Consider the following 113,407-nt stretch of genomic DNA (forward strand, 5'->3'; position numbering starts at 1 on the left):
GATCACGCAGAGGGGATCACCTCGTCGCTCTCGAACCTGGCTGCGTACCTCGAACCCGACGCCGGGGTCCCCGAGGAGGACGATGGCATCGAGGCGACCGAATTCGCGTCGCTCGACGACCTCCTCGATCACCTCAGCGGGCCCGACGACAACTGATCGTCATCGCGCCTGCGCGATCATCGCCTCCGCGATGTCGGTGACAGTGTCGCCGTCCTTCGACTGCACCTGGTACGCGGTCGCCCCGATCGAGAAAAGCAGCGAGCAGTAGGTGCTCGTGCCCTCGCCGCATGCAATCAGCGCGCGCTCGCCCTCGATGGCGCCGGCGAGCGCGACTGATTCGAGCGCGGCGGATGCGTCGGCGGTCGTCGCCACCACGTCGAGCACCGGTGCGAGCCCGCGGCCGACGGTGATCATCGTGAACGGCAGATCGAAGTCGGCGACCTGGCAGATGTAGAGACCGACGACGTCGGCGGGGGTACCCGCTCGCACCATGGTGGTGCGTTCGAGGGAGAGCCCCTCGACCCCGAGCGCTGCGCCGATACCCACCGAGTCGAGAGCACCGTCGCACTCGCGACCGCCGGAGGTGTCGAGCCGTGGCCAGGCGAGTTGCTCAGGGGCGGCCGTGCCCACGGCATCGAGCACCGATCGGGTCGCCGGTTCCAGCTGCGTGACGATCGGGCCGCCGAGGCCCTGGTAGCGCGACCGGCCGATACCCCATCCGGCGGCGCGCATCGTCACCGTCACCGCAGCGTCGCCGGCGGCCGTGTAGACGCCGCACCCCGGATCGCCGCAACTCGCGACCGCGTCGACACCGGCGAATGTGGTGAGCTCCTCGTGTTCGCCGCCGCCGATCGCCCAAGCGTGCCACCCGGCTGCGCCGCCGGGGAGCACCTCGACGGTCAGGTACGCCCAGTCCTCGCCCTCCGTCGCCCCCATCGCCTCGCCGGGCGGGTCACCCGCGCGCCACGAGCACGAGAGCCCGCCTGCGGCATCCGTGATGTAGTCGTCGAGGTTCGCGGTCGGGCGCACCGCCGGAACGACCTCGGGAGGCACGCCATCGGCTCCCGTCAACGCGACGGCCACGTCGTCGGAGTCGACGAGATCGTCGCAACTCAGCGCCGCCACGGGCGTCGGCGTCGGGGCGACAGAGGGCGTCGCCGAGTTCGTCGGCTCAGGTGGCATCAGCACGCAGCCCGCGAGCAGAATGGAAAGAGCCCCCGTGGTCCCGGCTACGACCACCCACCGCCCGAAGTTGCGCATTTCGCCATCGTAGGGGCGAGGCGCCTGTGCGCGAGTCAGGGCCGTCACTGGGCTGCGTATGTGGCTCGGGCGGCTCGACCTCGACTGAGCGGATGCCTCTTCCGCCCGCGGCATCCGTATCGATACGGTGAACCGTGGGCGCCCCGTTCGCGGGCGCGAGAAATGGGGAACCCGAATGGCTGCAGTCGACGACATCATCGCCAACCTCCCGATCGGCGACATCGCCGCGAAGCTCGGTGTCGACGAGGCGACCGCGAGAAAGGCGGTCGACGACGCGCTGCCGGCGCTGCTCGCCGGAATGGGCGCCAACGCCGCCGATCCCGCTGGTGCTGCTTCGCTCGAGAAGGCGGTCGCGAAGCACGACCCCAAGCTCATCGAGGGCGGTGTCAACCTCGACGACGTCGATGAAGACGACGGCAAGAAGATCGTGAAGAACGTGTTCGGCGGCAACACCGACCAGGTCGTGAAGGCCCTCGACAAGAAGGAGGGCGGGGCGGGCGAGCTGATCGGCAAGCTCCTGCCGATCCTCGCGCCGATCGTGCTGAGCTTCCTCGCCGCCCAATTCCAGAAGAAGCAGGCCGAACCGGCTGCCGCGTCGAAGGAATCGAGCGGCGGCGGTATCGGCGACCTGCTGGGTGGCCTGCTCGGCGGAGGGTCTGGGTCGTCGGGCACCGGCGGCGGAGGCGGCATCGACCTCGGCGGCCTCGTCGGCGGCCTCCTCGGCGGCGGGTCGAGCTCCGGCGGATCGGGCGGCGGTCTCGGCGACCTGCTGGGTGGCCTGCTCGGCGGCGGCAAGCGCTGAGCCTCACGCCGGTCGAGTAGTGCGCTGCGCCCCTCCGCCGGTCGGGTAGGGAGCGAAGCGAGCGTATCGAGACCTCTTGCGGGGTCTCGATACGCGCCCTCCTTCGTCGGTCGCTCCTCGACCGGCGGGTGGCCGCGTTCGTCGGTCGCTCCTCGACCGGCGGGGCGGACCTCACTGCATAGACTGGCGGGGTGCCAGTGAACCCCGAGCTGCAGGGGCGGGTCCTCCCGCCCACCGAGCCCTACCTCGTCGGTCGCGAGAAGGTGCGCGAGTTCGCGCGCGCGGTCTTCGCGACGAATCCGATCAACCTCGATCCAGAGGCGGCCCGCGCCGCAGGGTACCGCGATGTCGTCGCCCCGCCGACGTTCCCGATCGTCGTGCAAGAGCGCACGCTCGCCCAGTTGCTGGCCGAGCCCGACGCCGAGATCGACTTCTCCCGCGTCGTGCACGGCGACCAGCGGTTCAGCTACACCCGCCCGGTGGTCGCGGGCGACCTGCTCACCGCGACCCTCACCGTCTCGAGCGTGAAGTCGCTCGGCACCCACTCGATCGTCGTCGCCGAGTCGGTCATCGTCGACGCCGACGGCGCCCACGTGGTCACCGCCGTGTCGCAGCTCGTCGTGCGAGGAGAAGACTGATGCCCGCCCCCGACTTCGCATCCCTCTCCGTCGGCGACGTCGTCGCCGAGCGGTCCTTCCCGCTCACGCGCGACTCGCTCGTGCGCTACGCCGGCGCCTCGGGCGACTTCAACCCCATCCACTACCGCGACGACGTCGCCGCCGAGGTCGGCCTGCCGGGCGTGCTCGCCCACGGCATGCTCACCATGGGTCTCGCCGTGCAGCCCGTCGTCGACTGGGCGGGCGACCCCGGCCGCATCGCCGACTACCAGGTGCGGTTCACCCGCCCGGTCGTCGTCGATCCGCAAGCGGGCGCTGCCATCGACGTCACCGCCAAGGTCGGACAACTCGACGAGGCGGCATCCGTCGCCCGCATCGACCTCACCGTGACGGTCGGCGACGAGACGGTGCTCGGCAAGGCGCAAGTGCGCGTTTCGCTCGCCTGACATGAGCGGCGACATCCGCTTCTCGGAACTCACGACGCTGCAGGTCGGCGGCCCCATCGATCGACTCGTGACGGCCACGACGCAGCGCGACCTCGTCGACCTCGCGGCCGAGACCTGGGCGACGGATGCCCCGTGGCTCGCGCTCGGCGGCGGGTCGAACCTGCTCGTCGGCGACGAGGGTTTCGAGGGCACGGTCATCAGGGTGGCGACTCGCGGCATCGAGGTGCTGCCGACCCGCCGGTCGAGGCTCGGGTCGAGTAACGACGAAGGAGCGTATCGAGACCAAGACGAAGCAGCACGTCGAGATACCGACGAGCACTCCGCACGCCTGCGCGTGCAGGCCGGCGAGTCGTGGGACGACCTCGTCGCGTGGACCGTCGAGCACGGCTACTCGGGCATCGAGGCGCTCTCGGGCATCCCCGGTTCGGTCGGCGCTGCCCCCGTGCAGAACATCGGGGCCTACGGGCAAGAGCTCGCGTCGACGCTCGTCGCGATCGAGTTCCTCGACGAGGGCGCCGATGCACCGCGCCGCATGACGGCCGACGAGCTCGAACTCGACTACCGCACCTCGGTGCTGAAGCAGGGTCTGCGCGGCATCGTCGTGACCGTGGAGCTCGAGTTGCACGACACGTCCGCCGAGCGCGCCGTGCTCGGCGAGGCGCTCGGCCGGCCGATCGCCTACGGGCAGCTGGCCGACGCGTTGCACGTGCAGCAGGGCGACCGGGTGCCGATCGCGAAGGTGCGAGAGAGCGTGCTCGCACTGCGCGCGTCGAAGGGCATGGTGCTCGACCCGGCCGACCCCGATTCGGTGAGCGCCGGCTCGTTCTTCACCAACCCCATCGTCAGCGAGCACGTCGCCCGATCTCTGCCGGCATCGGCGCCTCGATGGTATGTCGAGCCCGAAGAGCCCGACGAGGTCGTGCCGCTCGGCTCGCTCGCTTCAGGCACGCCGCTCGACGCGTTCCTCGCGCACCAGGCCGAGCTCGAGGCATCCGATGCCGGGGCGGTCGACGCGGTCGAGCCCGAGCTCGGGCCGCTCGTGAAGCTCTCGGCGGCGTGGCTCATCGAGCAGTCGGGCATCCGCCGTGGCTTCGCGCTGCCTGGTTCGCGAGCGGCGATCTCGTCGAAGCACACCCTCGCCCTGACCAACCGCGGCGGTGCCACGGCCGAGGAGATCGCGGCGCTCGCGCGGTACGTGCAGAGCCGGGTGCAGGCCGAGTTCGGCATCGTGCTCCGGCCCGAGCCGGTGCTCGTCGGCGTCGAGCTGTAGCCGCTGCACCTGCGCGCTGCGCCGCAGCCCGTGCCCGCGCGCCTGCGCCCGCTCGGCTGCGCCCGCCCGCTCGGCTGCGCCCGCACTGACCTGCCCGCTCGGCTGCGCCCGCCCGCCCGCCTGCTCCCGCACTGACCTGCCCGCTCGGCTGCGCCCGCGCCCGCCCGCCCCCCGCCTACGCCGGCGGCGAAGTGACGCGAATCGACCCTCACCTGAGCGGCAGGGTCGATTCGCGTCACTTCACCGAGTGCGTTTGCGACGGGTCGGCGTGCCCGGGGCAGAGGTTCAGTGGGCGTGGGTGCGCTCGCCACGGCGGATGAGGCCGACGATGCCGAACAGCGCCATGGTGACGCCGAGCGCGACGACCGCGTAGAGGGCGGCGGCGAGCGGGCTCAGCGTCGTGAGCCAGCCGCCGACGGCGTCGCGGCGAGACGGGTCGATGAGGATCCAGAGCGTCGTGGCGGCGGCGGAGCCGAAGAGCACTGCCCAGGCGATGGCTCCCCATCGCACGGTCGGTCGCGCCGAGGCCGGTGCGGCCGACACGGGTGGCGCTGCCATCGCGTCCGCACTCGGCGGGGCCGGTGGAGTGTCGCCGACGGGAGTGCTCCAGTCGGCGAGGATCGCAGTGACGGCGGTCTCGGCTGAATCGGCCGGCCGCGCGGAGGCGGAGCTGGAGGCGGAGGAGGGGGTGTTCATGGTCACGATCAGGTTCCTTCCCGAATCTCGATGTGCACGGTGCCTGAGCCCTGTTCGAGCACGATCCTCGCGTCGACCGGGTCATCGCCCGCGGTGTATTCGCGAACACCGCTCTCGCCGCCGAGCAGCAGTGCCCCTCGGTCCAGGCCGCCGATCCGCGGAGTCGAGCTCGAAGAGAAATCAGGTGACATCACGACGACATCGACGTGGCCGGCTCCGCTCGCGTCGAGCACGACCTCGGCGTTCGGTTCGACGATGATCCAGGTGTCGCCGGTGCCCTGTCGGAGTTCGACGACGGGCGCCACGTCACGGATCCCCGGGGTCGCATGGATGTACGCATCGCCATAGGGCTGCACGAGCCGTTGCGAGTGGCTGAGCTGCACGCTGTGTCCGGGAAGCACGAAGACACCCTGCGGCATGATCGTCGCCGCGAGCACAGCGATTCCCATCGCGACCGCCGTCAGCGTCGTCAAGAACGCGAGCCCGCCGCTGCGCCGGCGCCGAAGACCGGCGACGAGCATTCCCATGGCGAGCACGAGGGTCGAGACCGCGAGCGCGATCGGGATCGCGAATCCGGCGACATCCGGCGTGCCCAGCGACCAGATGGCCGCGATCGAGCCGGCCACGGCGCCCAGTCCGAGAAAGGTGAAGACGAAGGCGGCACTCGCTCGCGGGCGGTTGGTGCGCCGGATTGCTCGCGCCTCGTCGGCCTGCGCCGTGAGCAGGCGCGCCTTCTCCTTGTTCTCGGCGGCTGCGTAGGCTCGCGCGGCGCGTTCGGCCTCATCGTGGCCGGCCCGCCACTCGGCGTGCGAGACACGCCAGGCCTCGTGCTGTGCGCGCCACTCGGCGATCGCCGCTGCGTCGGCTCCCTGCGCGGGAACCGGCGGCTCGGCGTTCGGCACGGCTGCGGCGAATCCGGCCGCGCCCGCGGCAGCGGTCGGGGCCGGCGGGGCTGGGGCTGGCGGGGCCGGCGCGACCGCGCGTTCGACCGGTTCGGCCGACTCCGTTCCGGCCGCGCCCGCGGCAGCGGTCGGGGCCGGCGGGGCTGGGGCTGGCGGGGCCGGCGCGACCGCGCGTTCGACCGGTTCGGCCGACTCCGTGCCCCCCGCAGTTCGTGCAACGTCAGCGGCGAACGCGAACGATGCAGGGCCGGTCGTCGCCGGGGCATCCGATGCGAACGCCGTGGTGGTCGAGTGGTACCCCGGAGCGGCGGCGGTCGCCGCGGAAGCCATTCGCGGCCCGCCACCGCCCGGGGGGTTCTGGGAGGCCCGTCGTGCGAGCCAGATGACGAGTGCGACGATCGCGCCGACGACCATGAGCACCCACAGCACACGCAGCGGCCAGGCGAGGTTGAACCCGAAGATCGGGTCGCTGATCGTCGGCCAGTCGGGCCACCAGCGCCAGCCGAGCCAGCCCCCCTGCACGAGCGGGATGAGCCCGATCACGCCCATGACGGCGATGCCGACCATCGCCGGGTCGACGATGCCGCGGGTGAGGCGCTCGAAGTGGATCTCGCCATCGGTGTCGGGCAGCAGCAGCCACGCGACCGCGTAGAGCAGCACGAGCGGCGCACCGAGCACCGCGATCACCACGACGATGCCGCGCACGATGATCGGGTCGATGCCGAGGCGAGCGGCGACACCTGCGCAGACGCCGCCGAGCCAGCCGACGCGACGCGGCACGCCGAGCTGCCGGAGCCAGGCGTAGAAGCCGGTGCCGGTGCCCGGCGCGGCCGCGGCATCCGCTCGCTTGTCAGTACCTGCCGCGCCGGGTGCACCGGAGTATGGAGCCGAGCCGGTCGCCCCTTCGGCGGACTGGCCGGGCGCCGCGGAGTCCCCCTTCGCGTCGCCGTGCACTGGGTCCGCCTCTGGGGCAGTCGGGTTCGTCTCCATGCTTCGATGCTGGCAGGGCCACGGGATGCTTCGCCATGGGGTGAATCCCTGATTCGACCCTGAGCGTGGCGCACCGGCCGAGGCCGCAGGGCAGGGGTCTGCTTGGATGGCAGCATGGACAGCTCGGCGGGGAATGCAGCGGATGCCGCGGCATCCGCCGACACTGCCGTTGCCGCGCCGCCGACCGTCGGAGCTTCCTCGGTCGGTGCCGTCGCTCGTATGACCCGGCCTCGCGACTGTCTCGCGACCGGCGTCGCCGCCGGCCTCGCCGACCACCTCGGCTGGCCGGTCTGGCTCGTGCGCGCGGGCTTCGCCGTCGCGACGCTGGCGGCCGGGGCCGGTCTGCTGCTCTACGTGTGGTTGTGGGTGTTCACGCCGTGGGGCGAGGGAGAAGCACGGCCGAGCCGGCGAGCGCCGGTGGCGTGGCTGCTCGTCGCGGCGGCCGCCGTGTGCCTGCTCGGCGTCTGGATCGCCAGCGGCGTCTGGACCCTGGCAGCCGCGCAGAGTGCGGGGTCACGGAGCCTCACGACGCTCGCGGGCATCGCGCTCGCCGTCGCGGCTGCAGCGTGGGCGACGCTGATCGACCGCCCCGACCCGGCTCGCGGGCCCCGCCACGAACTCGCGATCCGCACGCTCGCGACCGTGCTGCTGGCCATCACGGCGTTGATGCAGATCTTCGTCGTGAGCCGTCAATCGGACACCGTCGTGAGCTTCGGCGTCGCGCTCGCCGCGGTGCTCGGCATCGCGCTCGTCTACGTGCCGACGCTCATCGCCGCGTGGCGCGAGCTCAGTGCCGAGCGCACGAAGCGCATCCGCGAAGAGCAGCGCAGCGAGATCGCCGCCCACCTGCACGACTCGGTGCTGCAGACCCTCGCCCTCATCCAGAACCGGGCGGGCGCGACGAGCGAGGTCGCCCGCATCGCCCGGGCGCAGGAGCGCGAGCTGCGCGACTGGCTCTTCGCGGGCGATGCGCCGGCCGACAGCGACCTCGGCACCGACCTTCGCGACTTCGGCGCCGCCCTCGAGATCGAGTACCCCGTGACCGTCGACGTGGTCGTCGTGGGGGAGTCGCGCGAGAGCGCGAGCGGCGAGGTGGCCGCTGCCGCGCGCGAGGCGATGCTCAACGCCGCCCGCCACGCCGGCGGCGAGGTGTCGGTGTACGTCGAGTCCTCGCCCGACGCCGTGGAGGTGTTCGTGCGCGACCGCGGGCCGGGCTTCGCGATCGACGAGGTGCCGGGCGACCGGCTGGGCGTGCGCGAGTCCATCATCGGCCGCATGCGTCGCTCGGGTGGTTCGGGCGAGGTGCGGCCCGGCAGCGGCAGCGTCGGCACCGAGGTGCGACTGCGGTTCCCCGCCGAGCGAACGGAGTCAGCGCGTGGCTGAGCGTGTGCGCGTCGTGATCGTCGACGACCATTCGATCTTCCGTTCGGGCCTGAAGGCCGACCTCGACGACTCCGTCGAGGTGGTCGGCGAGGCGCACGACGTCGAGTCGGCGGTGCAGGCGGTGACGGATGCGGCGCCAGACGTCGTGCTGCTCGACGTGCACCTGCCCGGGGTCGCGGTGCCGGCGGGCACGAGCGGCGGGGCCGAGGTCATCCGGCGCGCCGCGGCATCCGTGCCCTCGACCCGCTTTCTCGCACTCTCGGTCTCGGACAAGGCCGAAGACGTCGTCGGCGTCATCCGCGCCGGTGCCCGCGGCTACATCACGAAGGGTTCGTCGGGCGCCGACGTCAGCCGCGCCGTGCAAGCGGTCGCGGGCGGCGACGCCGTGTTCTCGCCGAAGCTCGCGGGCTTCGTGCTCGACGCCTTCGGCGCCGCGGTCGGCGAGACCGCCTCAGCGAGTGACGAGCTCGACCGGCTCTCGGCCCGCGAGCAGGAGGTCATGCGGCTGATCGCCCGCGGCTACGCCTACAAAGAGGTCGCGGCCGAGCTCTTCATCTCGACGAAGACGGTCGAGACGCATGTCTCGGCCGTGCTGCGCAAGCTGCAACTCTCGAGCCGGCACGAGCTCACGGCCTGGGCGAACGCCCGGCGCCTGCTCTAGCTCACCCCTCGTTGCGAGCAGCGCTCGCGGGTCGATACACGTCGAGCGCCAGCGGAACGATGCGCACGCTCGTGCGGTAGCCGGGCGACGTGGTGCGGGTGGATGCCTCCGCGGGAGCCTCGATCGACACCTCGCCGTCGTGCGCGAACCCCGGCGGCTGCCCGTGCCGGGGTCGCACGAGCACCTCGATCGTCTCGCTCGTGAACGACTCGAGTCGCTTCGGCAGCAACCGGATGCGCCGGAGCACCGCGCTCGTTCGGCGCCCGAAGGCCAGCGCACCGGCCGCGCGCACCCGAGCGTCGGCGTGCAGCATGCGCACGTCGAGCACGCCGTCGTCGAGCCTCCGTCGCTGCATCGGTGCGGCGATGCCAGGGTCGTTCCGCCCGACGCCCACGTACAGGGTCCACAGCCGTGCCCGGCGCCCGTTGACGACCACGGTCACCGGCGCTGAGCGGCGAAGCACCCGCACGGCGGCGATGAGGGCGGCGGGCCACTTGCCCCAGCGGCCTTCGCGTTGCTCCCGTTCGGCGACGAAGTCGGGGTAGAGGCCCACCGAGGCGGTGTTCAGCACCGTGATGGGTGAGCCGTCGGCGAAGCGCAGCTCTGCGACATCCGCTCGCACCCCCTCGCCTCGCTGGAGCGCGTCGATCGCAAGGTCGACGGATTCCGCGCCCGCCGTGCGTGCGAAGTGATTGAACGTGCCGCCGGGCACGACGAGGAGCGGCAGCCCCGCGGTGCGTGCCACGTGCGCCACGGCGGCGACGGAACCGTCTCCACCGCACACGCCCAGAATGCGCGGTGGTTTCTCGCGGGCGAGCGCGGCGCGCGCGGCATCCCCCGGCTCGTCGCCATCGTCGAGCACGAGCACCTCGGCGCGCGGCAGCCGCCGCTCGATCACCGGGAGGGGGTCGCTGCGCAGCACGCTCGTGCCGGATGCGCGGTTGACCACGATGACGACGCCGTCGCCGTCGTCCGACGTCGGCAGGCGGCGGTCTGCACCGGTCGGCGCCCAGGCGTCGAGCCGGTTCGCCCCTCGGTGCACGACGAGGGCGCCGAGCCCGGCCACCCCGGCCCCGAGCGCGACGCCGCCGATGACGTCGGACAGCCAGTGCGCGCCCGTGTGCAGCCGCGAGTACGCGACGCTGAGCGCGGCCGGTGCCAGGGCGGCGCCGAGGCGCGGCGACTCGATCGCGATTCCTGCAGCGAAGGCCGCGGCACTCGCCGAGTGCCCGGAGGGGAACGACGGGGTGATGGGCGACTTCGGCAGGTGGCGGCCGATGGGAACGTCGGCGAGCAGCGGCCGGTCGCCGCCGAAGACCCGCTTGGCGATCACGTTGGTGAGGGCGCTCGCGACGAGCAGCGAACCGAGTCCCCGCGCGGCCGTACGTCGACGCCCGGTGACGGCGAGCACGCCGGCGATGGTCCACCAGAGCACGCCGCGATCGGCGAATCCCGAGACGCGCGACCAGAGCCGATCGGCCACGGGGTGCGAGCGGCGCGCGTTCACGGCGCGTGCCGCCGCGGCATCCGCTCGCCGGACCCAGGCGGGCAGGATCTTCGTGCGTTGTACGGCGACGCGTACGTTCCGGAACACCACGCCGTCATCGTAGGCGCGTCGCATCGGGGGCGTCGACGGGTTGTCAAATGGACCTGGCATCAGGGCCGGCCCGCGAGCCGACTCTGCGAGCCGACCCCGCGAGCCGAACCGTGCCCGGCGCCGCTTGAGTCGTCTAGACCTGACCCCAGAATGCGTCCTCGCTGGGACCGTCCTCCGAGAACAGGTGCACTTCGACGATCTTTCCGTCGCGAACGGTGAGCAGGTCGACGCCGGCCATGTCCATGGAAGCGCCCGCTCGGCTTCCGGTGAACCGCACCGGCACTGCGACGAGCTCACCGTTGACCATCGACGGTCCGGTGACCTCGAGGTGGAAGCTGCCTTCGCTCACCTCCATCATCCCGCCGAGCAGGCCGCCGACTCCGTCGAGGCCGTGGTGGTCGCCGGAGAACCGGTTGGCGCCCGGCTGGTGCCACGTGACGCCATCGCTGAACTGCGCCATCACCGTCGGGATGTCACCGCGGCCGAGGGCGTCGAAGTAGGTTGCCGCAACTGTTGCAGGGTGCTGTTCGGTCATCGTGTCTCTCCTTTGTGAGGCTGTGAGCACCATGGTTTCAGATGGTAACTTGTTACCTCAACGTAACTATCGGAGAATGATGTCGGCGACTTCAGCAGCACCCGTGTGGAACGTCATGTTGGCGACGTGTCCCTCACGAACCTCCCTGGCCAAGATCGCGAACAAGTGGACGGCCATGATCGTCATCGCGTTGAGCGACGGTCCTGCTCGCTTCGGCACGATCCGCACGGCCGTCGAGGGCATCAGCGGCAAGGTCCTCGCCGAGACGCTTCGAGACCTCGAGCGAGACGGCGTGCTCACGAGAACCGCCTACGACGAGATGCCCCCTCGGGTGGAGTACGAGCTCACCCCGCTGGGGCTGACCCTGCGCGAGCCATTGACCGCGTTGGGCCTCTGGGCGGAGCGGCACATCGAAGAGGTGCTCGACGCGCGCGACGTCTACGACCGGCGGTCGCTTTCGAGCGACGGCTGACGACTCCGGTGCGTCCCGACGGCGCTATCGACTCGAAGCGCTGCGCGCCAGCAGCATGTCTCGAACCTCGCGGCGCAACACCTTGCCGATGAGCGATCGGGGTAGCTCGTCGACCTCCTCGATGCGTCGCGGCACCTTGTACGCCGTGAGGCTCGCCCGGCAGAAGTCGCGCAGCGCCGACTCGTCGAAGTCGGCGCCCTCCCGCAGCTCGACCGCGGCGGCGACCGCTTCGCCGCCCGAGTCGCGGGGGAGCCCCACGACCGCGGCGGCACGCACGTCGGGGTGCGCGAGCAGCGCCGCCTCGACCTCTGACGGCGAGACGTTGAAGCCACCCGTGATGATGAGTTCTTTCACCCGGTCGACGATCGTGACGAAACCGTCGTCGGAGACCCGCACGATGTCGCCCGTGCGCAGCCAGCCGCCGGGCAGCAGGGTCTCCGCCGTCTCGGAGGGACGACGCCAGTAGCCCTGGAAGACCTGCGGCCCGCGCACGAGCAGCTCGCCCTCCTCGCCGGCGGGCCGATCGACATCGGGTTGCGCGGGGTCGACGACGCGGATCTCGGTGCTCGGGAAGGGCACGCCGACGGTGCCGGGCCGCCGGGACGGGCCCATCGGGTTGCCGACCGAGATCGGCGACGACTCGGTCATGCCGTAGCCCTCGACGAGCAGTCCACCGGTCGCGGTCTCCCAGCGTTCGACGGTCGGCACCGGCAGGCTCATCGCCCCCGAGATGGCGAAGCGGATGCTCTCGAGCGCAGCGGGGCGGCGCTCGGTGGCGCGCACGAGCTGGTCGTAGATCGGCGGCACCGCGGGCAGGAACGTCGGCGGCGAATGCCGCGCGGCGGCCATCACGAGCACCGAGTCGAACTTCGGGAAGAGCACGAGCCGCGCGCCGATGCTCATCGCGACGGTGAGGCAGAGCGTCATGCCGTAGGCGTGGAAGAGCGGCAGCACGCCGTAGAACGTCTCGTCGCCGATGGCGAGGCCGGGTACCCAGACACGACTCTGCATCGCGTTCGCGCGCAGGTTGCGGTGGCTGAGCACGGCGCCCTTCGGGGTTCCCGTCGTGCCGCTCGTGTACTGCAGCACGGCGGTGTCGTCGAGCGAGGGTCGCGGATGCCGCTTGGCCAGCGGTCGTCGCGAGGTGAAACGTTCCCACGGCTCGAGGCCACGTGCTCGCGGCGTCGAGGTGAGCGCGGCACGCGAGCGTCGCGCCGCGGGGAGCGGCAGGCGCAGCGCCATCCGCTTGCTGAGGGGCAGGGCGCGTGCGAGGTCGACCGAGACGATGTGCTCGGGTCGGATGTCGCTCGGGAACTCGGCGACCGTGTCGGCCACGTTGCTCCACACGATCGCGACGCGGGCCCCGTGGTCTTCGAACTGGTGCCGCAGCTCGGGCGGCGTGTAGAGCGGGTTGTGCTCGACGACGATCGCGCCGAGGCGAAGCACCGCGTAGAACGCGACGACGTGCTGCGGGCAGTTCGGCAGCACGAGTGCGACCCGGTCGCCGGGCTCGACGCCGAGTCGGCGTAGGCCCTCGGCGGCCGAGGCGATCTGCTCGCCGAGCTCGCGGTAACTCGTCTCAGCGCCGAAGAACTCGAGTGCCGTCTGCCGACGGAACCGGTGCACGGCGTCGTCGATCATGTCGACGAGCGTCTGCGTGGGCTCCTCGATCGTGTGGGGCACGCCCTCGGCGTAGTGGGCCAGCCACGGACGGTCTTCGTACGGGTTCATGCTTCCTCTCGAGGCCACCACGCACTCGTCGACCACGCGAGCAGCCGGCCGTTGCCACGGCGCGTGCGGATGCCATCTCCAGCGTAGGCGGCATCCGCTGTGCTCGCCCTTCGTCGGCCGGTGCCTCAGAGCAGGCCGAGCTCCATCGCGCGAGTCACCGCGCGGGTGCGGTCGCGCACCTCGAGCTTCTCGAACACGTGCAGCAGGTGCGTCTTCACCGTCGCCTCGCCGATGAAGAGCGCACGGGCGATCTCGGGATTCGAGAGGCCGTCGGCCACGAGCCGCAGCACGTCGAGTTCACGCGGCGACAGCGCCGGCGGGGCGACGGATGCCGCTTCCGCCCTCACCCGCGAGACGAGCTTCGCGGCGATCGACGGGGCGAGCACCGTCTCGCCGGCGGCGACCGCGCGAATGCCGGCGACGATCTCGGCCTGCGGTGCCGCTTTCAGCAGGTACCCGCTCGCCCCCGCCTCGATCGCCGCGAGGATGTGGTCGTCGGTCTCGTAGGTCGTGAGCACGAGCACGCGCGTGCCGGGCACCTCCGCCACGATGCGTGCGGTGGCTGCCGCGCCGTCGAGCTCGGGCATGCGCAGGTCCATGAGCACGAGGTCGGGGCGCACGGATGCCGCGACCGCGACCGCCTCGGCGCCGTCGGCGGCTTCGCCGACGACCTCGAGCCCCGGCTCCGACTCGAGGAGGCCGACGATGCCGGCACGCACGATGGGGTGGTCGTCAGCGACGACGATGCGCAATGCCGCGGTCATGGAGTCTCCTCTGGGGCTCGGGGAATGCCGACGCGCAATACCGTGCCGCCGCTCGGGCCGGCCTCGATCGAGAACGAACCGCCGACGAGCGCCGCTCGATCGCGGATTCCGGCGAGGCCGAACCCCGACTCGCCGGGAACCGCCGAGCCCGGGCCGACCCCGTCGTCGGTGACCGTCAGCACCACTTCGCCGGGTGCGGCCAGCACCGAGATCGTGGCGTGAGCGGCCCGGGCGTGCTTGCGCACGTTCGCGAGCCCCTCTTGCGCGGTGCGGAGCAGCACGACCTCTGTCTCGCGGCCGAGCTCCGCGACATCCGATGACACCGCGACGTGCACGCCCGTCTCGCGCTCGAACGACCTGGCGAGCCGACCGAGTGCGTCGCCGAGGCCCGCGCCCGGCTCGACGGGTGCGAGGGAGGCGACGAGTCCGCGCGCCTCGGTGAGCGCCTCACGCGCCATCTGCTCGATGAGCTCGACATCGGCCCGAGCGGATGCCGCGGCGTCGCCGTCGACGGGAGCGAGCCGGGTGCCCGTTCGCTGGGCGACCATCACGAGACCGGTGAGACTCTGCGCGATCGTGTCGTGGATCTCGCGCGCGAGTCGTGCCCGCTCATCGATCACGCCGGCGTCGCGGTGCATCGCGGCGAGCTGGCCCTGCGCGGCCTGCAGCTCGTCGAAGAGCCGAGCCCGCTCTTCACCGATGCTGGCGATGTGGGTGATCCAGAGGCCGAGCGCGAGACTGAAGGCGAGCGAGAGGGTGCCGACGCCGATGCCCGCGACGATGCCGGTGGCGGGGTCCGACGAGAAGTGCGTGGCATAGCCGGAGGCGACCGCCGCCGCCATGCAGACGTTGGCCACGATCGCGCGTTTCGTCGACGGGGCGGTGACCCAGATGTACGGGTACGCGAAGCTCTGCATCGTCGCGAAGGAGGCGTCGAACGCCGTGCCCACCCCGAGCAGCACGGCGAGCACGGCGGTGCCCACGAGATGATGCCCGGGATCCTCACCGCCGATGCGGCCCCTGAGGTAGCCGAAGTACGCGGCGAGGAACACTGCTGCCGTCGCCAACGCGCCCCATTCGTTCGGGCCGTACGGCGGCTCGATGAGGGTGAAGATCACGGTCACGGCCGTCACTGCGACTGCCGCGAGATCCCACCACCGCCGATTCACCATATGGTCACCGTCTCATGCGTCGCGCCGGATCCAGCGGAAGCTCACGCGGCTGAGCACGAGCCCGACGACGAGCCACGCGATCAGCCAGAAGGCGACCCAGCCGAGATCCCACTCGCCGTGCTGTTCCATGACCTTGAACTCGTCGGGGAGGAACGCCGCGCGCATGCCCTGCGCCATCCACTTCAGGGGGAACGCGCTCGCGAGGTTCTGCATCCACTCGGGCAGTTGCGAGAACTGCAGGTAGACGCCCGAGATGAACTGCAGCACGAGCACGATCGGAATGACGACCGCGGTCGCGCTCTTGCCCGAGCGGGGCACCGCCGAGAGGGCGATGCCGAGCAGCGCCGATGCCGCGATGCCGAGCACGAACACCCACGCGAACGTGAGCCAGGCTTCAGCAGTCGTCGGCAGGGCGATGCCGAAGATCGTCGCGGCGACGAGCAGCAGGAGTGCGGCCTGCAGGATGCCGGTGACGAACACCTGGCCGATCTTGCCGAGGAAGTACGAGACGGGCGACAGTGGGGTGCCGCCGAGCCGTTTCAGGGTGCCGTCGCTCTTCTCGGTGGCGATGTCGACCGCGAGGTTCTGCACGCCCGAGAGCAGTATGCCCGCGGCGAGCATGCCGGGCAGGTAGTAGGCGCCGACCGAGATGCCCGGGGCATCCGGCCCGGGCTGGATGTCGCCGGCGGCGCTGAAGGCCGCCGTGAAGATGCCGAGCATGATGAGTGGGAACAGGAAGGTGAAGAACACCGCGTCGGGGGAGCGGAAGTAGCCCCTGACCTCGTGCCCGATGCGTGCGATGCCGAGGGGAATGACGCCGGGGCGCGGCGCTGCCGTCGGTTCGCGGGTGATGGGAGCGCTCATGCGAGTGCCTCCTCTTCGTCGTGCACGGGCTGGCCGGCGGCGCGCACCAGTTGCAGGTAGATGTCTTCGAGCGTCGGCCGGATGATCTCGAGGCCGACCGGCTCGCCGCCCTCGGCAGCGACGACGGAGGCGACGACTTCGGCCGGTCGTTCGCTTCGCCGCTCGTGCGGCGTTCCGTCGCGGTCGCGCCATCGCACGAGCGGCACTCGTGCCTCGGCACCGCCCAGTTCGTCGACCGGTCCGACGTCGACGAGCCGGCCGCCGAGGATGATGCCCGCGCGATCGCCGAGCTGCGCGGCCTCGTCGAGGTAGTGGGTGGTGAGCAGGATCGTGGTGCCCTCGGCTTTCAACTGCCGGATCAGGGTCCAGAACTCGCGGCGGGCCTCGGGGTCGAAGCCCGTGGTCGGCTCGTCGAGGAACAGCAGCTCGGGCCGGCCGATGATGCCGAGGGCGACGTCGACCCGGCGGCGTTGACCGCCCGAGAGCTTCGAGATGCGCGTGCGCGCCTTCTGCTCGAGGCCGACGGCGGCGATCACCTCGTCGATGTCGCGGGGATTCGGGTAGAACTTCGCGAAGTGCGTGAGTTGCTCGCGCACCGTGTAGACGCCCGATTCCGCGCCCGATTGCAGCACGATGCCGAGCCGCGCCTTCCAATCGAGGCCGGCTTTCGCCGGGTCGGCACCGAGCACGCTCACCTCGCCGCTCGTGCGCAGCCGGTACCCCTCGAGGATCTCGATCGTCGTCGACTTGCCGGCGCCGTTCGGGCCGAGCAGGGCGAACGTTTCACCGTGGGCGATGTCGAGGTCGATGCCGTCGACGGCCGCGACCCCGCCGTAGTCCTTGCGCAGGCCGCGGATCCGCACCGCGGCATCCGTACGTGTCATGTCCATACTCAGAGCATGCCGTTCGCCGGGGCTCGGCGGCAGCGGCCGACCGTTCGATTCCGGCATCCACCGGTCGGTGGATGCCGCAGCGATGTCGAGGCGTCGCCGCGCGCACTCAGTGCGGCAGTACGAGCAGCACGCCGAGCACGACCATGACGACCGCGATCAGGCCGTCGAGTACGCGCCAGGCGCGCGGGCTGCCGAGCACCCCGCCGAGGAGCCGCGCACCGTAGGCGAGCCCGAAGAACCAGACGATGCTCGCGACTCCGGCGCCGGCCGCGAACCACCAGCGGTGGTCGCCGTGCGTGTTGGCGACCGAGCCGAGCAGAAAGACGGTGTCGAGGTACACGTGCGGGTTCAGCCAGGTCAGCGCGAGGCAGGTGAGCACGGCCGTCGCGAGGCTCGTCGAGGGGCGGGTGAGCGTTGCCGTCGCCGTCGACGAAGCGGATGCCGCGGTGCCGGCGGATGCCGCGGGTGTCCCGACCCGGGCGTCCACCTGCCCCGTGGCATCCGTCGCCTGCGCCGCATCGCCGCCGGCGACGAGTGCCTCGCCGCTCGGGCGCAGCGCTCGCCGCGCGGCGAGCGCGCCGTACGCGATGAGGAACGCGGCACCCGCCCAGCGGATCACCTCGACGAGCCACGGCACCGCCGTGAGCACGGCGCCGATGCCCGAGACGCCGACCATGATCAGCGCGAGATCGCTCAGCGCGCAGATCGCGGCCACGACGAAGACGTGCTCGCGGCGAATTCCCTGCCGCAGCACGAAGACGTTCTGCGCGCCGATCGCGATGATGAGCGACAGGCCGAGACCGAAGCCGGCGAGAACGGGCGAGATGAGCACGAGATCGACGGTACGGCGCGCGACACCATCAATCCAGCTCAGGTTTCTGCATCACCATTAGTATTGCTTCAGATGAAGATTCCACTGGACCTCGCCCGCACCCTCGCCGTCGTCATCGACGAGGGCACCTTCGACGCGGCCGCCCGACGACTCCGCGTCACGCCGTCGGCGGTCTCGCAGCGGGTGAAGGCACTCGAGCAGCAGCTCGGTCGCGTGCTGGTCGTACGCTCCAAGCCCACCCGTGTCACCGAAGCGGGCGCTCCGATCGTGCGGCTCGCTCGACAGCTCGCGCTGCTCGAACACGACGCGCTCGCCGAGTTCGGCCTCGACGAGGCATCCGCTCGCCCCGTCTCGGTGCCGCTCGCCGTGAACGCCGACTCGCTCGCCACCTGGTTCCTGCCTGCACTCGCGCGCGTCGCCGAGCGGTTTCCCGTCGTCTTCGACCTGCACCGCGACGACCAGGACTTCACGGCGGGCCTGCTCGAATCGGGCGCGGTCATGGGTGCGGTCACCTCGCAGGCGACACCGGTGGCCGGATGCCTCGTGCGCCCGCTCGGGGTCATGCGGTACCAGGCCGTGGCGACGCCGGGCTTCGCCGCGCGCTGGTCGCTCGCGCCGGATGCGTCGGGTGCGTCGGGTGCGTCGGGCGGATCGGACACGGCGCTCGCGTCGGCGCCCCTCGTCGACTTCGACCGGCGCGACGACCTGCAGCGGGAATTCCTCTCGGCGGTCGGCATCGACCCCGACACCCCGCCGCGCCACTACGTGCCGGCGTCCAACGACTTCGCCACGGCCGTCAAGCTCGGGCTCGGCTGGGGCATGCTGCCGGCGTTCCAGTCCTCAGACGAGCTCGATCGCGGCGAGCTCGTGCGGCTCGGCGGCACGCCGATCGACGTGCCCCTCTACTGGCAGCAGTGGAACCTGCGTTCGCCCCTGCTCGACGCGATCGCCGACGAGCTCGCCGCAGAGGCGCGCCGTGCCCTGCGCTGAGACGCGCGTTCGCTACGCGAACAACCGCTGCAGGCGCTGCACGCCCTCGAGCAGGGGTGCGTCTCCGAGCGCGTAGCTGAATCGCAGGTAGCCGCTCGGGCCGAATGCCTCGCCGGGCACCGCCGCGACATCGGCCTGCTCGAGCATGAGATCGGCGAGCTCGAGCGACGTGGTCGGAGTGACCCCGCTCCACTCGCGGCCGAGGAGCCCCGAGACGTCGGGGTAGACGTAGAAGGCGCCCTGCGGCACCGGAACCGTGACGCCCTCGATCTTCGAGAGTTCGGCGACGATCGTGCGGCGGCGCCGGTCGAAGGCGCGGCGCATCTCTTCGACGGCGTCTTGCGGGCCGTTGAGGGCAGCGATCGCGGCGCGCTGCGAGATGTTCGACACGTTCGACGAGAGGTGGGACTGCAGGTTCGCGGCGCCTTTGATGACGTCGGCGGGGCCGACCATCCAGCCGAGTCGCCAGCCGGTCATCGCGTAGGTCTTCGCGACGCCGTTGACGAGGATCGTCTGGTTCGCGAGCTCGGGCACGGCCTCGACGATGGAGACGGCGCGCGGCGGAACACCGTCGGGCTCGTCGGCGTAGGTGAGGTTCTGGTAGATCTCGTCGGCGACGACCCAGATGCCGTGTTCGAGTGCCCATTCGCCGATGGCCCGCACCTGCTCGGCGGAGTACAGCGCGCCGGTCGGGTTCGACGGCGAGACGAAGAGCAGCACCTTCGTGCGGTCGGTGCGCGCGGCCTCGAGCTGCTCGACGGTGACGAGGTAGTCCTGCTCGGCGCCGGCGAACACGTCGACCTGACGCCCGCCCGCGAGCTTGATCGCCTCGGGATACGTGGTCCAGTACGGCGTCGGCACGAGCACCTCGTCGCCCGGGTCGAGCAGGGTCTGGAACGCCTGGTAGACGGCCTGCTTGCCGCCGTTGGTGACGACGACCTGGCCGGGGGAGACCTCGAGCCCCGAGTCGCGCAGCGTCTTCGCCGCGACGGCCTCGCGCAGATCGGGCAGCCCGGCTGCGGGCGTGTACCGATAGTTCTTGGGGTCGTGCGTCGCCGCGAGTGCGGCTTCGACGATGTACTCGGGGGTCGAGAAGTCGGGCTCGCCGGCCGCGTACGAAATGACCGGCCGCCCCTCGGCCTGCAGGGCCTTCGCCTTCGCATCGACCTTGAGGGTCGCGGACTCGGCGATGGCGGCGATTCGGGCGGAAAGGCGGGGCTTCTCAGTCACGACTTCCAGCCTAGAGCGCACGGGCCGCGCATGACAGTGCGACGGATGTCACGAGCCGCCCCGTGACATCCGTCGCACGTGTCGCGTCAGGCGCGGGTCTTGAGCTCTCGGCCGTGCACCGTGAGCGCGTAGATCACGAGGAAGTCGATCGCGAGGACGATGAGCGACCACCACGGCTGCACGGGCAGCAGGAACAGCTGCCCGATGGCGTTGATGATCACGAGGATGATGGCCACGACGCGTGCCCACGTCGCGCCCGAGAAGAGGGCGGCGCCGACCAGCACGAGCAGGGCGCCGCTGATCACGTGCCACCAGCCCCAGCCCTGCACGTCGAAGATGAACAGGGCGCCGCCGCCGGTCACGAGGTACGCGCTGTCGGGCATCGCGAGCGCGATGAATCCGTACAGCACGTCGAAGCCGCCGGCGATGATGAGCATGATCGCCGCGAATACTCCCCAACCGACCCAGCCGGTCACCCGCGTATCTTCTTGCGTACCACTCATGGTGCTACTCCCTTTCGCATCGAAGCAGCGTCGGCGCGAATCTGCGTCGGCGCAGATGGTGCTGGCGTCACGCTAGCGCGCCGGGCGGGGCCGGGCATAGAACGACGCACGTGCAGATTTAACTGGGACGAACGTCCCACATCTTGTTACGCTGCTCGGCGTGATGACGCGAACCCGACGAACGGCGACCGTCGGTGTCGCGCTCGCAGTGCTGCTCGCGCTCGGGGCCGGCGTCGCGTTCGTCGTCGGCGACGAGCTCGGCATCCGCAGTGAGCCCGCCGACATCCCGGCCGAGACGCTGGTCTCCGCACCCGAGACGGTCACGGTCGCGCCGCCGGTGTTCACCGACGTGGTGGCGCCGCCGTCTGTTCGCATGGATCTCGCGGTCGGCGAGCTCCGCGACGCGGTGGGTGACGCCGAGAACACCGCAGGCACGGCGACGCTCGAGGTCGCCGTCGGCGACGGCGATCCCGACGACGAGTCGTACCGCCTCGAGGGCTCGCCCGACGCGCTGCGCATCGTCGCGGCATCCGAGGCCGGGGCGGTACTCGGCGTGTACGACCTCGCGGCCGCAGTACGCGACGGTCGATCGGTGATGGGGCAGCTCGGCGAGACCGTCGACTCGCGACTCGGATTCCGCATGGTCGACCTCGGCGCGGTCGGCGTGACTGTCGACGAGGCCGAGTGGGCGGCCGGCGATGACTACTCCCACAATTCGAAGGCGTTCGCCGACGTCATCCTCGCCGAGGCGCCGTTCATCGACGAGACCGCGCTCGCCGTCGCGCGTACGGAGTTCGAGGCGTACGTGAGCCACGCGCTCGCCGAGGGGTACAACGCCATCGCGATCCCCGGATTCATCGAGTACCTCACCTTCGAGGGCGTCGGAGACGGTGACGACGTCTACGGGCCCGACGACACCCACGTGGAACGCGCCCATGCGATGCGCGAGGCCTTCGGCCCGATGTGGCAGCACGCGCACGACCTCGGACTCGACGTGTACTTCCGCACCGACATGCTCGCGCTCACGACCCCGCTCGAGGAGTACCTCGTCGAGCGCTTCGGCGGGCTCGCGACATCCGACCCCGAATTCTGGGAGGTCTACGCGGCGGGCCTCGACGAACTGTACGAGTCCATGCCCTACCTCGACGGCGTGCTCATCCGCATCGGCGAAGCCGGCCGCGTTTACGACCTGCCCGGCTGGGACTACTACTCCGAGCTCGGCGTCACGACCGTCGACGCCGTGCGTGCCATGCTGACGGCGTTCACCGCGCAGGCCGAGCGAGCCGATCGCGAGGTGATCTTCCGCAGCTGGAGCGTCGGGGTCGGTGCCGTCGGCGACATGCACACCAACGCCGACTCGTACCACGCGGTGCTCGACGGCATCGACTCCGACCGGCTGGTCGTCTCGACGAAGTACACCCTCGGCGACTTCTACAGCCACCTGCCGTTCAACGACACCCTCGAGACCGGCGACCAGCGCCGCATCGTCGAGTTCCAGAGCCGGCGGGAGTTCGAGAACTTCGGCGCGTTCCCGAACGACCTCGGCGTGCAGTACCAACAGGCCCTGCAGCGGTTCATCGCCGCGAATCCGCAGGTCGAGGGCATCTGGACCTGGACGCAGGACGGCGGGCCGTGGCGCGCCGGCCCGCTCTCCCTCGAACTCGAGGCCGGGTTCTGGCAGCTCTACGAGCTCAACACCGAGCTCGCCGTGCGGCTCGCTCGCGACCCCGAGGCCGACCCCGCCGCGATCACCGCCGACTGGGCGAGACGCTGGTTCTCGGATGACCCGGCCACCGTGCACGCGATCGGCGAGGCGATGGCCGACTCGCGCACCGCCATCACCGAGGGGCTCTACATCGGGCCGTTCGCCGACCGCCGGGTGTTCGCGATCGGCCTCGAGCCCCCGCCCATGATGTGGATCTTCGAGTGGGACATCCTCACCGGCGACAGCGCCGTGCTCGACGTGATCTACGAGGTGAGCCGCGACCGTCTCGACGAGGCGATCGAGGGCGGCGACATCGCGATCGCCGCGGTCGACCGCATGCGCGAGCGCATCGAGGCGACGGATGCCGCGAGCTGGCGGGACCCCGCGATGCGCACGGAGTTCCTCGACACACTCGACTACCAGGCGAACACCTACGCGATGCTCGGCGACTACCGGGAGATGGTGCTGCGGCAGGCGCAGTGGCACGACACCGGCTCGGGCGAGGCGTACGAGCAGTGGGATGCCGCGCGGCGGGCGTTCCGGGTCTCGGCGGCCGAGCACGAGCGTGTGTACGGCGGCGACGCATACCGTCCGGCGTTCAATCTCACGGCGGCCGAGCTCGGGGTCGAGCGGGCCGAGCGCGACCTGCCCATGGCGTGGGCGGCACGGATCCTGCTCGTGCTGCTGGCCGCGTGGCTCGCCTACGGCATCGCGGCGGGATACAGCCGGGCGCGCTGGCCCGGCGCTCGTGCCGCGCGGGCGATGTGGGTGGCGGGCACGAGGCCGTGGCGTGCCGCCGAGGCGACTCGCGATCTCGGCGCGCTCGATCGAGTGCTCCTCGTGGCGGTGCCCGCGGTGCTGCTCGTCGCGAGCCGCGGCATCCAGACCTGGTTCCTCGCCCCCGCGCACCTGCTCGTGACGCTCGGATCCTGGCTCGTCTTCGTGCTCGTCGTGCTGCTCGCGCTCGGCCGGCGCCCCGCGTGGCCGGTGCTCGCGGCGATCGGCGGCGCTGCCGCGCTGCGCGTCGGGCTGCTGCTCGCGGTGCTCGCCCCGACCGGGCCCGGCGGCTACTGGTTCGACTTCTGGACCGACCCGCTCGCCCGCTCCGTCTACATCACGATCGCGTTCGCCGCGTTCGGCTGGGTCGTCGTGGCGGCGGCATGGGCGCTCGCACTCGAGCTCGGGGCGCGTCGGGCGACCGGGGTCGTGATCGCGGGAGTCGGCGCGGTGCTCGCCGTGTTCGGCGCGCTCGTGGGTGCGATCGGCCTCGAGGCGGCGCTCACGGCGTGGAACGACCAGATGGCGTTGCTGCCGTGGGGGCTCTCGCGCATCCTCGGCATCACGGTCTACCTCGACGTGCCAGCGGACTCGGCGTGGTGGGCGGCTGCCGCGGGAGCGATCATCGCGGTCGTGGGCGTGCTCTTCGCGCTGCCGTGGCGCGCTCGACGGCAAGCGGCGACGCCTGCGGCTGGCTGAACCGCGCCAGCGGCACGGCCGCCCCGCGCGTGCGGTCGCTCAGAGGTTCTGGCCGATGTCCCACAGGCGATCGGGCCGGCCGTCGAGGGCCTCGGAGACCGCGAGGGCCTGGTCGTCGGAGAGTGAGGCGACGTAGTCGATCACGCCGCGCCCCACGCCGAGACGGCGCACGTCACCGGGGTCGGGCACCGGGATGCCGTCGGGCCGCGCTTCGCGAAGACGAAGGTAGCCGTCGGTCGCGATCTCGACGAGCTCCTTGAGACGTTGCGGCACCCGGTCGCGGTCGTGCGAGTCGGTCGCCCAGGCGCTGAGTCCCTTGACCGCTCGCGCCAGCACACGACTGAGGCCGCGCTGGTACATCACGATGTCAGCCCGATCGAGGATGAAGTGCCGGTGCACGAACTTCAGGATCTCGACCTCGTGCCACGCGCGTCGATCGAGGGTGACGAGGCCGGCTCGCATCTCATCGCTCGGTGCCGCGATGACCGAGGACTGCAGGTGGCTGATCCAGCGGTTCGTGAACGACGAGAGCGCGCGCTCCGACGCGATCGAACCGTCGAAGGGGCTGGCGAGCAGCCCGTCGACGAGATCGTCGGCGACGACGTGTACGGCATCGGCGAACGCATCGTCGTCGGCGACCCACGCGTCGCTGCGCCGGAACTTGCGACGCAGGCCCTCGAGCGCGCTGCCCGGCGGTGCGGTGCGGGCGTACAGGGCGTCGTCGTCGAGTTCGCGGAGCTCCGCGCCGGATGCCATCCAGCCGCGGAACTCCCGTGCCACGGCGCCGTGGCTCAGCACGCCCGCGCGGTAGAAGTCGTCGACGTCGTGGATCGAGTAGGCGATGTCATCGGCGATGTCCATGATCGAGCACTCGAGCGACTGCTGCATCGGCGGATGCCCAGCGCGCGCCTGGTCGAGATCGAGCACGTCGATGCCGTAGGCCGAGAACTTCACGACCTCGACCCCCTGCACCGAGCGACGAAGTCCCCTCGGCAGCGGTCCGTCGCCGAGGGCTGCTCCGTCGACGAACCTCGTCCACGGATACTTCGCGACGGCGGTGCGCACGGCGGCCGTGAGATTCAGGCCACGAGGCGCGCCCTCGCTGACGTCGAGGGCCGTGAGGATGCGGTAGCTCTGCGCGTTGCCCTCGAACCCGTCGATCAACCCCAGCGTCTCGCGTGAGAGTCGGTCGAGCACGCGTTCGCCGAGGTGCCCGAACGGCGGGTGCCCGAGATCGTGCGCGCTCGCCGCAGCCTGCACGACGACGGCGTCGCAGCCGTGCTCGAGGGCGAACGCGCGAGTGGGCGCTGCGGCGTCGGTCAGCTTCACCGCGATCGCGCGCGCCACCGCCGTCACCTTGATGGAGTGGGTCAGGCGGTTGTGGATGAGCGGGCCTGCGCCGGGTTGCGCGATCACCTGGGTGACGGCCGACAGGCGGGAGAAGTACGGCGAGAACCTGATGCGCTCGAGATCGAGCCGGAACTGCGAGTGCTCGCCCGTGACCTCCGCGCTGCTGCGCGGCTCTGGCACGAGACGCGATGCGCGGTCGATGGGCATGCGTCCAATCTATGCCGATCAGGTGCCTCTCGCGCGTCGCCGGGGCGCCGAAGGGGCAGCAGCAGCAGCGGCATCCGCTCGGCTTTACTCTGCCTTCGACGTCGCATACACTTGGTGAGGTTGTTGAAGTCAACCAAGATTCTTTGCGCCTATTTTCGGGCTTTCACCCGGTGAAGAAACGCAGCGAATCCCTGGCTTCGGCGATCAGTGGAACAGCTCCGGTCACCCGGTCGTTCCATAGGGCGGTGGCTCAATTGGTAGAGCAGCGGTCTCCAAAACCGCAGGTTGCAGGTTCGAGTCCTGTCCGCCCTGCGAGCCGGCAGCGATTGCCGGCCCACGAAAGGTGTACGAGGTGGCACGAAAAGTAATCGACGAGCCGAGTGAAGACGTCGTCGCCAATGCGAAGCGCGATCGCGCAGCGCGTCGGAATCCCTTTTCACGCGTCGCCCTGTTCATCCGGCAGGTCATCGCCGAACTCAAGAAGGTCGTCACGCCGACCCGCAAGGAGCTCCTCAGTTTCACGACTGTGGTGCTCGTGTTCGTCGTCATCATGATGGCGATCGTGTGGGCGTTCGATCAGGTGTTCGGCTGGGTCGTGCTGTACGTCTTCGGAACACCGGGGGTCTGATCGGACCTTCGGGTTCGACGGATCCGGTTCGCCGCTGGCGCACCGGAGAAAAGGATTGAGAAGAAGTGTCAAGGACTGAGCGCGACGACGTCGACTGGGCCACGGCCGCTGAGCAGTCGGCAGAAGACGACGAGGCGCAGACGGGCAGCACGCTCGAGCAGGCCGAGGAATCGGTCGAACCGGCCGAGCACCTCGCCGTGCACGTGGTCGACGACGAGGGTAACAACGTCGATCTCGACGCCGTGCTCGACGCCATGGCCGAAGCGAGCGATCCCGAGGCCGACGCCGTGATCGACGACGCCCTCGACATCGACTCCGTCGAAGAGGCCGATGCCGCCGTCGAGGCCGTCACCGAAGAAGAAGAGGAGCAGGCCGACCCGTACGCGGAGTTCCGCGCCGAGCTCCGGTTCCTTCCCGGGAAGTGGTACGTCATCCACTCCTACGCGGGCTTCGAGCGCCGCGTGAAGGCGAACATCGAGCAGCGCCGTGAGTCGATGGCGATGGCCGACTACATCTACCAGGTCGAAGTTCCGATGGAAGATGTCGTCGAGATCAAGAACGGTCAGCGCAAGATGGTCACGCGCGTCCGCATCCCCGGCTACGTGCTCGTGCGCATGGACCTCAACGAGGAGAGCTGGTCGGTCATCCGCCACACTCCCGGGGTCACCGGCTTCGTCGGCAACGCGCACAACCCGACCCCGCTTCGGTTCGAAGAGGCCTTCGGCATGCTGAAGAGCCTCGTCGAGATCAAAGACGTCGCGCCCGTCAAGGGTGCGAAGGGCGGCGCGGCCGCCGGCGCGACCCGCGCCATTCCCGCCGAGGTCGACTTCGAGGTCGGCGAGACCATCACGATCAAGGACGGCTCGTTCGCGGGTCTGCCCGGCACGATCAGCGAGATCAAGCCCGAGAGCGGCAAGCTCACCGTGCTCGTCTCGCTCTTCGAGCGCGAGACCCCGGTCGAGCTCAGCTTCGACCAGGTCACCAAGCTCTAGAACGCCGGTCGAGTAGCGCGAAGCGCGTCTCGAGACCAGCTCGCATGGTCTCGAGACGCTTCGCCACTCGGCCGCTGGACTTCCGCTATCATTGACAGGTTGTGCCCTGCGTGCACATCCCCAAAATCACCGCATCCCGGAACGGCCGGGTTGCGGGAGAGTGCCCCGGCAACCGGGGCGTTCGAACAGAAAGAGAGAAATCATGGCACCGAAGAAGAAGGTCACCGGTCTGATCAAGCTTCAGATCAAGGCCGGCGCCGCGAACCCGGCCCCGCCCATCGGCCCGGCCCTGGGTCAGCACGGCGTGAACATCATGGAGTTCTGCAAGGCCTACAACGCGGCGACCGAAGCCCAGCGCGGCAACGTCATCCCCGTTGAGATCACGGTCTACGAAGACCGCTCGTTCACCTTCATCCTGAAGACCCCGCCCGCCGCCGAGCTCATCAAGAAGGCTGCCGGCGTCGCCAAGGGTTCCGGCGTTCCCCACACCACCAAGGTCGGCAAGCTGACCCAGGCACAGGTGCGCGAGATCGCCGAGTCGAAGATGGTCGACCTCAACGCCAACGACCTCGACGCCGCGTCGAAGATCATCGCGGGCACCGCTCGCTCGATGGGCATCACGGTCGAATAGGCCCCTCGTCTCGTCGGTCGAGTAGCGCGAAGCGCGTATCGAGACCCGAGACCGGCGGATGCCACGCGGCATCCGCTCACCAGAACTCAGCATCAGTGGCAGCGCCCGCCAGGCGCAGATGACCACACTCTCTCAAGGAGAAACAACATGGCACAGAAGTCAAAGGCCTACCGCGCCGCGGCCGAGAAGATCGAAGACGGCAAGTTCTACAGCCCCGAGGAGGCCGTCGCCATCGCGAAGGAGACCGGCTCGGTCAAGTTCGACTCGACCATCGAGGTTGCGCTGAAGCTCGGCGTCGACCCCCGCAAGGCCGACCAGATGGTGCGCGGCACCGTCATCCTCCCGCACGGCACCGGCAAGACCGCTCGCGTCATCGTGTTCGCGACCGGCCCTGCTGCCGAGGCTGCGATCGCGGCGGGCGCCGACGAGGTCGGCGGCGCCGAGCTCATCGAGAAGGTCGCCGGCGGCTACACCGCGTTCGACTCGGCGGTCTCGACCCCCGAGCTCATGGGCCAGGTCGGCCGTCTCGGCAAGGTGCTCGGCCCGCGTGGCCTCATGCCCAACCCGAAGACCGGCACCGTGACCCCGAACGTCGGTCAGGCCGTCTCCGACATCAAGGGCGGCAAGATCGAGTTCCGCGTCGACAAGCACGCCAACGTGCACTTCGTCGTGGGCAAGGCATCGTTCTCGATCGAGCAGCTCGAAGAGAACGCCAAGGCCGCCCTCGAAGAGGTGCTGCGCCTGAAGCCGTCGAGCTCCAAGGGCCGCTACATCCAGAAGGGTGCCGTGTCGACCACGTTCGGCCCCGGCATCCCGCTGGACGTCAACGCCATCTAGTATTCGCCGGTCGAGTAGGCGCGCGAGCGCCGTATCGAGACCAGCACGAAGGGCCCGTCGGTTCGCCGGCGGGCCCTTCGTCGTCGGTGGGTGCGGCCAAAGCAGCGATTCCGGCACGGATCGCGGCCGAAGACGGGGCGCGATCACCAGCTGATGCCCGCGATGAACCCACGCACCCGGGCATCGAACGCCGGCCCCGTGCAGTCGTGGCCGAGTCCGTGGAGTTCTGCGAACTGCGAACCGGGGATTGCACGGGCGATCGCCCCTGCGGCCGACGACGAGCTCCGCGCGTCCGCCTCGCCGCGGATCACGAGCGTCGGCACGCGGATGTCAGGCAGGGCCGGGCGAAGGTCGAGCCGCGCGAACGCTTCGAGGAGGGCGCCGGTCGTTTCGGGCCGCCAGGCCATCGCGGCCCGCCGCGCTGCCGCGCGACGCTCGGGGGTGGCACCGCGCTCGAAGGCCGACTCGAGGAATCCGTCGACCCATTCCTCAGCCGGCGCCGTGCGCGTGGACTCGACTGCTGCGATGCGTCGCTCGAGCTCGTCGGTGGGGAGGGATCCGGCCCATCCCGCGTACGGACCGGCGAGCACGAGTGCGCCCGGTACCTCCGGGTGGTCGCGGGCGAGCAGCAACGCCATGACGGATCCGAGGGAGAGTCCGCAGACGACCGGACGGTCGAGGCCGAGCTCGGCGATGAAGCCTGCCAACGCATCGGTCCATGCGCCATCGGTCCAGCCGGATGGCACGTCACTCGAGCCGCCGCACCCCGGGGCATCCCAGGCGATCAGATCGTGATCGGCCTGGAGTGCTGCGATGTCAGCACTCCAGTCATTTGAATCACCGAAGGCACCATGGAGCAGGACGACCGGCACCCCGCGTCCGCTTCGGCGGTAGGTGATCTCGAGGTCGCCGACCTGCACTCGGTCCATCTCGCGATGCTACGACGGCGTGCGGAGACCCGCAGCGGTGTCGTGACGGATGTCCGCGCTGAGACGGTCGTCGACAGTGGGCGCTGACACGGGAGTCGGCGCTTGCGGGTGGGCGGTGTCGGCGGTACGGTTCCGTACGATGACGGGCGCTGCCAGCACCGGCCCGAATGGACTGCGCTCGCCGATGGAGGCGACATGACCTCGTCCAGCGCACTCGACTCCGGCCGCACGGCTGCCGCGCATCGGCGCTGGGCCGAGGCCGCTGAACACCTCGCCCGAGCCGACTCGGCGGACGGCCTGGCGGCCCCAGACCTCGAACTGCTCGCGACGGTGGCGTTCCTGCGAGGTGAGGCCGGGCCGGCGATCGCCGCCCTCACCCGAGCGCATGAGGCCTCGCACGCGAACGGCGACGCGGTGGGCGCCGCGCGCACGGCCGCGTGGCTCTCGATCTATCAGATCGAGCTCGGCGACATGTCGCACAACTTCGAGTGGGTGCCGCGAGGCCTCCGGCTCGCCGAAGGGCTCACCGAGCCGAGCTCCGTGACCGGGCTCGTACAGGTTCCGCCGGCGGTCGCGCAGCTCGCCAGCGGCGATCCACTCGGCGCGCAACGCCGCTTCCAGGAGATCGGCGAGGTCGCCGACCGCTTCCACGACGCCGACCTCGCCGCCCTGGCATCGTTCGGCCAGGGCAAGTGCCTCATCGAGGTGGGCAGGGAGCACGAGGGGTTCGCCTGCTTCGGTGAAGCTGTGGCGGCGGTGGCCAGAGACGAGGTCTCGCCGATCGCGTCGGGCATCATCCTCTGCACGGTGGTCGGTGACGCCCACCTGGGTTTCGAGCTCGCGCACGTGATCGAGTGGACGAGGGTGCTCGACGACTGGTGCGGTCGTCAACCCGAACTCGTGGCGTTCAGCGGGCAACGCTCAGCACTTCGCGCTGCGCTGTTCATCGTGAACGGAGCCTGGGCCGAGGCGTCGGCCGAGACCGAACTCGCGCTCTCTCGATTCCGGTCGGGCGACTACCGGGCGGCGTTCGGGGCGCCGTATCAATTCGCCGAACTCCAGCGGTTGCGCGGTGCGTTCCACTCCGCCGAGGGCGCCTACCGGCGAGCCAGTGAGACCTCCTGGGATCCCCAGCCGGGTCATGCCCTGCTGCAGCTCGCCGAAGGGAAGGTGCTGCGCGCGCAGGAGGAGATCCGACGCAGCGCGTCCGGGGCCGACCCGTTCACCCGACGAAACCTGTTGCGCGCGGTGATCGACGTCGAGGTGGCCGCGGGCGATGCTGCGGCAGCGCGTCGGGCGTTGGCCGACCTCCGCACGCTCGGGGCCTCCTTTCCGACTCCGATGTTCACCGCGCTCGCGGCGTTCGCGGAGGGTCAGGTTCTGCTGGCCGAGGGCGACGCGACGGCGGCGCTCGTGCCGGCGCGCTCCGCCGTCGATGCCTGGCGCGCGCTCGCTGCTCCCTATGAGGTGGCGCGGAGCCGGTTCCTGGTCGGGCGAGCGCTCCTGGCGATGGGCGAAGTGGCCGCCGCGCGAGTCGAGTTCGACGCGGCTCGCGCCGTGTTCCTCGAGCTCGGCGCGGAGCCGGCGCTCGCAGAAGTCACCGGGTTCACCGGTGAACGCCGCTCAGGGCGTCTCACCGAGCGCGAACTCGAGGTGCTGCGGCTGGTGTCGACCGGGCTGACGAATCGGGCGATCGGCGCGAACCTCTCGCTCAGCGAGAAGACGGTGGCGCGCCACCTCAGCAACATCTACGGCAAGCTCGACCTGTCGACCCGGGCGGCGGCAACCGCCTACGCGTACGAGAACGGGCTCGTCTGAGCGCCTTCGACGGCGGGTCGTGCATAGGATGACCCACGCCGCTCGCCCCGCGAAGATGCACGGTTCGGTCGACGCGGCGGGGAGACGCCCGCGCCTACCGTTGCGGGCATGGACATCCCACTGGTCGCAGGCACGGTCTCGACCGTCGTCTTCGCGATCAGCAACCTGCCGATGCTGCGCAAGGCGCTGCGCACCCGGGATGTCTCGTCGTACAGCCTCTCGAGCATCGCGATGATCAACGCCGCCAACGTGGTCTACTCGCTCTACGTCTTCAGCCTGCCGTTCGGCCCCATCTGGGCCCTGCACACCTTCTATCTCGTCTCGTGCCTGATCATGCTCGTGCTGTGCCTCCTCGATCACCACGGCAGGGTGTCGACGTCGCCGGTCGCCCCATCGGGCGACGCGGATGCCGAGGCATCCGTGCGCTCGATGGGGGCGCCCGCCACTGCCCGTCAGATTCGCTCGACCACCCGGCTCGCGCCCGTGCGCAGGCGGATCTCCTCGGCCACGGTGATCGCGTCACCCGACGGTGCGTCCGACTTGCGGTCGGGTCGCGCGATGAAGAGGTAGAGCAGTCCGGTGATCGCCACGACGCCGAGGCCGATCAGCACCACGTAGTCCGTGAGGACGTCGCCAGAGGTGCCGGGCGTCGCGAGCAGCACCATGGCGAAGACGCCGTAGGCGAGGGCGATCGCGTTGATGGCGAGGCCCCAGCGACCGAGTGAGAACGGGCCGGCCGGCCTCCAGCCCTTGAGTCGCTGGCGGAGCGACGCGAGCACGACCATCTGGAACGCGACGTAGATGCCGAGCACCGCGAACGAGGTGATGGGCACGAGCAGGTCGTTGTTGAGCCAGATCAGCACGCAGATGAGGGCCGGCACCGTGCACGCGACGATGAGCGCGTTCGTCGGCACCTTGCTCTTCGGGGAGACCCGGGCGAGCCAGCGGTGGCCCGGGATCATGCCGTCGCGCGCGAAGGAGAAGAGCAACCGGCTCGCGGCCGCCTGCAGGCTCAGCACGCACGAGAGGAACGCGGTGACCGCGATCACCAGGAAGACCTTCGCGCCGACGACGCCGAGCGACGCCTCGAGGATGCCGGGGATCGGGTCGGCGTCCTCGCCGGCGACGATCGAGCCGAGGTCCGGAGCGGCGAGCACGTAGCCGGCGAAGGCGAGGAGCGCGGAGATGCCGCCGACGAAGATCGTCATCATCATCGCCTTGGGGATGCGCCGAGCCGGGTTCTCGACCTCCTCGGCGACGTCGCCGCACGCCTCGAAGCCGTAGAACAGGAAGAGGCCGGCGAGCGCCGCCCCGAGGAAGGCGGCGCCGTAGCCGCCGTCGCCCTCGACGCCCATGCTGTCGAAGAAGATCCCGAAGTCCTGCTTGCGCTGGAACACGAGCAGGTAGAGGCCCACGGCGATGACGCCGACGAGTTCGGCGGCGAGCCCGATGCGGGCGACACGGGCCAGCCACTTCGTGCCCGAGAAGTTGATCGCGAAGGCGATCGCGAGGAAGGCGAGGGTGATCCACAGCGTCGACTCGTTCGTGATCTCGATGCCGAGCAGGCTCGCAGCGAAGCCTGACCCGTACTCGGCGACAGCCGTGATCGTCACGATCATCGCCCAGATGTAGACCCACGCGGCCATCCACGCGTAGCGACGGCCCCAGAGTCGTCTCGCCCACGGGTAGATGCCGCCGTGGATCGGGTACTGCGAGACGACCTCGCCGAAGACGAGCGAGACGAGCAACTGGCCGGTGGCCACGATGACGATCCACCAGATCGAGGGCGGCCCGCCGATCGAGAGGGCGACGGCGAAGAGCGAGTAGACGCCCACGAGGGGCGAGAGATACGTGAACCCGAGGGCGAAGTTCGCCCAGAGGCTCATCGATCGGTTGAACGAATCCTCGTAGCCGAGCACACTGAGGTGCTCGCCGTCGGAGAGGCTCGGTGCGGGTTGGCGATCTTCGGACATCGCTGCCTTCCAGTGGTCGTCGCGACGCCGGCCACCCCCTTCGCCGACGACACCACTCCGTCGTGGTGTCGCGCCAGCTTAGCCAGACATCCGGTTATAAAGCTATAGTCCCACATGATTAAAATGAGGCCGGCCCTCTCCGGCAGGCGCGCGGGCGAGCGGATGCCGCGGCATCCGCTCGGCGTAGCATGTCGGCCATGGGGGAAGTGAGCGACTACATCGCAGGGCTCGAGGAGCCCGATCGAGACGTCATCGAGCGCATCAGGGCGCGAGCGGTCGCGCTCGTGCCCGACGCCGTCGAAGGGGTGAGTTACGGCATGCCGGCACTGCGGTATCGGGATTCGCCGCTGCTCAGCATCATGAAGGCGAAGACCCACATCGGGCTCTACCCGTACAGTCCGCCGGTCATCGAGGCGATCTCGAGCGAGCTCGACGGCTACTCCTGGGCGAAGGGCACGATCAGGTTCACGACGGAGCACCCGCTGCCCGACTCGCTCGTCGACCGCATCATCCTGCTTCGGCGCGACGAGATCGACGAGAAGAAGAAGTCGGCGAAGCGCTAGCCGGCATCGAGGCACGCGGCCGCGACGACGAGATCCTCCCAGCCCATGCCGACGCTCTTGAAGACGCGCGGTCGAGTGCGGTCGACGGATGCCTCACCGCGCACGATCTGCACCAGCGGAACGAGTTGCGCCGCGCTCGTGCGGCCCTCGCCGATCGCGAGGATCACATCGCCCGCCTCGCGGAGTGCCGTCGCCACATCTTCGACCACGAGCTGCGAACGGCCGAGCAGCGCGCCATCGAGCTCACGCAGTTCGGGCTCGTGCGAACCGACGGCGATCACGAGGGCGTGCTCCGCGATGGCGGCGCCGTCGAAGACCGGGGTCGCCGAGGTCGTCGCGCAGACGACGATCGACGCCGCGCCGACGTCGCCCGCCGCGCCGGTGCGGGCGGTGAACCCCTCACCGCGGAGCCGGTGCGCGAGCGCTTCGGCACGAACGGGCGACCGGCCGGCCACGACGACCTCGTCGAGCGTGCGCACGGCGGCGATCGCGTGCACGTGGCCCCACGCCTGCGGGCCCGACCCGAACACGAGCAGGCGGGCCGGACCCTCGGCGGCGAGATGGCGAGCCGCCACCGCCGACAGTGCGGGGGTGCGCAGCGTCGTGAGCGCCGTGCCGTCGAGCAGCGCGCGCGGCGTGAGCGTCGCCGAGTCGAGCACCACGTAGAGCGCCTGGATGCGCGGGAGGCCCTGGGCGGGATTGCCCGGCGCGACGCTCGCGAGCTTCACGCCCGCGGCGCCGGCGACCTCGGAGGGCATGAGCAGCAACTGGCCGTGTTCCGTGGGCACGACGGATCGTGCCGGGTCGGCGGCGGGGTCGTGTCCGCCGGCGAGGGCTCGTTCGAGGGCGTCGATGGCGGCCGGGAAACCGACGCTCGCGAAGATGCGCTCGGCGTCGAACCAGGGGAGCGCGCCGGTCATCGCAGCACGAACCCCGTGCCGAGCTCGTCGTGCTCGTCGAGCACGAAGCTGTGCTCGCCCGTCTTGTAGGCCATGCCCGTCACCTCGGGGATCACGCTGCCGTGCGGGATCGACGTGCCGGCGGCATCCGCTCGGTCGAAACGTGCCGTGAACCGGGTGCCGACGATCGAGTCGTGCGTCAGGGTCTCGCCCTCGGCGAGCGTGCCGTCGTCGGCGAGCAGCGCGACGCGGGCACCGGTGCCCGAGCCGCAGGGTGAGCGGTCGACCTCGCCGTCGGCGAAGACCGTGACGTTGCGTTGATGCGGTCCGTCTGGAGTGCGGCCGAGATCGTCGAAGATGATCGTGCCGTACACCCCCGAGAGGCGCGGATCGTCGGCGTGCTGCGCGAGCGGCGACTCGTTCAACGCCCACTTGATCGCGCGGCCCGTCTCGATGAGTGCGGTGTACCGTTCGGGAGTCACCTCGAGGCCGAGCGATGCCGCCGGCACCGAGGCGTAGATCGCACCGCTGAAGCTGAGGTCGGCGGTGACGTCGCGGCCGGCGACGCTCACGGAAACGTTCCGGGCGATCACGTGCGACGCGACGTTGCGGAAGGTCACCCGGCGGATCCGGCCGCCAACCTGCTCGACCCGGGCGGTGACCCGCCCGGAGGGCACGTCGATCGTGACGGTGGTCGATCCGTCGGGGTCCGAGGCGACCCGGCCGGTCTCGACGGCCCAGACGCCGAGGGCGATCGTGCCGTGGCCGCACGCCGTCGAGAAGCCGTCCTTGTGCCAGAAGAGCACGCCGATGTCCGCCCCCTCGTCGTCGGGCGGCACGATGAACCCGCCGTACATGTCGGCGTGGCCGCGCGGCTCGGAGCAGAGCAACCGGCGCACCGCGTCGAGCCCCTCGGGGCTGACGTCGGCGATCGCGGTGAGACGGCGCTCGGCGACGGTCGCCCCACGCGGCTCGGGTGCCCCGTCAGCCACGATGCGGAAGGGCTCGCCGGCCGTGTGATAGTCCTCGGTGCGGATGCTCCGGAGCGATGGCGTCGGCGTCATCTCGCCGCGCCCGCGGTGCGGGGGCGGTCGCCGAGGAGCAGGAGGTACCCGGTGACCGGTGCGGCGCTCATGAGATCGAGCCTAACGCCGCCGGACGAGTGCCCGGATGGTGATCCCGATTCCGGCGACGCACCACGCGCACAGCACGAGCAGGTCGCGGCCGTCGGCCGTGAAGGTGTCGGCCGCCAGTCCTGCGCGCAGGAGGTCGGCGCCGGGGCGCAGCGGGAGGAAGTCGTGCACCGTCTGGAACCAGCCGGGGAGCTGGCTTTCGGCGAAGGTGATGGGGGAGAAGAGGAGCACGAAGAACACCAGCACCTGGGCGACCAACTGCGCCAGCATCGGCCGCAGGGTCACAGCGATCGCATACCCGACCGCGGTGGCCATCACGGTGATGAGGAGGGCCGCTGCAACGAGCACGGGCCAGTCGAAGGAGAAGGTGAGATCGTACCGCAGCCATCCCACGATGACCGCGACGGCCACGCTGGGCAGCGCGATGATCAGCCAGACGGTGAGGTCGGCGGCGAAGAGCAGCGGCCGTGCAATGGGCAGGGAGCGCATGTAGTCGAATGTGCCGTCGGCCCGAGCGCGCGAGACACCCTGCGGGACGATCACCAGCCCGATGGTGAGGAGCAGCACGGTCGGGGCGCCCGTCGTGAGGAACATCGCCGTCGCCGAGTCGATGTCGGGGATGAGGAACCCGAACCCGATGATGATGCCGGCGGCGAGGAGGGCCTGGATGATGATGACGAGCGGCAGCAGGCTGCCGATCTGCGCGAATGTCCAGCGGAGCAGGGTGCCGTAGCTGGACCAGAGGCTCACGGCTCGAGCCGAGCGCGGTGCCTGCCCGGGCTCGAGTGCGGCGAGTTCGGCGGCCTCGGTCACGGCGGGCGATTCAGACATTCGGGGCCTCCAGGGGGACGGATGCTGCAGACATCGAGTGCGGGGTGGGGCTGTCGGTCTCGCGCGCGGTGATCGAGAGGTAGGCGTCCTCGAGTGTGGTCGGCCCCAGCGAGTAGCCGTCGAGTCGGTTCTGGGCGCGCAGCTCCGTGGCCCAGGTCACGGCCGGAGCCGCCTCGCTCGCCGCCACCGTCAGCAGCACGCGCCGGCCGGTGCGCACGAGACGCAGCGCGGTGACGGGAATCTCGCGGGGATCTGCCGTGGGGTCTGCGCCGCCCGGTGGGAGCTGCAGGTCGAGGCGGAGGTCGCCGTCTCGCGTGCCGCGAAGCTGCGCGGGAGAGCCCGAAGCGATCACCTTGCCGCGATTCAGGATGACGAGGTCGTCGACGATCCGTTCGGCCTCGACGACGTTGTGGGTGACGAGCAGGACGCCGGCGCCCTCGTCGCTCCGCCGGCGAACGGCGTCCCACAGGAGGCGCCGGCGGGAGGCGTCGATGTCGTTCGTGGGCTCGTCGAGCACGAGGAGAGGAGTGGGTGCCGCGACCGTCATGGCGAACGCGGTGAGACGCCTGATGCCACCCGACAGGCCGCGGCCCTCTGGCAGTGCGCGCTGATCGAGCCAGGGGGCGATGTCCAGCTCCTCCGCCAGGTGGGTGGCGGCTGTTTGCGCATCCCGATCGGACAGGCCGCGGATCCGGCCGGCGATCTCGATCGCCGTTCGCGGCGTCAGGCCATCGATCGGCGCTTGGGCTTGCGGTTGCATCGCGACGTGGCGTCGAGCCGCCGCCGGGCTCGCTATCGCGTCGGTTCCGCCGACGTGAATGGTGCCGGAGTCGGGCCGGAGCAGGCCGACGATCTGCGAGACGAGGGTGGTCTTCCCGGCGCCGTTGTGCCCGAGAAGGCCGACGACTTCGCCGGGGCGGACCTGCAGGGTCAGGTCGTCGTTCGCAACGGTCGTGCCGAAGCGTCGCGTGAGACCCGCGACCTGCAAGACGTCGTGGTCCATGATTCCTCCGAATACTGTGGGTATCTGAATACCGACAGTATTCCGATACCGAAGGGATGTCAACGCATCGATTCCGAATATGATCGGTGCATGGCCCACCTCCCTTCCCCGCGCTCTCGGCAGGAGAGCCAGCGGCAGACACGGGAGGCGCTGGTGCTGGCGGCGCGCGCGGTGTTCGCCCGCGACGGGTATCACGGCGCGAATCTCGAGCTCATCGCGCGCGAGGCCGGCTTCTCCAAAGGGGCGGTCTACTCGAACTTCGAGAGCAAGGCCACGCTGTTCCTCGCGGTGATGGACGCGAACATCGAGACGGCGCTCGCCGACGGCTCGTGGGACCTCTTCGAGCAGCCGGAAGCACCAGATGCCGGACGCTACGGCAGTGATGACGTCGTCGCAGCGATCCGGGGCTTCGCGCTCGCATCACTCGAGTTCATCGCGACGGCCGCCCGCAACGAGAGCTTGGCCGTCGAACTGGCCAAGCGGATGGCGACGCTGACCGATGCCTACGCCGCGGTCGCCGAGCAGTCCCGGCCCCCAGGCGAAGAACTGTCCGCCGACGAGGTCGGTGCGCTGCTCACCGCGCTCGACCAAGGTGCTGCACTGCTCACCCTGAGCGGAAGCGCCGCGCTCGACCAGCGAGTGACCCGCACCGGCATGCGGCGTCTGCTCGACCCGAGCCGAGCGGGCGAGCAGGTGTATGACGATGAGGTGGTCGGGCCGGCGCTGCACGACCGGGTGATTCAGCGCAGGATCGCCGCCGCGATCGGCGACGAGGTGGCGCCCGACGAAGGACGCCGCGTCTAGCGCGCGAGCTCGAGCGCGTCGGGCGGCGCATCACCTCGCGCACGAAGAAGACGCGACCGAAATCCCGGTCGCGTCTTCTCTGGTGCTGGCGCGGTGCAGCGCTTCGCGCGTCAGCCGATTCGGATCATCTTCTTGTTGACGAACTCGTCGGCGCCGAAGCGGCCGAGCTCACGGCCGGAACCCGATCGCTTGACGCCGCCGAACGGCAGCTCGGCGCCGTCGGCGCCGACGACGTTCACGAAGACCATGCCGGCCTCGATCGAGTCGGCCACGCGCAGCGCCTGCTCGGCGTCGGTCGTGAACACGTACGAGCCGAGTCCGAACGGGGTGTCGTTCGCGAGCTGCACGGCCTCGGCCTCATCTGCGACCTTGAAGACCTGCGCGACCGGACCGAAGAACTCCTCGTGGAACGCGTCGGAGCCGGGCTTCACGTCGGTGAGCACGGTGCCGGCGTAGAAGTTGCCCTCGGCAGTGCCGCCGGCGACGAGGGTGGCACCCTGCGCGACGGCGCGCTCGACCTGCTCGGTGAGGGTCTCGGTCGCTTTCGCCGAGGAGAGCGGGCCGAGGCCGGTGCCCTCCTTCGTCGGGTCGCCGGTCTCGACCGCGGTGATCGCCGCCGTGAACTTGTCGAGGAAGGGCTGGTAGAGCTCGTCGACGACGATGAAGCGCTTGGCCGCGTTGCAGGCCTGCCCGTTGTTGTCGAGCCGCGCCGCGACGGCCGCTTCGACGGTCGCGTCGAGGTCGTCGGTCGAGAGCAGGATGAAGGGGTCGCTGCCGCCGAGTTCGAGCACGACCTTCTTCAGGTGACGGCCGGCGATCTCGGCGATCGCGGCACCCGCCCGCTCGGACCCGGTGAGCGAGACACCCTGCACGCGCTTGTCGCCGATCACCGTGGCGATCTGGTCGTGCGAGGCGTAGATGTTGACGTAGGCGCCCTCGGGGAAGCCGGCGTCGCGGAAGATCTGCTCGATCGCGGCCGCCGATTCGGGGCACTGCTCGGCGTGCTTCAAGAGGATGGTGTTGCCGATCACGAGGTTCGGGCCGGCGAAGCGGGCGACCTGGTAGTACGGGAAGTTCCACGGCATGACGCCGAGCAGCACGCCGAGCGAACCGCGGCGGATGAGCGCCGAGCCCTCGCCGGCGAGCAGCTCGATCGGCTCGTCCTTCAGCAGGGACTCGGCGTGGTCGGCGTAGTACGCGTAGATGTCGGCGCTGAAGTCGACCTCGCCGTAGGCCTGTTCGATGGGCTTGCCCATCTCGCGCACGATGATCGAGGCGAGTTCGTCGCGACGCTCGAGGTGCAGCTCGCCGACCCGGCGGATGAGTGCGGCCCGCTCGGCGACGGAGGTCGAACGCGACCAGGTGCGGTGCGTCTCGTCGGCCGAGGCGATGGCGCTCTCGAGCTCGGAGTCGGTGATCGTCGGATACGTCTTGACGGTCTCACCGGTTGCAGGATTGATCACGGCATAGCTCATGGGGTTCTCCTTCTCGGGTGCACACACGCCAGAGCTTCGTCTGCCGCGGTGCATACGCTCACGTCAAAGATATAGCAACGGATGATTCATTTCGACCCGGATGCCGCGGGCTCGACGAACACTCGGAACGGGGTGCCGGGGCACGCCTCGCTCTCTGCCGCCGAATCGGCGAGTTGCCCGACCTGCAGCGTCGGATCGGTCGAGAGCACCACGCGGCCCGCCTCGTTCACGAGCGCGAGCGGCGCCGGCACCTCGAGGAACGCGCCGAGCAGCTCCTGCTCGAGGCGGCGCACCGAGATGTCGGCGCCGACGACGCCGACCATCCCCACTTCGGTCGAGGCCGTCGTGGTGCTGGCGGTCGCGCTGGCGCGTGCGACGGAATGCACCGGCATCGTGAGCGTCAGGATGTAGTCGCAGGTGCAGAGGTGGTCGACGTAGGGCCCGGTCACGTGCGCATGCCGAGTCGATGCCGGGATCGAGTACCACTCGAGCGCGCGGAAGTCTCGGAGGTACTCGGTGTAGCCCCGCGTCGAGAGATCGAGTCGGGTCGGCTCGGTCGTCGAGCCGAGCACCGGGTTGGCCTCGAGCGGGCCGAGCCACCAGGCGAAGTGCACGTCGCGGCCGCGCACGATCTCGCCGTCGGCGATGAACCCGGCGCCCACGAGCAAGGGATGCGGCTCGATCAGCCGGGGCAGCACGAGTTCTGAGACGGCGGTGTCGAGCTCGGCGGGACGCACCTCGGGCGACGCGTCGATGACCGCCTCGATGGGCCGCCGCCACCCGGCGAGCAGGTCGAACACGCCGGCGAAGACCTCGCCGACGCCGGCGGCGACCTCACGCGCTGATCGGCTCATCGAGACCACCTCCCCGTTCGATGCGGGCCTTCGCGGCGAGCAGGTGCTCGGAGAGCCCGCGCACGAGCTCGCCGGCCGCCTCGCGCGCCGACGCCGGGCGGCCGGCCGCGACGGCGCGCATGATGGCGTGGTCGTGCGCCGCGACATCCGTGCGCGCCGCTGCATCGTCGAGGCCGAGCAGGAGCAAGGGGCCGAACTCGGCCTGCAGGCGGATCTGCTCGCGCACGAGCCTGGCCGACTGGCTGAGCACGGCGAGCTCGAGGAAGAACCCGCCCTGATTCGTGCGGGCGGATGCCGCGGCACCGAAGTCCGCCGCGTCGAGCCACGCTCCGAGGCGCTCGGCATCGGTCGCCGACGCCCGCTCGGACGCTCGCTCGGCGACGCCCGCGAGGATCGCTCCGAAGTACACCGACATGTCGCTGAGCTCGACCATCGCGAGGCCCCGCAGCCGGGTCGTGATGAGCGAGCGGTGGTCGGCGTCGTCGGCGACGACGAAGCTGCCGCCGTCGCGGCCCCGGCGGGTCTCGACGAGACCGGCTTCGCGCAGGATGCCGAGTCCCTCGCGCACGGTGATGAGCGCGACGCCGAATCGGCGGGCGAGGTCGGGTTCGCTCGGCAGGCGCTCGCCGGCTCCGAGCACGCCGAGCACGATGCCGTCGGTCAGGCGCTGGGCGACCTGCTCGGCACGGCCCGCGTCGGCGAGCTGGGCGAACACCGCCTCGCGCGCGCCCGGCCCCACCCTCGACTCCATGCGTTCAGGCTAGCCGAGCGCACGCGGCGTGAGTGGCGGCGCGCTGCGAAATCATTCAAGATAGGATGAATTGGAGCGGCCAGGGGGTCGCCGACATGCGAAGGCGGATGGCATGCACGATCGACGCACCAGCGACGACGGCGGCGCCCAGGCCGCGCCCCCGCCCGGCGAGGCGATCGTCGAGGAGTCGTCTGGCGCGCTCGCGGGCGTTCGGGTGGCCGACTTCTCGCGAGTGCTCGCCGGCCCGTACGCGACGATGATGCTCGCCGACTTCGGCGCCGACGTCGTGAAGATCGAGTCGCCCGGCGGCGACGACACCCGGCACTGGCGCCCGCCCGTCGACGCGAACGGACAGGCCACCTACTTCGGCAGCGTCAACCGCAACAAGCGCTCGGTGGCACTCGACCTCACGGACGCCGCAGGGCTCGCGGCGGCGCGGCGGCTCGCGGCATCCGCCGATGTCGTCATCGAGAACTTCCGGCCCGGCGTGATGGATCGCTTCGGGCTCTCCTACGAGGAGGTGCGCGCCGGCAACCCCGGCGTCGTCTACTGCTCGATCACGGGCTTCGGTGCCGGGGAGGGCGCGGCGCTCGCCGGCTACGACCTGCTCGTGCAGGCCGTCGGCGGCCTCATGTCGATCACCGGTGCCGCCGACGGCGAACCGGCGAAGGCGGGCGTCGCCCTCGTCGACGTGCTCACCGGACAGAACGCGGTCGCCGGCATCCTGCTCGCGCTGCGTGAGCGCGATCGCAGCGGCCGCGGCCAGTTCGTCGAGGTGAACCTCATGCAGAGCCTGCTCTCGGCGCTGACCAACCAGGCGGCGTCGACCCTCGCCACGGGTGCTCCGCCGCGGCGGCTCGGCAACGCGCATCCGAGCATCGCGCCGTACGCGGTCTTCCACGCCGCCGACCGGGAGCTCGTGATCGCCGTCGGCAACGACAAGCAGTTCCGCGCGCTCGCCGAGGTGCTCGGCGCCGCTGCGGATCTCCGTACGCGTCCTCCTTCGTCGGACGCTCCTCGATCGGCGGATCTCGTCGGTCGAGTAGCGAGCGTCAGCGAGCGTATCGAGACCCCTGCTGCTCCTCGACCGGGGCTGGCGGAGGACGCGCGATTCGCGAGCAACGGCGACCGGGTCGCGCATCGCGCCGAGTTGACCGAGCTCATCGAAGAGGGGCTCGCCGCGGCATCCGCTGCGCACTGGGTCGAGGCGCTGAACGCGGCGGGCGTGCCGGCCGGCCTCGTGAACGACGTCGCCGAGGCGATCGCATTCGGCGAAGCGCTCGGCCTCGAGCCGGTCGCCGAGATCGTGGCGGGCACGCACTCGAGCCGCACGGTCGCGAACCCGATCGGCCTCTCGCGAAGCCCCGCCGCCTATCGCACCCCGCCGCCCGCGCTCGACGAGCACGCCGGCGCCGACTGGCATCCGACCCCCTCGAAAGGACCGCACCCGTGACCTCCGCCCCTACGATCGACGCCGTATTCGACCTCGACGCCCTCTTGAGCGCCGAGGAGCGCGAGTGGCAGCAGAAGGCCCGCGCGTTCGCGCAGGAGCGCATCCTCCCGGTGATCGAGCAGGACTTCGAGGCGAAGCACTTCCGCCACGAGTTCGTCAAGGAGCTCGGCGACGCCGGCTTCCTCGGCATGCACCTCGACGGCTACGGATGCGCCGGAGCCGGCGCGGTCTCGTACGGACTCGTCTGCCTCGAGCTCGAAGCGGCCGACAGCGGGTGGCGCACCTTCGTGTCGGTGCAGGGCTCGCTCGCGATGAGCGCGATCCACAAGTACGGCTCCGAGGAGCAGAAGCAGCGGTGGCTGCCGGGCATGGCGGCGGGCGACCTCGTCGGATGCTTCGCGCTCACGGAGCCCCAGGGCGGCTCGGACCCCGCCGGCATGACGACGACCGCACGCCGTGACGGCGACGGCTGGGTGATCGACGGGGCGAAGCGCTGGATCGGCCTCGCCTCGCTCGCCGACGTCGCGGTCGTCTGGGCGAAGGTCGACGACCCGGCGACGGCCGGCGGCGACGATGGCCGGGCGGTGCGCGGGTTCCTCGTGCCGACCTCGACGCCGGGCTTCACGGCGACGCCGATCGACGGCAAGCTCTCGATGCGCGCCTCGGTGCAGTGCGACATCGCCCTCGACGGCGTGCGGGTCGGCGATGAGGCGCTGCTGCCGGGCGCGAAGGGACTGTCGGGCCCGTTCGGCTGCCTGAACGAGGCACGCTACGGCATCGTCTGGGGCGCCATGGGCGCCGCGCGTTCGTGCCTCGAGGCCGCCATCGAGCGTTCGACCTCGCGCGAGGTATTCGGCCGGCCGATCGGCGCGAACCAGCTGATCCAGGCGAAGCTCGCCGACATGTTCCTCGAGGTCGAGAAGGGGGTACTGCTCGCCCTGCACCTCGGGCGGCTGAAGGAGCGCGGAACGCTCACGCCCGCGCAGATCAGCGTCGGCAAGCTCAACAGCGTGCGCGAGGCGTTGCACATCGCGCACGAGGCGCGCGCGATCCTGGCGGGCGACGGCATCACGAACGCATGGCCCGTCATGCGGCACGCGGCGAACCTCGAGTCGGTGCGCACCTACGAGGGCACCGACGAGATCCACCAGCTGATCCTCGGGCGCGAGCTCACGGGGCTGAACGCGTTCTGACCCCCGGCCCCGGCCCTCACTCCTCGCCCTGATGCTTGCACTCGCCCTGATGCTTGCACTCGCCCCGAGTGGGCGATCTTGGCGGTGAGGCGGGCGAATGGCAACCAAGATCGCCCACTCGTGAAATCGCGCATGATGAATCGAGCAGGTCAACGGGAAGGCACCACATGAGTGAGCACACGAAGCAGCCGGCGACGGATGGCGCGGGCATCGCACCGCGCGATGAGCGGCGGCTCCTCGACGACCCGATCGTGTCGGATGCCGCCACCGACGTCGACGTCGCGGTTCGGCTCGCCGCGGCATCCGGCGTCGACCGCTCGTCGCGGGCCGACCGTGCCCGGTGGCTGACCGCGCTCGCCGACGCCGTCGAGGCGCATCGCGACGAACTCGTCGCGCTCGCCGGCGAAGAGACGCACCTCGGTGCCGCACGGCTCGCGGGAGAGATCACGCGAACGGCGACGCAGCTGCGGTTCTTCGCCGGCGTCGCACGCGAGGGATCCTACGTCGAGGCGACCCTCGATTCACCCGACGCCTCGCTCACGCCGCCGCGCCCCGACCTGCGGCGCATGCTGCGTCCGATCGGCGTCGTCGCGGTCTTCGCGGCGTCGAACTTCCCGTTCGCGTTCTCGGTGCTCGGCAACGACACGGCCTCGGCGCTCGCCGCCGGCTGCCCGGTCGTCGTGAAGGCGCATCCGGGGCACCCGCGGCTGTCGTCACGCGTCGCCGAGATCGGGCGCGCGGCGCTCATCGAGGCGGGCGCGCCTGCTGCGGCGCTCGCCCTGGTCGACGGCTTCGACGCGGGCACCGTGCTCGTGCGGCATCCGCTGGTCTCCGCCGTCGGGTTCACCGGCTCGACGCGCGGCGGACGCGCGCTCTTCGATCTCGCCTCGGCGCGGCCGGCGCCGATTCCGTTCTACGGCGAGCTCGGCTCGATCAACCCGGTCGTGGTGACCGAAGCGGCGGCCGCAGCGGATGTCTCGGGCATCGCGGTCGGGCTGGCCGGTTCGTTCACCCGCGACGGCGGTCAATACTGCACGAAGCCGGGGCTCGTGTTCGTGCCCGAGCGGGCCGGATTCGAGGAAGCGCTCGTGACCGCACTCGACGGCGCGCCGGCGCAGACCCTGCTCACCACCGGCATCGCGAGCGCATTCGAGGCGGGGTCGGCGGCACTGCAGTCGCGCGACCACGTCGAGCTCGTCGTGGCGGGCGACCGGGCGACGGATGCCGCGGCTCCCGTCGTCGTCGCGACGTCGGCCGATGCGTTCGTGGCCGATCGCGAGACGATCCTCGAAGAGTGCTTCGGCCCGCTCACGGTGCTCGTGCGTTATGCCGACGCCGCGCAGCTCGGAGACGCGCTCGCGGTGCTCGAGGGATCGCTCACCGCGACGATCCAGCACGCGCCCGACGAAGACGTCGCCGCATTGACGAACGCACTCGAACGCATCGCCGGCCGAGTCGTCTACAACGGCTGGCCGACCGGCGTCGCGATCGCCTGGGCTCAGCACCACGGCGGCTCGTGGCCGGCGTCCACCGCGTCGGTGCACACCTCGGTCGGGGCGACGGCGATCCGCCGATGGCTCATGCCCATCGCCTACCAGGATGCGCCGGCCGCCGTGCTGCCGCCGGAGCTCGCCGACGGCAACCCCCTCGGCATCCCGCGCCGTGAAGACGGCGTGCTCGACACCGCCCGTCGGTAGCCCTCCGACACTGAAGGGGCGGCCCGAACGGGCCGCCCCTTCAGTGTCGAGACCTCAGTTGATGCCCGGGATGACGAGCCAGCGGTTGACGAGAATCAGCCAGAGCGCGATGAGTACGATCGCGGCGATCGTGATGCTCAGCCCAGTGCGGCCGCGCACGATGAGGGCGACCACGAGCACGATGAGCGTCACGATGCCGAGCACGAGCGACCCGAACGGGATTCCCGGCAGGAACAGCGACAGCAGGAACAGGGCGGCGACGATGACCTCGATGATGCCGACCACCGAACTTCCGCGGCCGCGGAGGCGGCGGATGCCGTCGATGAGTGCGAGTACGCCGCCGACGAGGGCGATGACGAGGAGCCAGGACAGGGTGAACACGGTTGGGGAGATCCTTCCGGTCGGTGTGGGGGAGCACCGCGGCGACGGAGGGGACTCCATCGCCGCGGCCAGCCTATCGACGCCGTCGCGGCGACGGGGAGGGCTTGCGCACGGCGCCTCATCCACGGTATGCCGCGAACGGCATGCGACCGGAGCCGCACGAATCCGGGCCGATCCGGAATGAAACTCGAGGTAACGCCGTTTCTCTCACGGGCGAGCTCGTGATGGACTCGTCTCCGGCGAACGGCACCACGTCGCTGCACAGCATCTCCCCACGAACGGAGCTCTACATGTCTCGCGCCCCCCGCGTTCGCACCCTGCTCGGCCTCGCCGCGGCATCCGTCGCCGTCGTCGCCCTCGCCGCCTGCTCGAGCGGTGCGCCCGCATCGAGCGACGCTGCGAGCGACAACGAGTACGGACTTGTGAAGGCCGGCACCTTGACCGTTGCGACCGAGGGCACGTACCGTCCGTTCAGCTTTCACGAAGACGGGTCAGGCGACCTCGTCGGCTACGACGTCGAACTCGCCGAGGCGGTCGCCGACAAGCTCGGCCTCGAGATCGAGTTCCAGGAGACGCAGTGGGATGCGATCTTCGCGGGCCTCGACGCCGGGCGCTTCGACGTCATCGCGAATCAGGTGTCGATCAACCCCGAGCGCGAAGAGCTGTACCTCTTCAGCGAGCCGTACACCGTCTCGCCGGGCGTCATCGTCGTCAAGGAGGGCGACAGTTCGATCTCGAGCTTCGAGGATCTCGCCGGCAAGACCACCGCCCAGTCGCTCACGAGCAACTGGTACGAGCTCGCTCAGGAGTCGGGCGCGAACGTCGAGGCCGTCGAGGGCTGGGCGCAGGCCGTCGCACTGCTGCAGCAGGGCAGGGTCGACGCGACCATCAACGACAAGCTCACCTACCTCGACGACGTGAAGACCAACGGCACCTCGGGCATCGAGATCGCCGCCGAGACCGACGAGCCGTCGCTCAGCGCCCTGGCGTTCACGAAAGACAAGACGAGCCTCGTCGCGGCCGTCGACGAGGCGCTGGCCGAGCTTCGCGCCGAGGGCGTGCTCGCCGAACTCGGTGAGAAGTACTTCGGCGCCGACGTCTCCGAGTAGCCTCGTCCTGCAACGGACGAAGGCGGTGAGGTGATGAACGGCTGGCAGCTGTTCCTCGATTCCTTCTGGCCGCTCGTGTGGGGCGCGGTGAGCGGTACGATTCCGCTCGCACTCGCGTCGTTCGCGATCGGCCTCGTGCTCGCGCTCGGCGTGGCGCTCATGCGGCTCTCGAAGAACCGGGTGGTGTCGGGCATCGCCCGGTTCTACATCTCGGTGATCCGTGGCACGCCCCTGCTCGTGCAGCTCTTCGTGATCTTCTACGGGCTGCCGTCGCTCGGGATCGTCGTCGACCCGTGGCCCAGCGCGGTCTTCGCGTTCTCCCTGAACGTCGGCGGGTACGCCGCCGAGGTCATCCGCGCCGCGATCCTCTCGGTACCGAAGGGCCAGTGGGAGGCCGGCTACACGATCGGCATGTCGAACGGCACGACCTTGCGCCGCATCATCCTGCCGCAGGCCGCGCGCGTCTCGGTGCCGCCGCTCTCGAACACCTTCATCTCGCTCGTGAAGGACACGTCGCTCGCGTCGCTCATCCTCGTCACCGAGATGTTCCGGGTGGCGGAGGAGATCGCCGCATTCAGCGGACAGTTCATGCTGGTCTACCTCGAGGCGGCGCTCATCTACTGGCTCCTCTGCCTCGTGCTCTCGGGTGGGCAGAGTCGCCTCGAAAGGAGGTTGGACCGCTATGTCGCCCACTGATCCGCTCGCGCCCGGCGCCGCCCCCGACGACTCGGTGCTGCTCTCGGCACGGGGCCTTCGCAAGTCGTTCGGGGACAACGAGGTGCTGCGTTCGATCGATCTCGAGGTCCGTCGAGGAGAGGTCGTCGTGCTCATCGGCCCGAGCGGCTCGGGCAAGACCACCGTGCTGCGCTCGCTGAACGGACTCGAGACACCGGGCGGCGGCACGATCGACTACGCCGGCGGCCCGTCGCTCGACTTCGCACGGCCCATCTCCAAGGGCCAGCGCTTTGCGCTGCGCGACCGTTCGGCGATGGTGTTCCAGCAGCACAATCTCTTCCCGCACAGGACCGTCATCGAGAACGTGATCGAAGGGCCGGTGCGCGTGCAGCGAGTGCCGAAGGCCCAGGCGGTCGCCGAGGCATCAGCGCTGCTCGACCGGGTGGGGCTGGCCGAGAAGCGCGACGCCTACCCCTTCGAGCTCTCGGGAGGGCAGCAGCAGCGCGTGGGCATCGTGCGGGCGCTCGCCCTGAAGCCGCAGCTTCTGCTCTTCGACGAGCCGACGAGCGCGCTCGACCCCGAACTCGTGGGCGAGGTGCTGCAGGTGATCAAGGAACTGGCCGACGAAGGCTGGACCATGGTCGTCGTCACCCACGAGCTGAGCTTCGCGCGCCAGGCCGCCGACGAGGTGCTCTTCATGGACGACGGCGTCGTGGTCGAGCGCGGCGCACCCGGCACGATCTTCACGAACCCGACGCACGAGCGCACGCGGCGGTTCCTCGATCGCATCCTGCGGCCGCTCGACTGAGGGGGCGAGGGTGGTGGGGTCTCGATACGCTCGCTGCGCTCGCTACTCGACCGGCGGGTGGGTCTCGATACGCTCGCTGCGCTCGCTACTCGACCGGCGGGCGCTCGCTCCTCGACCGGCGGGCGGGGCTCGCGAGACCGCGGTGCGCGCCCGCTAGCGTTGAAGCATGCCCGGCTCGCAACGCACCAGCGCTGACGAGCAGCAGCGGGCGCAGGGGGCGCGGCGCCGACGGCGCGCGCTCGGCATCTTCCGACTCTTGATCGCGGCCCTCGAGGTCGTCGCCCTCGTCGGCAACTTCCAGTACGTACTCGGCTTCCGCCTCTTCGCGACCGCGAACTTCTTCAGCTACTTCACGGTGCAGTCGGCTTTCGCCGCCGTCGTGACGCTCGCCATCGCGGCGTCGTTCGCGCTCTTCACGCCGCGTGATCCGGTCTGGCTCGGCGTGCTGCGCACCATGGTCACGGTGTACGTGCTGGTGTCGGGCATCGTCTTCGCGATCATCGTCGCGCAGGCCTCGACCCGTGACTACCGCGTAGACGTGCCGTGGTCCGACACCGTGCTGCACTTCGTGGTGCCGGCGCTCGCCGTGATCGCGTGGACGGTCGACAGCGTCATGGCGACGAATCCGAGGGTTCCGTGGTCGACGACCGGCTGGGTGCTCGTGTTCCCATTGATCTGGCTCGTCTACACGCTGTACCGCGGCGCCGACATCGGCTGGTACCCGTACTTCTTCCTCGACGAGGTGCAGGTCGGCGGCCCGGTCGGCGTCGCCCTCTATTGCCTGCTGGTGCTCGTGATCTTCGTCTCGCTGACTGCCGGGCTCGTCGCCGTCAACCGGAGGCTGTGGCGAAGGGCGCGAGCGAGTCGAGCAGCTCCGCCTGGAACGCCTGATCGTCGAGTTCTTCGAGCCGAGTCGCCTGCCCTGCCGCGATGAGTCCGAGGAGCACCGGCTCGCTGGTGGCCGCGCCGACGTCGATCCATGCCGCAACGGGGGAGAGCGCGCCGACGATGGTCAGCACCTCGGCGGTCGGCGTCTCGTCGGGATCCTCCGGCTCGCCGCCTTGGCCGTCGAAGTCGCCGTCGGGCGCGTCGGGCGCCCCCGAGGCATCCTCGCGCCAGAATGCCTCGTCGAATCGCAGCCAGACGGTGTCGACGACGCCCATGCCGAGCAGCGAGATGGCCCGCTGGTGCCTGAGCGGCAGGGCCGGGCTGAATCGCACGGTGTCGGTCTTGAGCACGCCGAGCGGCACCGTGACGATCGCCCGGTCGACGTTGAGGGACTCACCGGAATCGAGTCGCAGGCTGACCCGCCGCGCGTCGTAGGCGATGCGCGTGACGACGCTCGACACGGCGATGTCGAGTGGCTTTGCGAGCTCGTCGATGTAGTCGGCGAGGCGGCCGGTGATGAGGTTGCCGAGGCGTTGCAGGCGGCGCGGGTCGTAGCGTCCCGCCGAGACCACGGACGCGGCGGCGCCCGTCGCGGGCGCGACACCGCTGTTGATGGTGTGCGCGAGCCAGTCGGCCGGGCTCACTCCAGACGCGTCGGGTTGCGACGGGAGCGGCGCGGCGCCGGAGCCGGCCAGGGCCGCCGCGAGCGAGACGTCGGCCGGCTGCTCGCTCGCCCACTGCTGGGCGGTGGCGATCGCATTGGGTCCCGTCGCTGGAATCGGCACGCGTGCACCCCCGGGCGTGGTGGCCGAGATGGCGGGAACGAAGGGCGAGGTGTCGACGGATGCATCGTGCATGCTGTCGAGCAGTGCCGCGTCGTCGCCCACGAAGGCGGTGCCGAGCTCGACCGGCGCGTCGAACCCCGCAGCATCCACGGAGTGCGCCCGCCCGCCCAGTCGGCTGCGGGCCTCGATGACGACGACCTCGAATCCCGCGTCGACGAGTTCTCGTGCCGCCGTGAGGCCGGCGATGCCCGCCCCGATGACGGCCACGCGTTCGCCGGCCTCGCCGAGCCGGGCGACGGCGGCGGCGGCCCGCACCCCCGACGCGCGTGCCCCCTCGAACGTGCCCGGCGCATCGGTCTCCGTCGCCTCGCCCGAGATGACGAGGCGTTCGGCGACCGGCTCTGCGAGCGCCTCGCGCAAGCCGGTCTCGGCGCCGACCGCGTCGAAGCTGAAGGCGCCTCGTGCGAACGGGTCGCTGCCCCAACTCGAGCGCTGCATGGCGGTCGGCAGCGGTACGCCGTTCGCAGGCGGTGGCGGGGCCGTCGAGGGTGGCGCGGTCGTGGGCACCGGGCTCGGCCCGGGCTCCGGCCACGTGCAGCTCGCGAGCGCGAGCGTCGCGATGCCCGACAACGAGGCGGCGAGGAAGGTTCGCCGGCCGATGCCGCCGGGCGCCGCCCGAGAGTCCATGTGATTCAGGCTAGCCGACGGGGGTGAGCTTCCGCGGGCCGCGAGCTCTCGGAACCTCAGGCGAGAAGTCCGTCGGCGACGGAGAGCGCCTCGTCGATGATGTCGAGTCCGCGCACGAGTTCGGCCTCGGTGATCACGAGCGGCGGCGCGACGTGCAGCCGGTTGAAGTGCACGAACGGCCAGAGTCCCGCGCTCTTGCACGCCGCAGCGACCGCCGCCATCGGTGCGGCATCCGCCCCGCTCGCGTTGAACGGCACGAGTGGTTCGCGAGAGTTCGCATCACGAACGAGCTCGATCGCCCAGAACAGCCCCATGCCGCGCACCTCGCCCACCGCGGGATGCGCCGCGGCCATCGCGCGGAGTCGCGGCCCGACGACGCGCTCGCCGAGGTCGCGCACCCGCTCGAGGATGCCGTCGCGCTCGAACACCTCGAACGTCGCGACACCGGCGGCGCAGGCGAGCGGATGTCCCGAATAGGTGAGGCCCCCGGCGAACGCGACGGTATCGAAGTGCGAGGCTATGCGCTGCGAGATGACGACGCCGCCGAGCGGAACGTAGCCCGAGTTCACGCCCTTCGCGAAGGTGATCAGGTCGGGAACCACGTCGAAGGCGTTGACGGCGAACCACTCGCCGACGCGGCCGAAGCCGACCATGACCTCGTCGGCGATGTAGACGATGCCGTAGCGGTCGCAGAGGTCTCGAACGCCGGCGAGGTACCCGGGCGGCGGCACGAGCACGCCGTTCGTGCCGACGATCGTCTCGATGATGATCGCCGCGATCGTCCCGGCGCCCTCGAGCGTGATGACCTGTTCGAGGTGTGCGAGGGCGCGTTCGGCCTCTTCGGCCTCGCTCGAGGCGTGGAACGACGAACGGTACGGGTACGGGCCGAGGAAGTGCGCGACGCTGCCGTCGCTCGGCTCGTTGGCCCAGCGGCGCGGATCGCCGGTCAGCGAGATCGCCGTCGCGGTGCCCCCGTGGTAGCTGCGGTACATCGAGAGCACCTTGCGGCGACCGGTGACGGCGCGAGCCATGCGCACGGCGTATTCGTTGGCGTCGGCGCCGCCGTTGGTGAAGAACACCTTGTCGAGGTCGCCGGGTGCGACCTCGGCGATGCGGCGGGCGAGCTCGCCCCTGACATCCGACGCCATCGACGGCTGGATCGTCGCGAGCCGCCCGGCCTGCTGCTGGATGGCCGCGACGAGATCGGGGTGCTGGTGCCCGAGGTTCAGGTTCACCAGCTGGCTCGAGAAGTCGAGGTACGCGTTGCCGTCGTAGTCCCAGAACGTCGAACCCTCGCCGGCGGCGATCGGCAGCGGGTCGATGAGCGCCTGCGCGCTCCACGAGTGGAACACGTGCGCCCGGTCGTCGGCGCGCACCTGCGCCTCGGCAGCGGGGTCGGGCAGCGGGTGCCGCGTGCCGTGCCGGTCGGTGTACGTCGCCGTGTCGACGAGGGTGTCGGTCATGGTTGGCCTTTCGCTCGACCGCCGGTCGAGGAGCGGCGGAGCCGCGTATCGAGACCCGCCGCGGGGTCTCGATACGGCGCTGGCGCCTACTCGACCGGCGGGGTGCCTAGTGGTTGGAGGGGAAGCCGAGGTTGATCTGCGACTCGCTGGGGTCGGGCCAGCGCGTGGTCACGACCTTCGAGCGCGTGTAGAAGTGCACCGACTCGGGGCCGTAGATGTGCGAGTCGCCGAAGAGCGAGTTCTTCCAACCGCCGAAGGAGTACGCGCCGATCGGTACGGGGATCGGCACGTTGACGCCGACCATGCCGACCTCGATGTCGACCTCGAACCGGCGGGCGGTGCCGCCGTCGCGGGTGAAGATGGCCACGCCGTTCGCGAACTGGTTGGCGTTGACGAGGGCGACCGCGTCGTCGTAGTTCTCGACGCGCACGACCGAGAGCACCGGGCCGAAGATCTCGTCGTCGTAGACCCGCATGCCCGGCTTCACGTGGTCGACGAGGCTCACGCCCACGAAGAACCCGTCGCCGTCGAATTGCGCGGTCGTGCCGTCGACGACGACGGTCGCACCCTCGGCTGCGGCGCCGGTCACGTAGGAGGCGACCGTGTCGCGGTGCTCACGGGTGATGAGCGGACCCATCTCGCTCGCGGCATCCGTGCCGTCGCCGATCTGCAGGGCGCCCATGCGCGACCGCACCGCCTCGACGAGGTCGTCGGCGACGTCGCCGACGGCGACGAGCACCGACACGGCCATGCAGCGTTCGCCAGCTGAACCGTAGGCGGCCGAGATCGCCGCGTCGGCCGCACCCTCGAGGTCGGCGTCGGGCATGACGACCATGTGGTTCTTCGCGCCGCCGAGGGCCTGTACGCGCTTGCCCTGGCCGGCGGCCCGTTCGTAGATCGACTTCGCGATCGGTGTCGACCCCACGAAGCTCACCGCGCGCACGTCGGGCGAGTCGAGGATCGTGTCGACCGCGACCTTGTCGCCGTGCACGACGTTCAGCACGCCGTCGGGCAGGCCGGCCTCTTGGAAGAGCTTCGCGAGGAACACCGAGGCGCTCGGGTCCTTCTCAGAAGGCTTCAGCACCACGGTGTTGCCGCAGGCGATCGCCGAGGCGACCATCCAGAGCGGCACCATGACCGGGAAGTTGAACGGAGTGATCGCCCCGACGACGCCGACGGGCTGCTTCGTCGAGTGCACGTCGACGCCGCGCGAGACCTGCTCGGAGTGCTCGCCCTTCAGCAGGTGCACGAGCCCGGCCGCGAACTCGACGTTCTCGATGCCCCGCGAGATCTCGCCCGCGGCATCCGATAGCACCTTGCCGTGCTCGCTCGTGACGATCGCGGCGAGATCACCCTGCCGCTCGACGAGCAGCTGCCGCAGCCGGAAGAACACGTCGGCCCGCTTCACGAGCCCCGTGGCACGCCACCCCGGCAGTGCAGCGCGGGCGGCGGCGATGGCCGCCTCGACCTCGACGACGGAGGCGAAGGCGACCTCGTGCTGCTGCGCACCGGTCGCCGGGTTGAAGACCGGTCCGGTGCGTTCGGCGACGGCGGTCTCGCGGCCGGCGATGAAGTGCTGGATGAGGGCCATGCGGTGTGCTCCTTCGAAGGCGGCGGCCACGGATGTCGCGGCATGATGCCGCAGGATCGTGTGCCGGTTGATGCCGACCGGACAGAATGCCCGAGCGTCATCTAAGCTGATGGTCCCCAGCATGACAGAGGAAATGAGGCGCATACTGTGGCAGACCGTCGCGAAGATGAGACGATCCAGACGAATCGTCCGAGCGGCGGGATCGCCGACGACGGGCTTCCGACGGTGCGCGAGATCCTTGCGATCCCGGCGGTCGCGTGGGGGCTGCCCGAGGTGCTGTCGGGTGCTGAGACGCTCGACGCGCACGTGCGCTGGGCCCACGTCTCCGACAGCGCCGGGGTGGCCCGATTGCTCAACGGCGGCGAGCTGCTGCTCTCCACCGGTTCGGGCTGGCCGACCGAGCCGGCCGAGCTCACGGCGTTCATCGGCGGGCTCGTCGAGGCCGGGCTCGCGGGCATCATGCTCGAGCTCGGCGTGCACTACCGGTACGTGCCGGCCGTGGTCGAGGCCGCGGCTCGCGAGCATGGGCTCGCCCTCATCGCCCTGCACCGCGAGGTGAAGTTCGTCGCGCTCACCGAGGCGGTGCACAGTCGCATCATCTCGGAGCAGACAGCTGCCCTGCGCGCCCGCGACGAGGTGCGCGAGCGATTCACCGCACTCGCCCTGCGGGGCTCGCCTCCCGACTTCATCGTGCAACAGCTGGCCCAGACGCTCGGCGCCGCGGTCGTACTCGAGAACCTCGCCCACGAGGTCGTGGCCGCCGAAGTGCCGCTCTCGACCGAAGAGGAGCTCTTCACCCGGTGGGAGGCGCGCTCCCGGCTCGCGCATCGGCAGCACGAGCAGCGCCGGCTCGCGCTCGGCGCCTCGGCCGATGAGTGGCTCATCGTGCCGGTCGAGGCGCGGGGCATCCGCTGGGGCCACCTCATCGCCCTGCCCGGACCGGCGCACCCGGCCGGACGCACGAGCGTGCTCGAGCAGGGTGCCATCGCCCTCGCGCTCGGGCGACTCGCCGACGGTGCCACCGACGAGTGGGTGCGCATCGGCCGGCAGCGCCTCGTCGACGGCCTGCTCTCCGGCAGATTCGCCGGGCTGCCTGCGGCGTCGGCTCGCGTCGAAGCGGCCGGCCTGCCGCTCGACGGCGCGCGGCTCTTCGGCATCGTCGTGACGGGGGCTGCCGTCACGACGGCGGCAGCGGATGTCGCGGCTCGCGAACTCGGCGGGCGCGCGCTCGCCGGTGCCGCGCCCGACGGCACGCTCCCGGTGCCAGGCACGGTCGCGTTGCTCTCGCTGCCGGTCTCTCGCTCGCTCGACGACGCGTCGGCGCGAAGTTTCGCGCGGGCGCTGGTCGGCGGCGACCCGGTCGCGCTCGAGCGGCTCGTGGTATCGATCGGCTCCGAGTCCGGATCGCTCGAGGCGCTCCTCGGATCAGTGCAGGAGGCGATCGACCTCGCGCGCCGGCCGGCGCCGCGAGCGACCCGGGGGCTCGTGCTTCGGCGCTCCGACGATCGTCCGCTGATGCGGCTCGTGACTGCGCTCCGAGACGACCACCGCCTGCTCGAGCACGGCGAGCGGATGCTCGAACCGCTCATCGACTACGACCTCGCGCGCGGCGGCGACCTGCTCGACGTGCTCGGCGCGGTGCTCGCGCATCCGGGCAACCGCACCGCCGCGGCATCCGCTTCGCACCTCTCTCGCTCGGTGTTCTACCAGCGGCTCGCGCTCATCGCCGATCTGCTCGGCGTCGACCTCGACGACGGCGAGACGCTCACCGCGCTGCACCTCGCCCTGCTGGTGCGGCGCAGCGTCGCGCGGTAGGTGATGTCGGCCGGCACTGGCCGGGGTCGTCGAGCGGAACGGGCTCACGAGAGCAGCCCTTCGCACGTTGCGAACGCGCTCAGGGGGAGACGTAGAGCTTGCGCAGCGTCTGGCGCACGGTCCAGATCGTGCGCATGCCGGCTTCGAGGCGCACCACGGATCCGGGGGTGAGTTCGACCGGGCTGCGGTACGGCCCGTCGGCCGCCGCCGACTCGAACTCGACCGTCGCCGCGCCCGCGAGCACGACGAACACCTCGTCGACCTCGACGTCGCGCATCGCGCCGGGCGTCATCTCCCAGATGCCGATCTCGCGGCCGTCGGCCGTGTCGAGTGCGAGCAGTCCGGTCGTCGGCGCGCCCGCGACGATCTGCTCGGCCGGCACGGGCTCGTGCGTCAAGCGAGCGGATGCGGCATCCGTCACCGTTCCCGCGAGCAGCCGCAGCTCATCGTTGCTCACGAGTCGAACCCCAGGCCGAGGGCGTCGAGGGTCTTCAGCAGCAGGTTGCGCTTGCCGCGGTCGTGGTCGGCACGGTCGAGCGACCAGCGCGTGGCGTTGATGCCGATCGCGGCGGCGGGCTCGGGCGGGAACGGCAGCGGGCGCTTGCGCACCATCTCGAGCGAGGTGCGCTCGTTGTCGCGGCCCTCGAGGAGGTCGAGCATGACCTCGGCGGCGAAGCGGGTCGAACCGACGCCGAGCCCGGTGAAGCCCGCCGCATAGGCGACGCGCTCGTCGCGGGCGGTGCCGAAGAACGACGTGAACTGCGTGCTCGTGTCGATCGCGCCCGCCCACTGGTGGCTGAACCGCAGGCCCTCGAGCTGCGGGAACGTCGTGAAGAAGTGACTTGCGAGCTTCTGCCAGGTCTCGGGCCGGTTCTCGTACTCGCTGCGCACCTTGCGGCCGTAGTGGTAGATCGCGTCGTACCCGCCGAAGAGGATGCGGTTGTCCTTCGACAGTCGGTAGTAGTGGAACTGGTTGGCCATGTCGCCGATGCCCTGGCGATCGTTCCAGCCGATGTCGGCGAGCTGTTGCGGCGAGAGCGGTTCGGTCATCAGCACGTAGTCGTAGACCGGCACGGTCATCAGGCGATTGCGCTTCAGCAGCGACGGGAACACGTTCGTGGCGAGCACGGCGTGCGCGGCGTCGACCCGGCCGCCATCGGTGACGACCGACACGGCGCCCGTCGAGCCGGGGGTGTCGAGGCGCTTGACGGGGGAGCGCTCGAAGATCTCGACTCCGAGTTCTTCGGCGATCCGAGCGAGCTCGGCGGCCAGGCGTGCCGGGTGCAGCATGCCGTTCGTGCGCTGCTCCCAGACGCCCGCGAGATACGTCGGCGAGGCGACGGATGCCTGCACCTGCGCCTCATCGAGGTAGACGATGCCCGTTTCGCCACGTTCGACCGCCTCGGCGTGCCACTCGCGCAACCACTCGACCTGGTGCTCCTCGATCGCCGGCGCGAGCTGGCCGGTGCGCTCGAAGTGGAAGTCCATGCCGAACTCGCCCTCGGCGGCCTCGATCGCGTCGAGGTTGGCGAGGCCGAGGCGGTCGAGCGTCGCCATCTCCTTCGGCCACCGCGCCATGCCGTTCTCGTGCCCGTGGGTGAGGCTCGCCTCGCAGAAGCCGCCGTTGCGGCCGGATGCCGCCCAGCCGATGGACTTCGCCTCGACGAGCACGACGTGCGCGTTCGGGTTGCGGCGCTTCGCGAGCACCGCGCTCCAGAGGCCGGTGTAACCGCCGCCGACGATGACGAGGTCGGCCACGAGCTGGCCCGTGAGCTTCGGGCGGCTGCCCACGGCACCGGCCGGCAGGTCGTCGAGCCAGAACACGGAGTGCCTGGTGTCGGCGAGCGAGCGCTGCACGACGGATGCGGGTGGTTGGCGTCGTTCGAAGACGGTGGTGCCCACGGGGATCACTCCGATGCGGTTGTGGTGGTTCCATCCTCCCGCGGCGGCAGCGGCTGCCGCCAGAGGCGCCGTGTCCCGACATCCGCCCGTCGCCAGACACCCTGCCCGGAGACCCGCGTCGCGGCCATCGATTCGGTGTCGGATGCCGCGGTGTCGGTGCCCCGCGCCAAGATGGGACGTGCCCGATTCGATCGACTACACCCGCTACGAGCTCGAGTTCGACGCCGACTTCTCCGGCAGCGACCTCGACCCCTCGCAATGGCTCCCGTACTACCTGCCGCAGTGGTCGAGTCGAGAACGCACCCGCGCCCGCTACGACGTCGGCGGCGGCCGACTCGCACTTCGCGTCGACGCCGATCAGGCCGCGTGGTCCGAGGAGTACGACGGTTCGGTCCGGGTGTCGAACCTGCAGACCGCCGTGCGGTCGGGACCGGTGGGCAGCACGTCGGGGCAGCATCCGTTCCGAGCTGGGCTCGTGGTGCGCGAGGCGCAGCCCGACGTGCGGCTCTACACCCCGCACTACGGACTCATCGAGGTGCGCGCCGCCGTCACCGTCGGCGAGCACAGCATGGCGGCGCTGTGGATGATCGGCATCGAAGACTTGCCCGAGCAGTCGGCCGAGATCTGCGTGTTCGAGATCTTCGGGCGTGAGATCGGCGAGCACGATGCGCTCGTCGGCATGGGGGTGCACCCCTTCAACGACCCGTCCATTCGCGACGACTTCGCGCGGGTTGCGATGCACGGCGATGCACGGGCGTTCCACGACTACGCCGTCGAGTGGGCGCCGGGGTCGACGACCTTCTTCATCGATGGCCGCGAGGTGCGGCGCAGTGACCAGTCTCCCGACTATCCGATGCAGCTGATGCTCGACCTGTTCCACTTCCCGCCCGAATCGGGTGACGCCGTCGAGTATCCGCAGGCGTTCACGGTCGACCGGGTGCGTGGGTACCGGCGCCTCGAATAGCCCTGGTCGGTTCTCAGCGGTGCGGCGCTCACGCCTGCGGCGCGTGCGCCTCGAGGAACTGGTAGACCTCGGTCTGGTCGACGCCGGGGAACGTGCCGGTCGGCAGCGCCGCGAGCAGCGAGGTCGGGGTGCGGGCGGCCGGCCATGAGGCATCCGCCCACCGGTCGGCGAGCCCGGTCGGCGCCTGGCAGCAGGCAGGGTCGGGGCATCGTGAAACCGCACGATGCGGTGTCTCGCGTCCGCGGAACCACTTGACGTGCTCGAACGGCACGCCGACCGACACCGAGTACTCGCCCTCTTTCGCCTTCTCGATGCGCGAGGTGCACCAGAAGGTGCCCGACGGGGTGTCGGTGTACTGGTACCAGGGGCTGAACCGGTCTTCGACGTCGAACACCGTACGGGCCGTCCAGTTGCGGCACATCGTCGTGCCCTCGATCGCGCCGAGCGCGTCGCTCGGGAACCGCACCCGATCGTTCTCGTACGCCTTGATGATCGTGCCCGACTCGTGCACCTTCGTGAAGTGCACCGGGATGCCGAGCCGCGCCGTCGCGAGGTTCGTGAATCGATGCGCGGCGGTCTCGTAGGAGACCGCGAAGTGGTCGCGCAGCTCCTCCATCGAGATGCGCCGCAGGTTCTTCGCTTCGGTGAGGTAGCGCACCGCGGCCTGCTCGGGGAGCAGGATCGCGGCGGTGAGGTAGTTCGTCTCGATGCGCTGCCGCAGGAAGTCGGCGTAGCCGCCGGGTTCCTCGTGATCGAGCAGATGGCTCGCGAGCGCCTGCAGGATGGGGGAGCGCGAGTCGCGCGACGGCGACTGCTGGGTCGGCAGGTAGATGCGCCCGTTGCGCTTGTCGGTGACCGACCGCGTCGAGTGCGGCAGGTCGCCGACGTAGTGCAGCGAGTACCCGAGCTGGCTTGCCATGTCGGCCACGAGCTGATGCGAGACCGGCCCGCCGGTGTGACCGACCGCCTCGAGCAGCTCGGCGGCCTTCGTCTCGAGCTCGGGGTAGAAGTTGTCGCGGGCGCGCATCTCGGCGCGAAGCTGGCCGTTGGCGCGTCGCGCCTCTTCGGGGGTCGCAGCGCGTTCGCGATGCAGCCGGTCGATCTCGTTGTGCAGGCTCAGGATGGTCTGCAGGGTCTGGTCGTTCATGCCCTTCGCCACGCGGAAGGCCGGAAGCCCGAGCGCCGCGAACACCGGCCCGCGCTGGGCGCGCTCGACGGCGATCTCGAGGGCGGCGCGTTCGCTCGGCGCATCCGCTCGCAGCAGTTCATCGACGGTGGTACCGAGTGCGAGGGCGATCGTGCGGAGCATCGAGAGCCGGGGCTCGCGCTTGCCGTTCTCGATCGCGCTCACCTGCGACGGTGCGCGATCGATCGCGGCGGCGAGTGCACCGAGGGTCATCCCGCGAGCGGTGCGGCGATCACGGATGCGTCGGCCGAGCGTGAGCGCATCGACCTCGTCGGAACCCGGGGCACCCGGGCCGTCGGGCACGTCGATCGCGGCGGCGGGTGCCGCCGAGCCCGTGCGATCCGCGATGACCATGCATCGATCGTCACACGGGAGGGCGGAAGCCGCAAACAGAACAATCGCGGTTCTTCTGCACGGAGTGACCGCTGCTGGGCGTCGATGCCGTTGACGCCGGGGTGAGTACCTCGAAGAACCACCGTTCTGTCGCAAGCACCGATGGGGAGTGCTCCCCGTTCTCGAAGCGTCGCGTCAACTGGTTGGATGGACGGGGCCGCTTCGGCCCGCATCCAAGGGGGAAACACACATCATGACTGCAACACGCCCGATCGCTGCCGCATCGCTCGCCCTGCTCGCCCTGCTGCTCACCGGCTGCGCCGCGGGCAACGCCAGCACCGGATCGTCGGAGAGCCCGAAGGCCGAGGCGACCGCAGAGGCCGAAGTCACCGCCGACCAGACCACCGTCGAGGCCTGCGACATCATGAAGGGCAGCCTCGACGAGCTCGTGACCCTCACGAGCGGCGAGAACGCCGGCGCCCTCGCGAACGACCCGGCCGCCGCGGTCGCCGCGCTGAAGACTGCTGAGGCGAGCATGCGCGAGGCCTCCGCGGAGATCACGAACGCCGAGATCGCCGCCCCCGCCGCCGCTGCCTCCTCCGCGATGACCGAGTACGTCGCGTTCCTCGACACGGTCGTGGCCGACCCGGCCAACGCCGACATGACGATGCTGGGCGAGCAGGTCACGTCGCTGCAGACCGGCATCACCGGGCTCAGCGAGGTCTGCTCCAGCTGATCGTCTGCTCCAGCTGATCGCCGGCGACGGCCGAACTCCGGCGGCACGCTGCCGCCTTCACCCGAACGGGGTGGAAGCCCGAGCTTCCACTCCGTTCGGCGTTCGCGGCCCAGGGCGCTCAGGCGTCGGATGCCGCGTAGACGCGTTCACCCTCGACGAACGTCTGCAGCACACGGGTCGCCCCGATCTCGGTGGCGGGTCCCGCGAACGGGTCCCGGTCGAGCACGACGAGGTCGGCGAGCTTTCCGGGCTCGATCGCGCCCGTCTCGTCGAGGTGGTTCACGAACGCCGATCCGGCGGTGTACGCCGTGAGCGATGAGGCGAGGTCGATCGCCTGCTCGGGCAGGAACGCCTCGAACTCGCCCTCCTCGTAGCCGGGCGCGGCGATGCGGTTGACCGCCACGTGAATCGCCGCGAGCGGGTTCGGAGTCGACACCGACCAGTCGCTGCCCGCGGCGAGCACGGCGCCCGAGCGCAGCAGGTCGCCGAACGGGTACTGCCAGACGTCGCGCGGCGAGCCGAGGAAGGGCAGGGTGAGCTCGACCATCTGCGGTTCGAGCGCCGCCCAGAGCGACTGCATGTTCGCGACGACCCCGAGCTCGCGGAACCGCGGGATGTCGTCGGGGTGCACGACCTGCAGGTGCGCGATGTGGTGCCGGTGGTCGTTTCGGCCGTTCGCCGCGATCGTACGTTCGACCGCGTCGAGACACTCGCGCACGGCCCGATCGCCGATCGCGTGGAAGTGCAGCTGGAAGCCGAGCGCGTCGAGCTGCGGTGCCGCCTCGTTCAAGATCTCGGGCGGCACGAACGAGATGCCCGAGTTCTCGGTGAAGTGCCCGTGCCCGTCGCAGTACGGCTCGAGCATCGACGCGGTGAAGTTCTCGGCCACCCCGTCTTGCATGATCTTGATGCTCGTGGCGGCGAACCGCCCGGCCCGATACCGCGAGCGCTTCTCGACGAGCTCGGGAATCTGCTCGAGTCCGCGAGTGCGATCCCACCAGAGCGCCCCGACGACACGACCGGTGAGTGCACCGGATGCCGCTGCCGCGAGGTACGCCGGGCCCGGATCGCCCGCGTCGCCGTAGCTGCCCACGATCGCGTCCTGCCAGGCGGTGATGCCATACGAGTGCAGGTAGCGCTGCCCGAGCAGCAGCGCTTCGGTGAGCTGCTCGAGCGTCGTCTCCGGGAAGAGCCGGTTGACGAGGGACATCGCGCCCTCGTGCAGGGTGCCGGTCGGCTCGCCCGATGCATCGCGTTCGATGCGTCCGTCGGCCGGGTCGGGGGTGCCCCGGTCGATGCCGGCCAGTCGCAGCGCCGCCGAGTTCACCCAGGCACCGTGCCCGTCGCGGTTCGGCAGGAACGCCGGGCGGTCGGGAACGACGCGGTCGAGGGATGCCGCCGTCGGCGTGCCGCCCGGGAAGGCCGACATCGACCAACCGCCGCCGAGCACCCACGGCTCGTCGGGATGTGCGCGCGAGTACTCGGCGATGCGGTCGAGGTACTCGGGCTCCGTCACGAACTCCGACAGGTCGCAGCGCATGAGGTCGAGTCCGCCCCACACGGGGTGCACGTGCGCGTCCTGGAAGCCGGGCGCGAGCAGGCGCCCGGCGAGATCGTCGACCTCGGTCCTCGGCCCGATGAGGTCGCGCACCTCGTGATCGGCGCCGACGGCGACGATCCGACCGTCGCGCACGGCCACCGCCGACGCTCGTGAGCGCACGGTGTTCGCGGTGAAGACGGGCCCGCCGGTGAAGACGAGGTCGGCGTGGGTCATGGGTGCGTCCTTACGTGTCGTGTCGTGTCGTTTCGTGTCGGTCGAGGAGCGACGAAGGAGCGTATCGAGACCCCGGGTGCGAGATCTCGATACGGCCTTGCGGCCTACTCGATCGGCGGTGTGCGGCCTGGCGGCCCACTCGATCGGCGGGGCTAGCCGCCGGTCATCGTGCGGGCGATCTGGGTGGCCGAATCGCCGGCCCGGCGCAGCACGAGCGCGACGAGGCCGAGCGCGACGAGCGTGAGCACGAGCATGATCGTCGACACCGCCGCGATCTCGGGGCGCAGACCGCTGCGCAGCGCGCTCAGCACGTACACCGGCCACGGCGTCGTGCCCGAGACCTGCACGAACGCGGCGATGACCGTGTTGTCGAGGCTGAGGGTGAACGAGAGCAGGAACCCGGCGAGCACTGCGGGCATCGCGAGCGGCAGCGTGACCCGGCGGAACGTCGTGAACGGCTTCGCGTACAGGTCCGCGGATGCCTCTTCGAGCTGCGCATCGAGCCCGATGAGCCGAGCCCGCACGATGTAGGAGACCACCGCGATCGAGAACAGCGAGTGCCCGACGACGAGCCGCACGATGCCGTCGTTGAAGATGCTCAGGCCGGCGTCTTGACCGAGGAGGACGAGCCACGGCAGCAGGGCCACGGCGTCGACGATCTCGGGAGTCACCGAGACGAGCAGCAGCAGGCCGATGAACCAGAGCGCCCACTTGCCGGGATGTCGCGCCATCGCGATGCCCGCGAGCGTGCCGAGGAGCGTCGCGAGCAGGGCGGCGATCGCGCCCGTCTGGATCGACACCCACACGGCGTCGCGGATTACCGGCCGCTCGACGATCGCGAGGAACGCGTCGAAGCCGAATCCGTCCCACGCCACGAGCAGCCGCCCGGTGTTGAACGACGAGAGGATGATCACGACGATCGGTGCGAAGAGGAAGAGGAAGACCACGACGCTCCACACGGTCAGCGCGACATCCGACCACGACCGCTGCTTCATGCCGCCACCTCCTGCGCCTGCGGGGTGGCGGATGTCGCAGGCTCTCCGATCACGAGCCGGTGCTGCATGCGGAACGGCAGCGTGACGAGCCACGCGAGCAGCGCGCCGACCGCGACCGTGAGCATGATCACGAGGATGAGGAGCACCGCCATCGCCGAGCCGAGCGCCCAGTTCTGCGCGGTCTGGAACTGGCTCGCCACGAGCTGGCCGACCATGTTGCCCTTCGCGCCGCCGAGCACCGTCGCGGTGATGTAGTCGCCCATGAGCGGGATGAAGACGAGCAGCACCCCGGCGATGATGCCGGGTCGTGCGAGCGGCAGGGTGATGCGCGCGAAGGTGCGCGCCTTGCCGGCGCCGAGGTCTTTCGACGCTTCTCTGAGCGGATCGCCCACCCGGTCGAATGCGACGAAGAGCGGAAGGATCATGAGCGGCAGGTAGTTGTAGACGACGCCGAGCAGCACCGCGCCGCGGGTGTAGAGCAGGTCGAGCGGGCCGCCGATGATGCCGACCGACTGCAGCGCCGTCGAGAGCCAGCCCTCGGGCGCGAGGATCACCTGCCAGCCGATCGTGCGCACGAGGAAGTTGGTCCAGAACGGCACCATCACGAGCGCGAGCAGCAGCCCCCGGCGCGACGGCGGCGCCTTGACGGCCATCCAATAGGCGACGGGCAGCCCGACCACGAGGCAGATCGCGGTGCCCCCGATACCGATCCAGAGGGTGTTGACGAAGGTCTGGAAGAACGTCGGCGAGAGCGCTTCGAGGTAGCGATCGAAGGAGAGCACGTCATTGGCGTGCGTGCCGAAGATACCGGGCTTGTAGCCGAAGCTGAACCAGACGACCATCGCGACCGGCGCCACGAAGAACACCAGGAGCCACACCCACGCGGGGATCGCGAGCGCGAAGCGCGGCATCCGGAAGCTACGCACCCGCGGCCGCCTTGGTCTTGTTCCAGATGTCGACGCGACGCTGCTGCGCCTCATTCACCTCGCCCTCGCGCATCGTCTCGATCTGCTCGGGCGTGAAGAACACGAGGTCGAGCATGGGCAGCCCGGCGTCGATCGCGGCCTGCTCGATGCCGGTCGCACCCGTGTGATAGCCGATGTAGTCGAGCTCGGCGAGGGAGTTCTCGGGCTCGAGCACGTAGTTGATGAACGCGTGCGCCGCCTCGGGGTTCGGCGCTCCGGCCGCGATCGCCCAGTTGTCCATCCAGATCTCGGTCTCGGGGCCGGGGAACACCCATTGCCAGCGGTCGGGGTCGGGGCTCTCGAGGATGCCGAGGCGCGAGTCGCCGTTCCACGACTGCATGAGCACGTGGGTGCCCTGCGGGATGGCCGATCCTCCGGGGTACGAGTCGAACGCCGCGATGTTCGGTGCCAGCGTGTTCACGAGGAAGTCCTCGGCGGCGTCGAGTTCGGCCTCGTCGGTCGTGTTCCAGTCGATGCCGTTCGCCCAGAAGTACGCACCCGTGAGGTCGCCCGGGTCGTCGAGCACCGACATCCGGCCGCTCGCCTCGTTCTGAGCCGCGTCGAGGAAGTCGGCCCACGTCGTGAGCTCACGGGTGATCACCGTCTTGTCGTAGACGTAGCCCGTCGTGCCCCACGCCTTGCAGATCGAGTACGCGTTGTCGGGATCCCATGCGCGGCCGAGGAAGGCGGGGTCCATGTACTCGAGGTTCGGGATGAGGTCGAGGTTGAGTTCGCTCAGCAGGCCGTTCTCGATCATCTGGGGGATGAACACGCCGGTCGGCACCACGATGTCGTAGCCCGAGGTGCCCTTCGCCGCGACGAGCTTCGAGATGAGCTCCTCGTTGGAGCCGAAGGAGTCAAGAGTGATCTTCGGGCCGAGCTCGTCGGTGAACGCCGCGAGCACGTCGGGGGCGTCGTAGTCGCCCCACGTGTAGATCGACAGCTCGCCCTCGAGCTCTCCGCCGGTCGCCTGGGGTGCTGTGCCGGTTGCTCCTCCCGGGGTGCACGCGGCGAGCATGCCTGTCGCACCGGCCGCCGCGGCGAAGCTCAGGAAGCGGCGACGGGAGAGCTCGGAACTGATGATCTTCGCGGCGCTCGTGCTCGCGAGGATGCGGACGTGGGGACGGTTCTCGCTCATTTCGGTCTCCATTGGGTCGGTGCCGGGATTGCGGGTCGGTCGGTGCTCGGATCAGTCGGTCGGCGGGGCGACGTAGCCCGCCGCGCTCGCCGCGTCGTCGGCGGGGAAGAGCAGCACGCTCTCGGCGCTCCAGGAGCACACGACGGCATCGCCGAGGCCGAGCGCCGGCGCCTCGGGGGTGGGGCGGCGCACGATCAGGCTTTCGTCGCCGGCGCGCACGAGGTACTGCATCGTCTCGCCGAGGTGCGAGACGCCGATGACGGTGCCCCGCGCGGCGTTCACGGCAGCGGATGTCGCGGCCGCGACATCCTTTTCGATGCGCACGAACTCGGGGCGGACCGCCGCCTGGCCCGTGCCGCCCGTCGCGAGTTCGGCGTGGGAGCCGCGAACGAGTGCGTGCGGTGTATCGATGCCGGCCCCGTCGGCGGCGACGGCACCGCGGAAGAAGTTCTGCTGGCCGACGAACGCGGCGACGTAGGCTGACGCAGGGCGGGCGTAGACCGTGTCGGCGTCGGCGAGCTGCTCGATGCGCCCATCGCGCATGATCGCGATGCGGTCGCTCATCGACAGCGCTTCACCCTGATCGTGCGTGACGAAGACGAAGGTGATGCCGAGTCGAGACTGCAGGAGCTTCAGTTCGAGCTGCATCTCTTCGCGCAACTGCCGGTCGAGGGCGCCGAGGGGCTCGTCGAGGAGCAGCACCGCCGGCCGGTTCACGAGCGCGCGGGCGAGCGCGATACGTTGCTGCTGCCCGCCCGAGAGCTGCGTCGACGTGCGATCGGCGAAGCGACGCATCTGCACGAGGTCGAGCGCCTCGATGACGCGCTCGCGAACCTCCGACTTGGGCGTGCGCCGCTGCTGCAGGCCGTAGGCGACGTTCTCGGCGACTGACATGTGGGGGAAGAGCGCATACGCCTGGAACACGGTGTTCACGTCGCGCCGGTACGGCGGCGCCCCCAGCACGGATCGTCCGGAGATCCGGATGTCACCGGCATCCGGTTGCTCGAAGCCCGCGATCATGCGCAGCGTCGTGGTCTTGCCGCACCCCGACGGCCCGAGCAGCGAGATGAACTCGCCCGCCTCGATCGCGAGGGAGAGGCCGTCGACCGCGGTGGCCTGACCGTACCGCTTCGTCACCCCGTCGAGCACGACGCTGCCCGTCGCCTCGTCGGGCCGGCCCCCCGGATCGTGCGGGGAGGCCGCCCTGGCCTCGGTCACCGGTGTCGCTGTCACGTGATGGCACCTCCCGTTCGCTCGGACGCCTCATCGCGTTCGTCGCCATTCAATCTGCACGACACTCGGGCCGCAATGGCGGAGCCGACGAACGGGACAAACCATCGGGCGGGTGTCAACCGCCCGACAGTTCGTCCGGCTCGGTGTCATGCGGTCGAAACCGCCCTGGTCGACCGGGGTGCGATGCGCGTCTCGACCCGCGCCACGTTCAGCCGTTCAGCGCGGCGGTTGGCGAGGTGCGGGCCGCCCGCGCGGCCGGGAGTGCGCCCGCGACCGCGCCGACGACGACCGTCGCTCCGACGCCCGCCGCGAGCACGACGGCGGGCACCGAGACGAGCCAGCCGTTCGACGCGGCGACCACCGCAGTGATCGCCCAGCCGATTCCCGTGCCCGCGATGCCGCCGCACAGGGCGAGCAGCATCGCCTCCACGAGGAACTGCGACCGGATGTGTCCGCGGGTAGCGCCGAGCGAGCGCCGCAGGCCGATCTCCTGGCGTCGCTCGAGCACCGAGATCACCATGGTGTTGGCCACGCCGATGCCCCCGACGAGGAGCGCGATCGAACCGACGCCGACGAGCAGGCCGGTGAAGGCCTGGTCGATGGTGTTCTTCGCGGCGAGCGCGTCCGATGGCCGGCTCACCTTCACCTCGCTCGGCGACTCGGGATCGATCGTCGCCGGCAGGAGCTCCCGCACCTGGGCGACGAGCTCGTCATCGCCGCGCTCGTAGATCGTCGTCGGCGCACCCTCGAATCCGAAGAGCTCGCGCGCGATCGGCCCGCCGATGAGCGCGACGGAGTCGAGCTCGGGTGCGAGCGGCGAGCGGTCGAGGATGCCGACGACGGTGAACTGCTCGCCGCCGAGGAGGACCCGGCTGCCGACGCTGACGATGCCGAGACGTTCAGCGGCCTTCGCTCCGAGCACGACGGCCGGGTAGCGCTCGGTCGCTTCGTTCAGCCAGTCGCCCGCCGCGAGCGGCGTGCTCGTGGCGCCGAGCAGCTCGAGGTCGGCAGCTGCGACGGTGAGCCCCTGGGTCGCGCCGGCGTCGATGTGCTCGTTCCGGTAGACGTGCACCTGCTTCAGCGTCGAAGTCCAACTCGCCTGATCGACGCCCGTGATGCGCCGCACCCGCTCCACCGCATCGACGGGCAACTCCGTATCCTCTCCGAAGAAGTCGGTGCCGGCCGTGGCGGTGAGCAGGTTCGTGCCGAGTGCGGCGAGCTTCTGCTTCACGAGTGCCTCGCTCGAGGTCGAGATGCCGACGACGGCGATCATCGCCGCGATGCCGATCGCGATGCCGAGTGCCGAGAGTGCCGCACGCATCGGCCGGGCGCGGAGCCCGTGGAACCCGAGCCCCACCAGGTCGCGCGCCAGCAGCCGCGAACGGAGGCCGTTCACGAGGCCGCCCCCAGGAGCCGGTCCGCGCGTCGGTCGCCGACCAGCTCGCCGTCCCGGATGCCGAGCTGCCGCGGCATCCGCTCGGCGACCTGCGGGTCGTGCGTGATCACGACGACCGTCGTACCCGTCGCGTTCAACTCGGCGAGGATCGACACCACGGCCGCCCCCGAGCGCGTGTCGAGCGCTCCGGTGGGCTCGTCGGCGAGGATGAGCGCCGGTTCGCCGACCACGGCGCGGGCGATCGCGACGCGCTGGCGCTCGCCGCCCGACAATTCCTGCGGGCGATGGTGCGCCCGCGCCGAGAGGCCGACCCGCTCGAGGGCGACGGCGGCGCGCGCGCGCCGCTCGGCTGACGGCGTGCCCGTGTAGAGCAGCCCCGTCGCGACGTTGTCCACGGCGCTCACTCCGTCGGCCAGGTGGTACTGCTGGAAGACGAAACCGATGGTGAACGCGCGGAGCGCCGACAACTCGGAGTCGCTCATCGCACCGGTGTCGTGCCCATCGATGTGGATGTCGCCGGCACTCGGTCGGTCGAGGGTGCCGATCAGGTTCAGCAGCGTCGACTTGCCCGAGCCGCTCGGACCGACGATCGCGAGCATCTCGCCGCGATCGATGTCGAAGTCGACATCCGAGAGGGCGACGGTCGGCGGTGAGCCGTACGAGCGCGAGACGCCGCGAAGCGAGACGAGTGGCGCGCTCACTTCGCGACCACGACTTCGTCGCCGGCCTCGAGATCGCCGCCGGTCACCTCGACCATGCCGTCGGCGAACGCACCCAGCTCGACCGGGACGATCTTCGACTCGCCGCCCACGACGACCTCGACCGCTGAGCCGCCACCCGAGGTCGCGAGGAGCGCGAGCACCGGCACCAGCAGGGCGTCCTCGCGCTTCACTGCGGTGAGCTCGCCGGTCACGCCGACATCGTCGAGCCCGTCGGCGGATGCCGCATCGTCGAGTGTGATCGTGACGGGCAGTTTCAGCTTCTTCCCGCCCTGGCCGTCGTCCTGCTCGACCGGTGCGCCGACCGCCGAGACCGTGCCTTCGGCGGGACCGCCGCCCGGGATGTTCAGCTGCACCTTCGCCCCCGCCACCGCGATCTCCTTGAGGTTCGGCGCGAGGTACGCGGTCACCCGCTTCTCGGTGCCGGAGACCGAGACGACGGCGCCGCCGCCAGGGTCGCCGATGCTCGCCTTCTGCGCAGCGATCCGTTGGGGTCCGGCGGCGAACACGATGCGACCCGGCTCGATCGTGCCGGTCTCCTCGAGGCCCAGCGCCTCCTGCCACTCCTCGATCGCTTCGGCGGTCGAGGCGGCGAACTCGGTGTCGGGTTCGCGGTCGAAGTACCCGAGCGCTGCGAGGTTCTGTTCGAGCTGCAGCACGTCGGGGCCGTCGTCCATTCCGGAGGAGAACGGCCGCCACATCGGCAGTGCGCCGAAGAAGAGCGCGACCGGCTGGTCGTCGATGCGGAACAGTTCTCCGCCGCGATCGATCACCGATCCGGCGTCGGGAAGCGCCGTCACCGTGCCGCCGAGGGTCGTGCCGAGGTCGCGCACGCCGTCGTAGCCGAGTCGGCCCGTCAGCCGCACCCGCTCGGTGAGCGGACCGCGCACGACCTCCTCGGTGGGAGCGTCGACGGCGGAGTCGCCGCCCTCGCCGTCAGCGGCCGAAGCCGGCGGGCGATTCAGCACGAGCACGGTCGCCACGACGCCGATCGCTGCGACGCACGCGCCCGCGACGAGCCACGGGGCACGCCGTCTCGGCCGCGACGTGCTGGCTGCGGCATCCGAGGCCGGTCGCTCGTCGATCATTCGTCGTCTCCCGGCATCTCGGGGAAGCCGGCCTCTTCGTTGCAGGCCTCCATGACCGCCGGGTCGATGTCGGCGGCGGGCATCGCCTGCATCGCGACCACGCCTCCATCGCCCGAGATCTCGGGGTCGGGGAAGTCGTACCCGGCGTCGCGCATGCACGCGGCGAAGGCGAGCATCGCCTCGTTCATCTCCTCGCTGTCCGGCATTCCCGGCTGCACCGGGGGCTCGCCGACCTTCTCGATGCACGTCTCGTGCGCTGCCTCCATCGCCTCGAGGTCCATCTCGCCGAGGTCGAGCGTGGTCGCGGAATCCTCGCTGGTCTCGGCCGAGCTGGAGGTACCCGAGCTCATCGAGACGTCGACGCCCTCCTCCTTCATGCACTCGCCGAACTCGAGCGACCAGTCGTCGTACTCCGCCTGGGAGTCGCCGGAGGCGAGGTCGGGGCCGTCCGACGAGGTCGGAGCGCACGCGGAGAGCGCGATGAGCAGGCCGATGCCGGTCAGGGCGAGCATCGCCCTGACTCGTCGGGGTCGTTGCCGGGTGAGGGCGGTCATGGGGGATTCCTTTCGTCGTGCCCCGGGAGACGGGGTCGGATCCCAGCACACTCACAGCGCGGTCGTAGGGGAGTAAAAGCCAGTACTGACGAATTCCTTATGCCCGTCGCGCTTCGCTTGACTCCGGCGCGCCTCACTCGAGCGCTGCCGAGCACCGAGGAATGGAGGCGCCGCGTGCGTGTGCTGATCGTGGAGGACGAGCCCTACCTCGCCGAGGCCGTGCGGGCCGGACTCGCGCTCGAGGCCATCGCCGCCGACATCGCCGTCGACGGGGCGACGGCGCTCTTCGCGATCGACGTCAACGATTACGATGCGGTGCTGCTCGACCGTGACCTGCCCGGCATCCACGGCGATGAGGTGTGCCGCACGCTCGCGGCGCGCGACGAACGGCCGGCGATCCTCATGCTGACGGCGGCGCGGCGCCTCGGCGACAAGGTCGGTGGCTTCGAGCTCGGCGCCGACGACTACCTCGCGAAACCGTTCGAGTTCCCCGAGCTGGTCGCCCGGGTCCGGGCGCTGGGGCGACGGAAGTTCACGACACTGCCGCCGCGGCTCGAAGCGGCGGGGGTCACCCTCGATCCGTTCCGCCGTGAAGTGTTCCGCGACGGGCGGTTCGTGCGCCTCAGCCGCAAGGAATTCTCGGTGCTCGAGGTGCTGATGCGCGCAGCGGGCGGCGTCGTCAGCGCTGAGACGCTGCTCGAGAAGGCCTGGGACGAGAACGCGAATCCGTTCACGAACTCGGTGAAGATGACGATCTCGACGCTGCGGCGAAAGCTCGGTGAGCCGTGGATGATCCGCACCGACCCCGGTGCGGGCTACGCGATCGACGTGCCGCGTGGCTGACACCGCGCCATCCGCCGACCCCCGTTCGTTCCGGTTGACGGTGCGGGCACGACTCGCGCTCACCTATGCGGGGTTGCTCACCATCGCCGGCGCCGTTCTGCTCGCGATCATCGCCTTCTTCGTCGGACTCGTGCCGACGTACGAGTTCGTCGCGGCGACGTCGATCGAGGCGGTCGCCCCCAGCGGCACCGCGCCCGAGATCACGATCGGCGAGGCGTCCCCGGGTGGCGGCGTCACCGGTCTCGACGAAGGCATCGCCGCGACGACCACGGCGGCGCCGCTCGTCGTCGGTTCGCGCGCCGACATCCTGCAACTGCTGCTCTGGGTGTCGGCGGGCGCCCTCGCCGTGCTCGCCGCGGGTGGTGCCTGGGCCGGCTGGTTCGTCGCCGGCCGGATGCTGCGTCCGCTGCAGGAGGTCAACCGCGCAGCGCATCGTGCCGCGCGTGGGCATCTCGACCACCGCATCGCGCTGGCCGGCCCGCGTGACGAGATCACCGACCTGGCAGACACCTTCGACGAGATGCTCACCGAGCTCGAGCGCTCGCTCGGTGCGCACCGGCGGTTCGCAGCGAACGCCTCGCATGAGCTGCGCACCCCGCTCGCCACGAACCGCACGATGCTCGACGTCGCGATCAGCTCGCCGGGCGCGCCCGATGTCGCGCTGCTCGAGCGCTTGCGCGAGACGAACGAGCGCAGCATCGCGACAGTCGAAGCGCTGCTCGACCTCTCCGAAGCGGAGGCGGGAGCCGCGGCGACGGTGCCGGTCGAGCTCGGCGAGCTCGCGGCATCCGTCGTCGACGACGCCCGCCTCGAGGCGGAACAGGCCGGTGTGCGAATCGAATTGGCTACGACGCCGGTGACGGTCTCCGGCGATGGGGTGCTGCTCAGGCAGATGCTTTCGAACCTCGTGCAGAACGCGATCCGCCACAATGTGCGCGGCGGCGTCGTTCGGGTGTCGACGCGATCGTCGAGCCGCTGGACGACGATCGAGGTGGCGAACAGCGGCGACCTGCTCGAAGCGGCGACGGTCGCGGAACTGACTGCACCGTTCTACCGCCTGAGAGGCCGCACCAGCGCCGCGTCGCAGCGCGGGCGCGGCCTCGGGCTGTCGATCGTTGCAGCCATCGCCGAGCGGCACGGTGCCGGGCTGCACCTCGCGCCCCGCCTGAACGGCGGCCTGCGGGTCGCGGTGCGTTTTCCCGCCGGCGGCTGAGCAGGGTGCGCCGGCGACATCGGCGAAGAGAGCGGATGCCGCGGGGCGAGACACACGGATGCCGCGGGGTGGTGCACCCCGCGGCATCCGTTCGTTCACTCGTTCACTCGTGCCGAACTACTTCACGGTTGCGGTGTACGCCCCCGAGCCGGAGTACGCTTCCACGACGAGCCGGTAGGTGCCCGACGTGCCCGGGTAGGTGAACTTCTCGTCGGCGCTGGCCGAGATGCCCTGCGCCACCGTGCTCCAGCCGAACCACGACGACTTCTGCAGGTACACATCGAAGTCGGCGCCGCTCGGACCATCGAGGCAGACCTCGATCGATCCGCTCGTGCGCGTGAACGACGGCAGCGCGAGCTGCTGGCCCGCGGACAGCGAACCCGTGCGCACGAGCGGGCCCGTGCAGGTGCTCGGGTTCGTCGCCGTGACCGTCCAGCCGAACGTGACCGAGTCGGTGGTCGCGGGGCTCGCCGAGTCGCGCACCGTGACGGTCACGTTCGCCGTGCCCGCCGTGGTGAGCGTGCCCGAGATCGCACCGGTCGAGGCGTTGATCGACAGTCCGGCCGGAAGGCCGCTGGCCGAGAACGCGTACGGCGCGGTGCCGCCCGACGCGGCGACGGCGAGGTTCACGCCCTGCCCGACCGTGCCGGTCTGGTTCGCGGGGGTCGCCAGGTCGACGTTGCCCACCGGCGGGGTGCCGCCGTTCAGGAACGCCGTGTACAGCAGGCGGTTCGGCGATGCGGCGTCGAGCCCGGTCAGCTTGCCGGTCGAGGCGTTGCCCACGATCGCAGCCTGCACCTGCGCCGGGGTGGCGCCGGGATTGGCGCCGAGGTAGAGCGCGGTCGCGCCCGCCACGTGCGGCGAGGCCATGGACGTACCGCTGATGGTGTTGGTCACCGCGTCGCCGGTGTGCCACGACGAGACGATCGACGTACCGGGCGCCCAGACGTCGAGGCAGCTGCCCCAACTGCTCGTGGAGGCCTTGGCGTCGGTGCGCGTCATGTTGCCGACCGTGATGCCCTCGGGTACGAGCTGCGGGCTGTAGCGGCACGCGTCGTCGTTGCTGTTGCCTGCGGCCTGCACCCAGGTGATGCCCGAGGCGACGAGCGTGCGCACGGCCTGGTCGATCGAGGGGATCGAGCACGCCGAACGGCAGCCGATGCTGTAGTTCACCGTCGCCGGCTTCGCCGCATTCTCGGTCACCCACTCGATGCCCTCGAGCAGGTCGGTCGTCGAGCCGGAGCCCGCGCAGTCGAGCACTCGCACGGGGTACACGGTCGCCTTCTTGGCGACGCCGTACGTGGTGCCCACGGCCGAGCCGGCGACGTGCGTGCCGTGACCCTGGCAGTCGTTCGCGTTGCCGCCGGCGGTCACCGCATCGAAGCCCGGCCGGATGCGCCCGGTGAACTCGCTGTGCGTGAGCCGGATGCCCGTGTCGACGATGTAGACGTTGACGCCCTGGCCGGCGGTGTCGGGGTAGACGTACCTGCTGTCGAGCGGCAGATCGCGCTGGTCGATGCGGTCATCGCCCCAGTTGGGCGGGTTGACCTGCTCGCCCATCGCGTAGACGCGCTGCACCTGCTCGACGTAGTCGACGCGGTCGTCGGCCGCGATCGCGAGCGCCTCGTCTTCGCTGAGCTCGGCCGAGAAGCCGTTGAACACCGCGTTGAAGGTGCTCTGGACCTCGCCGCCGATCTGGTCGGTGAGCGCCGCTGCGACATCGTCGGCGATGCCGATCTCGCTGGGCGGCTTCAATACGACGATGTACTCGCCGGCGACCGCCTCAGTCGCGTTCGCGCCGACGATCCCGGGGTCTCCGGTCGTGGTCGTCGCGTTCGCGATCGCTGGCGTCAGGATGAGTGCTGCACTGGTGAAGAGTGCCGCCAAGGAGGCGACACCTCGCGACGCGACTCTGCGCCGCGGGGTTCGGTTCATCAATGTGTTCCCTCTCGTGTGGAGTGACGAGGGTGTCTTGTGGACACCCCGCATCGACCCGGGGGTCGATGCGCGACCCGGACTGGTGCCGGGCGCGTTGACGGGGTACCTCCGTGCGCGGGTGTGCGCGGAGGTACCGTTCGGGTTTCCTCGTCGGGCCGAGATGGGTCGTGCTGCGAAACCGCGGCCGGGCGCCGCGGCGGGTGACGATCTGGAGCGGGAGAATGGATGGCGCCTGACCCCTTGACTGGGGGATGGCGGTCATCACGTTCATCATCTAATCTCCGTCGCCTCGATGTACGGAAGGTATTGTGCGGCGGCGCGTGGCGTCAATCCTCTCAAGTGCCGACTTGACGTTCGAGTGCCGCGAAAAGTTCTTCCGCGCAGAAGAACCGGCGAAGTTCACCCCCGAGATCGTCATTCGGCGGGTGCCGAGCGGGCGCAGAGTGGATGCCACAGACCCCCGCACGACGTCGAAGCAGACGTCGGACGGAGACCCAGAAGCATCCGCTCAGCACCACTCGGAGGACACCATGAGCACGACGAACCGCCCCGGCGACCAGACCCAGACCGCTGCCGAACTGCAGCTCGAGTGGGACGCCGACCCGCGCTGGGAAGGCGTCAGCCGCGACTACTCCGCCGCCGACGTCATCGCGCTTCGAGGGCCGGTTCGCGAGGAGCGCACGCTCGCCAAGCGGGGAGCCGAGAAGCTGTGGCAGGACATCCAGCAGAACACGGGCACCGCCTTCGCCCCTCAGGAGAACCCGCAGTGGTCGGCCGCGCTCGGCGCTCTGACCGGCAACCAGGCGGTGCAGCAGGTGCGCGCCGGCCTGAAGGCGATCTACCTCAGCGGCTGGCAGGTCGCCGCGGACGCGAACCTGTCGGGCCAGACCTACCCCGACCAGTCGCTGTACCCGGCGAACTCGGTGCCCGCGGTCGTGCGCCGCATCAACAACGCGCTGCTGCGCGCCGGCCAGATCGAGCAGGGCGAGGGCGCGAGCGGCCCCGCCGACTGGATGGTGCCGATCGTCGCCGACGCCGAGGCCGGCTTCGGCGGACCGCTCAACGCCTACGAGCTCATGCACCAGATGATCGAGGCGGGTGCGGCCGGCGTGCACTGGGAGGACCAGCTCGCGAGCGAGAAGAAGTGCGGCCACATGGGCGGCAAGGTCCTCGTGCCCACGAGCCAGCACATCCGCACGATCAACGCGGCACGTCTGGCGGCGGACGTCGCGGGCGTCCCGTCGATCATCATCGCGCGCACCGACTCGCTCGCCGCGACGCTGCTCACGAGCGATCACGACGAGCGCGACCGCCCCTTCGTCACGGGCGAGCGCACTGCCGAGGGCTTCTACGAGGTCCAGAACGGCATCGAGCCGGTCATCGCCCGCGGCCTGGCCTACGCCGAGTACGCCGACCTGCTCTGGGTCGAGTCCGCCGAGCCCGACCTCGACCTCGCTCGGCGCTTCGCCGAGGCCGTGCACGCAAAGTTCCCGGGCAAGCGCCTCTCGTACAACTGCTCGCCGTCGTTCAACTGGAAGCGCCACCTCGACGACGACCAGATCGCGAAGTTCCAGCGCGAGCTCGCGTCGATGGGCTACGCCTTCCAGTTCATCACCCTCGCGGGCTTCCACGCCCTCAACCACTCCATGTTCACGCTCGCGAAGGACTACAACGAGCGGCACATGAGCGCCTACGTCGAACTCCAGGAGGCGGAATTCGCCTCGGAGGCATCCGGATACACCGCAACGCGCCACCAGCGCGAGGTCGGCACCGGCTACTTCGATCGCATCGCCACGGCGCTGAACCCCAACAGCGCAACGCTCGCCCTCGTCGGATCGACCGAGGAAGACCAGTTCAGCCACTGACGCATCCGCCGGTCGAGTAGGCGCGCCAGCGCCGTATCGAGACCCACCCGCCGGGTCTCGATACGCGCTTCGCGCTACTCGACCGACGAACCGAAGGAGACACGATCATGAACACCACACCCAGCATGACCATCGAGCGAACGGATGCCGCGGCATCCGCTGCGCCGGACCGTTCGACGTCGCGGCCGAAGCCCGCCACCGGCAGCTTCCAGACGGTCGAACCCCGCATCGAGATCACCGCGGCCCTCGGCGAGCGCTACGCGGAGATCCTCACGCCCGAGGCGCTCGCCTTCCTCGCGGAGTTGCACGACCGTTTCGCGGGCACCCGCCACGAGCTGCTCGCCGCACGCCTGCAGACCCGGGTCGACGCGGCGAACGGTCGCGACCCGAGGTTCCTGCCCGAGACCGAGCGCATTCGCAACGACTCGTCGTGGCGGGTTGCCGGTGCCGGCCCCGGTCTCGAGGACCGCCGGGTCGAGATCACCGGCCCGACCGACCGCAAGATGGCGATCAATGCGCTGAACTCGGGCGCCAAGGTGTGGCTCGCCGACCAGGAGGACGCCACGAGTCCGACCTGGCGGAACGTCATCGAGGGGCAGCTGAGCCTCTTCGACGCGGTGCGCGACCGGCTCGAGTTCACGAGCCCGGAGGGCAAGCAGTACCGCGTCACGGCCGAGGAGACGCCGACGATCGTGATGCGCCCCCGCGGTTGGCACCTCGTCGAGAAGCACCTGAAGTTCCACGACCGCGCCGGTCGCGCGATGCACGCCTCGGGCTCGCTCGTCGACTTCGGCCTGTACTTCTTCCACAACGCGCAGGCGCTCATCGCCGCGGGCCGCGGGCCGTACTTCTACCTGCCGAAGCTCGAGTCGCACCGCGAGGCGAAGCTCTGGAACGACATCTTCGTCTTCTCGCAGCGGCGCCTCGGCATCGCTCAGGGCACGGTGCGTGCGACGGTGCTCATCGAGACGATCCAGGCCGCGTTCGAGATGGACGAGATCCTCTACGAGCTGCGCGAGCATTGCGCGGGCCTGAACGCCGGGCGATGGGACTACATCTTCTCGATCGTGAAGACGTTCCGCTCGCGCGGTCGCCGCTGGGTCATGCCCGACCGCAAGGCGATCACCATGACGGTGCCGTTCATGCGGGCGTACACCGAGCTGCTCGTCGCCACCTGCCACAAGCGCGGGGCGCATGCCATCGGCGGCATGAGCGCCTTCATCCCGAACCGCCGCGACCCCGAGGTCACCGAGCGCGCGCTCGCCGCGGTGACCGCGGACAAGCGCCGCGAGGCAGCCGACGGCTTCGACGGCACGTGGGTGGCCCACCCCGACCTGATCGACACCGCACGCGCCGAGTTCGACGCCGTGCTCGGTGATCGGCCGAACCAGGTCGACCGCCTGCGCGACGACGTGCAGGTCACCGCAGCGCAGCTGCTCGACATCCCCTCGATCGGCGGGCAGGTGACCGAGGCCGGCGTGCGCGACAACGTCTCGATCGGCATCCGCTACATCGAGTCGTGGCTGCGGGGCACGGGTGCCGCGGCGATCGACAACCTCATGGAGGATGCCGCGACCGCCGAGATCTCGCGCTCGCAGGTCTGGCAGTGGCTCAACGAGAACACCGTCACCGCTGAAGGCACCCGCATCGACCAGACCTCGATCGTGCGCATCATGGCGGCCGCCGTCGCCGAGCTGCCTCGATTCGAGGGAGATCGGTTCGACGACGCGATCTCGGTGTTCCGCAGCGTCGCGCTCGAGCCCGAGTTCCCGACGTTCCTCACGGTGGGCGCTTACGCGCGCTTCCTCTGAGGCCCGGCCCGAAGGGGCCGCCTCGACCGCATCCGGTGATCCCGGAGCCTGCCGCGGTCGGGGCGGCCCCTACTGGCTGCCGTCGTCTGCCAGAATCGATGCTCGTGACCCAGTCGATCGAGACCGCCGTGCGCATCAGGCCGGCCGCGATGACGGATGCCGCTGCGCTCTCGTCACTCGCCGCGGCGACCTTCCCGCTCGCGTGCCCGCCGCACACGACCGCGGAGGCGATCGCCGCCTTCATCGCCGAGCACTTCGGCGTCGACCACTTCGCGGGCTATCTCGCCGACCCTGACCGCATCCTGCTCGTGGCGGAGCTCGCGGCGCCGGATGCTGCGGGGGAGTCGCGGCTCGTCGGCTACACGATGCTCATCGCGGGCGCGCCGAGCGACGCCGACGCCGCTGCGGCCGTCACGGCCCGCCCGGCGATCGAGCTCAGCAAGGTCTACGTGCTCGCCGACGCGCACGGCACCGGCACGGGCGCCGCCCTCATGCGGGCCTCGCTCGACACGGCGGGAGCGAGCGGCGCCGCGACGGTCTGGCTCGGCGTCAACGAGGAGAATGCGCGCGCGATCGCCTTTTACAAGCGCCACGGCTTCGCGAAGGTCGGCCGCAAGCACTTCGTCGTCGGCGGTCGCGTCGAAGACGACTGGGTACTCGAGCGCCCGCTCGGTGTTGCGCGTTGATTTATGCGGCCTTCCACCAGGTGAACTTCTGAAATGAGATGGTCCCGGGCACAGAAGTTGATGTTCGGAGGAGTCGGCGTCACTTCCGCACTAGCTGTCGTGGCGATCGTGCTGACCTTCGTCTACGGAGTCTCGAGACCTGTTTCCATTGACGACGATCGCCTGGTGGGCACTTGGAGGGATGTGACGAGCGAGAGCGTGCTCGTGTTCGACTCGACTGGTCGGGTCACATTGATTGACTTTGTATACGCTCCGGCGGAGATAGATGATGATCCGCCCACCTTTGACGGGTCCGGGCAATGGCACCTCTTCGAATCGCCCTCAGAGGTCGTTGTCCGATTGAGGGAACCGGTCGGAGGGGTGAACACCATTACCTTCGCTTCAATATCGTGCGGGGTAGATCATTGCCTGAGCTACGGCCCCGACGACGGCACCGCTCCTTCTTTTCGTCGCGACCGGTAGGAACTGACCGCCACGGCCGGATCTCGCGGCTGCTGGCTCCTCGGCGTAGAGGGTCGCGCAAGCGCAAATAGGTCGACGGGGCTAGGTTCCTCAGCGCAGCGGCACCCCGACGTCGCTGCCGCCCTCGGGCGTGAGCCTCGCGTTCATCGCGAGCAGCGTCGGCGCTGGCACGAAGCCACCCGCGAAGAGCGCTTCGCCCTGCCGGAACCACGGTGACCGCGCGATGAGCGCGGCGGGCGCGTAGCCGAAGTAGGTGGCGAGCCCGTCGAGGTCGACGGGCGAGCTCATCTTCATCAGGGCGAGGTTGTCGCACTGGGAGATGATGCCGGGGTGCACCTTCGACGGCCGCTGCGTCGAGAGCAGCAGCCAGAGTCCGTACTTGCGACCCTCGGCCGCGATCTGGATGATCCGTTCGCGCACCGCGATCGCGAGTTGCGACGTCAGTTCGGGCGAGCAGAGGTTGTGCGCCTCATCGATCACGAGCAGCACCGGCCGGCGCTCCTCTCGACGGGCCCACAGCTCATCGAGCACCGAGAGCGCCACGACGAGGTGCTGGTCGGGCGTCGAGAATCCGCCGAGGTCGAGCACCGTGGCATCCGCTCGTTCGTCGATGACGCGCGTGGCTTCGCGGTGCTGACCGGCCCAGATCTCCCAGGTCAGGATGCCCATGTTCTCGATGCGGAGGCCGAGTGACCGCCGCGCGGGGTTGTCGGATTCGAGCAACTCGGGCAGCAGCTCGTCGGGCTCGACCGTGCTGAGCGTCTCACTGAGGTGCACGGCGGCGTTGAACTCCTCGCGGTCGACCACGGGGTCGAGCCGGAGCACGGCGGCTTTCGCCTCCGTCGTCATCGCGGTGAACCGGGCGCGCAGCGGATCGGTGCCCGCGGTGTTCGGGCGCAGCACGCGGATGTCGCGCTGCCGGAGCAGCTCGGCCGTCGGCCCCGTCGCCCCGGGGTTCAGCTCACCGAGCCGCACGAAATCGGAGTTCGGGTCGAACACCACGACCGGCAGCGCCGTGTGCGCGATGAGCTGCTCGAGCACCACGCCGAGCGCGTAGGTCTTGCCCGAGCCGCTCTGGCCGCACCAGAAGGTGTGCCGGTTGAAGCGGTGCGCGAGCAGCCGCGCGGGCCGGCTCGGCGGGCTGAGATTCACGCCGATCTCGAGTGTCGCGCCGAGCGAGGCGTGCACGAGGTCGATCGTCTCGGCGTCGGCGGCCTCGACCACCGCGTCGGCGAAGGCGTGGCTGCCGCGCGGGTCGAAGCGGTCGCCGTCGATCGCACCGAGCAACCGCCCGTGCAACGTCTCCGTCGCATCGGCCGACGGTGCCTCGCGCTCCTCGACGAGTGCGAGCTGGCGCCCGCGCTCCGTCGTGACGAGCAGCAGGGTGCCGGCGATGAACGGCGTGCCTGCGGCATCCGCGACCGTGAATGACCGCCCATCGTCGGAGTGTGCCGGAGTGGGTGTGCTGGGCTCGCGCATGCGCCGATCATGTCACGCGCCCGCGACCGAGCGACAGAGCGACAGGCTCTCAGGCGGAGCGAGCCGCGCGCCGGGCGATCCACCAGGTGCCGAGACCCGAGGCGAGGAAGATCGCGCCGAGCACGACCCAGCCCGAGAAGCCGTGCTCGATCGCCGTCGCGTTCACGACGAGCGGGGCGGCGAGCGCGCCGATCGAGTAGCTCATGCCGAACACGCCCTGGTAGCTGCCCGCCTGCACGGGGTCGGCGAGCTCGAAGCTCAGTCCCCACCCGCCCGCTTGTGAGAGCACCTCGGCGAACGCGTGCGTGAGCGCGGCGAGCACGAGCACCGCGATCGCGAATCCGGTGGGCAACCCGGCCGCCGATGCATAGACGAGGCAGGCGCCGGCCATCAGCCACGCGGCGATGCCCGAGACCCGGGCGGCGATGCGCAGGTCGTGCGTGCCTCGCGAGAGCGGCACCTGGAAGATCACGACGATCACGGTGTTGAGGATGAGGAGCGCTGCGACGAGCACTTCGGGCGCGTTCGTCTCGCGGGCGATCCAGAGCGGCACCCCGAGCTCGGCGACGCCGAACTGCATGCCGAACACCGCGCTGAGGGCGGCGAAGACGAGGTAGCGCGGATCGCGCCACGGCGAGTGCCGGCGCCAGGAGCGGCGCTCGGCGGCTGCCGCTTCGGCGCTCGCCGCGGCATCCACCGACCCGGTCGCGGTCGTGATCGGGACAGTATCGGGTCGTGGCGGTGCGTCGACGCGGGCCGGGAGCCTGACGAGCTGAATCAGGCCGAGCAGGTAGAGCACCCCGGCGCCGGCGATCAGCGCACGGTAGGCGTCAGGGGTTCCGATCGCGAGTGCGAGCGCGCCGAGCCCCGAGCCGACGGCGATCGAGGCGTTGGTGACCGTGCGCAGCACGGCCCGCACGTGCACGCGCTCCTCACCGACGAACGCGCGAGCGATGATCGCCGATCGGGTCGAGTTCGCGCCCTGTTCGAAGAAGCCGCACACGATCGCGATCACGAGCGCGCTGATGAAGTCGCCGGCGAAGACGTAGGTGATGAGCGCGACGCCCTCGATCGCGGTGAACGCGATGAGGAGTCGTTTCGCGCTCGTGCGATCGGCGAGCCACCCGCCGGCGAAGGACGCGACGACGCCCGCGGCGCTCGATGCGGCGAGCACGATCGCGACCTCGTGGGGCGCGAGGCCGACGATGAACGTGAAGTACAGCACGGTGACCGTGAGGAAGATGCCGCGGCCGACTCGCGAGATCATGGTCGCGCTGACCAGGATGCGCAGCACCGGATCCGAGAGGGACGCCGCCACACGTGCGGCGAACGAGCGCTTGGCCGGCGTCGCCGGGTCGATGGTCGGAATCGTGCCGGTGTCTTCGGATGGTGTTGCGGTAGGGCTCACTCGTCAGTTCTCGCAGACCCGTCACCGCGTCGAAATTGATGTAGCGTTACGCTTCATGTTGCGATACGTGCTCAATGAGGGGGATGTCGCGGCCGTCCGCTTCGGCATCTCCCCGCTCTGCGAACTCGGCCTGTCGCTGCGCGCCATCGACGACCCGGCGCGGTTCCCACTGCAGCTGCCGTGGCTGCGCCGAACGGAAGCGGCACGCGCCGATCTCGACACCGAGGCACTGCGGGGGCTCATCGACGAGCGACTCTGGACCCCCGACTTCCTGAACCCGCGACCCGAGTCGCCGCTGACCCGCCTCGACGACGAGTTCGAGCAGTTGCGAGCCGTCGCGCCCGAGACCTTCATCGCGGATCTCGTCGCGGTGCACGGGCAGGTGCCTGCCGTCTTCGAGGGCTCGCCGAAAGCCGCCATCCACCGCATCGTGCGGGCGCTGCAGGAACTCTGGGATGCCTCGTTCGCCCCGTACTGGCCGCGCATGCGCGCCGTGCTCGAGGCCGACGTCGTGCATCGGGGCCGGCAGATCGCGCAGAGCGGACTCTCGACGATGCTGAACGGCATCTCCTCGACCGTCGACTACGCCGACGGGGTCGTGTCGGTGCGACTGCGCGACCCCGCCGATCGGCTGCAACGCATCGACGGCCTCGGCCTCACCCTCGTACCGACGATGTTCACCCGTCGAGGCTCCGCCCCCGTCGGGGACGGTCCGCCGATGATCATGTACCCGGCGCGCGGGCAGGGCGCCCTCTGGGAGACGGAGCGGGTCGCGAACCCCGCCGCGGTCGCCGCCATCCTCGGCGAGACGCGGGCGAGCCTGCTCTCCGCGCTCGGCGACCCGGCGTCGTCGACCGAGCTCGGCGTGCGCTTCGGGGTCACGCCGTCGGCCGTCAACCAGCACCTGCGTGCGCTCCGCGACGCCGGCCTCCTCGTCTCGACGAGGTACGGCCACAGCGTGCTCTACCTGCGCAGCGAGCTCGGCAGCGCACTGCTCGACGCCCGCGCCGGCTGATGAGGTCTGCCGGTCACGCCGGGTCGGGCGTCACCCGCAGCACGACCTTGCCGCGCACATGCCCGCCCTCGATCAGCCGATGCGCGTCGGCGCCCTGCTCGAGCGGGAACTCGCGTTCGACGTGCACGCGAACGGCGCCGTCGTCGATGAGTCGGGTGATCACCGACAGCGTTCGGGCGTCGGGTGCGACCGAGTACCCGGTGGAACGGATGCCGCGCGCCGCGGCCTCCTCGGCCATGGTGGGCCACGAGCCCGTCGGCACGGTCACGATCAGCCCGGCCGGCCGCAGCGCCTCGAGCGAGCGAGTGCCCGTGGCATCCGCGACGTTGCCGATCAGGTCGATGACCACGTCTTGGCCGGTGGCGATCTCTTCGAACCGCTCGGTCGTGTAGTCGATGACCCGGCGGGCGCCGAGTTCGCGAACGAAGTCGGCGTTGCCGGCCGAGGCGGTGGCCGTGACGACGGCACCGAAATACGCCGCGAACTGTACGGCGAAGTGGCCCACTCCGCCGGCTGCGGCATGGATCAACACGCGCTGGCCGTCGTGCACGCGCGCCGTGTCGACGACGGCGCCCCACGCCGTGAGCGCCGCGATCGGCACGGCGGCCGCCTCGGCGAACGAGAGCGAGGCGGGCATGCGGGTGACGCTCAGCGAGCTCACCGAGATCAGTTCGGCGTAGCTGCCGCCGACGCGGGGCACGCGCCCCATTCCGTACACCCGGTCACCCGGTTGCAGCGGATGCGCCGAGTAGGGCACCGCTTCGACGACACCGGCGAAGTCGCCGCCGAGCACGGCGGGATAGGCGAGGATCGCCCCCGCGACACCTCGTCCGGCTCGGGTCTTCACGTCGATCGGGTTCACGCCCGCGGCGACGACTCGCACGAGCACCTCGTCGCTGACGCGCAGCGGGTCGGGCACCTCGGCCAGGTGCAGCTCATCGGCTCCGCCCGTCTGATCGATCACCAAAGCCCGCATCGACACACCCTCCTGTGATTCGTCCCTCGCACAGTAACCGCTCTCGCTATGATCGCACCGACCCCCGGCGGCCGGCGGTGTCGCCGAACGGGGAACGGCAGCGTCGTGCCTTCCGTCGGTCGAGTAGGCGCGCCGGCGTCGCCTTCCGTCGGTCGAGTAGGCGCGCCAGCGCCGTATCGAGACCCCGCGCCCCCGCGACCGCTCAGGCCCGGGTGTGCTGCAACCAGCGGGCGACACCCTCGCGCAGCAACGCCGACTGCGCGCTCAGCCCGTCGTCGCGGGGCGGCAGCTCGACGAGGGGTGCGTCGAGCGCGCCGGCCCAGCGCTCGGCGAGTTCGTACGGATGCACAGGGTCGCGCCGCGCTCCGAGGACGAGCGAGCGGATGCCGCGTTCGGCGAGCCCTGCGAGCTCGGCATCGGCCGTGAATGCACGGTTGCGCGGGATCTCGACGAGTCGCATCGCCCGGCGCGCCGCGTCGGGCGCAGAGAACTGCGCGAGCAGTCCGCGTGCGCCGGCCGGCGACTCCGCGGCGACGCGTTGGAACACGGCCCGCTCGCGGAACTCGTCGACCCCTGCCGGCCCGGCGTCGGCGAGGATCTGACCGATCACCGGGAAGGCGCGCAGGTGCTCGGGCAGTGACCGGTCGCTGAACGAGGGCCGAACGAAGACGGCACGCTCGATCGGCAGCAGCCCGTCGAGCGCGAGCCGCAACGCGATCGCGGCGCCGAGCGAGATGCCGACGACCGTGAGCGGGGCGGATGCGTCGACGTCGAGCCCGCCCGCATCTGCGATGGCTTCCCGCACCGATGTGGCGACCTCGACGGCGAGCCGATCGAGTCGGAAGTCGTCGGGGTCGCCCACCGAGAGGTACCCGCCATGGGCACGGATGTCGGGCGCGACGATGAGCTCGTCGGCACCGATCGCGGCGTGCACGGCCGGCGTGAGGAGATCGAGGGGCTGTCGACGGTCGGCGCCGAGGCCGTGCAGCAGGACGGTCGTCACGCGAGCGCCCCCGGCCGGTACACCGCGCGGGGGTCTTCGCTCGCGCCGTTCGGCCGGATCGCCGCGAGCAGGTGGTTCGCGAGCCCGACGAGGATCGCGATCTGGTCGTCGTCTCGATCGACCCAGCGGTACAGCGGCTCATCGGCGACCGGGACGAATTCGTCGTGCTGCTCCCAGACGACGAGCGTGCGCTCGGCGCCGAGCACGTATTGCTGCCACCAGACCTGGCGCAGGTAGCCGCGCGGGATGCCGCGCCATGGTTTCGAGGTCGTCTTGATCTCGCAGAGCTCGAGGGTGCCGTTCGGTGCAACCCGCAGTCCGTCGGGTGTCGCGAGGTGGCGGCGTTCGAACTCGGAGTGGAAGAGCAGGGTCGACGGCTCGATGCCGTGGCTCTGCCTCGCCCACTCGGCGATCACGGGCTCGCGGGCCCGGCCGTGGTCGGTGTACCGGCTGCCGCCGAAGCTGTACCGGCTGCCGTGCAGTTTCTCGTGGGCCGCGGTGCGCACCGATTCGGGGGTCGCGAGCTTCGCGGCATCCGTCGCGGTGATGCCCTGCGAGCGTGCTCGCAGCCAGGCGACCCGGTCGCTCGAGTCGGCTACGACCCGTGAGTGGCACGGATGCCGCGGGCGCTCGTCGACCGCGACCGGCGTCGTCACACTCTCGAGATCGAAGAGGGCGAAGGGGGTGTCGGGCACCCTCCGAGCGTACCCTTCGGCACCCACGTCGACCTCGTCACACGCGGTCGAAATCCGAGCGGGATTCAGCGGGCGGCGAGCGCGACGATGCCCTCGGGTGAGAGGGCGTGGTGGATGGCGAGCATGCTGGCCCCGAGCACCGCGGCGTTCTCGGCCGCCGCCGACTGCACGATCGTCAGATGCTCGGTCGCGAGCGGCATCGAGCGCGTGTAGACGACCTCGCGAACTCCTGCGATGAGGTGTTCGCCCGCCCGCGCCATCGATCCGCCGATCGCCACGACCGAGGGATTGACGAGGCTCACGCACGCGGTCAGCACCTCGCCGATGTCGCGGCCGGCCTGGCGCACGGCTTGGATCGCCTCGATGTCGCCGCGCTTGACGAGCTCGACGACATCGTTCGACGACTCGGCCTCGATGCCCTGCTCGCGCAGGGCCCTCGCGATGGCCGGGCCGGAGGCGAGGGCCTCGAGGCATCCGCGGTTGCCGCAATGACAGGGCACGTCACTGCCGCGGGCCACCCGCACATGGCCGATGTCGCCGGCGATGCCCTGCGCGCCCCGCTGCAGCAGGCCGCCAGAGATGATGCCCGAGCCGATGCCGGTGGCGACCTTCACGAACATGAGGTGCTCGACCTGCGGCCACGCGAGTTGGCGCTCGCCGAGCGCCATGATGTTCACGTCGTTGTCGACGAGCACCGGTACCTCGAGGTGCTGCTGCACCCAGCCGGGCACGTCGAAGCGGTCCCAGCCGGGCATGATCGGCGGGTTCACCGGCCGGCCGGTGGAGTGCTCGACGGGGCCGGGCACGCCGATGCCGATGGCGGCGAGATCGTGCCGGTCGCGGCCGAGGCCGTCGATGAGTGCGAGGCCCGCGTCGACCATCCAGCTCAGCACCGGCTCCGGTCCTTCGGCGATGTCTCGGCGTTCGGCGTGTTCGGCGAGCACGGTGCCGGCGAGGTCCGTCACGGCGATCGTCGCGTGGGATGCGCCGAGATCGGCCGCCAGCACGATGCGGGCGGATGGATTCAGGGCGAACTGCGACGGCGGCCGTCCGCCGGTCGACGCGGCGTCGGCCACCGGCGAGACGAGGCCGAGCTGCATGAGCTCGTCGACTCGCGCTGCGATCGTCGAGCGTGCGAGACCCGTCGTCTGCGCCAGCGAGGCTCGCGTGCGGGGTTCGCCATCGCGAAGCAGCTGGAACAGCTCGCTCGCCCCGGAGGTGCCGAGGGCCGATCCGCGATTGACATCCACCATTCATTGAGTAAAGCACACCCCCTTCGGTCGCAGGAATATCTCGAAGACGTAACGACACCGGCAACTTTTGACGAGCGACTAGCAAAAGATGCCGAGGTGTGTCAGCATGTCCCCATGACAACGGACGTCACCGCCCCAACCCGCACACTTCGCGCGGGTTTCGTCGGCGGCGGCTTCATGGCCGCCGTTCACTCCCGCGCCTCTCGTGCAGCCGGTGTCGACCTGGCGGGTGGTGCGTCCTCCTCTCCCGAGCGCGCCCGAAGCGCCGTCGACCGCCTCGGTCTCGGCGTGGCGTTCGACTCGGTGGCTGAGATGATCGCCGATCCCGGCATCGACGTCGTGCACATCTGCACGCCGAACGTGACGCACGCCGCGATCGCCCGCGCCGCGCTCGAAGCCGGCAAGCACGTCATCTGCGAGAAGCCCCTCGCCACCGGTCTCGCCGACGCCACGGCACTGACGGCGCTCGCCGCCGAGCGCGGGCTCGTCGCCGCGGTGCCCTTCGTCTACCGATTCCACCCGATGGCTCGCGAGGCGCGTGCCCGGGTCGCCGCCGGTGAGATCGGGCGTCTCATCAGTGTGCAGGGCGCCTACCTGCAGGATTGGCTCGCGGCACCGCTCGACGACGACTGGCGCGTCGACTCGGCCCTGGGCGGTCCTTCACGGGCATTCGCCGACATCGGCTCCCACCTCGTCGACCTGATCGAATTCGTGAGCGGAGATCGCATCGTGCGGCTGAACGCCTCGAGCCGTACCGTCTACGAAGCCCGCGCGACCCACGATGACATCGCCACCGAAGACCTCGTCGCCCTCGTCGTCGAACTCGGTTCGGGCGCGGTCGGCACCTTGCTGGTGTCGCAGGTCGCACCGGGTCGCAAGAACGCGCTGTCCATCGAGCTCGCCGGCAGCGATGCGAGCGTGCGATTCGACCAGGAGCGCCCTGACACGCTCTGGGTCGGGCGTGTCGGCATGTCGACGGTGATCGAACGCGACGCAGCACGCCTCGGCGCTGACGCCGCCCGGCTGTCGGTGGTGCCCGCGGGGCATCCGATGGGCTATCAAGACGCTTTCAACGCCTTCGTCGCCGATGCGTACGCGGCAATCGGTGGCAGTCCGCCCGAAGGCTTGCCAAGCTTCGAAGACGGCCTTCGTGCCGTTCGCGTGACGGAAGCCGTGCTCACCTCGGCGGCCTCCGGTGACTGGGTGGAGGTATCCGCATGACCGCCGACGCGCAGCAGGCGGGGGTCGCTCCCGTGCTCGTGGCCACCGGCCTCGAAAAGTCGTTCTTCGGTGTCACCGTGCTCCGCGGGGTCGGGCTGACGCTCCGCCCGGGTGAGGTGCACGGTCTCGTCGGCGAGAACGGCGCCGGCAAGTCGACGTTCATGAAGATCCTCGCGGGCGTGTACGAGCGCGACGCCGGCACCATCGAACTCGATGGCCGGGAAGTCGCGTTCACGCACCCCGTACAGGCCGCGCACGCCGGACTGGCGACGGTCTTCCAGGAGTTCAACCTGCTGCCCGAGCGCAGCGTCGCGCAGAACGTCTTCCTCGGTCGGGAGCCGCGGCGCGGCGGCTTCGTCGACAAGCGGGCGATGCTCGCCGAGACCCGGTCGCTCCTCGCCGACCTCGGCATCGACTCGATCGACGCGGATGCCCCGGTGCGCACGTTGACCGTCGCCGAACAGCAGATCGTCGAGATCGTGAAGGCGCTCTCGGTCGACGCCCGCGTCATCCAGATGGACGAGCCGACGGCCGCGCTCGCCGACCACGAGGTCGAACTGCTCTACGCGATCATCCGACGCCTGCAGGAGCGCGGGGTCGCAGTGCTCTATGTCTCGCACCGGCTGAAGGAGATCTTCGACCTCTGCGACACCATCACCGTGCTGAAAGACGGTGCACTCGTCTCGAGCGGGCCCGCGGCCGAGCTCGACACCGACGAGCTCGTGCGCCGCATGGTCGGCCGGCCGATCTCGGCGTACTTCCCCGAGGCGGAGGCCGACACCGTGCTCGGCGAGCCGCGGCTCGAGCTGCGCCGCGCAGGCAACGCCTTCGTCGACGGCATCGACCTCGAACTCCGGGCCGGCGAAATCGTCGGCGTTGCGGGCCTGCAGGGTTCGGGCCGCACCGAGCTCGTCGAAGCGGTGTTCGGCATCGCCCCCTTCACTCGCGGCGAGCTCCTCCTCGACGGACAGCCGGTGCACATGGCGTCGGCCCGCCAGGCCGTCAAGGCCGGCGTGGCACTCATCACCGAGGACCGCAAGGCGCAGGGCCTCGCCCTCAACCAGTCGGTCGGCGACAACGCCCTGCTCGTCATCCGGTCGGTCTTCTCCCGCCGCACCGGAGAGGCCCGTCGCGAGCTGCCGGGCGTGCTCTCCTCGCTCGAGGTCTCCTCGCGCGGCGTCGACCAAGAGGTGCAGTACCTCTCGGGCGGCAACCAGCAGAAGGTCGTGCTCGCGAAGTGGCTCGCCACGAAGCCGCGGGTGGTGCTGCTCGACGAGCCCACCCGAGGCATCGACGTCGGCGCGAAGGTCGCCGTGTACACGCTCATGCGCCGTCTCGCCAAAGAAGGAGTCGCCATCCTCATGATCTCGTCGGAACTGCCCGAGGTCATCGGCATGTCCGATCGCATCATCGTCATGCACGACGGTCGTGCCTCGGCCGAACTGCCGGCCCGCAGTGACGAAACCACGATCCTGTCGGCTGCGACCGGCACATTGAAGCTGGGCGGCGAGAAGATCGTCGGCACTGCGGATGTCTCGAGCGAGGGGACCGACCGATGAGCACCGTCACCGCGACCCCCGCGCGCCGAGGCCGTCGTCGGCGCCTCGATGCGAGCCTCATCGTCGGCATCGCCCTCGTCGGCGTGATCGTGATCGGTGCGATCCTCGTGGCGAGCGTCGGGCGCAACTTCTTCAGCGCCGGCAACATCCGCGACATCCTCACGGGCATGAGCGTGCTCGGCTTCGTCGCCATCGGCCAGACCCTCGTGATCCTGTGCGCCTCGCTCGACCTGTCGGTGCCCTACGTGGTGAGCCTGTCGAGCCTCATCGCCGCCGACATGATGCGGGGAAACCCCGCGAACATCCCCGCGGCAGTGCTCACGGTCGTCGTCGTCGCCGGCCTCATCGGCCTCGTCAACGGACTCATCGTCACGAAGCTCAAGGTCAATGGCTTCATTGCGACGCTCGGTACCGGCCTCATCATCAAGGGGTACCTCGATACCAATTACAAGGGCACGAGCGGTGAGGTGCCGTTCGAGTTCCAGCTGATTGGCGCGACCGGCATCGGCCCGGTGCCGGTGTCGACCCTCATCATGATCGCGGTCGCGCTGCTCGGTGCGTTCTTCCTGGCCCGCACCCGCATCGGCAACCACATGTTCGCGGTCGGCGGCAACGAGCAGGTCGCCCGCCTCTCCGGCATCCGCACGGCTCGGCCGATCATCGTCGCCCACGTGCTGTGCTCCGTCACCGCGGCCTTCGCCGGACTGCTTCTCGCGAGCCGCCTCGGCGTCGGCAGCCCGACCGTCGGCACGCAGGGCGGCTACGACCTGCTCTCGATCGCCGCGGTCGTGCTCGGCGGCACCCTGCTCATGGGCGGCCGCGGTTCGATCTGGGGCACGATCGGCGGCGTCGCGATCTTCGCGGTCGTCGACAACGTGATGAGCGTCATGCAGGTGAACCCCTTCCTGAAAGACGTCGTCCGCGGTGTCGTCATCGTCGCGGCGGTCGCGGTGTACACGAGCCGGTCGCTCGATCGACGCAGACCCAGGTTCGGTGGCGGCGCAGCTGCGACGACCCCCGAAGCAGCGAGCGGCGATCCGGCACGCACCGGGCCAGACACTCTCGACAGCGCCGGGGCGGCGCATGCGGACTCGCCGGTCGCCGAACACGAGAAGGAGGGCTCGGCATGAGCGCCGTCACCACCGACCGACCCGATTTCGGCAGCCGGCTCGCGGGCTTCGGCCGCACCCTGGTCAGCCCGCGCGGCGCGGTCTTCCTGCTCCTCGTCGTGCTCCTCCTCGCGATCACGGTGCTGAACCCGTCGTTCGCCGAGCCGTCGCAGTTCATCCGCTTCGTGCAGCGTGTCGCACCCATCGCCATCGTCGCGATCGGTCAGTACTTCGTGATCGTCGGCGGTGAGTTCGACCTGTCGATGGGCTCGGTCGTCACCGCGCAGGTCGTGATCGCCGGCAACCTGATCGGCCCCGACGAGGCGAAGTCGCTTCCGGTGCTCGCCTTCATGCTCGCCTTCGGCGCCTTCATCGGGCTCGTGAACGGCCTCATCGTCACGCTGCTCAAGGTGCCGAGCTTCATCGCGACCCTCGGCATGATGCTCGCTCTGCTCGGCGCCACCCTCTACTGGACCGGCGGCGCCGCCACCGGCAACCCGGCCGACGGCTTCCGCGAAATCGGGCGCGGCGGCCTCCGCGGCATCCCGGTCATCGAGATCCTGCCCTGGTCGGTCGTGATCCTCGTGGCCGTGCTGCTCGTCGCGGTCTGGTTCGCACGGCGCCCGTTCGGACGCACCATCATCGCGCTCGGGGACAACCCGACGACCGCGCGCTACGCCGGCGCCCGCAACTGGTGGGTGAAGACCTCGACGTTCATCATCTCCTCGCTCTCGGCGACGATCGCCGGCGTGCTGCTCGTCGGATACGCGGGGGTGCACCCGAGCGTCGGTCGCGGCTACGAGTTCACCGCCATCACCGCGGTCGTGCTCGGCGGCGTGGTGCTCGGCGGCGGTCGCGGCTGGGTGGTCGCCGCTGCGGCCGGCGCGTTCGCGCTCGAAGCCCTCTTCACCCTGTTGAACTTCGCCGGGGTGCCGTCGACCTACCGCGATGCCGTGCAGGGAGCCATCATCATCCTCGCGGTGGCGTATGCGGCGACGACGTTCCGTGCGCGCCGCAAGGGCCGCGCGCTCGAAGCGCCGGTGATCCCGCCCGGGCCGACGGCTCCGACCTCGCCGAACGCGGCGACCCAGATTTCGCCGGTGACGGCGACCCAGACTTCGCCGGCACCGGCGGAGGAGCGGAGTGCCTCGGCACCCGTTCGCCCTGCATCCACTCCCTCGACGCCGAGGGCTGACAACGAAACCAAAGGAGGTTCGTGATGCGACGCAGATTCACTGTGGCATCCGCCATGGTCGGTGCTCTCGCGCTCATGGCGCTCGCCGGCTGTACCACCGACCCGAACGTGGGCGCGCCCACCGACGAGGCGGCACCGAGCGAGGAAGCGGTCGAGTGGTTCGACCAGGAGCTCTTCGACAAGCAGGACGCCGAGCGCGGTGTCGTGCCCGAAGGCCCTGAAGACCAGCCCTGGCTCCAGTCCATCAACGCCGAGCTCGTCGACACGTCGCAGTACGCCTCGACCGGGGCGAAGAAGGCGTGCTTCGCGAACGCCTCGATCTCCAACCCGTGGCGCCAGACCGGCTGGATCACCATGAACCAGCAGCTCAAGGTGCTGCAGGACGCCGGGGTCATCTCCGAGATGGAGACCCGTGACGCGCAGGACTCGGATGACACGCAGATCGCCGACATCGACTACTTCATCGGCGAGGGCAACTGCGACATCTTCCTCATCTCGCCGAACTCCACGGCTGCGATGACGCCGGCGGTCGAGCGTGCATGCGACACCGGCAAGCCCGTCGTGGTCTTCGACCGCGGTGTGCAGACCGACTGCCCCGTCACGTTCATCCACCCCATCGGTGGCTTCGCGTGGGGCATCGACACGGCCGAGTTCCTCATCGACGAGCTCGAAGAGGGCGACAAGGTGGTGGCACTCCGCATCCTCCCGGGTGTCGACGTGCTCGAGCAGCGCTGGGCCGCGGCCGAGAAGCTGTTCGACGAAGCCGGCATCGAGGCGGTCGACTACTTCACGGGTGCCGACCCCACGGAGATCAAGAAGATCATCTCCGACGAGCTCGCCAAGGGCGACGTGAAGGGCATCTGGATGGACGCCGGTGACGGCGCCGTCGCAGCCATCGAGGCGTTCGAAGACGCCGGCGCCGACTACCCCGTCATGACGGGTGAAGACGAGATGAGCTTCCTCCGCAAGTGGAAGGAGACGGGGCTCACGGGTCTCGCCCCGGTCTACTCGAACTTCCAGTGGCGTACGCCCCTTCTCGCCGCGCAGAAGATCTTCGCGGGCGAGCAGGTTCCGGTCGAGTGGGTGCTGCCGCAGTCGCCGATCACCGCCGGCGAGGTCGACGAGTACCTCGCACTGAACGAGAACATGCCCGACGGTCACTACGCGAAGTTCGGCGGAGAAGACCTGCCCGGCTACCCACAGGTCTGGGAAGACCGCATCATCCCGTAACCGAAGACCGGCTACGACACCCGCCGGTCGAGTAGGCCGCCAGGGCCGTATCGAGACCTGACACACTGGTCTCGATACGCGGCTCCGCCGCTACTCGACCGGCGATCCCCGTCTGCAAGGAGGCAGCATGCGTCGCATCATCGGCGTCAACACCTGGGTCTGGACCTCTCCGCTCGATGACGCAGGGCTCGCCGAGATCGCCGCGAAGGCGGCCGCGATGGGCTTCGGTGCGATCGAGCTGCCGGTCGAGAACCCGGGCGACTGGTCGCCGGATGCCGCGGCCGACGTGCTGCGCGAGCACCGACTGGCACCGGTGGTCGTCGGTGCCATGGCGCCCGGCCGCAACCTCATCGCTGCGCCCGGCTCCGAGATCGTCGCCACCCAGAACTACCTCGTGCACTGCATCGGCGTCGCCGAGCGGCTCGGCTCGCGCGTCGTCGCCGGACCGTTCACCTCGTCGACCGGGCGCACGTGGCGCATGGACGCCGAGGAACGCGCCGAGCGGTACCGCGAGCTCCAGGGCAGCCTCGGGCCGGTCGTGCGGGCGGCCGAGCGCAGCGGCGTCCGCATCGCCATCGAACCGCTGAACCGCTACGAGACGAGTCTCGTGAACACGGTCGAGCAGGCGCTCGAGGCACTCGGCCCGCTGCTCGGGCCCGGCCTCGGCCTCGCGCTCGACAGCTACCACCTGAACATCGAGGAGAAGAGCATCGGCGACGCCATCCGCCTGGCGGGCGAGCACCTCGCCTACGTGCAGGTGTGCGGCAACGACCGCGGTGCGGTCGGCGACGACCACATCGACTGGCCGGCGTTCCTCGACGCGCTCGACGAGGTGGGCTACTCCGGCTCGCTGGGCCTCGAGAGCTTCACCGGCGACAACGACACCATCGCCGTCGCCGCCTCGGTCTGGCGGCCTTTGGCCACTTCGCAAGACGATCTCGCGGAACGGAGCATCCGCTACCTGACCGCACTTCAAGACGAACGGGAGCGCGCATGACCCCGCACGAGCCTCAGCCGAGTGCCCAGCAGCACTCCTCGGGCGAGACGGATGCAGCGGCATCCGGAACCCGCCCGGTCACCCTCTTCACGGGCCAGTGGGCCGACCTGCCGTTCGCAGAGGTCGCGCGCCTCGCGGCGGAGTGGGGCTACGACGGGCTCGAGATCGCCTGCTCCGGCGACCATCTCGACCTGAAGCTCGCCGAAGAGGAGCCCGGCTACCTCGACGAACGGCGTGAGATCCTCGCGCGCCACGGTCTCTCGGTGCACGCCATCTCGAACCACCTCACCGGGCAGGCCGTCTGCGACGACCCCATCGACTTCCGCCACGAGGCGATCGTGCGCCCGTACACGTGGGGCGACGGCGACGCCGAGGGTGTTCGCCAGCGCGCGGCCGACGACATGAAGCGTGCCGCTCGCGTCGCTCGCGCCCTCGGTGTCGACACGGTCGTCGGATTCACGGGCTCGGCGATCTGGCCGTATGTCGCGATGTTCCCGCCGGTTCCGGTCTCGGTGATCGACGCCGGCTACGAGGACTTCGCGAACCGCTGGAACCCGATCCTCGACGTCTTCGACGCCGAGGGCGTGCGGTTCGCGCACGAGGTGCATCCCTCCGAGATCGCCTACGACTACTGGAGCTCGGTGCGCACGCTCGAGGCGATCGGGCACCGCGAGGCGTTCGGGTTCAACTGGGACCCCTCGCACATGATGTGGCAGAACATCGACCCGGTGGGTTTCATCTGGGATTTCAAGGACCGCATCTACCACGTCGACTGCAAAGACACACGGATGCGACCGGCCAACGGCCGCGCGGGGGTGCTCGGGTCGCACCTGCCTTGGGGCGACCCTCGTCGGGGCTGGGACTTCGTGTCGACGGGCCACGGCGACGTGCCGTGGGAAGACGCGTTCCGGGCGCTCGACGCGATCGGCTACTCCGGCCCGATCTCGGTCGAGTGGGAGGACGCCGGCATGGACCGGCTGCACGGCGCAGCAGAGGCCGTCGGATACATCCGCTCGCTGCTCTGGCCGAAGCCCGCGACGTCGTTCGACGCGGCCTTCTCGAACCAGTAGGGCGCGTCAGTCCGGGATGCTCCAGTAGTACGCGACGCCGCCCGGGTGCAGCTCGGTGATCGCCCAGTCGACCGAGCGATCCCAGGTCGGATCGGTGTGCCCGGCGTAGCGGACGACCGTCGCGCCGTCGGCCCCGGTCTCGACCGAGGTCACGATGCCCGTGTGATCGCGGTCGCCGGAGTCGTCCCAGTCGAACTGCACGACGTCGCCGACCTTCACGGATGCGCGTTCGTCGTCGGTGAGGGCGGTGGCTCGCTCGGGGTGCTCGTCGAGGTAGTCGCGCAGCGCGGTCGAGCTGATCCACGCGTCGGAGCTGCTGTAGGCATCGCCCGACCCGTCGTACCACCACTCGTCGTCTTCGACCCAGCCTCGTGCGAGCAGCGTCTGGCTCGTGAAGTTCACGCAGTCGTTGTCGTCGACGAATCCGAACTGCTCGCTCTCGGTGTCGGCCCAGTGCTCCTGGGCGTACTCGAGCTGCGCGGCGACCGCCAGGGAGTACGCCGAGAAGTCGACGACCTGGGCATCGGACTCGGAGGTCTCGATGCCGGCGCCGTCGGAACCGGTGGTCGTGTCGGCGGACGCAGCGCGGTCATCGTCACCGGCGGAGCCCGTCGTCTGCACGACCGCCCACACTCCGCCGGCGACGGCGAGCACGCCGACGAGGCTGAGGGCGACGATCGTGCGGCGAATGCGATGGGTGCGGTCGGGTGCAGTGGGGGACATCCACTTCACGGTACGAAACGAATCTGGGCGGTCGCCTCGTGCCGCGACCGTCAGTCCCGCGGCTCGAACTCGTTGAGCCGCCAGCTCTGGTCGAACCACGGCTCCAGCGGCCCGTAGATGCGGAAGAACGGGAACCAGGATTTGCCCGGGATGGTCTCGACCCAGTTCGACTCCCTGCCCTCGGGCGCGACGGGGCCGAAGTGGAGGTCGTACGAACCGTCGCCGTTGGCCTCGACCTTGCCGTCGTTGCTGGCGATGGCGGGGTAGGGCGTCGAGGGCACGACGAGGAGCGAACGGGTCTGCGTGTCGTAGAGGTCGATCGCCCAGAAGTTCTTCGCAGGCGGGTTCGGGTCGACGTGCAGCGTGTAGTTGCGAGCACCGTCGAGCAGGTCGCCGTTCGCATCGTGCACGGTGTACGCGTACGCCGAGCCGGCGCCGACCTGGGCGTGGGCCATCGCCGGGGTGATGACCGTGGCGAGGTAGTGGAACTGGGTGCGGGCGTCGAGCAACCGGGCGCCGTTGCGCAGGAACTCGTAGTCGCCGCCGACGAAGCCGTTGCGCCACGACCCGTACAGCACGGCATCGGGGTCGCGCGGCGCATAGGCGATCACCCGGGCGATGCCCGCGGCGATCGGCGCGGCCAGCTCGAGGATGGCCGTGAGCCGCGCATCGGGCTCGAACGGCTGCCCCTTCACGATGCCGATGGCGGCGAGCTGCCCGGCTCGCTCGGCGTCGAGTGCCTCGACCGGCTCCTCCTGCACGAGTTCGGCCACCTCCTCGTAGAACGAGAAGTCGTTGGCGTGCACCGTGTTGATCGCGAGGTCGGAGATGTTGACGAACTCGTTCGCGTCGGGATTCTCGGCCTGCGCCAGCGGATAGATGCGCGTCTGCTTCATGGCGGGGACTCCGCCGAGGGCTCTGAGCACGACGAAGTTCGTGAAGGTCGGGGTCCGGTATGTGAAGTACCCGTCGGGCACCTCGCCGTCATAGCCCGGCGGGAGGAACAGGTATTTGCCGCCGGCTCCCCGATCGGGCCCGGCGATGCCCATGTCGGCCACGTACCGGAACCAGAAGTCGTCGACGACGCAGAGCGATTGCGGCGGCGCTTCGATGACCGTGGGTCCCCAGGCCTTCAGGTCGAGCATCGTGACGCCGTAGGTCGTCTCGGTGTTCGGCGTGAGGTACAACGCCTTCGACGTCGCCCTCGGCTCCGTGATGCCGATCTGGCGGGCCGACCTGACGCCCGCGGTGCGCAGGCCCGTGCGGAACGCCACGAGCGAGGCGCCCGGCACGGCGTTCAGGAACACCTCGATGCCGCGCATGAGGTCGAGGGCGTCGTAGGCGGTATCGGCCGTTTCGGGCAGCGGCACGCCATCGAAGAACCGCAGCTCCCCGAAGGGCGACGGCACCACGTCGGCCGTGCTGAGCGAGGCCACCGCCTTCGCCATCTCGCCGGCGGTCAGCTGGGCGTTGATGTGTTCGGACCCTGACATGATTCCCCCATCGTGAAAGGCCGGTACGCCCACTCTGGCAGCGGCCCGTTTCAGGGACAAGGGGCGTCGACGAGCGAGCGGATGCCTCGCGCGCACGAGGCATCCGCTCATGGAAGTCATAGGAAACGCATAGGCCCGCGCGGATACTGGAGACATGAGCACGAGCCCTGCGCCGACCCAGCACCGCGCCCCCGCCATCGCCAAGGGCGACGGCTCGATGGTGCGTGTGCTCGTGGTCGACGACGAGCACTCGCTCACCGAGCTCCTGAAGATGGCACTGCGTTACGAGGGGTGGGATGTGCGCACCGCCGCCGACGGGTACAGCGCGGTGAAGATCGCCCGCGAGTTCCGGCCCGACGCGATCGTGCTCGACATCATGCTGCCCGACATCGACGGCCTCGAGGTGCTGCAGCGCGTGCGCGCCGACGGTGCCGAGACGCCCGTGCTGTTCCTCACGGCGAAGGACTCGCTCGACGACCGCATCGCCGGTCTGACCGCCGGCGGCGACGACTACGTCACGAAGCCGTTCAGCCTCGAGGAGGTCGTGGCGCGCCTGCGCGGACTCATCCGGCGCTCGACCCTTACGCTGGCACAGGCGAAGGACCCGGTGCTCGTCGTCGGCGACCTCAGCCTCGACGAGGACTCCTACGAAGTCGCCCGCGACGGGGTGTCCATCGAACTCACCGCGACCGAGTTCGAGTTGCTGCGCTTCCTGATGCGCAACCCGCGTCGGGTGCTCTCGAAGGCGCAGATCCTCGATCGAGTCTGGTCGTACGACTTCAGCGGCAAGGAATCGGTCGTCGAGCTCTACATCTCGTACCTGCGCAAGAAGATCGACGCCGGCCGCGAGCCGATGATCCACACCGTGCGCGGTGCCGGGTACATGCTCAAGGCCGTCGGATGACGCGGCCGGGCGACCCCGGCCATGCCGCGTCGGCGCGCGCGACCCTGACGGCGTCGACCTCGATGGTCGGTGACGACAGCGAAGGCGGCGGTGGAGCGGAAGCCTCCCGTCGACGCCAGTGGACACTGCAGCGACGCCTGCTGCTGGTGCTCGCCGGATTGCTTGCCGCGGTCAGCGTCGTGGTCGGGATCGTCAGCGTCAGCGTGTTCCACACGTCGTCCGTCGCAGCCGTCGACGCCGACCTTCGCTCGGCGATGGATCGAGCCGAACTGAACATCCGCGGACCGGTGGCGTTTCCGGGTGGTACGGAACCGGCGAACGTGCTGCTCGACGTCGCGGGTCAGTCGGCAGGAACCCTCGCCGCCGTGGTGCCCGATGTCGGCACCGCCGACGCAGCCTACATCGCCGAGGACGCGCAGGGGATCCTGACGCTCGGGCCGGAGGCGGCGGCAACGCTCGCCGCCGTTCCCGACGACGGGCAGGCGCACACGATCGAGGTGGGTCAGGGTCTCGGCGCGTTCCGCGCACTCGCCGAACGAAAGGACCTCGCCCCCGAGACACGAGTCGTGCTCGCCCTCCCGCTCGCGGAGACGAACGGGGCGGTGCGGGAGCTCGCGGTGACCATCTCCGTCGTGGCCCTGGTCGGGCTGGTGCTCGCGCTCGGCTTCGGTTCCATGATCGTGCGGAGAGCGCTGGCACCGTTGTCGCGGATGACCGAGACGGCGCAGCGGGTCTCGGAGATGCCGCTCGAACGCGGCGACGTCGACCTCACCCAGCGGGTCGCCGAGACCGACGAACGCACCGAGGTGGGGCGCCTCGGCGGTGCCTTCAATCGCATGCTCGGCCACGTGTCGTCCGCGCTCTCGGCTCGCGAGGAGAGCGAGCAGAGGGTTCGCCGCTTCGTCGCCGACGCCAGTCACGAACTGCGCACGCCGCTCGCCTCGATCCGCGGGTACGCCGAATTGACCCGGTTGCACGGCGGCGAGCTCCCGCCCGACGTGACGCACGCCATCGGTCGCATCGAGTCGGAGTCGGTGCGCATGACCGAGCTCGTCGAAGACCTGTTGCTGCTCGCCCGCCTCGACGAGGGCCGCGAGCTCGCGACGCTTCCCGTCGACCTCGGGCGGGTCGTGGTCGAAGCGGTCGGCGATGCGCAGGCGGCGGGGCCCCACCACGAGTGGGAGGTGCGGCTTCCGGATGCCCCGGTGGCCGTGACGGGAGATGAGCCGCGCCTGCGGCAGGTCGTCACGAACCTGCTCGCGAATGCGCGCGTGCACACGCCCGAGGGCACGTCGGTCGTCGCGACGCTCGAACGCGACGGCGCTGACGTGCTGCTCATTGTCGAAGACGATGGCCCCGGCATCGCCCCGGTGCTCATCGACTCCCTCTTCGAACGGTTCGCGCGTGGCGACTCCTCGCGCTCGCGGCTGGCGGGCAGCACCGGGCTCGGGCTCGCGATCGTGCGGGCGGTGGTCGAGGCCCATCACGGTGGCGTGTCGGTGTCGAGCGGCCCAGGGCGCACGGCCTTCGTCGTCAGGCTGCCGCTCGCAACGCCGAGCGAGCGGCCCGCCTGAGAGAACTCTCTGCATAGCCTGAGGAGCACCGGGTGATCGCCTCGTCGCCGCTGCGAGAGGCATGCCCGAATCGTGCAAAGGAGCATGCAGATGAATCCACTGATCCCACGAAGCCCCTCCTGGCGCCGCGGACGCGGCGTCGCGATCGTCCTGGCGTCAGCGCTCACCGGAGGCCTCGTCATCGCGGCGACCCCGGCGTCTGCAACGCCGGTCGAGCCGACCTTCGTCGACGGCCTCTCGCAGGCCGTCTTCACGAAGTCCTCGGCCGAGTGGATCAATGAGGAGGCGTGGGTCGAGAGTGAGGTCGACTCCGACCGGGATGGCCGGCCCGACCTCGTGCACATCGATGTCAGCCGCGTGCCCGAGACGGCCGACGGACTCAAGGTTCCCGTGCTCATGGAGATGAGCCCGTACTACGCGGGCGGCACACAGGTCACGAACTGGCCGGTCGACCACGAGATCGGCGAACCGCCGACCGAGAAGCCCGATTGGCCGGCCTACACGCCGGTGAACCGCACGAGCCCGCGCATCTCGGGTTCGCTCGAGAACACCTGGGTGCCGCGCGGATTCGCCGTCGTACACGCCGAGGGCCTCGGCAGCGGCTGGTCCGAGGGCTGCCCGACGTCTGGCGGACTCAACGAGTCGCTCGCCGGGAAGGCCGTCGTCGATTGGCTGAACGGTCGTGCGACCGCCTACACGGGAATCGACCGTGCGACCGAGGTCTCGGCGGACTGGACGACGGGTCGGGTCGGCATGATCGGCACGTCGTACAACGGCACGCTGCCGATCGGGGTCGCGAGCACCGGCGTCGAAGGGCTCGAGGCGATCGTGCCGGTGTCGGCGATCTCCAGCTGGTACAACTACTACCGTTCGCAGGGCGCGGTGCGCGCGCCGGGCGGGTACCAGGGTGAAGACCTCGACGTGCTGGCCGACTACGTGCACACACGGTTCGATCAGGACATCTGCCAGCCCGTCATCGACGAGCTTCGCGCGAACCAGGACCGCGTGACGGGAGACTCCAGCCCGTTCTGGGACGAGCGCGACTACCTCGCCTCAGCTGAGAACATCACGGCCGCCACGCTCGTCGCCCACGGGTTGAACGACTGGAATGTCATGACGAAGAACGCCTCCGACCTGTACGAGGTGCTGAAGGCCGAGGGCGTGCCGCACCAGATCTACCTTCACCAGGGCGGCCACGGCGGCAACCCCAACGACACGCTGTTGAATCGCTGGTTCACCCGCTACCTCTACGACGTCGACAACGGCGTCGAGCAGCTGCCGAAGGCATACGTCGTGCGTGAAGATCGCACCCTCACCGAGTACCCCGAGTGGCCCGACCCAGCTGCAGAGCAGGTCAAGCTGAAGTTCGCCCCGGCGGCCTCGGCCGATGGCGTGGGAACGCTCGCCGTCTCGCGCAACGGCTCACGCGCCACCGAGAATCTCATCGACGACGCGAGCGTGCCCGCATCCGCGCTGGCCGCGGCGGAGAGCTCGCCGAACCGTCTCGCGTACCGCACGTCGGTGCTCGGCGAGCCGCTCCGACTCTCGGGCACTCCATCGGTCTCGGTGAAGCTCGCGGTCGACCGTGACGCGGCCAACCTGACGGCGCTGCTGGTCGAGTACCCCGCGACGGGAACACCGAAGATCATCACGCGCGGTTGGACGGATGTCGAGAACCGCGACTCCGACGCCGTGACCACGCCGATCGTGCCGGGCGAGATGTACACCTTCGACGTCGAGTTCGAGCCGAAGGACTACGTGTTCTCGGCCGGCTCCCGCATCGGCGTCGTGATGATGTCGTCCGACAATGAGTACACCGTTCGCCCGGCACCCGGCACCGAGCTCACCCTGCAGCCGTCGGCGTCGACGGTGCACCTGCCGCTCGTGGGCGGCATGGGCGCATTGCAGCACTCGCTGCGCGCACAGGGATAGTCCGGATCGGGCTCGCAGCGTTCGTCGCGCTGCACGTCGATACCCGCCGGGGCCGCGGAAGCGGCCTCGGCGGTTCGACGTCGGCGGTGTGCTCGCACACCCAACGACGTGGTCAGCGAATCGGCTTGCCCGTGATCTTGAAGTCCCTGCTCGTCGAGTCGCTCGTGTTGCCTGCGACATCGGTGGCGCGAGCCGCGATGGTGTGCTTGCCATGCGTCGTGACCCCGAAGGACGACGCGTACGGTTGCCACGGCCCGCCGTCGAGCGAGTACTCGATCGAGGCGATGCCGGATGCGTCATCGGTCGCGTTCACCGTGACCTGCACCTCGCCCTTGGCCTTGTATTCGTCGTGCTTGCCGTTGCTCTTGCCGGGGCCGTTCGGCTTGCCGTTGCCATTGCCATTGCCATTGCCATTGCCATTGCCATTGCCATTGCCATTGCCGTTGCCCGGCGCTCCGGGCGAACCCGAGTCGAACACGATCTCGACAGTGGGCGCTTCGGCGTCGATCGGCGCGATGCGAACATCGACCGACACGTCGTTGCCGTCGTGCTCCGACGCGAGTACCGGCGATGCTGTGAAGACGAGCGCGCCCGCCAGCATCGCGGCGGGAACGATCGTCGCCTGCATCGTGTTGCGTCCGCGGGGGCGCGTGAACAGCCGCCCCGTGTGCTCTCGCGTCATGTCGACGACCCCTGTGCTCGATTGGATGGTGGACCCGCCAGGTCATGGGCAGGGGTGCGTGCCGCCTCTTGGCGGCCGGCTTCGCGTGCCTGTTCGACGAGCTGCTCGACCTGCTTCGTTCGGCGACGCCGGCCCCAGGCCAGCCCGGTCACGATCAGGGCGAGCGCCAGTGCGATGATGAGGTGCGGCCAGGGAATCGCCCAGACGGTGACCTCGTGCACCGTCGGGTGGAGTTCCTGTTCAGACCCGTCGGGCGCGATCACGGACTCGGTGATCGTGAGAGGAATCGTCACGAGACCGAGCGGCCAGACGTCGGGCACGTCGATTCGGATGGTGCGCCGGTCGCCCGGGAGCAGCTCGATCGGCGCGGCATCCGCGCTCTCGGGATCGGGCAGAGCGACGTCGCCGTGCTTCGCGGTGCCGGAGACCGAGAGACGCACGTTTCCGGTGTTCTCGGCCGCGTAGTCGAGTTGCACGGCGCCCGGTTCGAACGGGTTCCACGAGGTGAGGTAGGTGGCCGTGGTGTCGACGTCGAGGCCGGGCTCGACCGTGCCGGTCACGCGGGTCATCACGCGGAACCCGACTCGGCTCTCGACGCCGAGGTTGTTCCCGTCGCCGGTTCCCTCCGTGTAGATCGACGCGGCGATTCCCGCCGCGTGGTCGCCGGGCGTCGCGGTGTCGGGCACGGCAACGGTGAATGGGAGCACCGCCGTGCCGCCCGGCGCGACCGTGACCTGCTCGTCAGCGGTGATCCAGGTGCCGGCGTCGACCGATTCCGCATCGGACGGAAGCATGTTGAAACGGCCGGTCGGGGTGAAGTATCCGTCGGCGGCGGTGATGGCGAACGTCACCTCGACGTCGCTGAAGTTGCGGACCGCGAGGTGTTCGGTCGCGGTCGCGCCCGGGTCGAGTTCGAGTTCCACCCATGAACGGCCGTCAGGGCCGGCCTCGTCGGCCGGACTCATCGCCCACGTCACCGACTCCTCGCCCTCTGCGGCGCTCGCCGGTGCCGGCGAGACGAGCCAGCTCGTCGCCACGAGAATCAGCGCCGCGACGGCGAGCATCCACGCTCTGCTCGCCCGACGGAGATCGATGCTGCCGCGGCAACGCGGTCGCGGCAAGAACGTCATAGTGCGACGATACTTCTCCGGGCGGCATCGCGGCGTGATATGTCGTCATGCCGTGATCCCGGGTGGCGGCCCTCTCGGCCCGATCGCACCTTGCCGCCGCGTCTGCGGCGTCGATCGACATCGTCGCGGGTGCCCCGTCGACCGTTGCGGTCGTTCGCTCACCGAGATGCCGTAAATCGACGTTCGCGTCGCCGGGAGCGTCGATTTGCGTCATCTCAGTGGCCGCCCGCCCAGGTGGTCCGGGCGAGGCGGTCGGGCGGGGAGGCAGTCGGGCGGCGAGGCGGTCGGGCGAGGCGGTCGGGCGAGCCGGTCAGTCGCTCAGTCGCGCGAGCAGCTCGGCGAACTTCTCGATCTCTTCCGGTTCCCAGGTGCCGAGTCGCTCGCGCAACTCGGCCTGGTTCTCGCGCCGGATGGCGTTGACCCGTTCGGTGGCGGTGGGGGTTGCCGCGAGCAGGCGCGCCCGCGCATCGTGCTCGTCGACGCGGGACTCGATGAGCCCGAGCTCTTCGAGCACGCGCACCTGGCGGCTGAGCACGCTCTTGTCGGTGTGCAGCTCTTCAGCGAGGGCGCCCGCGTGCGTGGGCCCCCTCGAGACGAGGGTCGACACGACCTTGTAGCCGAGGGGCTGCAGCTCGGGATGCAGCTGGGCGGCGTATCGCTTCCAGTTGGCGCGAACCCGGTGGAACAGCCGGCCGAACTGCTGCTCGACCTCGGCGATGGAGCGCAGGGTGTCGACGTCGGGTTCGGCGGTCATGCCGGCCATTTTAGGCTCGGCCACCCCTCGAAGCAGCATCGGCGTCGACCGCCGACAGCGACCCGGTCACCGGCACGGCGACCGAGCCTTCCGTCACCTCGAAGAGGTCTTCACCGGCCTGCTCGAACTCGCGCTCGCGCTCCGAGCCGGAGCGCTGCTCGGCCTTCGCGCGCTGGATGGCGCTCTGCGTACCGAGATCGGCGTTCGGCAGGAAGATGACTGCGATGAGGGTCACGATGGCGAGCGGCACCGCGGCCAGGAAGACGTTGCCGACGCCCGTGCCGTAGGCCGACTCGACGATGACCCGCAGGAAGTCGGGCAGGGCGCTGATCTGGGGGATCGTGCCGCTCGAGCCGAGTGCCTGCGCGGCCTCGGCCTGCTGCTCGGGCGGGAGGCCGCCGATGCCGGTCTTGATGTTCTCGGCGACGACGCTGCCGAGGATCGAGCCCATCACCGAGACGCCGATGGTGCCGCCGAGGCTGCGGAAGAAGGTGACCGCGCTCGTGGCGACGCCCATGTTCTTCACGGCCGTCGTGTTCTGCACGACGAGCACGAGGTTCTGCATGACCATGCCGACGCCGGCGCCGAGGACGAACATCGAGACGCCCACGTACCAGAAGTTCGTGTCGTAGTGCAGCTGTGAGAGGAGCAGCGCGCCGATGGTCATGAGCACGCTGCCGAGGATCATGAACGCCTTCCACTTTCCACGGCGGCTCACGAGCGCGCCCACGACCGTGGACGAGATCAGCACGCCCGCCATCATCGGAATCGTGAGGAGGCCCGACTCGGTGGGGGTCGCGCCGCGCGCGAGCTGCATGTACTGGCTCAGGAACACCGCGGTGCCGAACATCGCCACGCCGACCGAGATCGAGGCGATGACCGAGAGGGTGAAGGTGCGGCTCGTGAAGAGGCCGAGCGGAATGACCGGCTCGCTGACCTTCAGCTCGACGATGACGGCGATGACGAGCAGGAGCACCGCGGAACCGACCATGAGGAGGCTCGGCGCGGACGCCCACTCGAACTCGTTGCCGGCGAAGGTGACCCAGAGCAGCAGCAGCGAGACGCCGGCGGAGATGAGCACGATGCCGAAGTAGTCGATCGAGACCTTGGTCTTCGGGCGCTTCGGCAGGTGCAGCGTGCGCTGCAGCAGGATGAGTGCGGCGACCGCGATCGGCAGGCCGACGAAGAAGTTCCAGCGCCAGCCCAGGCTGTCGGTGATGACGCCGCCGAGCAGCGGGCCGCCGATGGTGGCGACCGCCATCACGGCACCGAAGAGTCCGGCGTACTTGCCGCGCTCACGCGGGCTGATGATGTCGGCCATCACGATCTGGCTGAGTGCGGCGAGACCACCGGCGCCGAGGCCCTGGAAGACCCGCATGGTGATGAGCGTGCCGGCGTCTTGCGAGAAGCCGGCGAGGGCCGAGGCGAGCACGAAGATCACGAGGGCGAGCTGGAGGAGCAGCTTGCGATTGAAGAGGTCGGCGAGCTTGCCCCAGATGGGCGTCGAGACGGTGGTGGCGAGCAGGGTCGCCGTGACGACCCAGGTGAACGCGGACTGGTCGCCGCCGAGGTCGGAGATGATGACGGGCAGCGAGCTGCCGACGACCGTCGAGGCGATCATCGACACGAACATGCCGAGCAGCAGGCCCGAGAGCGCCGTGAGCACTTCGCGGTGGGTCATGCCGCTTTCGGTGAGTTCGACGGATGCCGCGGCCTCCGGCCTCTGGCCGGATGCGTTCTTCTTGGGCGCGCGATTGCGCGAGGCGAGTGCCATGGAGCTCCTGAAATTGATTGACTATCGTCAACTATAAATCGATAGTAGACCTATGTCAACTAATGAGGAGCTCGGCGAATCAGTCGATGACGGCGGTCGCCTCGAGCTCGACGAGCGCGTCGGCACGACCCAGGGCGGCGACGATCAGCACGGTCAACGCCGTCGGGTTCTGCCCCCAGACGCGCGCCGACGCGGCGTACCCCTCGTCGACCGATTGCCCCGCGACCAGGTAGACCGCGAGTCGCACGACGTTCTTCTGGTCGGCACCCACCTCGGCCAGTACGGCGAGCACGTTCTTGAGCGCCTGCTCGGTCTGGGCGCCGAGGCCGCCGGGAACGATCACGCCGGAGGCATCCGTGCCGTTCTGGCCGCCGACGTGGACCGTGCGGTGCTGTCCGCTCACGAGGACGCCCTGGCTGAATGCCGGATTCGAGTGCAGGCTCGGGGGGTTCAGGTGTGTGATCTCCATGGCGGAAGTCTGCTCCGGTCCGCCGACATCTGCCAGCGTCTGCCGCAACGGTGCGAGCGTCGGCGGCGAACGGCGAGGCCGGGCCCGATTTTGCGGATGCCGCGGCATCCGTTAGCCTGTACGGAGCCGAAGACCGCTGGTTGTCGTGCGCGCAGTGATGTGTGTCGACCGAAGTCTTGCGAAAGCAAGGGCCCGCGCAGGTGTGACGAAGACTTCCGGGTGACCGGCCAAGCTCCGCGCAACTGCGCCGGAGCTTTTTTCTTTCCCATCAACGTTCCAGCGCTCCAGGCCGTGCACCGCTCCCGCGGTGCACGTTGAAGACACAAGGAGTGGCCATGGCGAACAAGGAAGCCTCGGTTGCCGAACTCACGAACCTGTTCGAGAGCTCGACCGCCGTTCTGCTGACCGAATACCGCGGCCTCACTGTTGCCCAGCTCAAGACGCTGCGCAAGTCCATCAGTGAGGACGCGAGCTACGCCGTGGTGAAGAACACGCTGACCAAGATCGCAGCGAACAAGGCCGGAATCTCGTCGTTCGACGACGAGCTCGCCGGTCCGTCCGCGATCGCATTCGTGCACGGTGACCCGGTCGCCGTCGCGAAGGCCCTGCGTGCCTTTGCCAAGGCGAACCCCCTCCTCGTGGTCAAGGGCGGCTATTTCGATGGCAAGCCCCTGACCGCAGAAGAGGTAGGCAAGCTCGCCGACCTCGAGTCCCGCGAAGTGCTGCTCGGCAAGCTTGCCGGCGCCTTCAAGGCCTCGCTGTTCGGAGCCGCATATCTGTTCAACGCACCGCTGTCGAAGGCCGTTCGCACGGTCGACGCGCTGCGTGAGAAGCAGGAGTCCGCTGCGTAGGCGAGAGCCTCTCAAGCGGTGAGTAACCACAGAATCTAAGGAGAAAAATCATGGCGAAGCTGTCCACTGAAGAGCTGCTCGAGCAGTTCAAGGGCCTGACCCTCATCGAGCTCTCGGAGTTCGTCAAGGCGTTCGAGGAGACCTTCGAGGTCACCGCGGCCGCTCCGGTTGCTGTTGCTGGTCCGGCTGCCGCCGGCGGCGCTGCTGCTGAAGAGGTCGAAGAGCAGACGGCGTTCGACGTCGTGCTCGAGGCGGCTGGCGACAAGAAGATCCAGGTCATCAAGGTCGTCCGCGAGCTCACCTCGCTCGGCCTCGGCGAGGCCAAGGCTGTCGTCGACGGCGCTCCCAAGGCTGTGCTCGAGGGCGCATCCAAGGAAGCCGCTGACAAGGCGAAGGCCGCTCTCGAAGAGGCCGGCGCCACCGTCACCCTCAAGTAGTCGCCGCCCTCGCGAGAGGGAAGCAGCTTGAGGTGACTCGCGTCACCTGAACGACACGGATGCCCCGTGGCTCACGAGCCACGGGGCATCCGTCATTCCGTGTCGGCGGTCAGGTGCCGTGCGGTCAGCAGGTGGCGACCGCCTTCCAGGCGCCCCACTGCAGGGAGCCGGGGGCTTCGTTCTGGTTCCACCACTGCGCTTCGTACGTCGCGCCGTTGTAGCTCACCCGTGACCCCTGCACGTAGACCGCCCCGCTCGACCACGCCGCGCAGCTGCCCGGGTCGCCACCGCCGGGGTTTCCGCCGTCGTCGTCGCAGTCGGCGACCTTCGCCCACGGGTCGCCGGCGCTCGGCGCGTTGTTCTGGCTCCACCACTTCGCGCGGTACTCGGCGCCCTGGTAGCTGACGACCGCGCCGGTCGTGTAGGTCGCCGAGGCGCTCCACGCTGCGGCCGCGCACTCGCCCGGGTCGGGCGTCGGAGTCGGTGTCGGGGTGGGTGTCGGAGTCGGCGTGGGTGTCGGATCGGGGTCCACCGGTCCGCCGCCGCCGCCGCGGAACTTGTCGGCGAGGGCGCCGATCAGTTCGCCGTTGCGGTCGCCGGACAGCTCCCACCACATGCCGCCGCCGAGACCCTTGGACTTGATGTAGTCGGCCTTCTGCGCGACCGTGCGGGTGTCGTCGTAGCTCCACCACTGGGTGCCGTTGTATCGCCACGCCGCACCGATCGCCGCGTCGTAGTACCCGGTGCCGAGGTTCTTCAGCTTGTCGTAGTCCTCGTTGCCGGCCTCGTACGTGCCAGGTGCAGCCTGCGTCGCCGGACCCCACGGGGTCGAGGAGGTCGCGCCCTGCCAGCCGCGGCCGTAGGCCGCGAGACCCAGACCGAGCTGTGCGGGGTCGATGCCCGCGTTGACGTAGGCCTTCACCGCCTTGTCGACGCTGAACTTCTGGCCGGCCGGCCTCGGGTCGGCGGGGTCGTCGTACAGGTTGCCCTGGTGCCCGGTGAGCGTGGGATCCCACGCACCCCAGAGGTCGTAGCCCTGGATGTTGCCGTAGTCGAGGGCATCGAAGAGTGCCGGGTCGTTCCAGCCGCCCGCCGTGATGTCGGCGGGGTTCGCCGGCAGGAACGCGCTCAGCAGGTACGGCTTTCCGGTCTGCGTGGTCAGGGCGTCGAGCTGCGTGCGGAACTCCTGGATGAGCTTCTTGAAGTTCGCCTTGTCGTTCACGAGGTCGACGTGGTTGCCCTCGAGGCCCGAGTTCGTGCCCGGCCACTCCCAGTCGAGGTCGATGCCGTCGAAGACCCCCGCGGCCGCGCCGGCGCCGCCGCGGCCGTCGATGACCGGCAGGTTGCCCTTGATGTAGAGATCGATGCAGCTCGAGACGAACGTCTTGCGAGAGGCATCCGTCGCCGCAGCCTTCGAGAAGTTCTTCGACCAGGTCCAGCCGCCGAGCGAGATCAGGGCCTTGAGTTCGGGGTTCTCGGCCTTGAGCTGCTTGATCTGGTTGAACGACCCGGCGAGGGGCTGATCCCAGGTGTCGCCCGTGCCCGCGACTGAGTTCGCCGCAGTGTAGCCCATGCCGAAGTCGGCCCATGCGTCGCCCGCGCCGTCGGAGCCGTTGGGGCCCGTGCCCTGGGCCTTGTTGGCGATGAAGCACTTCAGCGTCTCGTGATGGATGTTGCCGAACGCGTAGTTGAGGTGAGTGAGGTCGGCTGCGGCGCCCGAGGCCTGCAGCTTCTGGAGCTTGAAGTCTCGGCCGTAGACGCCCCACTGGGCGAAGTAGCCGACATTGCGGAAGCCGTTGATGCCGGCCGCCGTCGAGCTGGTTTCGGGGGCAGCCGATGCGGCGACGGCCGTGAGCGCGCCCATCGCGATCACGGCGGCGGCGGCGATCGCTGCGATCGCCGCCGTTCCGCTGCGGCGCCTTCTTCTGACTGTTGACATGAGTCACCTTCACTGTGATTCGTCGGGTGCGGCAGGGTGCCGCCGGTGGACTCACGGTAGGCAGCCAGCAGTTTGTAAGGCGTCCGTACAATCCACATGACTCGATGGATGTCTCGCCTGTCGTACGTAGAACTACGTAGTGCTCGTCGAGGGCGGCGCTGCGGACCCGTCGAGGCCGCCACCGCCGGCGGGCGGCGGCGCGCGATGCGCGAGGAGCGCGAGTTCCACGCGCGAGTGCACGCCGAGCTTGGTGAAGACGCGGCCGACATGCACCTCGACGGTGCGCACCGAGACGAAGAGCTCGTTCGCGACGTCGCGATTGGAGTAGCCCTCGGCGACGAGTTCAGCGACCTCGAGTTCGCGTTCGGTGAGGGACGCGCCCCACGCGACGGTCGAATCGGCGACGGGGCGTTCGGCGGAACTGCTCGCTGCCGGCATCGACGGGGCGCCCCGCGAAGGTGGGATCGCGCCGGGCTGCCGCCAGCCGTGACGATCGGGCGCGGGCGCCGGCGTCGCCTGGACGAGCCGCGTCGCGCCGTGCGGTGCCTGCTCTGCAGGGAGCGCCTCGAGGTCCGCCTCGGCGGCGCGGGCCCAGGCGTCGGCGCCGATCTCGCCGAACAGGCGAGCAGCACCGACCAGATGCCGGCGTGCGCCGCCGACGTCGCCATCAGCGGCGAGCCGACGGCCGAGCACGAACTCGACCCGACTGCGTTCGAAGGGCGAGAGCAGCCGGTGGGTGACCTCGGCCGCGCTCTCGACGACGGCCGTGAGCGTCTCGCTCGAGCAGGTCGCGATGAGCTCGCGCAGCACGGCGGCTTCGTGCTGCACGGGGGAGCACCCGGGGTGATCGGCGGTGCGCGCGGCAAGCCGCGCCTCGTGCATTCGGCCGGCGAGCGCCCACGCGGGCGCCTCGTCGAGCCCCGGGAGGTGGAGTCCGCCCCGCCGCCGGCCGAAGGCGCCGTCGGCGGCGAGCGAGAGCAGGGTCGCAGACTCCGTCATGCGGCCGTCGAAGTACGCGCGGATGGCGCGATCGACGAGCAGCTCGCCGCCGAGGTGCCGCGCGGTCGCCGCCGGGGTCGTCGCCTCGAGCGCGTTCGCGAAGGTATCGGGCCGTCCGAGCACGCAGATGTCGAGTCGACGGGCGAGCGCCACACCGAGCCCGGCGAACGCGAGTGCGAGCGGGGTGCTGCATGCTGCGGACTGCAGCTCGCTTCGGGCACGGCTGAGGTCGCCCGCCCAGAATTCGATGAGCGCGGCGGCGACCCGGCGCTCCGCCTCGCCGAGCGGACTCGGTCGATGGGCGCCCCAGGCCGGCATGGCCGCCGGGCTGACGGCGCGCAACCCCCCGCGATCGGAGGGGTGCAGCGCCCTGAGGGCGGCGGCGTGATGATCGGCACGACCCAGTTGCAGCGCTCGACAGACTGCCGCTTGCAGCTCGAGGCTCGGCGGCGGCGATCGCCCGTCGCCCTCGTCGATGCTGCTCGACGGCTCGCGCACGGCGCCGAAGACGGTGCACCAGGCCTCGCCGAGTGCGATGTCGTGCTCGGCGAGGTCGTGCTGGGCGACGAGGTGCCGCCCCTGACGTATGAGCTCACTCGACTCGACCGCGTTTCCGCGTTCGGCGTGGAGTCTCGCCGCCGTGGCGATCGCACGCACGAGATGCGCGATGCGAGACCGCGGCGCGTCTGGCTCGAGTCTCGCGAGCTGCTGCTCGAGGGCCATGTCGGCGACGTGGCCCTCGCGCAGTGTCGCGGCGTGCACGAACGCGGCGAGCGCGGCCGAGGCGAGGTCGGGATCGGTCGACGAGACGGGATCGCGCAGCCAGTCGACGGCGTCGTCGACGAGACCTGCTTCGAGGGCGGCCTCACCCGCGCGAGTCTGCGCTGCGGTGCGCTCGATGCCCACCGCGTGGCACGCGGCTTCTCGAGCCACCGCGTGCGCCCACTCCGCGTCGCCGGCCTCGGAGGCTTCGCGAGCGACCGCGAGGAGCGGCTCGACGAGCGTGCGATCGCCGTCGAGACTGCTGAGCGCACGGTGCCAGAGGGCGAGACGCTCGTCGCCGAGGTCGGCATGGGCGCGAGCGGATGTCGAGTGGGCGTCGGTGCGCTCGGCCAGGCTCGCGGTCTCGTGCACCCAGATGCGAACCCGCGGGTCGACGAAGGTGAATCGCCCTGCGGCGATCAGGAGATGCTCGGACACCTGGCCGGCGATCGCCTCGGCGATCGGCACGCCTGCCGCGCTGAGCACGGCTTCGGTGCGGTCGGACACGCTCACCGAGGCGTGGAGGAGTACGCGGCGCGTCGACGGGTCGAGTGCTGCGAGCCGGCTCCCGACTGCCTCGCGCACCGCCCGCGAGAGGGGGAGCGGATCGGGCAGCGCGGAGGTGCCGCCGAGCTGTGCGGGCGCGAGCAGCCTCGCGGTGTCGAGCACGGCATCGGGGTCGCCGGCGAGCGCGGAGCAGAGGCGTGCTGCGACATGGGGCGCGGCGACGAGGCCATGGCGGGAAACGAGATCGAGGGCGCCTGCGGCATCGACCGCCACGTCGCCTTCGGTCGGCCCGGCGAGGGCGAGCGCACGCACGTTCATCACTTGATGCGACACGTCATGATGCTCCGCTCGACGTCGAGACTCGCTGGTCGCCCGATCGTAGCAAGCCGACGCCGTGTGCTCGGGGATCCATCCACAGGCGGGGCGCCCCGGTGGGACCCGCGGCGTTCAGG

The 113,407-nt window shown here is 70.1% G+C and carries 102 protein-coding genes and 1 tRNA gene (2 of these 103 running past the window's edge); 47 read left to right on the forward strand and 56 right to left on the reverse strand.

Going from position 1 to position 113,407, the window contains the following annotated elements:
* On the forward strand, positions 1-156 hold the 3' end of the coding sequence (locus tag AC6CH0_RS07330) for an SRPBCC domain-containing protein (protein ID WP_498099243.1). The gene continues 402 nt to the left of window position 1, outside the view; the window shows 156 of its 558 coding nt (coding positions 403-558); its start codon lies off the left edge, out of view; the stop codon is at positions 154-156.
* A gap of 3 nt (positions 157-159) precedes the next feature.
* On the opposite strand, the gene AC6CH0_RS07335 is transcribed toward AC6CH0_RS07330, so the two are convergent.
* Positions 160-1,260, reverse strand: coding sequence for a hypothetical protein (locus AC6CH0_RS07335; RefSeq protein WP_498099245.1), 1,101 nt, complete (start codon positions 1,258-1,260; stop codon positions 160-162).
* 175 nt (positions 1,261-1,435) lie between these two features.
* Here AC6CH0_RS07335 and AC6CH0_RS07340 point away from each other — a divergent pair, with 175 nt between their 5' ends.
* From AC6CH0_RS07340 to AC6CH0_RS07355, 4 genes are all read left to right on the forward strand, one after another.
* Positions 1,436-2,062, forward strand: coding sequence for a DUF937 domain-containing protein (locus AC6CH0_RS07340; protein WP_498099247.1), 627 nt, complete (start codon positions 1,436-1,438; stop codon positions 2,060-2,062).
* A 191-nt stretch (positions 2,063-2,253) separates the two neighbouring features.
* A complete protein-coding gene (locus AC6CH0_RS07345) occupies positions 2,254-2,700 on the forward strand; it encodes an FAS1-like dehydratase domain-containing protein (protein WP_498099249.1) in 447 nt (148 codons plus the stop codon).
* Positions 2,700-3,125, forward strand: coding sequence for a MaoC family dehydratase (locus AC6CH0_RS07350; RefSeq protein WP_498099251.1), 426 nt, complete (start codon positions 2,700-2,702; stop codon positions 3,123-3,125). The genes AC6CH0_RS07345 and AC6CH0_RS07350 overlap by 1 nt, the downstream gene beginning before the upstream one ends.
* 1 nt (position 3,126) lies before the next feature.
* The gene (locus tag AC6CH0_RS07355) at positions 3,127-4,395 is read left to right on the forward strand and encodes a UDP-N-acetylmuramate dehydrogenase (protein ID WP_498099253.1); all 1,269 of its coding nucleotides are present in this window, start codon (positions 3,127-3,129) and stop codon (positions 4,393-4,395) included.
* 285 nt (positions 4,396-4,680) lie between these two features.
* Here the strand turns inward: AC6CH0_RS07355 and AC6CH0_RS07360 are convergent, their stop codons facing one another.
* Both AC6CH0_RS07360 and AC6CH0_RS07365 read right to left on the reverse strand, forming a co-directional pair.
* Entirely contained in the window at positions 4,681-5,097 is a 417-nt protein-coding gene (locus AC6CH0_RS07360; protein ID WP_498099255.1) for a hypothetical protein, read from the reverse strand.
* Between the two features lie 2 nt (positions 5,098-5,099).
* Positions 5,100-6,983 carry a PspC domain-containing protein gene (locus tag AC6CH0_RS07365; RefSeq protein ID WP_498099257.1) on the reverse strand — a complete coding sequence of 628 codons (1,884 nt, stop codon included), beginning with the start codon at positions 6,981-6,983 and terminating at the stop codon, positions 5,100-5,102.
* A gap of 114 nt (positions 6,984-7,097) precedes the next feature.
* Here AC6CH0_RS07365 and AC6CH0_RS07370 point away from each other — a divergent pair, with 114 nt between their 5' ends.
* A complete protein-coding gene (locus AC6CH0_RS07370; RefSeq protein ID WP_498099259.1) occupies positions 7,098-8,366 on the forward strand; it encodes an ATP-binding protein in 1,269 nt (422 codons plus the stop codon).
* Positions 8,359-9,027: a LuxR C-terminal-related transcriptional regulator gene (locus tag AC6CH0_RS07375; RefSeq protein ID WP_498099261.1), complete on the forward strand. Its 669-nt coding sequence runs from the start codon at positions 8,359-8,361 to the stop codon at positions 9,025-9,027. Before AC6CH0_RS07370 ends, AC6CH0_RS07375 begins: the two co-directional genes overlap by 8 nt.
* Before the next feature lies 1 nt (position 9,028).
* On the opposite strand, the gene AC6CH0_RS07380 is transcribed toward AC6CH0_RS07375, so the two are convergent.
* Together AC6CH0_RS07380 and AC6CH0_RS07385 are read right to left on the reverse strand one after the other, a co-directional pair.
* Positions 9,029-10,624, reverse strand: coding sequence for a bifunctional phosphatase PAP2/diacylglycerol kinase family protein (locus tag AC6CH0_RS07380; protein WP_498099263.1), 1,596 nt, complete (start codon positions 10,622-10,624; stop codon positions 9,029-9,031).
* A 133-nt stretch (positions 10,625-10,757) separates the two neighbouring features.
* Entirely contained in the window at positions 10,758-11,159 is a 402-nt protein-coding gene (locus tag AC6CH0_RS07385; RefSeq protein ID WP_498099265.1) for a nuclear transport factor 2 family protein, read from the reverse strand.
* A 115-nt stretch (positions 11,160-11,274) separates the two neighbouring features.
* Between AC6CH0_RS07385 and AC6CH0_RS07390 the strand changes: the two genes are divergently transcribed.
* The gene (locus AC6CH0_RS07390) at positions 11,275-11,631 is read left to right on the forward strand and encodes a winged helix-turn-helix transcriptional regulator (protein WP_498101062.1); all 357 of its coding nucleotides are present in this window, start codon (positions 11,275-11,277) and stop codon (positions 11,629-11,631) included.
* A 24-nt stretch (positions 11,632-11,655) separates the two neighbouring features.
* Here the strand turns inward: AC6CH0_RS07390 and AC6CH0_RS07395 are convergent, their stop codons facing one another.
* From AC6CH0_RS07395 to AC6CH0_RS07420, 6 genes are all read right to left on the reverse strand, one after another.
* Positions 11,656-13,362, reverse strand: coding sequence for a long-chain-fatty-acid--CoA ligase (locus AC6CH0_RS07395; RefSeq protein ID WP_498099267.1), 1,707 nt, complete (start codon positions 13,360-13,362; stop codon positions 11,656-11,658).
* Between the two features lie 125 nt (positions 13,363-13,487).
* Entirely contained in the window at positions 13,488-14,126 is a 639-nt protein-coding gene (locus AC6CH0_RS07400) for a response regulator (protein WP_498099269.1), read from the reverse strand.
* The gene (locus AC6CH0_RS07405; protein WP_498099271.1) at positions 14,123-15,259 is read right to left on the reverse strand and encodes a sensor histidine kinase; all 1,137 of its coding nucleotides are present in this window, start codon (positions 15,257-15,259) and stop codon (positions 14,123-14,125) included. Before AC6CH0_RS07405 ends, AC6CH0_RS07400 begins: the two co-directional genes overlap by 4 nt.
* Before the next feature lie 51 nt (positions 15,260-15,310).
* Positions 15,311-16,162 (reverse strand): ABC transporter permease, encoded by an 852-nt coding sequence (locus tag AC6CH0_RS07410; protein WP_498099273.1) that lies wholly within the window; start codon positions 16,160-16,162, stop codon positions 15,311-15,313.
* Positions 16,159-17,052: an ABC transporter ATP-binding protein gene (locus AC6CH0_RS07415; protein ID WP_498099275.1), complete on the reverse strand. Its 894-nt coding sequence runs from the start codon at positions 17,050-17,052 to the stop codon at positions 16,159-16,161. The genes AC6CH0_RS07410 and AC6CH0_RS07415 overlap by 4 nt, the downstream gene beginning before the upstream one ends.
* 109 nt (positions 17,053-17,161) lie before the next feature.
* Positions 17,162-17,881: a LysE/ArgO family amino acid transporter gene (locus tag AC6CH0_RS07420; RefSeq protein WP_498101064.1), complete on the reverse strand. Its 720-nt coding sequence runs from the start codon at positions 17,879-17,881 to the stop codon at positions 17,162-17,164.
* A gap of 78 nt (positions 17,882-17,959) precedes the next feature.
* On the opposite strand from AC6CH0_RS07420, the gene AC6CH0_RS07425 reads away from it, so the two are divergent.
* Positions 17,960-18,877 (forward strand): LysR family transcriptional regulator ArgP, encoded by a 918-nt coding sequence (locus tag AC6CH0_RS07425; protein WP_498099277.1) that lies wholly within the window; start codon positions 17,960-17,962, stop codon positions 18,875-18,877.
* Positions 18,878-18,889: 12 nt separating this feature from the next.
* On the opposite strand, the gene AC6CH0_RS07430 is transcribed toward AC6CH0_RS07425, so the two are convergent.
* A complete protein-coding gene (locus tag AC6CH0_RS07430; RefSeq protein WP_498099279.1) occupies positions 18,890-20,107 on the reverse strand; it encodes a pyridoxal phosphate-dependent aminotransferase in 1,218 nt (405 codons plus the stop codon).
* 86 nt (positions 20,108-20,193) lie between these two features.
* A complete protein-coding gene (locus AC6CH0_RS07435; RefSeq protein WP_498099281.1) occupies positions 20,194-20,583 on the reverse strand; it encodes a DUF7144 family membrane protein in 390 nt (129 codons plus the stop codon).
* Positions 20,584-20,773: 190 nt separating this feature from the next.
* Between AC6CH0_RS07435 and AC6CH0_RS07440 the strand changes: the two genes are divergently transcribed.
* Complete coding sequence (locus tag AC6CH0_RS07440) at positions 20,774-23,791, forward strand: hypothetical protein (RefSeq protein ID WP_498101066.1); 3,018 nt, start codon at positions 20,774-20,776, stop codon at positions 23,789-23,791.
* Between the two features lie 39 nt (positions 23,792-23,830).
* On the opposite strand, the gene AC6CH0_RS07445 is transcribed toward AC6CH0_RS07440, so the two are convergent.
* Positions 23,831-25,348, reverse strand: a complete 1,518-nt coding sequence (locus tag AC6CH0_RS07445; RefSeq protein WP_498099283.1) for a deoxyguanosinetriphosphate triphosphohydrolase family protein — start codon at positions 25,346-25,348, stop codon at positions 23,831-23,833.
* Between the two features lie 239 nt (positions 25,349-25,587).
* Here AC6CH0_RS07445 and AC6CH0_RS07450 point away from each other — a divergent pair.
* The 5 genes from AC6CH0_RS07450 to rplA all read left to right on the forward strand — a co-directional run bounded on the left by AC6CH0_RS07450 (position 25,588) and on the right by rplA (position 28,436).
* A tRNA-Trp gene (locus tag AC6CH0_RS07450) sits at positions 25,588-25,660 on the forward strand.
* Positions 25,661-25,700: 40 nt separating this feature from the next.
* Positions 25,701-25,976: a preprotein translocase subunit SecE gene (gene secE, locus AC6CH0_RS07455; protein ID WP_026481805.1), complete on the forward strand. Its 276-nt coding sequence runs from the start codon at positions 25,701-25,703 to the stop codon at positions 25,974-25,976.
* A gap of 65 nt (positions 25,977-26,041) precedes the next feature.
* On the forward strand, positions 26,042-26,968 hold the full coding sequence (nusG, locus tag AC6CH0_RS07460) for a transcription termination/antitermination protein NusG (RefSeq protein ID WP_498099285.1): 927 nt from the start codon (positions 26,042-26,044) through the stop codon (positions 26,966-26,968).
* A 202-nt stretch (positions 26,969-27,170) separates the two neighbouring features.
* A complete protein-coding gene (gene rplK / locus AC6CH0_RS07465) occupies positions 27,171-27,599 on the forward strand; it encodes a 50S ribosomal protein L11 (protein WP_022891467.1) in 429 nt (142 codons plus the stop codon).
* 147 nt (positions 27,600-27,746) lie between these two features.
* Positions 27,747-28,436, forward strand: a complete 690-nt coding sequence (gene rplA / locus AC6CH0_RS07470) for a 50S ribosomal protein L1 (RefSeq protein WP_498099287.1) — start codon at positions 27,747-27,749, stop codon at positions 28,434-28,436.
* A gap of 143 nt (positions 28,437-28,579) precedes the next feature.
* Here rplA and AC6CH0_RS07475 read toward each other — a convergent pair whose 3' ends face one another.
* The gene (locus AC6CH0_RS07475) at positions 28,580-29,365 is read right to left on the reverse strand and encodes an alpha/beta fold hydrolase (protein WP_498099289.1); all 786 of its coding nucleotides are present in this window, start codon (positions 29,363-29,365) and stop codon (positions 28,580-28,582) included.
* A 195-nt stretch (positions 29,366-29,560) separates the two neighbouring features.
* On the opposite strand from AC6CH0_RS07475, the gene AC6CH0_RS07480 reads away from it, so the two are divergent.
* Together AC6CH0_RS07480 and AC6CH0_RS07485 are read left to right on the forward strand one after the other, a co-directional pair.
* On the forward strand, positions 29,561-31,183 hold the full coding sequence (locus AC6CH0_RS07480) for a LuxR C-terminal-related transcriptional regulator (protein WP_498099291.1): 1,623 nt from the start codon (positions 29,561-29,563) through the stop codon (positions 31,181-31,183).
* 108 nt (positions 31,184-31,291) lie between these two features.
* The gene (locus AC6CH0_RS07485) at positions 31,292-31,753 is read left to right on the forward strand and encodes a hypothetical protein (RefSeq protein ID WP_498099293.1); all 462 of its coding nucleotides are present in this window, start codon (positions 31,292-31,294) and stop codon (positions 31,751-31,753) included.
* Here the strand turns inward: AC6CH0_RS07485 and AC6CH0_RS07490 are convergent.
* Positions 31,636-33,156, reverse strand: coding sequence for an APC family permease (locus AC6CH0_RS07490; RefSeq protein WP_498099295.1), 1,521 nt, complete (start codon positions 33,154-33,156; stop codon positions 31,636-31,638). The two genes, AC6CH0_RS07485 and AC6CH0_RS07490, sit on opposite strands and share 118 nt — an antisense overlap.
* 197 nt (positions 33,157-33,353) lie before the next feature.
* Here AC6CH0_RS07490 and AC6CH0_RS07495 point away from each other — a divergent pair, with 197 nt between their 5' ends.
* Positions 33,354-33,719 carry an iron chaperone gene (locus AC6CH0_RS07495; protein ID WP_498099297.1) on the forward strand — a complete coding sequence of 122 codons (366 nt, stop codon included), beginning with the start codon at positions 33,354-33,356 and terminating at the stop codon, positions 33,717-33,719.
* Here AC6CH0_RS07495 and AC6CH0_RS07500 read toward each other — a convergent pair.
* From AC6CH0_RS07500 to AC6CH0_RS07515, 4 genes are all read right to left on the reverse strand, one after another.
* Positions 33,716-34,639, reverse strand: coding sequence for an ornithine cyclodeaminase family protein (locus AC6CH0_RS07500; protein ID WP_498099299.1), 924 nt, complete (start codon positions 34,637-34,639; stop codon positions 33,716-33,718). The two genes, AC6CH0_RS07495 and AC6CH0_RS07500, sit on opposite strands and share 4 nt — an antisense overlap.
* Complete coding sequence (locus AC6CH0_RS07505; protein WP_498099301.1) at positions 34,636-35,682, reverse strand: proline racemase family protein; 1,047 nt, start codon at positions 35,680-35,682, stop codon at positions 34,636-34,638. Before AC6CH0_RS07505 ends, AC6CH0_RS07500 begins: the two co-directional genes overlap by 4 nt.
* Before the next feature lie 81 nt (positions 35,683-35,763).
* A complete protein-coding gene (locus AC6CH0_RS07510) occupies positions 35,764-36,582 on the reverse strand; it encodes an ABC transporter permease (RefSeq protein WP_498099303.1) in 819 nt (272 codons plus the stop codon).
* The gene (locus AC6CH0_RS07515) at positions 36,575-37,585 is read right to left on the reverse strand and encodes an ABC transporter ATP-binding protein (protein ID WP_498099305.1); all 1,011 of its coding nucleotides are present in this window, start codon (positions 37,583-37,585) and stop codon (positions 36,575-36,577) included. The genes AC6CH0_RS07510 and AC6CH0_RS07515 overlap by 8 nt, the downstream gene beginning before the upstream one ends.
* On the opposite strand from AC6CH0_RS07515, the gene AC6CH0_RS07520 reads away from it, so the two are divergent.
* Entirely contained in the window at positions 37,577-38,389 is an 813-nt protein-coding gene (locus AC6CH0_RS07520; protein ID WP_498099307.1) for a TetR/AcrR family transcriptional regulator, read from the forward strand. The two genes, AC6CH0_RS07515 and AC6CH0_RS07520, sit on opposite strands and share 9 nt — an antisense overlap.
* A 110-nt stretch (positions 38,390-38,499) precedes the next feature.
* Here the strand turns inward: AC6CH0_RS07520 and AC6CH0_RS07525 are convergent, their stop codons facing one another.
* From AC6CH0_RS07525 to AC6CH0_RS07535, 3 genes are all read right to left on the reverse strand, one after another.
* Positions 38,500-39,864, reverse strand: coding sequence for an NAD-dependent succinate-semialdehyde dehydrogenase (locus AC6CH0_RS07525; RefSeq protein WP_498099309.1), 1,365 nt, complete (start codon positions 39,862-39,864; stop codon positions 38,500-38,502).
* 86 nt (positions 39,865-39,950) lie between these two features.
* Positions 39,951-40,718 (reverse strand): PDC sensor domain-containing protein, encoded by a 768-nt coding sequence (locus AC6CH0_RS07530; protein WP_498099311.1) that lies wholly within the window; start codon positions 40,716-40,718, stop codon positions 39,951-39,953.
* Positions 40,699-41,469 (reverse strand): FadR/GntR family transcriptional regulator, encoded by a 771-nt coding sequence (locus AC6CH0_RS07535; protein ID WP_498099313.1) that lies wholly within the window; start codon positions 41,467-41,469, stop codon positions 40,699-40,701. Before AC6CH0_RS07535 ends, AC6CH0_RS07530 begins: the two co-directional genes overlap by 20 nt.
* A 112-nt stretch (positions 41,470-41,581) precedes the next feature.
* Between AC6CH0_RS07535 and AC6CH0_RS07540 the strand changes: the two genes are divergently transcribed.
* From AC6CH0_RS07540 to AC6CH0_RS07550, 3 genes are all read left to right on the forward strand, one after another.
* A complete protein-coding gene (locus AC6CH0_RS07540) occupies positions 41,582-42,922 on the forward strand; it encodes a CaiB/BaiF CoA transferase family protein (RefSeq protein ID WP_498099315.1) in 1,341 nt (446 codons plus the stop codon).
* A complete protein-coding gene (locus AC6CH0_RS07545) occupies positions 42,919-44,115 on the forward strand; it encodes an acyl-CoA dehydrogenase family protein (RefSeq protein WP_498099317.1) in 1,197 nt (398 codons plus the stop codon). The genes AC6CH0_RS07540 and AC6CH0_RS07545 overlap by 4 nt, the downstream gene beginning before the upstream one ends.
* Before the next feature lie 167 nt (positions 44,116-44,282).
* Positions 44,283-45,812, forward strand: coding sequence for an aldehyde dehydrogenase (NADP(+)) (locus AC6CH0_RS07550; protein ID WP_498099319.1), 1,530 nt, complete (start codon positions 44,283-44,285; stop codon positions 45,810-45,812).
* A gap of 54 nt (positions 45,813-45,866) precedes the next feature.
* Here AC6CH0_RS07550 and AC6CH0_RS07555 read toward each other — a convergent pair whose 3' ends face one another.
* Positions 45,867-46,193: a hypothetical protein gene (locus tag AC6CH0_RS07555; protein WP_498099321.1), complete on the reverse strand. Its 327-nt coding sequence runs from the start codon at positions 46,191-46,193 to the stop codon at positions 45,867-45,869.
* A 290-nt stretch (positions 46,194-46,483) separates the two neighbouring features.
* On the opposite strand from AC6CH0_RS07555, the gene AC6CH0_RS07560 reads away from it, so the two are divergent.
* The 4 genes from AC6CH0_RS07560 (at position 46,484) to AC6CH0_RS07575 (ending at position 49,719) form a co-directional block, all read left to right on the forward strand.
* Entirely contained in the window at positions 46,484-47,302 is an 819-nt protein-coding gene (locus AC6CH0_RS07560) for an amino acid ABC transporter substrate-binding protein (protein ID WP_498099323.1), read from the forward strand.
* 33 nt (positions 47,303-47,335) lie between these two features.
* Complete coding sequence (locus AC6CH0_RS07565) at positions 47,336-47,998, forward strand: amino acid ABC transporter permease (protein ID WP_498099325.1); 663 nt, start codon at positions 47,336-47,338, stop codon at positions 47,996-47,998.
* Positions 47,985-48,785 carry an amino acid ABC transporter ATP-binding protein gene (locus AC6CH0_RS07570; RefSeq protein ID WP_498099327.1) on the forward strand — a complete coding sequence of 267 codons (801 nt, stop codon included), beginning with the start codon at positions 47,985-47,987 and terminating at the stop codon, positions 48,783-48,785. Before AC6CH0_RS07565 ends, AC6CH0_RS07570 begins: the two co-directional genes overlap by 14 nt.
* Before the next feature lie 166 nt (positions 48,786-48,951).
* Positions 48,952-49,719, forward strand: a complete 768-nt coding sequence (locus AC6CH0_RS07575; RefSeq protein WP_498099329.1) for a Pr6Pr family membrane protein — start codon at positions 48,952-48,954, stop codon at positions 49,717-49,719.
* Here AC6CH0_RS07575 and AC6CH0_RS07580 read toward each other — a convergent pair.
* The 3 genes from AC6CH0_RS07580 to AC6CH0_RS07590 all read right to left on the reverse strand — a co-directional run bounded on the left by AC6CH0_RS07580 (position 49,616) and on the right by AC6CH0_RS07590 (position 54,199).
* Positions 49,616-51,145 carry a flavin monoamine oxidase family protein gene (locus AC6CH0_RS07580; protein WP_498099331.1) on the reverse strand — a complete coding sequence of 510 codons (1,530 nt, stop codon included), beginning with the start codon at positions 51,143-51,145 and terminating at the stop codon, positions 49,616-49,618. The two genes, AC6CH0_RS07575 and AC6CH0_RS07580, sit on opposite strands and share 104 nt — an antisense overlap.
* Before the next feature lie 56 nt (positions 51,146-51,201).
* The gene (locus AC6CH0_RS07585; RefSeq protein WP_498099333.1) at positions 51,202-52,608 is read right to left on the reverse strand and encodes an aspartate aminotransferase family protein; all 1,407 of its coding nucleotides are present in this window, start codon (positions 52,606-52,608) and stop codon (positions 51,202-51,204) included.
* A gap of 106 nt (positions 52,609-52,714) precedes the next feature.
* Entirely contained in the window at positions 52,715-54,199 is a 1,485-nt protein-coding gene (locus tag AC6CH0_RS07590) for a CoA-acylating methylmalonate-semialdehyde dehydrogenase (protein ID WP_498099335.1), read from the reverse strand.
* 147 nt (positions 54,200-54,346) lie between these two features.
* On the opposite strand from AC6CH0_RS07590, the gene AC6CH0_RS07595 reads away from it, so the two are divergent.
* On the forward strand, positions 54,347-56,014 hold the full coding sequence (locus AC6CH0_RS07595) for a PucR family transcriptional regulator (RefSeq protein WP_498099337.1): 1,668 nt from the start codon (positions 54,347-54,349) through the stop codon (positions 56,012-56,014).
* A gap of 79 nt (positions 56,015-56,093) precedes the next feature.
* Here AC6CH0_RS07595 and AC6CH0_RS07600 read toward each other — a convergent pair whose 3' ends face one another.
* Both AC6CH0_RS07600 and AC6CH0_RS07605 read right to left on the reverse strand, forming a co-directional pair.
* Entirely contained in the window at positions 56,094-56,471 is a 378-nt protein-coding gene (locus tag AC6CH0_RS07600) for a cupin domain-containing protein (RefSeq protein ID WP_498099339.1), read from the reverse strand.
* Positions 56,468-57,916, reverse strand: a complete 1,449-nt coding sequence (locus AC6CH0_RS07605; RefSeq protein ID WP_498099341.1) for an NAD(P)/FAD-dependent oxidoreductase — start codon at positions 57,914-57,916, stop codon at positions 56,468-56,470. Before AC6CH0_RS07605 ends, AC6CH0_RS07600 begins: the two co-directional genes overlap by 4 nt.
* A gap of 178 nt (positions 57,917-58,094) precedes the next feature.
* Here AC6CH0_RS07605 and AC6CH0_RS07610 point away from each other — a divergent pair, with 178 nt between their 5' ends.
* A complete protein-coding gene (locus AC6CH0_RS07610) occupies positions 58,095-58,880 on the forward strand; it encodes a glycoside hydrolase family 16 protein (protein WP_498099343.1) in 786 nt (261 codons plus the stop codon).
* A gap of 28 nt (positions 58,881-58,908) precedes the next feature.
* Here the strand turns inward: AC6CH0_RS07610 and AC6CH0_RS07615 are convergent, their stop codons facing one another.
* The gene (locus AC6CH0_RS07615; RefSeq protein ID WP_498099345.1) at positions 58,909-60,420 is read right to left on the reverse strand and encodes a helix-turn-helix domain-containing protein; all 1,512 of its coding nucleotides are present in this window, start codon (positions 60,418-60,420) and stop codon (positions 58,909-58,911) included.
* A 232-nt stretch (positions 60,421-60,652) separates the two neighbouring features.
* On the opposite strand from AC6CH0_RS07615, the gene AC6CH0_RS07620 reads away from it, so the two are divergent.
* Positions 60,653-61,135, forward strand: a complete 483-nt coding sequence (locus AC6CH0_RS07620; protein ID WP_498099347.1) for a hypothetical protein — start codon at positions 60,653-60,655, stop codon at positions 61,133-61,135.
* Positions 61,136-61,253: 118 nt separating this feature from the next.
* On the opposite strand, the gene AC6CH0_RS07625 is transcribed toward AC6CH0_RS07620, so the two are convergent.
* The 9 genes from AC6CH0_RS07625 to AC6CH0_RS07665 all read right to left on the reverse strand — a co-directional run bounded on the left by AC6CH0_RS07625 (position 61,254) and on the right by AC6CH0_RS07665 (position 70,997).
* Positions 61,254-62,909 carry an amidohydrolase gene (locus AC6CH0_RS07625; protein ID WP_498099349.1) on the reverse strand — a complete coding sequence of 552 codons (1,656 nt, stop codon included), beginning with the start codon at positions 62,907-62,909 and terminating at the stop codon, positions 61,254-61,256.
* Between the two features lie 152 nt (positions 62,910-63,061).
* A complete protein-coding gene (locus AC6CH0_RS07630) occupies positions 63,062-63,904 on the reverse strand; it encodes an ABC transporter permease (protein ID WP_498099351.1) in 843 nt (280 codons plus the stop codon).
* A complete protein-coding gene (locus AC6CH0_RS07635) occupies positions 63,901-64,830 on the reverse strand; it encodes an ABC transporter permease subunit (protein WP_498099353.1) in 930 nt (309 codons plus the stop codon). The genes AC6CH0_RS07630 and AC6CH0_RS07635 overlap by 4 nt, the downstream gene beginning before the upstream one ends.
* Positions 64,823-66,007 carry an extracellular solute-binding protein gene (locus tag AC6CH0_RS07640; RefSeq protein WP_498099355.1) on the reverse strand — a complete coding sequence of 395 codons (1,185 nt, stop codon included), beginning with the start codon at positions 66,005-66,007 and terminating at the stop codon, positions 64,823-64,825. Before AC6CH0_RS07640 ends, AC6CH0_RS07635 begins: the two co-directional genes overlap by 8 nt.
* A gap of 51 nt (positions 66,008-66,058) precedes the next feature.
* Positions 66,059-67,240, reverse strand: coding sequence for an ABC transporter ATP-binding protein (locus AC6CH0_RS07645; protein WP_498099357.1), 1,182 nt, complete (start codon positions 67,238-67,240; stop codon positions 66,059-66,061).
* A gap of 208 nt (positions 67,241-67,448) precedes the next feature.
* Positions 67,449-68,636: an ABC transporter permease gene (locus AC6CH0_RS07650; RefSeq protein ID WP_498099359.1), complete on the reverse strand. Its 1,188-nt coding sequence runs from the start codon at positions 68,634-68,636 to the stop codon at positions 67,449-67,451.
* Positions 68,633-69,337, reverse strand: a complete 705-nt coding sequence (locus AC6CH0_RS07655; RefSeq protein WP_498099361.1) for an ABC transporter ATP-binding protein — start codon at positions 69,335-69,337, stop codon at positions 68,633-68,635. Before AC6CH0_RS07655 ends, AC6CH0_RS07650 begins: the two co-directional genes overlap by 4 nt.
* Positions 69,334-70,443 carry a peptidoglycan-binding protein gene (locus tag AC6CH0_RS07660; protein ID WP_498099363.1) on the reverse strand — a complete coding sequence of 370 codons (1,110 nt, stop codon included), beginning with the start codon at positions 70,441-70,443 and terminating at the stop codon, positions 69,334-69,336. The genes AC6CH0_RS07655 and AC6CH0_RS07660 overlap by 4 nt, the downstream gene beginning before the upstream one ends.
* Positions 70,440-70,997: a hypothetical protein gene (locus tag AC6CH0_RS07665; protein WP_498099365.1), complete on the reverse strand. Its 558-nt coding sequence runs from the start codon at positions 70,995-70,997 to the stop codon at positions 70,440-70,442. The genes AC6CH0_RS07660 and AC6CH0_RS07665 overlap by 4 nt, the downstream gene beginning before the upstream one ends.
* A 174-nt stretch (positions 70,998-71,171) precedes the next feature.
* Here AC6CH0_RS07665 and AC6CH0_RS07670 point away from each other — a divergent pair, with 174 nt between their 5' ends.
* Positions 71,172-71,840 carry a response regulator transcription factor gene (locus AC6CH0_RS07670; protein WP_498099367.1) on the forward strand — a complete coding sequence of 223 codons (669 nt, stop codon included), beginning with the start codon at positions 71,172-71,174 and terminating at the stop codon, positions 71,838-71,840.
* On the forward strand, positions 71,833-73,053 hold the full coding sequence (locus tag AC6CH0_RS07675; RefSeq protein WP_498099369.1) for a sensor histidine kinase: 1,221 nt from the start codon (positions 71,833-71,835) through the stop codon (positions 73,051-73,053). The genes AC6CH0_RS07670 and AC6CH0_RS07675 overlap by 8 nt, the downstream gene beginning before the upstream one ends.
* A 117-nt stretch (positions 73,054-73,170) precedes the next feature.
* Here AC6CH0_RS07675 and AC6CH0_RS07680 read toward each other — a convergent pair whose 3' ends face one another.
* Positions 73,171-74,940, reverse strand: a complete 1,770-nt coding sequence (locus AC6CH0_RS07680) for a S8 family peptidase (RefSeq protein ID WP_498099371.1) — start codon at positions 74,938-74,940, stop codon at positions 73,171-73,173.
* Between the two features lie 581 nt (positions 74,941-75,521).
* On the opposite strand from AC6CH0_RS07680, the gene aceA reads away from it, so the two are divergent.
* The 3 genes from aceA (at position 75,522) to AC6CH0_RS07695 (ending at position 79,353) form a co-directional block, all read left to right on the forward strand.
* Positions 75,522-76,856, forward strand: coding sequence for an isocitrate lyase (aceA, locus tag AC6CH0_RS07685; protein ID WP_498099373.1), 1,335 nt, complete (start codon positions 75,522-75,524; stop codon positions 76,854-76,856).
* Between the two features lie 107 nt (positions 76,857-76,963).
* Entirely contained in the window at positions 76,964-78,667 is a 1,704-nt protein-coding gene (aceB, locus tag AC6CH0_RS07690) for a malate synthase A (RefSeq protein ID WP_498099375.1), read from the forward strand.
* A 104-nt stretch (positions 78,668-78,771) separates the two neighbouring features.
* On the forward strand, positions 78,772-79,353 hold the full coding sequence (locus AC6CH0_RS07695; protein WP_498099377.1) for a GNAT family N-acetyltransferase: 582 nt from the start codon (positions 78,772-78,774) through the stop codon (positions 79,351-79,353).
* Positions 79,354-79,905: 552 nt separating this feature from the next.
* Here AC6CH0_RS07695 and AC6CH0_RS07700 read toward each other — a convergent pair.
* Positions 79,906-81,294: an ATP-binding protein gene (locus AC6CH0_RS07700; protein ID WP_498099379.1), complete on the reverse strand. Its 1,389-nt coding sequence runs from the start codon at positions 81,292-81,294 to the stop codon at positions 79,906-79,908.
* Positions 81,295-81,343: 49 nt separating this feature from the next.
* The gene (locus tag AC6CH0_RS07705; protein ID WP_498099381.1) at positions 81,344-82,702 is read right to left on the reverse strand and encodes an MFS transporter; all 1,359 of its coding nucleotides are present in this window, start codon (positions 82,700-82,702) and stop codon (positions 81,344-81,346) included.
* Between the two features lie 55 nt (positions 82,703-82,757).
* On the opposite strand from AC6CH0_RS07705, the gene AC6CH0_RS07710 reads away from it, so the two are divergent.
* Positions 82,758-83,717, forward strand: coding sequence for an ArsR/SmtB family transcription factor (locus AC6CH0_RS07710; protein ID WP_498099383.1), 960 nt, complete (start codon positions 82,758-82,760; stop codon positions 83,715-83,717).
* Between the two features lie 13 nt (positions 83,718-83,730).
* Here AC6CH0_RS07710 and AC6CH0_RS07715 read toward each other — a convergent pair whose 3' ends face one another.
* The 4 genes from AC6CH0_RS07715 to AC6CH0_RS07730 all read right to left on the reverse strand — a co-directional run bounded on the left by AC6CH0_RS07715 (position 83,731) and on the right by AC6CH0_RS07730 (position 87,644).
* Positions 83,731-84,681, reverse strand: a complete 951-nt coding sequence (locus tag AC6CH0_RS07715; RefSeq protein ID WP_498099385.1) for an NADP-dependent oxidoreductase — start codon at positions 84,679-84,681, stop codon at positions 83,731-83,733.
* A 214-nt stretch (positions 84,682-84,895) separates the two neighbouring features.
* Positions 84,896-85,696, reverse strand: a complete 801-nt coding sequence (locus tag AC6CH0_RS07720; RefSeq protein WP_498099387.1) for an alpha/beta fold hydrolase — start codon at positions 85,694-85,696, stop codon at positions 84,896-84,898.
* Positions 85,693-86,352 carry a YqaJ viral recombinase family protein gene (locus AC6CH0_RS07725; protein WP_498101068.1) on the reverse strand — a complete coding sequence of 220 codons (660 nt, stop codon included), beginning with the start codon at positions 86,350-86,352 and terminating at the stop codon, positions 85,693-85,695. The genes AC6CH0_RS07720 and AC6CH0_RS07725 overlap by 4 nt, the downstream gene beginning before the upstream one ends.
* 104 nt (positions 86,353-86,456) lie before the next feature.
* Entirely contained in the window at positions 86,457-87,644 is a 1,188-nt protein-coding gene (locus AC6CH0_RS07730; RefSeq protein ID WP_498099389.1) for an ROK family transcriptional regulator, read from the reverse strand.
* Between the two features lie 114 nt (positions 87,645-87,758).
* Between AC6CH0_RS07730 and AC6CH0_RS07735 the strand changes: the two genes are divergently transcribed.
* The 7 genes from AC6CH0_RS07735 to AC6CH0_RS07765 all read left to right on the forward strand — a co-directional run bounded on the left by AC6CH0_RS07735 (position 87,759) and on the right by AC6CH0_RS07765 (position 96,025).
* On the forward strand, positions 87,759-88,865 hold the full coding sequence (locus AC6CH0_RS07735; RefSeq protein WP_498099391.1) for a Gfo/Idh/MocA family protein: 1,107 nt from the start codon (positions 87,759-87,761) through the stop codon (positions 88,863-88,865).
* Complete coding sequence (locus tag AC6CH0_RS07740) at positions 88,862-90,424, forward strand: sugar ABC transporter ATP-binding protein (protein WP_498099393.1); 1,563 nt, start codon at positions 88,862-88,864, stop codon at positions 90,422-90,424. Before AC6CH0_RS07735 ends, AC6CH0_RS07740 begins: the two co-directional genes overlap by 4 nt.
* On the forward strand, positions 90,421-91,554 hold the full coding sequence (locus AC6CH0_RS07745) for an ABC transporter permease (protein ID WP_498099395.1): 1,134 nt from the start codon (positions 90,421-90,423) through the stop codon (positions 91,552-91,554). The genes AC6CH0_RS07740 and AC6CH0_RS07745 overlap by 4 nt, the downstream gene beginning before the upstream one ends.
* Positions 91,551-92,753: an ABC transporter permease gene (locus AC6CH0_RS07750; RefSeq protein ID WP_498099397.1), complete on the forward strand. Its 1,203-nt coding sequence runs from the start codon at positions 91,551-91,553 to the stop codon at positions 92,751-92,753. The genes AC6CH0_RS07745 and AC6CH0_RS07750 overlap by 4 nt, the downstream gene beginning before the upstream one ends.
* Positions 92,753-93,958 carry a substrate-binding domain-containing protein gene (locus AC6CH0_RS07755; RefSeq protein WP_498099399.1) on the forward strand — a complete coding sequence of 402 codons (1,206 nt, stop codon included), beginning with the start codon at positions 92,753-92,755 and terminating at the stop codon, positions 93,956-93,958. The genes AC6CH0_RS07750 and AC6CH0_RS07755 overlap by 1 nt, the downstream gene beginning before the upstream one ends.
* Before the next feature lie 127 nt (positions 93,959-94,085).
* Positions 94,086-94,955: a sugar phosphate isomerase/epimerase family protein gene (locus tag AC6CH0_RS07760; protein WP_498099401.1), complete on the forward strand. Its 870-nt coding sequence runs from the start codon at positions 94,086-94,088 to the stop codon at positions 94,953-94,955.
* Entirely contained in the window at positions 94,952-96,025 is a 1,074-nt protein-coding gene (locus AC6CH0_RS07765) for a sugar phosphate isomerase/epimerase family protein (RefSeq protein ID WP_498099403.1), read from the forward strand. Before AC6CH0_RS07760 ends, AC6CH0_RS07765 begins: the two co-directional genes overlap by 4 nt.
* Before the next feature lie 6 nt (positions 96,026-96,031).
* On the opposite strand, the gene AC6CH0_RS07770 is transcribed toward AC6CH0_RS07765, so the two are convergent.
* Positions 96,032-96,748, reverse strand: a complete 717-nt coding sequence (locus tag AC6CH0_RS07770) for an amidase domain-containing protein (protein ID WP_498099405.1) — start codon at positions 96,746-96,748, stop codon at positions 96,032-96,034.
* A gap of 50 nt (positions 96,749-96,798) precedes the next feature.
* Positions 96,799-98,241 carry a DUF1254 domain-containing protein gene (locus AC6CH0_RS07775; protein WP_498099407.1) on the reverse strand — a complete coding sequence of 481 codons (1,443 nt, stop codon included), beginning with the start codon at positions 98,239-98,241 and terminating at the stop codon, positions 96,799-96,801.
* 154 nt (positions 98,242-98,395) lie between these two features.
* Here AC6CH0_RS07775 and AC6CH0_RS07780 point away from each other — a divergent pair, with 154 nt between their 5' ends.
* The 3 genes from AC6CH0_RS07780 to AC6CH0_RS07790 all read left to right on the forward strand — a co-directional run bounded on the left by AC6CH0_RS07780 (position 98,396) and on the right by AC6CH0_RS07790 (position 102,651).
* Positions 98,396-99,145 carry a response regulator transcription factor gene (locus AC6CH0_RS07780; RefSeq protein WP_498099409.1) on the forward strand — a complete coding sequence of 250 codons (750 nt, stop codon included), beginning with the start codon at positions 98,396-98,398 and terminating at the stop codon, positions 99,143-99,145.
* Positions 99,142-100,719 carry a sensor histidine kinase gene (locus tag AC6CH0_RS07785; protein WP_498099411.1) on the forward strand — a complete coding sequence of 526 codons (1,578 nt, stop codon included), beginning with the start codon at positions 99,142-99,144 and terminating at the stop codon, positions 100,717-100,719. The genes AC6CH0_RS07780 and AC6CH0_RS07785 overlap by 4 nt, the downstream gene beginning before the upstream one ends.
* Positions 100,720-100,809: 90 nt before the next feature.
* Positions 100,810-102,651 (forward strand): Xaa-Pro dipeptidyl-peptidase, encoded by a 1,842-nt coding sequence (locus tag AC6CH0_RS07790; protein WP_498099413.1) that lies wholly within the window; start codon positions 100,810-100,812, stop codon positions 102,649-102,651.
* A 112-nt stretch (positions 102,652-102,763) separates the two neighbouring features.
* Here AC6CH0_RS07790 and AC6CH0_RS07795 read toward each other — a convergent pair whose 3' ends face one another.
* The 5 genes from AC6CH0_RS07795 to AC6CH0_RS07815 form a co-directional block, all read right to left on the reverse strand.
* Positions 102,764-103,333, reverse strand: a complete 570-nt coding sequence (locus tag AC6CH0_RS07795) for an OmpL47-type beta-barrel domain-containing protein (protein WP_498099415.1) — start codon at positions 103,331-103,333, stop codon at positions 102,764-102,766.
* Complete coding sequence (locus AC6CH0_RS07800) at positions 103,330-104,397, reverse strand: hypothetical protein (protein ID WP_498099417.1); 1,068 nt, start codon at positions 104,395-104,397, stop codon at positions 103,330-103,332. Before AC6CH0_RS07800 ends, AC6CH0_RS07795 begins: the two co-directional genes overlap by 4 nt.
* Before the next feature lie 376 nt (positions 104,398-104,773).
* Positions 104,774-105,217 carry a MarR family winged helix-turn-helix transcriptional regulator gene (locus tag AC6CH0_RS07805; RefSeq protein ID WP_498099419.1) on the reverse strand — a complete coding sequence of 148 codons (444 nt, stop codon included), beginning with the start codon at positions 105,215-105,217 and terminating at the stop codon, positions 104,774-104,776.
* A 10-nt stretch (positions 105,218-105,227) separates the two neighbouring features.
* Entirely contained in the window at positions 105,228-106,898 is a 1,671-nt protein-coding gene (locus tag AC6CH0_RS07810; RefSeq protein WP_498101070.1) for an MDR family MFS transporter, read from the reverse strand.
* Positions 106,899-107,070: 172 nt separating this feature from the next.
* Positions 107,071-107,460 (reverse strand): RidA family protein, encoded by a 390-nt coding sequence (locus AC6CH0_RS07815; protein ID WP_498099421.1) that lies wholly within the window; start codon positions 107,458-107,460, stop codon positions 107,071-107,073.
* 335 nt (positions 107,461-107,795) lie between these two features.
* Here AC6CH0_RS07815 and rplJ point away from each other — a divergent pair, with 335 nt between their 5' ends.
* Positions 107,796-108,311, forward strand: coding sequence for a 50S ribosomal protein L10 (rplJ, locus tag AC6CH0_RS07820; protein ID WP_498099424.1), 516 nt, complete (start codon positions 107,796-107,798; stop codon positions 108,309-108,311).
* Positions 108,312-108,361: 50 nt separating this feature from the next.
* On the forward strand, positions 108,362-108,748 hold the full coding sequence (gene rplL, locus AC6CH0_RS07825; protein ID WP_498099426.1) for a 50S ribosomal protein L7/L12: 387 nt from the start codon (positions 108,362-108,364) through the stop codon (positions 108,746-108,748).
* A 124-nt stretch (positions 108,749-108,872) separates the two neighbouring features.
* On the opposite strand, the gene AC6CH0_RS07830 is transcribed toward rplL, so the two are convergent.
* From AC6CH0_RS07830 to AC6CH0_RS07840, 3 genes are all read right to left on the reverse strand, one after another.
* Entirely contained in the window at positions 108,873-110,687 is a 1,815-nt protein-coding gene (locus AC6CH0_RS07830; RefSeq protein ID WP_498099428.1) for a glycosyl hydrolase family 18 protein, read from the reverse strand.
* 132 nt (positions 110,688-110,819) lie between these two features.
* Positions 110,820-113,273 carry a helix-turn-helix transcriptional regulator gene (locus AC6CH0_RS07835; RefSeq protein ID WP_498099430.1) on the reverse strand — a complete coding sequence of 818 codons (2,454 nt, stop codon included), beginning with the start codon at positions 113,271-113,273 and terminating at the stop codon, positions 110,820-110,822.
* A 129-nt stretch (positions 113,274-113,402) separates the two neighbouring features.
* Positions 113,403-113,407 carry the end of a Gfo/Idh/MocA family protein gene (locus AC6CH0_RS07840; RefSeq protein WP_498099432.1) on the reverse strand. The gene runs 1,129 nt beyond the window's last position, so only the last 5 of its 1,134 coding nucleotides appear in the window; its start codon lies off the right edge, out of view; the stop codon is at positions 113,403-113,405.

Source organism: Agromyces sp. GQ35, from assembly GCF_059758475.1.

Excerpts from the sequence above, each read along its gene's own strand:
- AC6CH0_RS07445 (WP_498099283.1), bottom strand. The coding sequence starts at position 25,348 with ATGCCCATCGACCGCGCATCGCGTCTCGTGCCAGAGCCGCGCAGCAGC.
- AC6CH0_RS07630 (WP_498099351.1), bottom strand. The coding sequence starts at position 63,904 with ATGAAGCAGCGGTCGTGGTCGGATGTCGCGCTGACCGTGTGGAGCGTC.
- AC6CH0_RS07355 (WP_498099253.1), top strand. The coding sequence starts at position 3,127 with ATGAGCGGCGACATCCGCTTCTCGGAACTCACGACGCTGCAGGTCGGC.
- AC6CH0_RS07740 (WP_498099393.1), top strand. The coding sequence starts at position 88,862 with ATGACCGCCGACGCGCAGCAGGCGGGGGTCGCTCCCGTGCTCGTGGCC.
- AC6CH0_RS07830 (WP_498099428.1), bottom strand. The coding sequence starts at position 110,687 with ATGTCAACAGTCAGAAGAAGGCGCCGCAGCGGAACGGCGGCGATCGCA.
- AC6CH0_RS07540 (WP_498099315.1), top strand. The coding sequence starts at position 41,582 with ATGCACGATCGACGCACCAGCGACGACGGCGGCGCCCAGGCCGCGCCC.
- AC6CH0_RS07810 (WP_498101070.1), bottom strand. The coding sequence starts at position 106,898 with ATGACCCACCGCGAAGTGCTCACGGCGCTCTCGGGCCTGCTGCTCGGC.
- aceA (WP_498099373.1), top strand. The coding sequence starts at position 75,522 with ATGAGCACGACGAACCGCCCCGGCGACCAGACCCAGACCGCTGCCGAA.
- AC6CH0_RS07575 (WP_498099329.1), top strand. The coding sequence starts at position 48,952 with ATGCCCGGCTCGCAACGCACCAGCGCTGACGAGCAGCAGCGGGCGCAG.
- AC6CH0_RS07350 (WP_498099251.1), top strand. The coding sequence starts at position 2,700 with ATGCCCGCCCCCGACTTCGCATCCCTCTCCGTCGGCGACGTCGTCGCC.
- rplK (WP_022891467.1), top strand. The coding sequence starts at position 27,171 with ATGGCACCGAAGAAGAAGGTCACCGGTCTGATCAAGCTTCAGATCAAG.
- AC6CH0_RS07805 (WP_498099419.1), bottom strand. The coding sequence starts at position 105,217 with ATGACCGCCGAACCCGACGTCGACACCCTGCGCTCCATCGCCGAGGTC.
- AC6CH0_RS07775 (WP_498099407.1), bottom strand. The coding sequence starts at position 98,241 with ATGTCAGGGTCCGAACACATCAACGCCCAGCTGACCGCCGGCGAGATG.
- aceB (WP_498099375.1), top strand. The coding sequence starts at position 76,964 with ATGAACACCACACCCAGCATGACCATCGAGCGAACGGATGCCGCGGCA.
- AC6CH0_RS07510 (WP_498099303.1), bottom strand. The coding sequence starts at position 36,582 with ATGTCTGAATCGCCCGCCGTGACCGAGGCCGCCGAACTCGCCGCACTC.
- AC6CH0_RS07620 (WP_498099347.1), top strand. The coding sequence starts at position 60,653 with ATGACTGCAACACGCCCGATCGCTGCCGCATCGCTCGCCCTGCTCGCC.
- AC6CH0_RS07335 (WP_498099245.1), bottom strand. The coding sequence starts at position 1,260 with ATGCGCAACTTCGGGCGGTGGGTGGTCGTAGCCGGGACCACGGGGGCT.
- AC6CH0_RS07760 (WP_498099401.1), top strand. The coding sequence starts at position 94,086 with ATGCGTCGCATCATCGGCGTCAACACCTGGGTCTGGACCTCTCCGCTC.
- AC6CH0_RS07425 (WP_498099277.1), top strand. The coding sequence starts at position 17,960 with ATGAAGATTCCACTGGACCTCGCCCGCACCCTCGCCGTCGTCATCGAC.
- AC6CH0_RS07700 (WP_498099379.1), bottom strand. The coding sequence starts at position 81,294 with ATGCGCGAGCCCAGCACACCCACTCCGGCACACTCCGACGATGGGCGG.
- AC6CH0_RS07565 (WP_498099325.1), top strand. The coding sequence starts at position 47,336 with ATGAACGGCTGGCAGCTGTTCCTCGATTCCTTCTGGCCGCTCGTGTGG.
- AC6CH0_RS07385 (WP_498099265.1), bottom strand. The coding sequence starts at position 11,159 with ATGACCGAACAGCACCCTGCAACAGTTGCGGCAACCTACTTCGACGCC.
- AC6CH0_RS07625 (WP_498099349.1), bottom strand. The coding sequence starts at position 62,909 with ATGACCCACGCCGACCTCGTCTTCACCGGCGGGCCCGTCTTCACCGCG.
- AC6CH0_RS07815 (WP_498099421.1), bottom strand. The coding sequence starts at position 107,460 with ATGGAGATCACACACCTGAACCCCCCGAGCCTGCACTCGAATCCGGCA.
- AC6CH0_RS07780 (WP_498099409.1), top strand. The coding sequence starts at position 98,396 with ATGAGCACGAGCCCTGCGCCGACCCAGCACCGCGCCCCCGCCATCGCC.
- AC6CH0_RS07340 (WP_498099247.1), top strand. The coding sequence starts at position 1,436 with ATGGCTGCAGTCGACGACATCATCGCCAACCTCCCGATCGGCGACATC.
- AC6CH0_RS07745 (WP_498099395.1), top strand. The coding sequence starts at position 90,421 with ATGAGCACCGTCACCGCGACCCCCGCGCGCCGAGGCCGTCGTCGGCGC.
- AC6CH0_RS07835 (WP_498099430.1), bottom strand. The coding sequence starts at position 113,273 with ATGAACGTGCGTGCGCTCGCCCTCGCCGGGCCGACCGAAGGCGACGTG.
- AC6CH0_RS07550 (WP_498099319.1), top strand. The coding sequence starts at position 44,283 with ATGAGTGAGCACACGAAGCAGCCGGCGACGGATGGCGCGGGCATCGCA.
- AC6CH0_RS07490 (WP_498099295.1), bottom strand. The coding sequence starts at position 33,156 with ATGTCCGAAGATCGCCAACCCGCACCGAGCCTCTCCGACGGCGAGCAC.
- AC6CH0_RS07710 (WP_498099383.1), top strand. The coding sequence starts at position 82,758 with ATGTTGCGATACGTGCTCAATGAGGGGGATGTCGCGGCCGTCCGCTTC.
- AC6CH0_RS07795 (WP_498099415.1), bottom strand. The coding sequence starts at position 103,333 with ATGACGCGAGAGCACACGGGGCGGCTGTTCACGCGCCCCCGCGGACGC.
- AC6CH0_RS07615 (WP_498099345.1), bottom strand. The coding sequence starts at position 60,420 with ATGGTCATCGCGGATCGCACGGGCTCGGCGGCACCCGCCGCCGCGATC.
- AC6CH0_RS07785 (WP_498099411.1), top strand. The coding sequence starts at position 99,142 with ATGACGCGGCCGGGCGACCCCGGCCATGCCGCGTCGGCGCGCGCGACC.
- AC6CH0_RS07570 (WP_498099327.1), top strand. The coding sequence starts at position 47,985 with ATGTCGCCCACTGATCCGCTCGCGCCCGGCGCCGCCCCCGACGACTCG.
- AC6CH0_RS07390 (WP_498101062.1), top strand. The coding sequence starts at position 11,275 with ATGTTGGCGACGTGTCCCTCACGAACCTCCCTGGCCAAGATCGCGAAC.
- rplJ (WP_498099424.1), top strand. The coding sequence starts at position 107,796 with ATGGCGAACAAGGAAGCCTCGGTTGCCGAACTCACGAACCTGTTCGAG.
- AC6CH0_RS07415 (WP_498099275.1), bottom strand. The coding sequence starts at position 17,052 with ATGGACATGACACGTACGGATGCCGCGGTGCGGATCCGCGGCCTGCGC.
- AC6CH0_RS07480 (WP_498099291.1), top strand. The coding sequence starts at position 29,561 with ATGACCTCGTCCAGCGCACTCGACTCCGGCCGCACGGCTGCCGCGCAT.
- AC6CH0_RS07515 (WP_498099305.1), bottom strand. The coding sequence starts at position 37,585 with ATGGACCACGACGTCTTGCAGGTCGCGGGTCTCACGCGACGCTTCGGC.
- AC6CH0_RS07590 (WP_498099335.1), bottom strand. The coding sequence starts at position 54,199 with ATGGCCCTCATCCAGCACTTCATCGCCGGCCGCGAGACCGCCGTCGCC.
- AC6CH0_RS07495 (WP_498099297.1), top strand. The coding sequence starts at position 33,354 with ATGGGGGAAGTGAGCGACTACATCGCAGGGCTCGAGGAGCCCGATCGA.
- AC6CH0_RS07665 (WP_498099365.1), bottom strand. The coding sequence starts at position 70,997 with ATGACCGCCCTCACCCGGCAACGACCCCGACGAGTCAGGGCGATGCTC.
- AC6CH0_RS07395 (WP_498099267.1), bottom strand. The coding sequence starts at position 13,362 with ATGAACCCGTACGAAGACCGTCCGTGGCTGGCCCACTACGCCGAGGGC.
- AC6CH0_RS07485 (WP_498099293.1), top strand. The coding sequence starts at position 31,292 with ATGGACATCCCACTGGTCGCAGGCACGGTCTCGACCGTCGTCTTCGCG.
- AC6CH0_RS07400 (WP_498099269.1), bottom strand. The coding sequence starts at position 14,126 with ATGACCGCGGCATTGCGCATCGTCGTCGCTGACGACCACCCCATCGTG.
- AC6CH0_RS07530 (WP_498099311.1), bottom strand. The coding sequence starts at position 40,718 with ATGAGCCGATCAGCGCGTGAGGTCGCCGCCGGCGTCGGCGAGGTCTTC.
- AC6CH0_RS07770 (WP_498099405.1), bottom strand. The coding sequence starts at position 96,748 with ATGTCCCCCACTGCACCCGACCGCACCCATCGCATTCGCCGCACGATC.
- AC6CH0_RS07660 (WP_498099363.1), bottom strand. The coding sequence starts at position 70,443 with ATGATCGACGAGCGACCGGCCTCGGATGCCGCAGCCAGCACGTCGCGG.
- AC6CH0_RS07500 (WP_498099299.1), bottom strand. The coding sequence starts at position 34,639 with ATGACCGGCGCGCTCCCCTGGTTCGACGCCGAGCGCATCTTCGCGAGC.
- rplL (WP_498099426.1), top strand. The coding sequence starts at position 108,362 with ATGGCGAAGCTGTCCACTGAAGAGCTGCTCGAGCAGTTCAAGGGCCTG.
- AC6CH0_RS07755 (WP_498099399.1), top strand. The coding sequence starts at position 92,753 with ATGCGACGCAGATTCACTGTGGCATCCGCCATGGTCGGTGCTCTCGCG.
- AC6CH0_RS07750 (WP_498099397.1), top strand. The coding sequence starts at position 91,551 with ATGAGCGCCGTCACCACCGACCGACCCGATTTCGGCAGCCGGCTCGCG.
- AC6CH0_RS07735 (WP_498099391.1), top strand. The coding sequence starts at position 87,759 with ATGACAACGGACGTCACCGCCCCAACCCGCACACTTCGCGCGGGTTTC.
- AC6CH0_RS07535 (WP_498099313.1), bottom strand. The coding sequence starts at position 41,469 with ATGGAGTCGAGGGTGGGGCCGGGCGCGCGCGAGGCGGTGTTCGCCCAG.
- AC6CH0_RS07560 (WP_498099323.1), top strand. The coding sequence starts at position 46,484 with ATGTCTCGCGCCCCCCGCGTTCGCACCCTGCTCGGCCTCGCCGCGGCA.
- AC6CH0_RS07370 (WP_498099259.1), top strand. The coding sequence starts at position 7,098 with ATGGACAGCTCGGCGGGGAATGCAGCGGATGCCGCGGCATCCGCCGAC.
- AC6CH0_RS07365 (WP_498099257.1), bottom strand. The coding sequence starts at position 6,983 with ATGGAGACGAACCCGACTGCCCCAGAGGCGGACCCAGTGCACGGCGAC.
- AC6CH0_RS07410 (WP_498099273.1), bottom strand. The coding sequence starts at position 16,162 with ATGAGCGCTCCCATCACCCGCGAACCGACGGCAGCGCCGCGCCCCGGC.
- AC6CH0_RS07580 (WP_498099331.1), bottom strand. The coding sequence starts at position 51,145 with ATGGACTCTCGGGCGGCGCCCGGCGGCATCGGCCGGCGAACCTTCCTC.
- AC6CH0_RS07440 (WP_498101066.1), top strand. The coding sequence starts at position 20,774 with ATGACGCGAACCCGACGAACGGCGACCGTCGGTGTCGCGCTCGCAGTG.
- AC6CH0_RS07525 (WP_498099309.1), bottom strand. The coding sequence starts at position 39,864 with ATGAGCTATGCCGTGATCAATCCTGCAACCGGTGAGACCGTCAAGACG.
- AC6CH0_RS07640 (WP_498099355.1), bottom strand. The coding sequence starts at position 66,007 with ATGAGCGAGAACCGTCCCCACGTCCGCATCCTCGCGAGCACGAGCGCC.
- AC6CH0_RS07790 (WP_498099413.1), top strand. The coding sequence starts at position 100,810 with ATGAATCCACTGATCCCACGAAGCCCCTCCTGGCGCCGCGGACGCGGC.
- AC6CH0_RS07800 (WP_498099417.1), bottom strand. The coding sequence starts at position 104,397 with ATGCTCGCCGTCGCGGCGCTGATTCTCGTGGCGACGAGCTGGCTCGTC.
- rplA (WP_498099287.1), top strand. The coding sequence starts at position 27,747 with ATGGCACAGAAGTCAAAGGCCTACCGCGCCGCGGCCGAGAAGATCGAA.
- AC6CH0_RS07475 (WP_498099289.1), bottom strand. The coding sequence starts at position 29,365 with ATGGACCGAGTGCAGGTCGGCGACCTCGAGATCACCTACCGCCGAAGC.
- AC6CH0_RS07505 (WP_498099301.1), bottom strand. The coding sequence starts at position 35,682 with ATGACGCCGACGCCATCGCTCCGGAGCATCCGCACCGAGGACTATCAC.
- AC6CH0_RS07765 (WP_498099403.1), top strand. The coding sequence starts at position 94,952 with ATGACCCCGCACGAGCCTCAGCCGAGTGCCCAGCAGCACTCCTCGGGC.
- AC6CH0_RS07585 (WP_498099333.1), bottom strand. The coding sequence starts at position 52,608 with ATGACCGACACCCTCGTCGACACGGCGACGTACACCGACCGGCACGGC.
- AC6CH0_RS07730 (WP_498099389.1), bottom strand. The coding sequence starts at position 87,644 with ATGGTGGATGTCAATCGCGGATCGGCCCTCGGCACCTCCGGGGCGAGC.